We start from the raw sequence: 114267 nt of genomic DNA, 5'->3' as shown, positions 1-114267 counted from the left end.
TCACCAAGACCGCGGACGTCCTGGTCGTGGCGGTCGGCCGCGCGCACTTCATCGGCGCGGACCACGTCAAGCCCGGCGCCGTGGTGATCGACGTCGGCACGAACCCGACTCCCGAGGGCGGGCTCGTAGGTGACGTCGACCAGGCCGCGGTCGAGGAGATCGCGGGGTCGATCACACCGGTCCCCGGTGGCGTCGGCCCGGTCACGACCTCGTTGCTGCTGCGGCACACCGTCACCGCCGCGCAGTCCTGATCCGCTGAGAGAGGCGGCGAGTCCATTGAGGACTCGCCGCCTTTCTCACGTCCCGATGACCGTTTCCACGACCTTCCGCACCTGCGCCGTCTCCGGCGCGGGTGCCGTCCGGTCCGCGTAGAGCAGGTGTGTGGCACCGATCAGCATGGCCGCCAGGGTCTCGACGTCGGCGTCCCCGGCGACCCTGCCCCGCTCGCGCTCCGCCTCCAGGTAGGCGGCGATCATGACCGCGGCCTGGGTCAGCACCGGAACCCCGGCAGGCCACTCACGGCGCAACCGGGCGCGAAGCTCGTCACGGAAGATCACGAGCGGGACGATCGCGACCGCGACCGAAGCGAACACCGCGGCGAGCGCCGAGGTGAGGTTGTCCACGACCGTTCCGGTACCGACCGCCTCCCGGAGCCCCTTCTCGTCGAGTTTCTCGATCCGGTCCAGCACGAACTCGGCGAGGAACCCGTCGAAGTCGTCGAAATGCCGGTGGAGCACGCCTTTCGCACAGTCCGCCTCCGTCGTCACCGCCCGGCTGGTGAGGCCGCTCGGCCCGTCCCGGAGCAGGACCCGTTCGGCGGCGTCGAACAACTGCGCGCGGACGGCGCGCAGGGCTACCCCGGTCGGCATACGGCTCCTTTGCGTTGACGAGTGGGCAAGTGCCCACTTAAGGTGGGCGCATGCCCACTCTACCCTCGGGGCAAGAGCCTCATCGCTATCGACAGGCCGCGGAATCCTTCGGCGTGGACGTCGACCGCTACGACCGGACCAGGCCCGCCTATCCCCCGGAACTCATCGACCACCTCATCGCCGCCGCTCCCGGCCGCGAGATCCTCGACGTCGGCACCGGAACCGGGATCGAAGCCCGCCAGTTCCAGGCGGCCGGCTGTCACGTGCTGGGCGTCGAACCGGATCCGCGGATGGCCGGCTTCGCCCGCCGGAGCGGGATCGACGTCGAGGTCGCGAAGTTCGAGGATTGGGAGCCCCAAGGTCGCCGGTTCGACCTGCTCGTCTCCGGACAGGCCTGGCACTGGGTCGATCCGCTCGCCGGCGCCGCCAAGGCCGCCGAAGTACTGCGGCCCGGCGGGGTTTTCGCCGCGTTCTGGCATGTGCCGGAGCCGCCGGACGAGGTCGCGGGCGCCTTGGCGGACGCGTACCGCCGTCTCGTGCCGGACGCCCCGATCGACCTCAAGAATGTCCCGAAGCAGTCAGCGGATCCGTACGGACCGCTGATCGTGAAGGTCGCCGACGGCCTTCGTGAGGCTGGCGGTTTCGCCGAGCCGGAACGAAGCCGTCACGACTGGGAGCGGGTCTACACCCGTGACGAATGGCTGGACCAGCTCCCGACGTTCGGTTCGCTCACCTGGGTCGAAGCCGCTGTGCGGCAGGAGATCCTGGCCGAGGTCGGCGCGGCGATCGACGCCATGGGCGGCCGGTTCACCGCGCGGTACGCCACCGTCGCGATCACCGCGGTCCGGGTCTGACCCGCCGGTGGCGGGAGCCGCGCCGCTCCCGCCACCGGCGTCCGTCATGGCGTGACGGGGATGTTGGTCAGCCCGTTCACCGCCCTCGACACGGTGTTGGACGCGTAGACGACGTTGGGCCGTTCCGGGCACTTCGACGTCGACGTTATCTTGATGGCGTACTGGCCGACGCCGCCGAGATCGGACCTGTTGTCCCGCCAGACGTTCCCGCAGCCGTTCGGGAACGACGGGCTGGTGTCGGGATTGTGGGTCTCGTAGCCGTTCGCGAACGTCCCCGGCGAGGCGAAGGTGCCGGTGTTGCCCTCGATCACGTACCCGATTCCCTTGACGTCGACCCAGGAATCGGCCGAGTTCTGCCCGGAAACCCCTTGGCCGTCGAAGGTGTTGCCCCGGATCACGCCGTCCGCGGTGCCCTCCTTGACGTCGATGCCCTCCGCGGCGACATACGGTCCGATGTGGTTATCGAGCACCTGGATCCGGTCGCTTCGGTCGACTCCTCCGGAGTTCCCGTGGCATCCCCAGTTGGAGTTCGCCGAGCCGAGGTAGACACCCTCGCCGTAACCCGCCTGCACGAGGCCGGTGTGACTGATCGTCGAGTCACGGATGACACTGTCGGCCGAAGAGCGGCGGAAGTGGACGGCTTCCTCGTCGATCCGGTGCACGCGGACCCCTTCGATCACCGTGTGGTGCGAGTTGTCCACGACGATCCCCTTCTTGGCCTCCTGCACGGTGAAACCCTTGAGCTGCCAATAGGGCGCGCCGTACAGCCAGAGTCCGTACCCGGGGTCCCAGCCCGCCGTCGGCGCCGGACACGAGGGCGCCTCCCCCGACGGGCCGTCGTTGATCAGGACCGCCGTGGCAGGCCCCGTCACCGTGATGGGCGCCGCCGCCGTCCCCGGTTTCGTGGCCACGAAGGAACCGCGGTACGTCCCGGCGGCCAGCCGGATGGTCCGCCCCGGGCTCGCGGCCGCCAGCGCGGTCTGGAGTTCCGCCGCGGTGCCGACGTCGACCACGTCACCGGGCGGGACGCTCGTGGTCGTGACCGGCGGCTCGCTCGTCGTCGTGGTCGTCCCCGGCGTCGAAGTGGGGACGCCTCCCTCGCACGGGACGCCGTTGACCGTGCAGCCGGTCGGCAGGCCGAGACCGCTGGTGTTGAAGCCGAAGTTCGCCGTGCCGCCCGGTTTGATCGTGGCGTTGAAGTCGGCGTTGGTGACCTTGTAGTGCTGGCCGCTCCTGGTCAGTACCGAACTCCACGAGCTGCTGACGACCGTCCCGGCGGGCAGGTCGAACTCGACCATCCACTGTGTACTGTTCGCGTCACCGGTGTTGGTCAGCGTGTACTTCCCGCCGTAGCCGCTGTCCCAGACCGAGCCCTGGGCGAACGTGGCGGACAGGCTGGGCGCGGCCGCCTCCGCGGTGACGACGGCGCCGGACAGCACCGCCGCCGACACGGTGGCCGCGAGCGCGGCGAGCAGTTGTTTCCTCGTCATTCGGTGCCTCCGCATTTCGTTCCGGCGATCGTGCAGGCGATCGGGAGCCCCTGTCCGGCGGCGTTGAACCCGAACGTCGCCGTACCGCCCGCTTTGACGCTTCCGTTGAAGTCGGCGTTCCCGAACCGGTAGTGCTGGCCGGTCCTGGTCAGCACCGAACTCCACGAGCTGCTGACCGTCGTCCCGGCGGGCAGGTCGAACTCGACGGCCCATGATCCGACCGTTGCCGGGCATCCGTTGGTGATGGTGAAGCCACCGCCGTACCCGCTGTCCCATACCGATTTCCGGACGAACGCCGCGGTCAGGCACGCGCCCGGGCCCTGGGTCGTCGTGGTGGTGGTCGTGGTGGACGTCGGTGTCGAGGGTGTCGAGGTCTGGCCTGTCGACGACGACGGCGGTGTCCCGTCGACGGACTTCAGGAACAGCGACGACGCGGCGTCGGTCTTGGTCGCGTCGACCCCGTGGCCGCCCGTGTAGTCCCGCTGCTCGTTCTTCGCCCAGTCCGCGATCGGAGTACCTCCGACATCCAGATGCTGGTAGGCGGTGCCGTTCCAGCCGAAAACGTGCACGCGATGCCGGTCGGCGTAGAAGTCGTTATACGGCCCGCCGTCCGTGAGCTGTTTGGTCATGGCGTTGTTGAAGAACACGTTGCGATAGCCGGAACCGCCCGACCACTTGACCGCCTTCTTGCCGGCGCCCCACCAGATCGGGAACCAGTTCGAGTCGTCGGGACCGCCGCCGCCCTCTTCACCGCAGTTGGCCCGGCAGTTCCCGGAACGGTGCGCGTAGGGGACCTTGACGGTGTTGAGTTCGAAGAGGTTGTTGCGTTCCCAGCCGCCGTGGAGGTTCAGGTCGGAGTCGAACGAGTTGCCGATCACCACGTTGCCCGCAGCGGACCACTGGAAGGTGAAGTGCCGCAACAGGGTCGAGGTGTTCCCCGCGTAGAGCGAGTCCCACACCCGCGAGCCGCGGAAGTATCCGTTCCCGCCCTTGCCCTTGTTCCAGGAGCCGTTGAGTTCGTTGTCGACGATCTGGAGGTTCTTGGCCTCCTCCGTGACGATCGGATGCGACCCGGTCATCTCCGCGCGGACGCCGCGGATCCACGAGTTCGCGGCCCACTTGAACACGATGCCGTGCATCTCCGCGGCGGGGGCCATGTTCCCGTAGTTGTTGTTCGCCTCCGCGGGGTTCAGGCCCGGCATGTCCTGCGTGAAGCCGAGATTCTCGAACCCGACGCCGAGTACCGGGTCGACCAGCGGGGCCGCCTTCGAGTCGTACGTGGCGCCGTCGATCGGGGCCGAACCGTCCGAAGTGGACGTCACCGGGACGTCGTACTCGAGTGGTTTGTCGAGGGTGATCGTGCGCGCGGCCGTGTCGAGCGCGGTGATCGTGAAGATCTGCTGGCGCATGTGCATGTTCAGCAACGGGAACGTGGTCGGTGTCGCCTGCTGTTGTTCGTAGAACTTCTGCGAGTTGGCCGCCCGGATGTTGACCAGGTTCCCGGGGGTGAGCGAGGTCAGGGCGCCGCTGCTCGCCAGGTGCACGACCCGGTCCCCCGTCCGCGCGGCGAACGCGGTGTCGCCCGCCTTGCCGCGCAGCTTCACCCCAGCCTTCCAGTGGACGTTGACCGTGCCCTCGAAGATGTCCTTGCGGTTCGCGGCCGCCGCGGCGTAGTCGCTCGCGTAGGAGGTGTGCACTCCCCTGGACTGGACACGGAACAGACCGCGGCCGGGCCACAACCAGCCGCCCTTTCCCGCGCCCGAGGTCATCCCGTCTTCGTCCCAGTCGGAACCGTCCGGGGTGAGCGTGTCGTAGAGCGTGTTCGCGTCGGGCCGGTAGACGAACTTCGTCGCGTCCTTGCCCGCGCCGCGCAGGATCAGGTAGTCGGCGTCGACGTGGATCTCGCGCGTGACGTCGAACCGCCCCGCCGGGAAGGTGATCGTGCTCAGTTTCGTGTAGCTCCCGGATGGCGAGCAAGCGCTCTTGATCCCGTCGATCGCCGCCTGGATCCCGTTCGTGTCGTCGGCGCCGTCGTCGGGCTTGACGTTGTACTGGCCCGCCAGTTCCGCGGCGGTGACCTGACAGGTGGCGTTCGGATTCACTTCGGCGGCACCGGGCAGCGCGGCGCCGCCCAGGTAGCCGGCCTTGGACCAGTCGTAGAGCCCCGCGACCGGCGCGCGGCGGTTGGCCGCGCCGGTGTCGAGGCCGGTCAGCGCTCCCGGACCCGGCGCGGCGTCCGCCGCACCCGGCGGTAGCTGCAGGAGCGCGGCGGTGGCGACCACGGCGGCGGCCGCCGGAAGGACGGCACGACGAAGAGGACTTTTTCGGGACACCCGAAACCTCCGTGACGGACTGACGGAAGGTGTTGCGGCGTGTACACCCGGACCCAGTCTTTATAGTTCACGCCTCTGTCACCCGTCAACGGATGTGAACAGGGGTCACGTATGTGAATGAAGGTGACGTCCCAGGTGGGCTCGTGAGTGGTAATGACGGTTCTAACCGTCATTACCACTCACGAGGCCGGGGGCGAAGCGTCAGCCCTCACCGGTCCGGAACCGGTCCAGGACCCGGCGCTCCCGCTTGGTCGGGCGTCCGGCGCCCCGCTCCCGCCGCGCGACCGGGATGGCCGATTCGGGCGGCGGCGGGGGCGTCCGGTCGATGAAGCAGGTCGCCGCGTCGACGGCACCGACGCGTTTCTGGATCACCCGCGTCACTTCCAAGATCCGCGTGGTGTCGTTGACCCGGGCGCGCACCTCGTCGCCCGCCACGACCGTGGTCGCGGGTTTGGCCGGTTTGCCGTTCACGCGGACATGGCCGCCACGACAGGCCGCGGCGGCGTCCGGGCGCGTTTTCGTCAGCCGGACGGCCCACAGCCATCGATCAACTCGAGTGGACTCCACAGCCGTACATAGTGGCCCATCCACCACCGCGACGCCCGCCTACCTGGCCCGAGTGCGCGGAAAAGAACCTTCTCCTTTATTGCCACCCGCCTGAGCCGCAGGTATAACTTGTTCTAAATACCTCAACGGTGAGGAAGATCACGTGAGCGACGAATCCATGCGGAGAACCGCTTCTGGACAGTTATCCCGCCGCGTATTTATCACAGGAACTGGTTCTATCTTGGGGGCCGTGGCCCTCGGTGGGACGGCCCTCGCCTCTGCCGGGAACAGCCCGGCGGCGAACAGCTCGATCGCCGACGCCGCACAAATCCCGGCACTCGTCATCGGTTCCGGATACGGCGGCTGCGTCGCCGCCCTCCGACTCGCCGAAGCGGGCGTCGACGTCCACCTCGTCGAACTCGGCAAGGCGTGGGACACCCCCGGCACGGACGGCAAAATCTTCGCCAACACCACCACCCCGGACTACCGGTCCTTCTGGCTGCGGACGCGGACCAAGCAGCCGCTGAGCAACTTCCTCGGCTTCCCGCTGGACAAGGACGTCCCGCGGCACACCGGGATCCTCGACGCCGAGGAGTTCAGCGGCATCACCGTCTACCAGGGCCGCGGCGTCGGCGGTGGCTCGCTGGTCAACGGCGGGATGGCCGTCACGCCGAAGCGGGAGAACTTCGGCTTCGTCCTCCCGACGGTCAACGCCGACGAGATGTACGGCGTCTACTACCCGCGCGCCAACGCGGGCCTCGGCGTCGCCACGATCGACCCCAACTGGTTCGAGACGGCCGAGTGCTACCAGTACGCGCGCGTCGGCCGGAAACACGCCCAGCGCTCGGGTTTCCCGTTCGTGTTCGTCCCGGACGTGTACGACTGGGACTACATGAAGAAGGAGCAGGCAGGCACGGTACCGAGATCCGCGCTGGCCGGGGAGATCCTCTACGGCAACAACGCCGGCAAGAAGTCCTTGCAGCAGACCTATCTTCCGCGGATCAAGGCGACCGGGCGGGTGACGATCTCCTCACTGCACCGCGTCACCTCGGTCACCCCCGCGTCCGGCGGCGGCTACACCGTGGCGATGGAGCAACTCGACACCAGCGGCACGGTGACCGCGACGAAGTCCGTGACGGCGGGCAAGGTGTTCTTCGCGGCCGGCAGTGTCGGCACGAGCAAACTGCTGGTCAAGCTCAAGGCCACCGGGGCGCTGCCCAACCTCAGCAACGAGGTCGGGAAGGGCTGGGGCGACAACGGGAACGTCATGTGCGGCCGGGCCAACCACATGTGGGACGCCACGGGTGCGCTGCAGTCGTCGATCCCGACGGCCGGGATCGACAACTGGGCGGCGGGCGGCGCGTTCGCCGAGGTCGCGCCGCTGCCGACCGGTATCGAGACCTACGCGTCGTTCTACCTCTCCATCACCAAGAACCCCAACCGCGGGACGTTCTCCTGGAACGCGGGCGCGAACAAGGTCGACCTCGACTGGCAGACCGCTTGGAAGCAGCCGTCGATCGACATGGCGAAGACGATCTTCGACAAGATCAACGCCAAGGAGGGGACGATCTACCGGACCGATCTGTTCGGCGTGTACAAGATCTGGGGCGACCATCTCACCTATCACCCGCTCGGCGGCGCGGTACTGGGCAAGGCGACCGACAATTACGGCAGGCTGCACGGCTATCCCGGCCTTTACGTGATCGACGGCGCGCTGATTCCCGGTAATACGACCGTGAATCCGTTCGTCACCATTACCGCACTGGCGGAACGGAACATCGAAAAGATCGTCGCCACCGATCTGTGACGACGGTCGAAAATAGGCCGGGGCCGCCACCCCGGCCTATTCTTCAGGCCGAAACCGTCATATCTTCGGCAGTACGCAGACGGTGTCGATACCCAAAACGTGGTTGAGCCGCCCGAAGGCGAGCCAGGAACCGATGCTCATGCTCAGTTCCACGATTTCCCGCTGGCTGTAGCACTCGCCCATCCGCTTCCAGAATTCGTCGTCGAGGCCGTGGTGGTCGAGCGCGTAGCGTTCGGCGTACTCGGCGGCCAGCCGGGTCCGCTCGTCGAACGCGTCGGTGGTGCGCCACTCGGTCACCGCGTCGGCGAACTCCTCCTCGACCTTCACCCCGTCGCGTTCGGTCCGCCAGTCCAGGCAGAAGACACAGCCGTTGATCTGCGCGATCCGCAGCCGTGCCGCCTCGAACTCCCGGAGCCCGAGCGTGGTGTGCGAGTAGACCGCGAGCGAGAAGTTCGAGGCCGCGACACCGATACCGGGCACCATCTCGCCCCATACGTAGCCGATCGGGTCCTTGCCCTCGGGAATGTCGATGTTCATCGCGCGCTCCTTCCGAGCTTGCCGGTGGCCGGTCGCAACGGGACGTCAAGGGCGTCGTAAAGCCCCGGCTTGGCGTCCACGAGCCAGTCGATGGCGCCCACCAGCCTGCCGACCGCGGTCGCGTTGCCGCCGGCGGACCGGTTCTCACCCTCGTCGGTGGCCTCGACCGAGACCTCGATCCTCGGGCGGCCTTCGATGATCACGCGATGCGCGCCGTCGCCGCTGGGCGGCATCGGCCAGTCCGGCGCGCACGAGGCGTGGATGCGGGTGACGTGTTCGATGACGATGCGGGGTTCGCCGTCCACGATGCCCTGGACCTCGAACCGCACCGCGCCCTGGGTGCCCGCCTCGAATTCACCCATCGCCCGCGTGGACACGGTCTTCTCGAGCGGGCGGCGGTCCAGCGTCTCGCGGATCTCGTCGAGGTCGACGCCGAGCCCGCGGGCGATCAGCCGGATCTGCCCGCCCCACACCATCGTCGGGACCGACGGCGCCAGCATCGGCGGCTGATAGTCCATCGGCTGCCCCATACCGACCAGGTAGCGGACCGAATCCGGCTGGTCGTAGGTGGAGTAGTCGAAGATCTCCTGGCAGCGGACCGCGTCCACGGTGGTGCCGAGCCCGCTGATCAGCAACGGCAGGATGTCGTTGCCCCAGCCGGGATCGACACCGGAGACGAACAACGAGCCACCGCCGTCCGCGATCGCCGCGAGTACGGGTTCACGCAGTTCTTCGGGCGCGTTGCGCTGGTCGTACAACGCGTACAGCGCGGGTGTCACCACCACCGCGCCCGCCTGGATCGCGCGGACGATGTCCGCGAGCGCTTCGGCCGGCCGGATGTCACCGGACGCCGCGTACACCACCGCTCGCGGTCCCGCCGCCAACATCGCTTCGACGTCATCGGTCGCCGCCACACCCAGTTCACCGTCGAGCCCGGCGAGGGCGGCCGCGTCACGGCCGACCTTCGCGGGATCGTGCACGAGCACCCCCGCGAGTTCCAGCGCCGGATGCGCGTCGACGGCCCGGATGGAGGCGCGGCCGATGTTGCCTGTACCCCAGACAACCGTGGGAATCATGAGGTCGAGGTTAACCGAATTCCAGAACGGTTCCCAGTATCGAAACAATCACGAAAACCGCAGGTCAGAGTGCATTACTCGGCTTCATTCCCGGGGGCAACGAAAGCGTTCCGGCACGCGGAACGGGCATCGTTTTCCCCCGTGATCGGCAATACCGTTGGGCCATTCGCGCGCCCGCCGTGACCGGATCCGGGTTGAGGGCCGCCGACGGCGGTGTGTACTGTGCCTTCTCGTGACGAGCCCCGAGTCGGACAGAACCACGCCGCCGGTCATCCGGCGGCGAGTCGTCGTGTCCGGCCGTTAGGCATCGGCCTTCTCGCTTCCCGGTGACCGGAGCGCTGTTCCGTGCGCCCGGCCGGGTTTCTTCCTGTCCGGCGTACGGCTTCTCCTGCTCACCTTCTTTCCGGGAGTGGTCCGTTGCCCCTGTTCGTCTATGTCCTCGGCCTTGCCGTCTTCGCGCAAGGCACCTCCGAATTCATGGCCTCCGGTCTCGTACCGGGGATCGCCGGTGACCTGTCGGTCCCGGTGGGCGCGGCCGCCGCGCTGACGTCGGCCTACGCCGTCGGAATGATCGCCGGCGCGCCCGCCATGGCCGTGCTCAGCGCGCGCTGGCCCCGCCGCCGGGCGCTGGCCGGATTCTTGACCGCCTTCGTCGTGGTGCACGTCGTCGGCGCGCTCACGACGAGTTTCCCGGTGCTGTTCGGCACGCGGATCGTCGCGGCCATCGTCAACGCCGGATTCCTCGCCGTCGCCATGCCCGTCGCGGCCGCTTTGGCACCAGAGGGAAAGCAAGCGCGGGCGACCGCGGTCCTGCTGGCGGGCGTGACGCTGTCCTGTGTCGCCGGAGTACCGGCCGGATCCGTGCTGGGCGACCTCGCGGGCTGGCGGTCGGCGTTCTGGGCCGTGGCCGCATTGTGCCTGCCCGCCCTGGTGCTGGTGTTCCGCTCGGCGCCCGCCGACGCGGCGGACCGGCACGAGATCTCGATCAGGCGTGAGACACGGGAACTGAAAGCACCTCCGGTGCGGCAGGCGATGCTCCTCGCGGCCTTGGTCAACGGCGCGACCTTCGCGACGTTCGCCTTCCTCGCGGTCATCGCGACCGACGTCGCCCACCTGCCCGCCGGGGCGGTTTCCGGTCTGCTGGCGGCATTCGGTGTCGGCGCGTTCGCCGGCGTCACCATCGCGGGCCGCAGGGGCGACGGCGGGCTCGGCCGTGGTCTGGTCCTGGCGTTGTGGTCGTTGCCCGTCGGCTGGGCGGTGCTGGCGGCGACCAGCGCGCATCCGGTCGCCCTGTTCGCGATGACGACCGTCCAAGGTGGACTGTCGTTCGGCTGCGGGTCGGCACTCATCGCCAGGGTCATGCGGGTCGCGCCCGGCGCGCCGACCCTCGGCGGCTCGTTCGCCACGGTCGCGCTCAACGTCGGCGCGTTCCTGGGTCCGGTGCTCGCCGGTTTCGTCACGGAGACGACGGACGACCATCGCCACGCGATCTGGATCAGCGCGGCGATCGCCGTGGTCCCGCTGGCGCTGCTTCGGCGCCACCGGCGCTGGGTAGCATCGGCCGGACCATGGAGATGATCACCATCCCGGCGGGCGAAGTGACTCTTTCGGACCGCCGGACACAACGAAGCTGGACTGTCGCCGTCGTGTCCTTCCGGCTCGCGCCGGTTCCGGTCACCCAGGAGTTGTACGGGTCCGGCCCCGGCAGGCTCCCCGCCGTCGACGTCTCCTGGCCGGACGCCATCCGCTTCTGCAACGCCCTGTCCGAACGCGAGGGTCTGACCCCGGCGTACGACCTGGATTCCTTGTCGTGGGACACCTCCGCGGACGGCTACCGGCTGCCGTCGGAGGCCGAATGGGAGTACGCCTGCCGAGCGGGCACGACCGGGCCCCGCCACGGGCCGCTCGACGAAATCGCCTGGTACCGCGAAAATTCGGCGGAGTCACGGCACGACGTCGGCGGGAAGGCGCCCAACGCGTGGGGCCTGTACGACATGCTGGGCAACGTCTGGGAATGGTGCTGGGACGTCTACGACGCCGAGGTCTACGGCGAGTACCGGGTTCTGCGGGGTGGTGGCTGGTTCGACGAACAGTGGAGTTGCCGGGCCTCGGTGCGGCGCCGCAGCCACCCGACCTTCCGCGTCGACGACGTCGGTTTCCGTCTCGCCCGGGCACTGTGACCCGGCAGGCAACGCATCACGTTCACACGATTGAATGACGCCACGGACACCCGGCCGGGTGTCGGACACTGGAGGCACACCGTGACCGGAACCGCTCCCCGAGACGTCGAACGCGTCTACTCCACCGCCGATGTCGTCGCGAAACTGCGCCGTCTCGCCGACGCGTTGGAGTCCGAGACCTCGTTCCGCATCCAGATCGCCGGGGAACGGTTCCGCGTCCCCGCCCGCGCGCAGTTCTCGATCGAACACGAGCGGGGCGACGGCGAGGAAGAGGTCGAGTTCCAGCTGAAGTGGAAGATCGAGGAAGCCGACGACGACACCGAGGACGCGGACGAAACCGTCGTCTGACCTTCGAGACGCCTTCCGCCCTCCAGAGCCCGGCCCCGAAATCCGGCCGAACGCGCTGGACCCCTCAGACTGGGGCGGTGCGATGAAGGGGTCGTGAGTGGTAAGTGTCGTTAGAACGACACTTACCACTCACGACCAGGTCCTCCTCCACGCGGCACAACCGAAGAAACCCGACCCTCACCTTGCCGAGTAACTGGCATCGAGCCGCTTCGGCCTCGTGAGTGGTAATGACGGTTAGAACCGTCATTACCACTCACGAGGCGGGTGGCTAGGCGGGTGGTCAGTCGGTCGCCTTCGCGACGAGTTCCATCCAGAAGTCGGGCGCGTACTTGGCGACCTTCGAGAACTCCATCTTGCCCGCGGGGCAGGCTCGTTTGGACGCGTCGACGACGCCGTTGCTCCAGTGCACGATCGCCCACACGCACCGGCCGTCCTTCATATGGTCGGTCACCCAGATCTCCAGGTAGTCCGCACATTCGCGATACCAGATCGACCCGGCGGTGTCGTCGCGGTGGTCGCGCACGTCGGTGGTGCGCTGCGGACAGGGAGTGAGCGCGTCGGCGGGATTCGGCCGCCCGACGTTGACCTGCAGATCGGGTTCGTAGGTGAGGAGCGTCCACGGCCACACGCCCGCGACGCCGGTCGCGATCAGCACCCCCGCGACCGCGCCCGCCAACACGAGCAGGACCCGCTGACCGAACCTCGCACGGCGCGAGACGGCGGCCGGCTGCTGGACGGGATCGCCGAAAGCGACTTCCACGACGGCGCCCGGCGGCGGGGCCGTCGTCCTGGCGAGGACGCCCTGCAGCCCCTTCACCATTTCTTCGGTTTGCCCGAGGCCGAGAAGAATGGCGCGCAGCTCGCCTTGAGTCGGCGGTTCACGTCTGCCGTTCTCGATTTCCGAAATTCGTTCACGCCTGATCCGGAGCCCGTGTTTCGCCGCGCGGCCCGCGACGTTGTCCTGGGTGAAGCCCCGTTTGTCCCGGAGCCGTTTGATCAGTGCGCCGAGCTCTTCGACACCGGCGATGTCACCGGACTCGCCGCTCCGGGTTTCCATAGCGCTCCCCTGTCCCTCAGCGCTGTGCGACCGTGCAGACTTAGGTTAGCGACACCCGGGGAGACCGTCGCTCCCGGCCGCGTTTTCGCAGTTCGACACCTTGTGCGCTGTCGCGACAAACTTCCCCGACGTCGCGACGGCGCCACATCCCACGCTCTTTCCTCATCCGGCATGACAAATGAGGAAGGAACTCCTGTGACACACGATCTCACCGGCGCGGCGTGGTTCAAGAGCAGTCGCTGCGGAGGCGGCCCGACCTGTGTGGAGGTCGCCTTCCTGGAAACCGGGGTCGGCGTCCGCGACGCCAAGGATCCCGGCCCCGCATTCGTCGTCGCCCCCGGGAACTGGTCGGCTTTCGTCCGCCATTGTTCGGAGACCCGGGCCGGTCAGGAATGCGACCCGGCCACCTCGTGAATCAATTTCACCGATTCCGAGGGCGTCAGCGCCAGCGACTGGACCCGGTCGAACGCCGACACGTACTGCGCCACCCGGTCGGGCTCCTGGGTCAGCCGTCCCTCGGTCAGGTCGTCGGTGTAGACGACTTTCGGATCTTCGGGGCGCGGGAAACCGAGGATGATGAACCCGCCCGCCTGTGCCGGGTGCATCCCGGCGGACGACGGGAGGATCCGCACGGTGACGTGCGGGTCCTCCGCCGCCGCGGCCAGGTGCCGCAGCTGCGCGGTCATCAGGCCGGGCTCGGCCACCGGACGGCGAAGCACGGACTCGTCGACGACGACCGACAAGCGCGGCGGGTTCTCCCCGCGGAGGCGTTTTTGGCGATCCATCCGCAGACCGACCCGGCGTTCGGCGATCTCGGGCGTGGAACCGGCGGCGACGGACAACGCGTGCGCGTACTCGCGGGTCTGCAGCAGGCCGGGTATCCACTGCGGCTGGTACTCGCCGATTTCGGCGGCCTCGTCCTCGTAGCCGAGGTAGAGGTTGTAGCCGTCGTAGATGACGCCTTCGAACTCCGGCCGCTTGCCGCGCTGCCGCGACACGGTGAGCAGAGCCGCGCGGCGGGCGCCGGTCACCTCGTAGAAGTCGAGCAGTTCGCGCAGGTCGAGTGGGCGGACCGCGACCTGGCCGGTCTCGATCCGGCTGACCTTCGCCGCCGAGCACTCCAGGCGGGCGGCGGCCTCGTCGAGGGTCCTGCCCGCCTGCTCACGGAGATGCCGGAGTTCACCCCCGAACCGGCGACGGTCTTCCACCGTGTCGGACGTTCCTGCCACCGGCACTCCTATCGAAGCAAAAACTACACACTGCAACTCTTGCACTACGTGACGCGAGTCACTACCTTGCTTGCGTACTGCAATCCTTGCACGAGGGGACACGTCATGGCCGAATGGCTGGACAAAACGATCGAGGAAGGCATCCCGGAGGTGGTCGAGAACCGCCTGGGCAGACGCCTCCTCTACGCCGTCTTCTGGGTGGCCACGGCGATCCTCGCCTTCTGGTTCCTCAGCACCGGAGTCGTCTACGGAGCCTTCGTGATCGGCGCTCCGCTACTGCTGCTCCTGACGACCCGGCTCTGGGGCCTGGCGTCGGTGCCCCGCACGATGCTCGTGATCTCCGGGCTGGCGGCCCTGGTACCCACGTTCTTCTTGGGCAAATACAAGGCCGCCGAGGACGGCCACACCGGGTTGATCCTCGTCGGCTTCCTAGTCTTCCTGGTCTGGGGAGCCGCCTACCCGGCGGTGCTCGACAAGCTCGACGAGCGCTTCCACCTTTCGCTGTATCCCGAGGAACTCCGGCCACGGAAGCTCGAGCCCGAGGAGCGGCACGAACTCGCGATGCTCCGCGTACTCCTGGTCAAACTCACCATGGCGACCCTCGCGATGCTCGTCGCCGACGCTTCGATCGTCGCGGCGCTCTGCGTGGCCGCCCTCCTTCTCCGCACTCACTGGTCCGCGGTACTCGCCGGGCTGGCGTGCCTGCTCGAAACAGTCGTCGAAATCAACGGGCTCAGCCTGGTCGTCACCTTCGATCCCGTGGCGATCGGAGCCGGTCTCCTCGCGGCGGCACAGTGGTGGGACGCGGTCAAGAACCCGTTGTGGGACAGGCGAGCCGAGCTGGAGGGGGGATGGTGATCCAGCAGCCCGGGAACCTCATGCCGCCTCCGCACCCTCGGCCGTCGTCGACGTCGGCCCGCCGCTGGGGTGCGCGCTGGATCGACTGGCTGGTGCCGTGGCTGGTCACCTCGCCGCTCTGGTTCCTGACCGCCGAGTGGATCCAGTCCGAAGCGGGCGAGCACGGCTTCACCTTGGCGGGCAAGGGGATCTTCAAGGCCGCGTTCGGCGAATGGGGCGCGCTCGGAGACGCCGCCGGCGACGAGGTCGCCGACCTTTGGGGTGAGGTCGTCCTGCTGATCGCCGCGACGCTGATGGTGCAGGTCCTGCTGATCATGGCCTACGAAGTGCTCCTCCTGCGTTCGTGGGGGCGCACCCTGGGCAAAGCCGCCTTCACGCTGTCGGTGCGCCGCACCGACGGTGGACGGCTGAACTTCGGCCAGATCTGCGCCCGCACGGCGATCACCGTGCTCGTTCCCGGCCTCGGCTGGGTGCTGCTCATCGCGGCGCTGCTGCAACTGAGCGTGCTGCTCGGGCTCGCCGGGATCGCACTCCTGGTGTTCTCGGCCGTGGAATGCGGGCTCCTGCGGATGTCGGAGGACGGCAAGACCAGCTGGCACGACCGGCGGGTCGGCTCGGTCGTGGTCTCCAAGACCTGGACGGAGCAACTACGGCAGGCGCGCGAGTTCCAGCAGCGAGCGCTGGACGGCGGCGTGACGTTCGCCCGGCAGGCCTGGGAGGCTCCGCAGGTCCAGCAGTTCGCCCAGCAGGCCCAAGCGACCTTCCAGCAGGTTCGCGAGCGGGGGCGCCAGGCGATACGGCGCGACAACGAGCAGAACCGGGGCGGGTGATCGCCGAAAGCTCAGACGATGCCGCCGTTCGCACGGAGGACCTGACCGTTGACCCAGCGGGCCGGGCCGGCGAGGAACGAGACGACCTCGGCGATGTCGGCCGGGGTGCCGAGCCGTTCGAGCGGCGGCTGCGCGGCCATACGCGCGATGGTCTCCTCGTCCTTGCCGTCGAGGAACAGTGCCGTGGCGGTCGGGCCGGGGGCGACCGCGTTCACGGTGATGTCGCGGCCGCGCAGTTCGCGGGCGAGGATCAGCGTGATCCCCTCGACCGCCCCCTTGCTGGCGGCGTAGGCGGCGTAACCCGGCAGGCCGAGGGCGAGCACCGAGGTGGAGAAGTTGACGATCGCCCCGCCGTCGCGGACGCGGCGGGCGGCCTGCTGGTCGACCACGAAAGTGCCGCGAATGTTGGTGCGGTGCACCCGGTCCAGCTGGTCGAGGTCCATCTCGGCCACCGGTGCGAGATAGATGATCCCGGCGGCGTGGACCACGACGTCGATTCCGCCGAAGGTCCTCTCCGCCGTGTCGAACACGGCCTCGACGGCGTGCTCGTCGGCGACGTCGGCCTGGGCCGCGATCGCCTGGCCGCCCCCGGCGGTGATGGCGTCGACCGCGGCCTGCGCCTCCTCCTTGTTGCCGCCGTAAACGACGACGACCGCGAAACCGTCGGACGCCAGCCGCTCGGCGGCCGCCCGGCCGATGCCCCGAGACCCGCCGGTGACGATCGCTACGCGTGTCATGCTGTGCTCCCATCGGATATCGTTGCTAACAAACTCACCGTATCACTGATACCGAACCAGTGCTACCACTTGAGTGTTATCGTTGATTCATGACGGTGACGACGAAAGACCGGCTGGTCCGGGCGGCGGCGGAGCTGCTGCTGGAGGGCGGGCGCGACGCGTTGTCCACGCGTGCGGTCAGCGCCGCCGCGGGCGTGCAGGCGCCGACGCTCTATCGGACCTTCGGCGACAAGGACGGTCTTCTCGACGCGGTCGCCACTTACGGCTTCCAGAGCTACTTGGCGGGGAAGCACGCGCTCGGCGAGACCGACGACCCGGTGCGCGACCTCCGGCGCGGCTGGGACCTGCACGTCGAGTTCGGCCTGTCCCAGCCTGCCTTCTACATGCTCATGTACGGCGAGCCTCGCGTCCGTGAAGCGCGTAAAGAGGCGGACGCGATCCTCCGCCGGATCGTCGAACGCATCGCCGAGGCCGGACGGCTCCGCGTACCGGTCGAACAAGCCGCTCAGCTGGTGCACGCGACCGGGATGGGGGTGATCCTCTCGCTCATCGCGAGCCCGCCGGGAGAACGCGATCCGGATCTGATCATCGCCGCACGCGAACACGTCATCGCCGGCATCACCACCGAAAGCGCTGACAGCGCTTCGGACATCCCCAGCCGTGCGATCGCGCTCAAAGCCGCGCTGGAGAAGGAGCCCGGGGACGCGCTGACCCCGGCTGAGCACGCGATGCTCGCCGAATGGCTCGACCGCCTCGCGCGGTGAGCTACCGGCCGACCACCCTCGCCGCCGCGACCGCCTGCCCGGCATAGGACCGTCCGAAAAGGACGGTGTGCACGAGCAACGGGAACAGCTGGTGCGCCCCGACCCGCTCGGCCCAGCCGTCGGCGAGCGGTGCGACCTCCTGATAGGCGGCCAGCACCCGGTCGAGCAGCGGACAGCCGAACAACTGGAGCATGGCCAGATCGGTCTCGCGATGGCCGCCGTGCGCGGCGGGGTCGATGAGCGAAGCCTCGACCGCACCCCACAGCACGTTCCCGTTCCACAGATCGCCGTGCAGGCGGGCGGGCGGCTCCGCCGGTCCGGCCACCTCCGGCAGTCGCGCGCAGGCCCGCTCGATCACCGCGGCTTCGTCACCGTCCAAGGTGCCCTCGTCGACCGCGCGCCGGACATACGGCAGGACCCGGTACTCGGCGTACCAGCGCGGCCAGTCCTCCCCCGGCTCGTTCACCATCGGGGCCAGGCCGATCCACGCGTCGACCGGCCCGCCGGGTGGCGGCGCCCCGAACCCGGGGGCGCCTGCCGCGTGCAACGCCGCCAGCCCCCGTCCGAGCCGTTCCGCCGCGTGATGTGTCGGGCGCCCGCCGCCGACCAGTTCGGTCACGAGCCATTCGTGTTCGTGGCCGCGCACTTCGGGCACCCGGACCGCGTCGGCCTCGCCCAGCCACCGCAGTCCCGCCGCCTCCGCGGCCACCGCTTTGCGGTCATGGCCACGTTTGACGACGACGGTGTCACCGCTGTCCAGCACCACTTCCGTCACCGCGCCCGCCAGTCCCCGCTGCCCCGCGACGGCTCGTCCGGTGATCCTCGTGGCCGCCTCGGCAGGCGTGGAAACCTGGGTCATGTCCGCAACCTACCTCCGCCGATCGAGTGAACGCTCGTTGTCTAGAGTGATCACGGGGGAAATCCACGTGCTTTCACTTTCGAGGGGAGATCGGTCGTGCCCACACGTCCGAGAGTTCGCCATGCCGTCATCTCCGTGGTACTCGGCGCCGCGCTGATCGGCTGCACACCGCCGTCGAACACCGGCCAGGCCAGGACCGCCGCCGCCACGACCTCTGGGGAGGCCACCTCCAGCGCGCCGACGACGACGGAGATGCCGTACCTGACCACCACGCCCACGCTGGAGGTCACCGGCGACGCGGTCAAGCCGGGGACGAAACTGAAGTTCGGCGAGCAGGCGATCATCCCGTTCTACAGCCGCTACGCGAAGGGCGTCGTCGGGCTGACGGTCACCGTCGAATCGGTCAAGGCGCCCGACGCCGACATCGACGGCCTGCCGCTCAAGGAGGAGGACAAAGCCAAGCTGCGCGGCAAGAACTTCTTCTTCGTGCGCGAGAAGCTGACGAACGTCGACGGCACGAACCTCGCCGAGGTGACCTCGCCGATCCTGACCGCCAGGACCAAGAGCGGCGGTTGGCCGGGTTCCCTTCTGGGGATGGGGAAAGCGGACGTCACCGGATGCGAGGACCAGAATTTCGCGCCCAAGGACTTCTCGGTCAAGGGCGCGGTCTTCGAGTCCTGCCGTCTGCACTTCGGGGTGGCATCGGATCCGATCACGTCGCTGTCGTACACGTCCCAGCCCTACGAAAGCGCCGATTCACGTGCCGTGACCTGGCGAAACAAATAGGCCGGCAGGTTTACCGACCTCGGTCGGGCTGCTTCCGGTCAAGGCCCGGAACTCGCGGACGAGATGCGCCTGATCGCTGTAGCCGCCGCGATACGCGACCTCCGCCCACGAGAGGGACGGCGCCCGGCTCACCAGCGCCACCACGCGGTTGAGCCGGGCGATCCGCCCGGCCGTCCTGGGGTTCAGCCCGATCTGTTCGCGGAACCGGGCGCTGAGGTGCTGGCGGCTCCAGCCGATCTCGTCGGCGAGCGCGTCGATGCGGACCGGTCCGGCCATCAGGCGCTCCCAGGCGTAGCGGACGGGCGCGGACAATTCCGGACCGCCGGCGATTTTCGACAGCAGGTACTCGTCCAGGAGCCGGAACCGCTGCGGCCAGTCCGCCGCCTCCGCGAGCCGTTCGATCAGCGACCCGGACCGCAGCAGATCGGACGCCGCGATCGCCGCGTTCGTCATCTCCCGCAACGGGATCCCGAACAACGCGTACGAGCCGAGCGGGCTCAGGGCGACGGCGATGCCTCGCGACGCCCCGGCCTGCTCCGCGAGCAGCGGCCGGTCCCGCAGGCCCAGTACGGGCGAATCCGGAATCTCGCCGTCACCCGCAGGGCCGCGGACCGGGGCCTCGAAGTCGATCACCCAGATCAGCACGGACAGCGGGGTGATCCGCCAGGAACTCGGCCCGGTGTCGGGAAGATCGTGCGCGACGTAGCTCGACACGTGGGCCGCCAAGCGCGGATCGGGCAGCCTGAGCACCCGCTCGCCGGGTGCCTGGGCGACGTCGCGACGCGGCACCACGAGACCCCACCCGCCCATACCGTCATCTTACTTTCGTTCAAGACCCCGAATGCGGCTCTGCCTAGCGTTCCTCCCATGAAGAAAATCGGGGGATTCAGGAATCCGGCGGCCCGGAAGCGCTATTTCGCCGCCTACGACCGGGCGATCGCCGAGTGCCCGGAACCGGATGCCGTGTCCGACGTCGAGACGCGCCACGGCACCACGCGGGTCTACCGCTACGGCGATGACGGCCCGCCGATCGCCTTGTTGCCCGGGCTCATGGCGACGTCGGCGTGCTACGCCGCGTTGATCCCAGGGCTGGCCGAGGGGCATCGGGTCTACGCGATCGACACGCTCGGGGAGGCGGGCCGGAGCGTGCAGACCGCACCGTTCGAAGGCGTCCATGACCGTGCGAGGGCTCTCGACGACGTCTTCGAGAGTCTGGACCTGACCGCGGTACACCTCGTCGGCGGTTCGACCGGCGGCTGGCACGCGGTGAACCAGGCCATCCACGCCCCTGGACGGCTCGCGTCCCTCGGGCTGCTCGACGCGACCACGGTTTCGGCCCCGTTCACCCGGAAGGTGTTCTGGTACGGCGCCCTCGCGGCCGTCCTCGACAACGACCGGCTCTGGCGAGGCTTCCTGACCTGGTCGGCGGGAGAGGACATCCTCGACCAGCCCGCTGCCCAGCTGGTGCTCGCCGGGATCAGGTCCTATCGGGCCAGAGTGCCCTTCCAGAGCTGTCCGGACGAGAACGCGGTCGCGGCCATCACGGTGCCGGTGCTCGCGCTGTTCGGCGCGCGGAGCGTCGTCCACGATCCGGTCGCGGCGGCGGAACGCCTCAGGGACCTGCTTCCCCAGGCCGACGTCGAAGTCCTGCCGGATGCCGGGCACTACCTTTATCGGCGGCCGGAGGAGCGCGACCTCATCGTCGACCGGCTGACGAAGTGGGTTTCAGGTTCGGCGCCCGGCCCTGGACAGTGCCGAGTTCGTGGCGGATGACCATGACCGCGAGGGCTACTAGCCATGCGAAGTAGGCGTAGGCGTTGATTCGCTCGAAGCCTCCTGCCCACGGGGTGTCGTTCTGCTCGATGCCGCGCATCGCGACCGAAGACGCGATCCCGAAGGCCACGACCACGACGATCGTCACGAGCGAGTAGCGGCGGAACCATCCTGGATAGGCGACGGCAGAGAGCGCCATCATCGCCACCACGAGCAGGCTGAACACGCCCGACAAGACGATGTGCATGGTGTCGTTGAACCCCGTCGCGCGGTCGCGCGAACTCATCGCCCAGAAAGTGTGCGTCGCGATGCCCACGAGTACGAACTGCGCGATCTGAAGAGCTCCGATCCACCACACGCTCTTGCGCTTGGCCACCAGGAGAAGGCCGATCCCGAAGGCGAGCAGGAGCACGTTGTGGACGAGGATGACGGTCATCATCAAGGGCCGCACAGGCGACCCGAAGGCGCTCAGCTCGCTGATCGCCTGGTCCAGATAGCTGTAACCGTCGTAGGCCGAGGACGCCGCCACGTCCCCGGCGACGTACACCGCGACAGCCGCGACCGCGGCCAGGAGCAGGGTCTTCTTCATTTCGACCTCCCGCCCCATGGTCTTTTCGCGGTGAACCCTCGAGTCAGGGCCGGACGTCCCGGCGTCGGGACCTTTCGTCCCGCTTTCGTCGCCAAGTGCCGAACCGGCCGCTCAGGCCGCGCGCTGACGTGGAGCACCCGTCGAACGGCCGCGCGCCGCCGCCAGGCTGGCCCGGCAGGCGGCGGTCAACCGGGCCGACGCGGCACTTCCGCCGTGGCCGCACCGGGGACAGGACATCGTCACGGCACCGGACAGCTCGTCGACGGAAACGGTCAGCGCGGTCGCGCAGGTACGGCACCACCGATGCCGGGTGACCGGGTTGACGTGCAGCGGTGACGCGACGCACTGGTGGATCCAGCGGCCGTGCACGTGGCAGGTCAGGCGGTCATCCGGGGACAGGCGGCCGACATCTTCCGCGTCGTCCTCCATCGCCAGCAGAACCGGCAGGGTGCGGCTCACCGGGGTCAGCCGCCTGGCCGAGGCCTGTGTCGTGGTGTTCATAGCTTTCTCCTTCCGGCTCTTATCAAGACGTCGAGCTGCGGCCCCCAGATACGACACGGGCGGGCGAGCTTCTTCGAAGACCGCGGCCAGGTCTCCCCCTGCCGGGTGATTCGATCTTGGTCGAAGCCGAACCGTTACCCCATTCGGGTTAACGACGCGTATCTTTCGGATCATGAGGGCCGCACTCACTCCACTGTCCACATCGGACGATCGCGGCCACGACTACCTGTTGCTTCCGCCCGCGGGCGGCACGGTCCGCACATTCGGGCCGCTCGCCGGAGCCGTCCGCGCGAACGTCTGGGGCGCCGAGTATCCCGGGCACGGGGACCGGCTCGCGGAGACTCCCGCGGCATCCGTCGAAGACCTTGCCGCGGGGTTGGCCGACGAGCTGACGAGGGACTGGTTCTCCCGCGCCGTGGTGATCGGTTTCGGGATGGGCGCCTTCGTCGCGCTCGAAACGGCTCAGCGCCTCGGCGTCGCGCCTGCGTCGTTGATCGTGGTGGACGCGTGCGCCCCGCAGCGCCGCTCGCCGGACAAGAACGCCAAGACGGCGGCTTCGGCCATGGGGCGGGTGTTCGGCCGCACCGGGCTCACCCCGGTCGCCGGCTACCGCGACGCACCCGAAAGCTGGGAGTACGCGCTGGACCTGCTGCTCGGCGACCTCCAGCTGCTGAACGCCTACCGTGGGCCCGCGAGGACCCGGCTTTCGTGCCCGATCGCGGCGATCCGCGGCGCCGACGATCTCGCCTTCGCCTCGGGCGACGACGCCACGGGCGGATGGCGGGTGTGGACGTCCGGTCCGTTCGTGGGCCGCGTCGTCCCCGGCGGGCACCTCGGCGTCCTCGAATCCGGCCGCGAGACCGAGTTCTGGGCGCGGATCCACCGGTTGGAAGCGGCCTTCCTCGACGTCGAACCCGAAGTCGCCTGACCCGCGTGACTTACACCGGTGACGTCGTCCGACGGTCGCCGCGGCCCGCGCCGCATCCCTAATTTGATCCCGTACCAGGCGTTTCGCGGGAGGGATCAGGATGCTCAGCAGGAGAAGGTTCGCGCAGGCCGTCATCGCCGCGACGGCGGGGGCCACGGTGGCCGGTTGTTCGGCCCAGCCCGCGGCGGCACCGGCGGCGGCCGGGCCGAACCCGGCAGGCGGGACGAACTCGTTCGGCCCGCTCAAGCGGATCGACGCCGGTGAGCTGAGCATCGGGTACGCCGAAGCGGGGCCGGCCGACGGCCCGGTGGTCGTCCTCCTGCACGGCTGGCCCTACGACATCCACAGCTACGTCGACGTCGCCCCGCACCTGGTCGCGGCCGGCTACCGGGTGATCGTGCCGTTCCTCCGGGGCTACGGGCCGACACGGTTCCTCTCGAAGGACACCTTCCGCAACGGGCAGCAGTCCGCGATCGCCGCCGACATCATCGCGCTGCTGGACGCCCTCAAGATCCAGAAAGCCGTCTTCGGCGGTTTCGACTGGGGTGCCAGGACGGCCGTGATCATCGCCGCGCTGTGGCCCGAACGCTGTAATGCGCTCGTCTCGGTGAGCGGCTATCTCGTCACCAACCGGGAGACGAACAAGCAACCGCTCTCCCCCGCCGCCGAACTCGGCTGGTGGTACCAATTCTATTTCGCCACCGAGCGCGGCATCCTCGGCTACACGAAGAATCGCCACGACTTCAACAAGCTGATCTGGAAGATCGCGTCGCCGAAATGGACCTTCGACGACGCGACCTACGACCGCTCGGCGGCCTGCTTCGAGAACCCGGACCACGTGGCCATCGTGATCCACAACTATCGCTGGCGGCTCAACCTCGCCGACGGGGATCCGAAACTCGATGCCTTGGAACAGAAACTCGCGCAGGGACCGGCGGTCGCGGTGCCCACGATCACGATCGGCAGCGACTTCGACGGGCCGAACGCCGACGGCAAGGCGTACCGGTCGAAGTTCTCCGGCAAGTACGAACACCGGGTGCTGAACGGGATCGGCCACAACGTGCCACAGGAGGCCCCGGAGGAGTTCGCGAAAGCCGTCATCGACGTCGACCGGTTCTAGCTGTCCCGTGAACCGAGTGTGCGGGCGTCAGCCCGCGGCGACGACCTCGATTTCGACGAGCCAGCCACTGGCGAGTGTGGTGGCCGAGGCGAGGATGGCGCGGATCTCCGACCACCTTCGGACGGGTTGTGGGGCACGAGTTCCATCGGTGAGCGAGGTCGCACAGGCGGCCGACCCCAGAACGTTATGAACGGGACTTTCATTGCAAAATCTGCAATGAAAGTCCCGTTCATAACATTTGAGGGAGAGGGGGCCAGCATGGCATCGCCGTTGAGCACGCGGCGCGCACCGACCCGCGGCCGTCCCTTCTCGCCCGGCGGCTAGCGGGCCCCGGTGAGGTGTTCGAGCGCCAGCTGCGACAGGCGGACGAAGCCATAGCCGCGCTCCGCCACCTTGTCCGCGTCGAAGTCCTCGAACGCCGAACGGTCGGCCAGCAGGTCCGCGGCCGTTTCGCCGTCGTTGAGCGTCGGTGTCGCCAGTTCCGGGACAAGGGCCGTCTCCAGCGCCGCCTGCACCTCGGGGTCGGCCCGGAAGGCCCGCGAACGTTCGGCGAACAGCAGATAGCTGGCCATGTTCGCCTCGGCGCTGGCCCAGACGCCGTCCATGTTCTCCGTGCGCAGCGGCTTGTAGTCGAAGTGGCGGGGCCCGTCGTAGCCTCCGTTCTCCAGCAGATCGACGAGGAAGAACGACGACAGGACGTCGCCGTGGCCGAACACGAGGTCCTGGTCGAACCGCGGGCCACGCTGACCGTTGAGGTCGATGTGGAACAGCTTGCCCTGCCACAGCGCCTGCCCGATGCCGTGGACGATGTTGAGTCCGGCCATCTGCTCGTGCCCGACCTCGGGGTTCACGCCGACGATCTCGTGGTTCTGCAGCGTGGAGATGAACGCGAGCGCGTGGCCGACGGTCGGCAGCAGGATGTCGCCGCGCGGCTCGTTCGGCTTCGGCTCCAGCGCGAGCCGAAGCCCGTAGCCCTGGTCGATGACGTACTGGGCCAGGAAGTCGATGCCCTCGCGGTAGCGGTCCATCGCCGCGCGGACGTCCTTCGCGGCATCGGTCTCGCTGCCTTCGCGGCCGCCCCAGAGCACGAACGTCGACGCGCCGAATTCGGCGGCGAGGTCGAGGTTCCGCAGCACCTTCCGCAGCGCGAACCGGCGGACGTCGCGGTCGTTGCTGGTCAGGCCACCGTCCTTGAAGACGGGGTGGCGGAACAGGTCCGTGGTCACCATCGGGACGACGAGCCCGGTCTCGGCGAGCGCGGCCTGGAAACGCTTCAAATGCCGCGCGCGCTCCGCGTCGGACGAGCCGAAGGGGACCAGGTCGTCATCGTGGAAGGTGATGCCCCAGGCACCGAGGTCGGAAAGGCGGTGCACCGCGTCGACCGGATCGAGCGGGCCGCGACTGGCCGGGCCGAACATGTCGTTCGCCTGCCAGCCCACGGTCCACAGCCCGAAGCTGAACTTGTCCTCACGCGTCGGTGCCTGAGCCATCATGCCTCCACGAATTAGTTTGATGCCTGAACTTATCCACGGGCACCCGGGCGGGTCAAGGCTTTCGTTCAGGCGTCGAACGAATACAATCGCGCGATGATCGGCACGCGCCCGGCGGGACAGCACACCGTGCGGCAGCACAACGCCGCCCTCGTTCTGGGCGCGATCGCGGACGGCCCGGGAACCTCACGCGCGGGCCTTTCCGCCGCCACCGGACTCACCAAAGCCACCGTGTCGAGCGTGGTCGACCGCCTGCTCGGCGCGGATCTCGTGGCCGAAGGCGAACCGGAGCGACGCGTCGGCCCCGGGCGGCGCGGCACCGTCGTCTCCCTGTCCCCCACCGGCCCGCACGGACTCGGCATCGAGATCGGTGTCGACTACCTGGCGTCCTGCCTGGTCGATCTGACCGGCACCGTCCGGGCCGAGGAGGTCCGGTACGCGGACAACCGGACTCCGCGTGTTTTCCAGCGTGTGTCGGCGTTCCTGCGCAAGGCACGGAAGCAGGCGGAGGCGCTGGGGGTGCCCGTCGCCGGCGTCGGCGTCGCGGTGCCGGGTGTGGTCGAATCCTCCAGCGGGCTCGTCCGCCTCGCCCCCAACCTGGGCTGGCGCGACGTCGACCTCGCGGACCGGCTCGGGGAGACCTTCACCGTCGCCAACGAAGCCAACTTCGCCGCACTCGCCGAACTCTGGCACGGCTCGGCACTGCCCGATTTCGTCCATGTGTCCGGCGAGATCGGGATCGGCGCGGGAATCGTGCTGGACCGCGCCCTGTTCGAGGGCGTGCGCGGCGCGGGCGGCGAGATCGGGCACCTGCCGGTGGCCCCCGATGGTCCACCGTGTTCCTGCGGCGCCAACGGCTGCCTGGAACGGATGGCCGGACAGGAGGAGATCCTGCGGCTCGCGGGCGCGGAGACGGTGGACGACCTGATCTCCGCGCTCGAATCGGGAAGCGAGGCGGCCGTCGTCGCCGTCGCCACCGCCGCGGGCCATCTCGGCGTCGGACTGTCCACTGTGGTCAATCTGATGGACGTCCCGGCGGTGGTGCTAGGCGGAACTTACGCGCGGCTCGAGCCTTGGCTTCGTGAGCCACTCCTCGCCGAACTGGAGCGCCGTGTGCCCAGTACGGCGTGGTCGCCGGTGCGGCTCGTCCGCTCGTCGCTCGGCACGAGAGCCGCCGTACGCGGCGCGGCCGGCGCGGTGATCCGCGCCGTCCTCGCGGATCCCGAGCACTATCTCACGACTCACTGGCCATCCGATCAGGACGCTCGGGGCCGGTAACCCCGGGCAACAGCGGCTCGATCGCCTGTGCCCGCTGCTCGATGTCGGGACGCCGGGCCCGCCGCGCGTAGTCGATGAGGGCTTCGCGGTCCTCTCGCAGGAGCCACCCCTGCTCGCACCCGGTCTCCAGTCGCACGAGATGCTGCACCAGCTCCGCCGACTCGGCGCCGAAGTCCCGCATCCGGCGCGTCAGCAGTTCCGCCGCGGCGAGGTAACCGTTGTTCCAGGCGTGGGCCGCCAGCAACTGCGCCGTCGCGGCGAGGATGTCGCCGAGATGGAACCCGCCCTCCGCGGCGAGATGCCCCGCGAGCCGGAAACTCCGTCTGCCCTCGCCGACCGGCCCCTCCTCGCGAATCGCTTCGAGCAACGCCCCGACCTGCCGCGTCAGGTAATCCTGACCCACGCCTTCCACCGTCACCGCACTCCTCCACCCAGTCGCCGCGATCGTAGGGAGGTGTCAATGGGGTGGCGGTCAGATACATCGAATGCCGAACCGTTATCACCCGAATGGGCCCGCCGGTCCGATTTCGGTGACGCCGGGTCGATCAACAGGGAGCCACCGCACCGGTCTCGCCCGCGGGACACCAGCCCGGGTGCTCTCGCAGCCACTTGTCGCGCTCCGTCTCGACGTCTCGCTGTGTCAATCCGCGCGCCCTGTCGACGCAGCCGCCTGTCTGGCACTTGATGTTCGTCCCCGGCTCGTAGCACTGGTTCTCGTCCTTGCGGCAGGCCGCCCGCCGCTGGTCGGCCGAAGCCCGCTTGGTCTTGGTCGTCGTGGGTGGCTTGGTCGTGGTCGATTTGGTCGGCGAGACCGCCTGTATTCGGCGAAAGCGCGCCCGACGTTACGGCCGCGGCCGTGCCCGCGCCCCACGACCTCGTGAGTGGTAATGACGGTTAGAACCGTCATTACCACTCACGAGGCGCGACGCCTGGCTGCTCCTCGAAGATCAGCCAGGTCCGGGTGGACCGGACGCCGTCCAGGGCCTGCAGACGTTCCAGGACGACGTCGCGCAGTGAAGCGTTGTCCGGCGTCCGCACCAGCAGCAGGATGTCGAAGTCGCCGCCGACCAGCGACACGTGCTCGACGTACGGGATCTCCCGCAACTCGGCCGACATCGTCCGCCACGACGTCTGCTCGACGGTGATCAGGATGTACGCGCTCGTTCCGAGGCCCGCCCGCCGCGGGTCGATCTTCGCGCCGAAGCCGGTGATCACGCCTTCGGTCACCAGCCGATCCAGCCTCGCGTAGGCGTTGGTGCGCGAAATGTGCAGCCGCTCGGCCAGCGCGCGGACGGCGAGCCTGCCGTCGGCCGACAGCTCGGCGAGGATCGCGCGGTCGATGTCGTCGAGGGCAAGGACCGTTCGTCCCGGATGCGGCCCGTGAGCCACGCCACTACTGGACGGTTGGCTCGTCTGAACCGATCCTTCGGGCAGTTTGTCGCTCATTTCGCCTGGCTCTTGAACACTGGGACTCCGGAAACCACCATCTCAGCATCATATGTCTGTGAAAGGTGGTGTTGCGCCATGTCGCGGGAGACCCCTGCCGCCGCGTTGCTGCCGTCCGAAACCCCGGTGCGGTTCCTCGCCGAGGACGGCACGCGCGTCGACGAGCACGACGGCTACTCCGCACCGCCCGCCGACCGGCTCGTCGAGGCCTACCGGCTGATGGTGCTCGGCCGCCGGTTCGACGTCCAGGCGACCGCCCTGACCAAACAGGGCCGCCTCGCCGTCTACCCGTCGAGCGCCGGCCAGGAGGCCTGCCAGGTCGCGAGCGCGCTCGCCCTCACCGACGCCGACTGGCTCTTCCCCACCTACCGCGACTCCGTCGCGCTGGTCGCGCGCGGGCTCGACCCGGGCGAGGTCCTCACGCTGCTCCGCGGCGACGCGCATTGCGGCTACGACCCCGCCGCGACGCGGGTCGCGCCGCAGTGCACGCCGCTGGCCACCCAGACCCTGCACGCGGCCGGGCTCGCGCACGCGATGCGGCGCCGAGGTGAGGAGGCCGTCGCGTTCGCGCTCATCGGCGACGGCGCCACAAGTGAGGGCGACTTCCACGAGGCGCTCAACTTCGCGGCCGTGTTCCAGGCGCCCGCCGTCTTTTTCGTGCAGAACAACGGTTTCGCGATCTCGGTGCCGTTCGAGAAGCAGAGCGCCGCGCCCGCGCTCGCCTACAAGGGCGTCGGCTACGGCGTCCGGTCCGAACAGGTCGACGGCAACGACGCCCTCGCGGTGCTCTCGGTGCTGGACGACGCCGTCGCGCACGCCCGGACCGGTCGCGGACCGGTGCTCGTCGAGGCGCACACCTACCGGATCGACGCGCACACCAACGCCGACGACGCCACCCGCTACCGCGATCCGGCCGAGGTCGAGAAGTGGCGTGCGGCCGACCCGGTCCGCCGTCTGGAGACCTACCTGACGAACGAGAACCTCCTGTCCGAAAAGGACATCGAGCGGTTCCGTGCCGAAGCCGAGACCTTCGCGGCCGGCGTGCGCGACACGCTCAACGCCGACGTCGAGCCCGACCCGCTCTCGCTGTTCGAGCACGTTTACGCCGAGCCGACCCGGCATCTGATCGCCCAGCGCGCGCAGATCGTCGCCGAACTCGAAGCAGTGGAGGCATGATGAACGAGCTTTCGATGGCGCAGGCACTCAACGCCGCACTGCGCGACTCCGTCAAGGACGACGACCGTGTGCTGATCTTCGGCGAGGACGTCGGGCCGCTCGGTGGCGTGTTCCGGGTGACCGACGGGATCACCGCCGATTTCGGCGAGGAACGCTGTTTCGACACGCCACTGGCCGAATCCGGCATCGTGGGCTTCGCGGTCGGGATGGCGATGGGCGGTTTCCGGCCGGTCGTCGAGATGCAGTTCGACGCCTTCGCCTATCCCGCCTTCGAGCAGATCACCTCGCACGTCGCCAAGCTGCGGAACCGCACCCGCGGCGCGCTTTCGCTGCCGATGGTCATCCGGATCCCCTACGCGGGCGGGATCGGCGGCGTCGAGCACCACTGCGATTCGAGCGAGGCGTACTACACCCACACGCCCGGCCTGCGCGTCGTCACGCCCGGCACCCCGCAGGACGCCTACGACCTCCTGCGCGACGCGATCGACTCACCGGATCCGGTGATCTTCCTCGAACCCAAATGCCGATACTGGTCGAAGGAACCGGTCTCCTTCACCCGTGGCGGCACCCCGATGGACCACGCGGTCGTCCGCCGCGAGGGCAAGGACGTCACGCTGATCGCCTACGGCCCGATGGTCGCGACGGCACTGGAGACCGCCGAGGCGGCGACCACCGAGGGCTGGGACGTCGAGGTGGTCGACCTGAGGTCGCTGACGCCGTTCGACGACGAGACCGTCACCGCCTCGGTGCGGCGCACCGGGCGCGCGGTCGTCGTCCACGAGGCCGCCGGGTTCGGCGGTTATGGCGCCGAGGTCGTCGCCCGCGTCACCGAACAGTGCTTCCATCAGCTGCACGCGCCCGTCCTGCGGGTTACAGGGCTCGACATCCCTTACCCGCCACCGAAACTGGAACGCCACCAGCTTCCGGACGTCGACCGGATCCTGGACACCATCGCCCGCCTGCAGTGGAACGACCAGCCGGCGGTGGCCGGTGCCTGACTTCCTGCTCCCGGACCTCGGTGAAGGACTGACCGAGGCCTCGATCGTGAACTGGCTCGTCGCGGAAGGCGACACCGTCGGCGTCGACCAGCCGGTCGTCGAGGTCGAGACCGCCAAGGCCGCCGTCGAGGTGCCGGCGCCGTTCGCCGGCGTGGTCACCCGCCTCCACGGCGAACCCGGCCAGTCGCTGCCGGTCGGCGCTCCCCTGCTCACCATCGGCCCCGGTTTCGCCGAGCCGGGCGTGACGACCGCGAGCGAAGGGAGCGGCAACGTCCTCATCGGCTACGGCACGACCACCACGACGAGGCGCCGCCGGACGCGCACCGTCGTCGCCACTCCCGAGAAGCACTCGAAAGCACCCGGCGTGATCTCGCCCTTCGTCCGGAAGATGGCCGCCGACAACCGGATCGACCTGACGAAGCTGACCGGAACCGGTCCTGGCGGCATCATCCGGCGCGCCGACGTCGAAGCGGCGCTCACCGTCCCGGAGCAGCGGGACGGCGAGACGCGGATCCCGCTGACCGGGGTCCGCAAGGCGGTCGCCGACAAGCTGACGACCTCGCGGCGCCAGATCCCCGAGGCGACGGTCTGGGTCGACGTCGACGCGACCGAACTCGTGGCGGCGCGGAAGGCGCTCAACGCCTCGGCACCGGACCGCCCGGTGAGTCTCCTCGGTCTCATCGCCCGGTTCGCCGTGGCGGGGCTGCGGAAGTACCCCGAGCTGAACTCGCGCGTCGAAGGCGAGGAGATCGTCCAGTTGCGCGACATCAACCTCGGTTTCGCGGCACAGACCGACCGCGGTCTCGTCGTGCCGGTCGTCCGCGACGCGGGCTCACTGTCCACAAGGGAGCTTTCGGCGGCGATCCGCGAACGGACGACCCAGGCACGGGAGGGCAAGCCCAGCCCGGCGGGTGGCACGTTCACGGTGAACAACTACGGCGTGTTCGGGGTGGACGGATCGGCCGCGATCATCAACCACCCGGAGGCGGCGATCCTCGGCATCGGCCGGATCCTCGACCGTGCCTGGGTCGTCGACGGCGCGCTGGTGGCGCGGAAGATCTGCGAGCTGACGCTGGCGTTCGACCACCGGGTGTGCGACGGCGGGACCGCGGGCGGGTTCCTGCGGTTCGTCGCCGACTGCGTCGAGTCGCCGGTCACCGCGCTCGGGGATCTCTGAGCGGCGGCCACAACTCCCGGTTGTGGGCCGTCCACGGGTCGTTGTTCGACTTGGGCGCCGCGGCTTGCTTTGATCTCGCGCATGGGCGGACGGTCGCTGGGGCGACGATTCGGATGGCTTTGGGCGGCGTACGCGGCGAGCGCTTTCGGCACCAGGTTCGCGTTCGACGCGTTCAGCATCATCGCCATCGTGGTGCTGGGCGCGGGCACCACCGAGGTCTCACTGTTGGCGGCCGCCGGTCTCGTGGCAGGCGCGGTGGTCGCGCTGCCGCTCGGCCCCTGGGTCGAGTTCCGCCGCAAACGGCCGGTGATGATCGCGATGGACCTCGTCCGCTGCGGGGCGCTGCTGACCGTCCCGGTGGCATACGCGCTGGGATTGCTCGGTTTCGGCCAGCTTCTCGTGGTTTCGGTCGTGGTCGCCGCGGCCGACATCACGTTCCTCGCGGCCAGTGGCGCTTTTCTGAAAACGCTGCTTCCCCGCGAAGACCTGCTCGTCGCGAACGCCCGGTTCGAATCGACGACCTGGACCGCGACCGTGCTCGGCCCACCGCTCGGCGGCTTCGCCGTCGGTCTGTTCGGGCCGGTGGTCACGATCGCCGCCGACGCGGTCAGCTATCTGCTCTCCGCGGCCGGGATCCGCGCCGTCGGCGGTGCGGAGCCGCCGCCCGCGAGGCGGGACGGCCCCCGGTTGAGCGGCCGTGACCTGCGCGAAGGGTGGCGATTCATCCTCACCCATCCGGTACTGCGTCCCCTCTTCGTCAACACGATCCTGGTCAACGGCCTGATCATGGCGACCGCGCCGCTGGTCGCCGTCCTGATGCTCGGGCAGCTCGGCTTCGCCCCGTGGGAGTACGCGGTCGCCTTCGCCGTGCCGTGTCTCGGCGGCCTGCTCGGGTCGAGGCTCTCCCGGCGGCTCGTCACCCGGTACGGCCGCGAACGCGTCCTTTTCGTCGCCGGCTGGCTGCGCGTCTGCTGGCCGGTCGGGCTGGTCTTCCTCCATCCCGGTGTGTCGGGTCTGCTCCTGGTCATCGTCGTGGAGTTCTGCCTGATCACCTGTATCGGCGTGTTCGCTCCGGTACTCGCCACCAGCAGGCTCGAACTGGTGCCCCTCGACCGCGCGGCCCGCACGCTGTCGGCCTGGTCGATCGCCGGGAAGCTCACCACGGCGGCCCTGACCGCGTCGTGGGGACTTCTCGCCGCGGTCACCGGCCCGCGGGCCGCGGTCGGGATCGCCGGGCTGCTCATGCTCGCGACGCCGCTCCTGCTCCCCCGGAACCGTCGGGCCCCTGTGCCAGGATCGGCGCATGACGATCAAGAGGGTGGTTCCGGATCTGGAGAGCAAGTCGCTGGAGCAGGCGACGGCCTTCTACCAGCGGGTGCTCGGCTTCGAGGTGGTGATGGATCACGGCTGGATCGTGACGCTCGCGGATCCGGCGCGTCCCGAGGTCCAGCTGAGCCTGATGACGCATGACGAGACGGCGCCGGTCGTGCCGGTCGCGTCGATCCAGGTCGACGACGTCGACGCGGCGTACGCGGAGGCGAAGGCGTCCGGCGCGGAGATCGTGCACGAGCTGACCGACGAGCCGTGGGGGGTGCGGCGGTTCTTCGTCCGCGACCCCGACGGGCACGTGGTGAACGTCCTCGCCCACCGCTGAAAGCCGTTTCATCAGAATTTCATGACGCATCCCTAGCGTTCGAACACGCACCGTAGTCGAGCGAAAGGGAGTCGAATGTGAAGAAACTCAGGGGGGTCCTGGCGGCGGCCGCGCTGGCCATCGGGATGGTCGGCGTCACCGCGCCGGTGGCCCAGGCCGACCAGGCGCACTATTACATCCTCATCGGCGGCACCTGTGACGGCGCCGCGACCGTGTACGACAACGCCTGGTTGCGGGGAGGGATCCGGAAGGTCGTCCATTACCCGGCCGGGGCCGCCGGACTGCCCAACTGCGACCAGACGCCGATGGACCAGAGCGTCGCACGCGGGCACGAGGAAGCCCGGCGGGTGGTCCAGAGCTCCTTCGACGAGAACCCGGGGGCGGAGTTCACCGTCGTCGGCTACTCGCAGGGGGCGCTGGTCGCGAACCTGGTGCTGAACGACATCGCGGACGGCAGGCTGGGCGTGGACAAGTCGCGGTTCAGCGCGAAGATCTTCGCCGACCCGATGCAGCCGGTCGGCCCGCCGGGACGCGGGATCAGCGCGGTGCTCCCGCCGGGTGCGGGCGCGCCGTCGCCGTTCGGCGGCTACGTGTCGTTCGGTCCCGGCCGCACCGATTTCGGTGGCATCCCGTTCATCCGCTACTGCATCGAGACCGACGGTGTCTGCCACTTCGACACCCTCGAAGCACCTGGCGGGTACTTCGCCCAGCACCTTTGTTACCAGTGGGCCCGGCCCACCGATCACCGCTCGATCATGGAGGACACGATCGCGGACGGCGTGTACACCAACGGTTCGCACGCGCTGCCGCGGCAGAACTGCCGTCCGCCATGGCCTTCGGCGTGATCGGCTGAAGTCGGCTGTCGCCCGGCGCCCGATCGCCGGGTGACAGCGGTTCGGGCGATGGCCCGCCCACAACGTCGTGGGCGGGCCATCGTCGGTCTACCGCGCCTGCTGCACCATCGGCGCCGGGGCATGCCCGGTCGGCCGGGCGGTGAACGTGCCCCGGCCCTGGGTCCGGCCGCGCAGCCGCGTCGCGTAGCCGAACAGTTCGGCCAGCGGCACGATCGCGGTGACCACGGTCGTGCCCGCGCGCACCGCCGACCCCAGGACCCGGCCACGCCGGGCCGCCAGATCGCCGAGCACCACGCCGACGGCACTTTCGGGCACGGTGACCGTGACCTCGGCGACCGGCTCCAGCAGCGTCATCGCCCCGGCGCGCAACGCCTCACGGAGCGCGAACCGCCCGGCCGTCCGGAACGCCATCTCCGACGAGTCCTTCGAGTGGGTGGCCCCGTCGGTCAGCGTGACCCCCACCCCGGTCACCGGATGCCCGCCGAGCGGGCCTTCCGCCAGCGCGTCACGGCAGCCGGCTTCGACCGCGCGGACGTATTCCCGCGGTACCCGGCCACCGACCACAGTGGACCGGAACTCGAACTCCCCTTCCGCCAGTGGTTCGGTGTCGATGACGACGTGGGCGAACTGCCCGGCGCCGCCGTCCTGTTTGACATGCCGGTGCACGAAGCCGGTCACGCCACGCGCGACCGTCTCGCGGTAGGCCACCCTCGGGCGCCCGACGCCGACGTCGAGTCCGTGGTCGCGACGGATCTTCTCCACCGCCACCTCCAGATGCAGCTCGCCCATTCCCGACAACAGGGTCTGGCCGGTCTCGCGATCGGCCCGGATGACCAGCGACGGATCCTCCTCGACCAGCCGCGTCAGCGCCGACATCAACCGGTCCGTGTCGGTGCCCGTCCGTGCCTCGACGGCGACCGACACCACCGGATCGGCGACGACGGGCGGTTCGAGCAGGACCGGATCCGCCGGCGCGCACAGCGTCGCGCCGGCCCGGGCCGCCTTCAGCCCGACCACCGCGACGATGTCGCCCGCGGCGGCGCTGTCCACCCGCGTGTGCCGGTCCGCCTGGACCCGCAGGATGCGGCCGACGCGTTCGGTCCGCCCGCTGCCCACGTCCACCACCGCCTCCGAAGTCCGGATCGTGCCCGAATACACCCGCAGGTACGTCAACCGCCCGGTGGCGGTCGCGGTCACCTTGAACACCAGTGCCGCGAACGGCGCCGACGGATCGGCGGGCCGCTCGTGGACCGTGCCTTCGTACTCGCCGCGGACCGGCGGGACGTCCGACGGTGCGGGCAGGTACGCCACCACGGCTTCCAGCAGCGGCTCCACACCGCGGTCGCGGTAGGCCGAGCCGCACAGCACCACGACGCCCTCCCCTGTCCGGGTCAGCTCGCGCAGCGCCGCGACCAGCGTCTCCGTCGAAACCGACGAGGACGCGCAGAACTCCTCCAGCGCGGCCGGATGGAGTTCCGCCACAGTCTCTTCGAGCAGGCGGCGGCGCCGGTTCGCTTCGTCCACAAGGGACTCCGGAACCGGGCCTTCCTCGGCCGTCCCGGCACCGTCGGCCCAGACGAGCGAGCGCATCCGCAGCAGGTCGACGACGCCCACGAAGCCGTCCTCGGCCCCGATCGGCAGCTGGACCACGAGCGGACACGGATGCAGCCGGTCCCGGATGGACTCCACGGCCGCGTCCAGGTCGGCGCCCGCGCGGTCGAGTTTGTTGACGAACGCGATCCGCGGCACGCCGTGCCGGTCGGCCTGGCGCCACACCGATTCACTCTGCGGTTCGACCCCGGCGACGCCGTCGAACACCGCGATCGCGCCGTCGAGGACCCGGAGCGACCGTTCGACCTCGTCGGAGAAGTCGACGTGGCCGGGGGTGTCGATCAGGTTGAGGCGATGACCATCCCACGAACAGCTGACGGCGGCGGCGAAGATCGTGATGCCGCGATCCCGTTCCTGGGAATCGAAGTCGGTCACGGTCGTGCCGTCGTGGACCTCACCCCGTTTGTAGGTGGTGCCGGTGACGTACAGGATCCGTTCGGTGAGGGTGGTCTTTCCCGCGTCCACATGGGCGAGGATGCCCAGATTCCGGACGGCGGACAGGGGGACACGGTGCGGTTCGGTGCGCATGGCGCGGACCTTTCGAGATGATCTCCGGAAACTTCGACAGCGCGATTCCGGCGAACGCGGGCAGGCGACCGTCACCGTTGCGGGACAACGGGAAGAGGGCGCGAGCGGGTCAGGCGTTCGTCAAGGAGCCGGTGCTAGCCGCGCGGCAGGCACCGGATGCGCGAAGACACGAGGATCACCTCGTACCGAGCCGAGGGGACGACGGCGGCGTGGCGATGACGCACTGTCCTGTCCTTCCTCGTCGGGGCGATAGGCGGCGAGTGTAGCCACGGGAGAGCCGGTCCGGGAACCGGTTTTCCGCGGATCCGGGGGAAACCGGGCGGGGACCGACCAGTTTCCGGCGGCGGCGGTGTCCGTCCTTTCGAGAGACACCACAGGAGGAAGGAGCCGGGCATGCGGGCGGACGAACTGCTGACCCTGGCGAAGACCGGCGACGGCGAGGCGTTCCGTGACCTCGTCGCGCCGTACCGCCGTGAGCTGCAGGTGCACTGTTACCGCATCCTGGGCTCGGTGCAGGACGCCGAGGATCTGCTGCAGGAGACGTTGCTGGCCGCGTGGCGCGGGATCGGCGCGTACGAGGAACGCGCGTCCGTGCGGACCTGGCTGTACCGGATCGCGACCAACCGCTGCCTCAACGCACTGCGGGCAGGCGGCCGCCGTCCGCAGGACCACACGGTTTACCGATCGGAGGTCCCGTTGCCCGAGCCGTCGCGCCGCCGTCCGGAACCCAGCTGGCTGGAGCCCTACCCCGACGTCCTGCTCGACGAGATCGCCGATCTGGTGCCCGGTCCGGAGGCGCGGTACGAGGTCAGGGAGTCGATCTCGCTCGCGTTCCTGGCGGCGCTCCAGCAACTGCCGCCCCGGCAGCGGGCCGTGCTGGTGCTGCGGGACGTCCTCGGGTTCCGCGCCGCCGAGGTGGCGGAGATCCTCGACACCACCGGGAACGCGGTGACCAGCGCGCTGAACCGGGCGCGCACGGCACTGGCCAGGGAGCTGCCGGACGGCGGCCGGGAGACCGCTCCCCTGCCGGATTCGCCGCGGGAACGCCGGATCGTCGACGAGTTCGCCCGCGCCTTCGAGAACGGCGACGTCGAAACCATCGTGGCGCTGCTGACCGACGACGCCTGGCTGACGATGCCCCCGCTCCCCTTGGAGTACCAGGGTCCGGACGCCGTCGGGAACTTCCTGGCGACGGTCGCGTTCCGGGACGGCCACCGCTACTCGCTGATCCCGACCCGGGCGAACGGCCAGCCCGCCTTCGGCTGTTACCTCCTCGACCCGAGGACGCCGATCTGCCACGCGCACGGGGTACTCGTGCTGGCCCTCGCGGGCGACCGGATCACCGCGGTGACCCGGTTCCTCGACAACTCACTGCTCGCGGCCTTCGGGCTTCCCCGCTCGCTGCGCGGCTGATCCTCCCCGCATCCCACACGCCCGCCGGGCGTGTGTTCCGTCCTGCCCGAAAACCCTGTCCCACCAAGGAGAAACCTTGACACCCAAACAGGCGTGGGTTCTGGCGCTCGCCTCATCGGCGTCGTTCATGATGGCGCTGGACAGCCAGGTCGTGACGACGGCGCTGGGCACGATCCGCCGGGATCTGACCGCCTCGATCGAACAACTCGAATGGACCGTCAACGCCTACAACCTCAGCTTCGCCGTCCTGCTGCTCACCGGGTCAGCGCTCGGTGACCGGTTCGGCCGCCGCCGGATGTTCGTCACCGGCCTCGCGGTGTTCACCCTCGCCTCGGTGGGCTGCGCGCTGTCGGCGGACATCGGCACGCTGATCGTCGCGCGGACGGTGCAGGGCGCCGGTGCCGCGCTGGTGCTGCCGTTGTCGCTCACCCTGATCAGCGCGATCTTCCCGCCCGAGCGGCGGGGCAAGGCGATGGGGCTCTACCTGGGGCTCACCGGCCTGGCGACGTTCAGCGGCCCGTTCATCGGCGGCGCGATCGCCGAGGGGCTGGCGTGGCAGTGGATCTTCTGGCTCAACCTGCCGGTCGGCGTGGCCGCCGTCCTGCTGACGCTCCGGCGCGTCGACGAGAGCGCGGGCCCGAACAACCGGTTCGACGTGGGCGGTGTCGTCCTGGTGACCTTGGGAGCGCTGGGCATCGTCTGGGGACTGGTCCGGGGGAACCTCGCGGGCTGGGGCAGCGCCGAGGTGCTGGGCGCGCTGGTACTCGGCGTCGCCCTGGTGATCGCGTTCGCGTTCTGGGAACGGCACAGCGAAGCGCCGATGCTGCCGATGCGGTTCTTCCGGCTGAGGGCCTTCTCCACGGCCAACGCGGCGAACTTCTGCGTTTTCGCCTCGCTGTACGGCACGTTGTTCTTCCTGCCGCAGTACTTCCAGACCGCGCAGGGCTTCGGGCCGTTCGAGGCGGGGCTGCGGATGATGCCGTGGACCGCGACCCTGATGATCTGCGCGCCCATCGCGGGCAAACTGGCCGACAAGTACAGCGCGCGGACGTTCGTGGCCGCCGGGCTGCTGCTCCAGACCATCGGCATGAGGTGGATCGCCCTGGTCGCCGAACCCGGCACGAGCTACGCCGTTCTGCTGCCCGGGTTGATCGTCAGCGGTGTCGGCATCACGTCGGCCATGCCCGCCGCGCAGCGCTCGGTTGTCGGAGCCGTCCGGCCGCAAGAGATCGGCCAGGCTTCCGGCGCGTTCATGATGTTGCGGATCTTCGGCGGGGTGTTCGGCGTCGCGGTGACGGTGGCCGTCTTCGCCGGTGCCGGAAGTTACCTGTCGCCGTCGGAATTCGGCGGCGGGTTCACGACCGCGATGGTCGCCGTCGTCGCGTTCGCCTTCACCGGCATGCTGGTCGCCTTGGGTATGCCGGGCAGGCGACCGGCCGAAGCTCCGCGGGCACCCGCCCTGTCCGGTACCGATCGAGGAGGAGACCGATGACCGATCAGAAGGCTCGCGCCGAAACGCTCCGCCGCCTGCACAGCGGGGAGATGCTGGTCCTGCCGAACGTCTGGGACGCGGCGAGCGCAGAGATCGTGGCGGAGGCGGGGTTCCCCGCGGTCGCCACCGCCAGTGCCGCCGTCTCGGCCATGCTCGGTTACCCCGACGGCGAAGGCGCGCCATGGCAAGAGATGTTCGCCGCCGCGGGCCGGGTCGCCCGCGCGGTCTCCGTGCCGGTGACCGTGGACGCGGAAGCGGGTTACGGCCTGGCGCCACGGGAATTCGTGGAGCGGCTGCTGGAGACGGGTGCCGTCGGCTGCAACCTGGAGGACACCGATCACTCCTCGGGCGGGCTGGTCGACGCCGGCGAGCACGCCCAGCGGCTCGCGGACATCCGCGCCGCGGCGACCGAAGCGGGCGTCCCGATCGTCGTCAACGCCCGGGTCGACACGTTCCTGGGTGACCGCGGGATTCCTGAGCCGGACAGGCTCGCCGAGGCCGTCCGGCGGGGCAGGCTCTACCGGGAGGCCGGTGCCGACTGTGTGTACCCGATCGGCGTGCGGCGGCGGGACGACCTCGCCGCGCTGGTCATCGAACTCGGGTGCCCGGTCAACGGGAACGTCGGCGAGGAACTGGATCTGGCGGCGCTCCGGGAACTGGGCGTGGCACGGGTGTCCTACGGTCCCCGCTTCTATCGCGCGGCACTGGAAGGCTTCAAGACGGCCCTCACGAACCTCTAGACCTGGCACTTACGAGCGCCCGACTGGTGAGGCGTCGGCACCGAGCCTCGTGAGTGGTAATGACGGTTCTAACCGTCATTACCACTCACGAGACTTGACCTGCGCCCGTCACCGTGTCTTGGGCCCCGCGCTGTCCGTGAAGGACTCCTTCCCTACCCTGAAGGTCAGGGTCCCGGCAAAGTCGGCATTTTGCAGGTCGGGTACCTCTTCGTCGTGGTGCAGCCGTCTATGAAGGAATTGGGACGTTGAGTGTCCCAATTCCTTCATAGACTCGGGTCACACTCGGTTGCGAAGCTTGATCAACAGAGGATCAGGGACATACCCCCGAGCACCCGGCACACCCCGAGTGGGGAAGATTGCGGACGTTGAACGTCCGGAATCTTCCCCAGTCGAACCCCGCAAACACCAGCGACGTCACACCCGGACCACCACGAGCAGCACTAACCACCAGCCCCACCACTCACCGCAGCCGGAAGCCCATGAAGGCACTCCCTGCGGCTGGCGGCGCGCAAGCGTTACCGCTAGTGAGGGGTGTGTGGATTTAGGGACGTTGAACGTCCCTAAATCCACACACCCCTCACGCTGGCCACCGTCCCAGGAGCGGCGCGGACCAGCAACTCTGCGACTTTGCCAGGCCCTGGCCCTGAAGGTAGAAGGAGTCCTTCACGGACCGGGGTCGAGACCGCCGGTCTCGTGAGTGGTAATGACGGTTCTAACCGTCATTACCACTCACGAGGGGTCACTTGCAGAAAGCGGTGTCCACTGTGGCCATAACGGCTGCGCTGCCCCGCTCGCCGTCGCCGAAGGTCCCCGGCATCGCGGTGACCGCGAGTCCGACGGTGCGGCCGTCTTCCGTGGCCCCACCCCGGGTCTCGAACCCGTGGATGTCGCCGCCGTGCCCCCAGTACACGCCACCGCAGCTGAGCGGGTTGCTCACCAGGCCGAGGCCGTAGCGGGCACCCGGGAACACCGGGGCGTCGACGGTCTTCCGCATCTCGGCCAGCTGCTCGCGCGGCAGCAACGCCCCGTCGAGCAGCACGCGGAAGAACTTCGCGAGGTCGCCCGGCGTCGAGATCAGCTGGCCCGCGGCCCCGCCCCAGGACGGATCCAGCTCGGTCGCGTCGATCACCTCGCCGCTCGCTGCGCTGCCGATCGCGTACCCCTGGGGATGCGGCCCCTGGATGGTCTGGTCGCCGGGCTGCGGCCAATAGGTGTGCCGCAGGCCCGCCTTCCTGATGACGCGTTCGGTGATCTGCTCCTGCACCGGGCGTCCGGTCACCTTCTCGATCACCATGCCCGCCAGCAGGTAACCCGTGTTGCTGTACTCCCATTTGGCGCCGGGGGCGAACTTCGCCGGATGGGCCAGCGCCGCGGCGAGCAGATCGTGCGGCTGGAAGAACCTGTGCTGGATCCGCTCGAACTCCCCCACCCCGATGTGCTCGGTATAGTTCGGGAGCCCGCTGGTGTGCTGCAGCAGCTGCCGGATGGTGATCTTTGTGGCATCGATGCCTTCGCCGCGCACGAGTCCCGGCAGGTACTTCTCGATCGGCGCGTCCAGGTCCACTTTGCCCTCCGCCACCAGTTGCAGGACGACGATCGCGGTGAACGTCTTCGTGTTGCTGCCTGCCCGGACCGAGCCGTCCCGCGGGACGGGGACCCGGCGATCGATCCGCGAGGACCCCGCGACCAGCGACGTCGTGCGTCCCCGGTTGGTCACCGAGGCCAGCGCGGCCGGGAATTTCTCCTGGCTCACCAACGAGTCGAGGCTCTTCCGCAGCTCCTGACCCCCGGGCGGGGCCGCCTCCGCCGCGGTGGTCCACACCGCAGCCATCAGCCCCGCCACCGTCAGGACCACAACACCCTTGCGTACCGTCGTGGTGCTCTTGCCCGTCATTCGTACTCCTTCGTCGACCGGATCACCACGGACAACGATGGCCGGATCGGACGCGAAGATCAGGAGGGCGGCCTCCCCGATTCCGGGTAGCGCTGGCGCTACCCCTGCTTCTCGACGGCGTAGCGGAGGACGATGTTCTCCGACCCCTCATGGGTTTCGCTGCCCAGCAACCGCAGACGCGCGGTCGTCTTCCCGTCGAACGCGGGGGTGCCGCCGCCGAGTACGCCGGCCCCCAGCACGATGTCGAACTCGTCGACGAGCCCGGCGGCGAGGAGGTCGTTCCAGAGCACGCGGCTGCCGAACATCAGGATGGGCGCGCCTTCACCGCGTTTCAGTTCGGCGATGTACTCGTGCGCGTCGGCCCGGCGCACGAACGTGGTGGTGTCGCGGTACGGCCCGTCCTGTTCTTCGGCGGGTGTGTCGGAGACGACCACCTTCTCGATCTCGCCGTTGCGCCGGGAAATCGCCCGTGCACCTCGGTCGCGGCCGGGTCGCCCGCCATTCGCGGCCAGAAGCCCTGGAACAGCTGGAATGTCCTGGCACCCAGCAGGAGGGTTCCGGCTTCGGCCAGTTCGGCGCGGTTGTGGGTGTCGAACTCGTTGTCCAGCGGCATGACCATGAAGTTCCCGCCCGGGCCTTCGTAGTGGCCGTCGAGGGACATCAGGATGGTGACGATGAGCTTGCGCATGTCTCGCTCCCCAAGGGGTCGTTCCGGTCCTTACCCCCATGCAGAGACACGACCACGCGGAAACTCATCGGTCCCCGCGAAACTTTTTCCTGCCGGAATTCGTCCCACCATTGTCCGCACGGGATCCGGCTGGTTAAGGTCAATTCGATAAGTGGACTAGACCACCTGAGGCCGGGAGGCGACGATGCCCCTCGACGAACAGCAGACCTGGGCGGTCCTGCGCGAGCTGGACGAGCACGGCCACTGGGAGGTACCGCACGACTTCGACGGCCCGGCCGAACGGGCCCGCTTCGAACGGCTGGCCGAGCGGCTCGACCGGCGATTCGGCTGCTCCTGCGAGGTCGACCGGCACGTCCAGGACGCCAGCCATTTCGGCAGGATCGTGATCCCGGCGGACGCGACGTCGGCCGTCGACCACCTGACCGTCACGGTCAGCAATTTCGGCGGCCTGGTGGCGGTGACCCTGGGATATCCGGGCAGCTACGACGAAGACGAGGAACGGGAGTTCTTCCCGGCGGCGGAACGAAGACGGATCGAAGACGAACTGGAAGCACTCGGCTACCTGCCCGTCTCCGAACATCCGTTGTGGACCAGGTACACCGGCATCAGCGGATTCGACGCCCTCTACCCGCCGGACCGGCCGCCGTCGTGGTGGGACCGGTTCTTCGACTACCTCTAGACCGCCACGAGCGCTGAGGGCGCATGACGGACCGAGCGCCTGATCACAGGGCGTGAACTCCAGGCTCCGGGGCGCTCGTTACCCTGAGGCAATGACGTCGCACAAGACCCCTCAAACGATGAAGCCCGCGACAGCGGCGAAGAAGCTGGGTGTGTACCTCGAGGCCACCCCGGCGGAGTTCCAGGAGGGTGTCGTCTCCCGCGACGAGCTGAACGCGCTGCAGGCCGAACCGCCCGAGTGGCTGCGGGAGCTTCGCCGCAACGGGCCGCACCCGCGGCCGGTCATCGCGGCGAAGCTGGGCATCTCCATCAGCGGCCTGGCGCGCGGCGGGATCACCGAGGCCCTCACCACCGAGCAGATCGAAGAGATCAAGACCGCCGCCCCGGATTGGCTGAAGCGGGAGCGCGAGACCCACGCCGAGGTCCGCAAGGAGGAGGCGCGGGTCAAGGCCGCGCGGAGCGAGAACTAACCTCTTCGGCGGCGCTTCCCGCCTTTGGGAGCGCCGCGCCGGCCGGGCGGCGGCTTCCGGGCCCCGGGCTGGGGGCGTTTGCTCTTCGCCGGGGCCTGCTTCTGCTTGTCTTGAGCCTGCTTTTCCGGGGTCTGCTGCCGTCCCCGGGTGCTGTTGACGGTCCGGCCACGGACGATCCCGATGAACTGTTCCATCAGGTCGGTGGTCTCGTCCTCCGGCCAGGACAGCGCGACGCCGGACTCGGGCGTCCCGGAGATCGGGCGATAGGTCAGGTCGCGGCGGTGATGCAGCCGGGCCAGTGACTGCGGGACGACGAGGAGCCCGACCCCGGCGGCGACCAGCTCGATGGCGTCCGCTGTGGTGGCCGGGCGGTCCAGCGCCGGTTTCCCGGGCGGCCGCTCCCAGTCCAGCGTGTCGTCGAGCGGGTGCAGCACGACGTCGTCGGCGATGTCGTCGACGGTGACCTCGTCGGCGGCGGCGACCACGTGGTCCTTGGGGACGACGACGACCGTGGTCTCGGTGTAGAGCGGGATCGCGTGCAGGCCGGTGCGGTCGATCGGGAGCCGCAGCAGGACGGCGTCCACCTCACGGCCCCGGACCAGCGCCGCGGCCTCCGCGGCGGTCGTCTGGACGAGGTCGAGCGGCACGCCGGGCGACCGCTCGTTCCAGATCCGGACCCACTTCGAGGGCGTCACGCCGGGGACGTACGCGAGTTTGAACGAGGGAGGTACGTCCGGGCCGGTCATGGACGCAAGGTTACCGGGGGTCCCCCTCGGTCTCGTGAGTGGTAATGACGGTTAGAACCGTCATTACCACTCACGAGGCTGCTACGGAGCCCAAGCCGCCGAGACCGCCCAGGTCACGTCCTGGTCGTACGACACCGGGTTGTCGAACGGGTGACCACCGCCGCTGATGGCGACGAAGACCTCCTCGGCGTAGTGCCGCATGTTCGTGCCCAGTTCGTTGACCGACGCCAGCCGGACCCCGCCGGACCCCGGCTGGGCGCAGAACGTCGCGTCCTTCCGGAACAGGTCGGTGTTGTCGTTGGCGCCGAGCCGCACCCGGAAGTCCGCGTGCCGCAGGAACCGGCCCGGATAGTTCCGTGCCTCCAGCGAGTAGCACGACGGATCCGCGAGCCCGCGCCGGACGACGAACGTCGCGTCCGCCTTCAACAGCGCCGCACTCGACGCGTTCACGACGTCCGTCCGTGCGAGACCGTCGCGATGCCGCAGGTAGCGGTCGGTGAAGCCCGGGGTGGTCACCCTGAACGACCGCGCCTGGTCGAGCGGCAGATCGGCGCCGCTGCGCCACAGCGGGACCGAGGCCGCCCACGTCGTGTCCGCCGCGAAGCTCGACGGCGTGTCCCAGGGATTCGCCCCGCCGCTACGCGCGAGATAGACGGTCTCGGCGTAGTGACGGATGAAAGCGCCCCGCTGGTTGAACGACTCCAGCGCCGTACCGCCCGCACCTTCCCTCGCGCAGAACGTCGCGTCCGCGGCGAACAGGGCCGAACCGTCGTTCGCGTCCTTGCGGATCCGCGACGACGCGTGCCGCAGGAAGTGGCCGGGATAGTTCCGCGACTCGAACGACAGGCACGACGCGTCCGCGAGCCCCTGCCGGGCCCAGAACGTCGCGTCCTTCTTGCCGAAGTCCGCGCTGCCCTCACCGAGGACGTCAGTGCGGACGAAGCCGTCCTGGTGCCGCAGATAGCGATCCGTGTACCCGGCCGTGGTGACCCGCAGCGACACGAGTTCACCCCGGCCCACCTCGGTGCCCTTGGCGATGGCGAGCACCTTCTGGTTGATCTCGCGCACCCGCGCCTCGGTCATCTTCAGCACGCGCCGGTCGTAGGTGTAGAAGCCGTTGACCTCGTTTTCGACGTCGTACGGCTCGGTGTAGACCGACGCGGAAAGCCCGCGCCCGTGCACGAACCGCCCGACCTGCTTCGTGATCTCCACGTACCGGTTCGTCAGCGACGTCTCGTCCGGGTACAGCGCGCCGTACGCGAACCCCTTGCCCGGCTCCCACTCGTGCCCGGGCACCTGCCTGCCGAGTCCGCCGTACTCCCCCAGCACCGCGACCCGTCGCGCGTCGGGTTGCCTGGTCCCGGCGGAGACCTGGTACGCGTGGTCGTCGATCACGTCGCCGTTGCCCGGATCCGGATCGGACACACAGCAGTTCGAGCCGGAGTTGTGGTTGATCAGCCGCGTGCCGTCGATCGAGCGGACCAGGTCGACGATCCGCCCGGCTTCGTACTCGCCCCAGCCTTCGTTGAACGGGACCCACTGCACGATCGACGTGATGCCCTTGTGCTGCTCGATCATCCGCCGCAGTTCGGATTCGTAGTTCGCGTGCCCGTTCGGGACCTCGTCGACGGCGTCGAGCGCGGGCATGTCCTGCCAGACCATCAGCCCGAGCCGGTCGGCGTGGTAGAACCAGCGCGCGGGCTCGACCTTGATGTGCTTGCGGACCATGTTGAAGCCCAGTGCCTTCTGGCGTTCGAGGTCGAACCGCAGCGCCTCGTCGGTCGGCGCGGTGTAGATGCCGTCCGGCCAGTAGCCCTGGTCGAGGGTGCCCAGCTGGAACACGAACTTCCCGTTGAGCAGCGGGCGCATCACGCCGCCGACCATCGCCTTGCCCAGCGACCGCATCCCGAAGTACCCGGTGACGACGTCGCCTCCGGGCAGCCGTACGCGCAGGTCGTACAGGAACGGGTCGTCCGGTGACCACAGCCGCGCGTTCGGCACGGGGACCCGGATATGCGAGCCCACCGTCCCACTCGCGGTGCCGACCACCTGGCCGCCCGAAAGCACTTCGGCGGTCGCCTGCTGCCCGGGTGTGCCCTGGACGACGAGATCGAGCGCGCCGCCGGGGACGTCGGGGGTGGTGTCCAGCCGGGTGATGTGCTCGGCCCGGACCGGTTCCAGCCAGACGGTCTGCCAGATCCCGGACGCCGCCGTGTAGAAGATGCCGTCGGGCGTCTTGCGCTGCTTCCCGATCGGGTACCGGCTGCCGTCGACCGGCGACGCCACGCCGACGACGATCTCGTTCTCCCCCGTCTTCAGCGCCGGGGTGATGTCGAAGGAGAAGGCGTCGAAACCGCCGGTGTGGCTCCCGATCGACGTCCCGTTGACCCAGACCCTGGTCTCCCAGGTGACGGCGCCGAAGTTGAGCTTCACTCGTCGTCCGTCCCATGTGGACGGAACGGTGAAGGTACGGCGGTAGAACATGTTGTCCTCATGCCGTTTGATCCCCGAAAGCATCGACTCGATCGGGTAAGGCACGAGGACGTTCTCGCTCAGCGGTCTGCCGATCGGTGGCGAGTTCAGGTTCGGCGCTCCGGTGAACCCCCAGGTTCCGTTGAGGTTGAGCCATTCCGAACGGACCAGCTGCGGACGCGGGTACTCCGGCAGCGCGTTCGACGGCGAGACCTGGTCCGTCCACGGGGTGGGGAGCGGGACGGGAGCGGCCTGGGCGACGGGCACCAGTGTCGTCGCGGCGGCCAGCAGACCGGCCACGACGCTCAGGGCGCGCGCGGTTCTTCGGTGCATGCGATCTCCCTATCTCCGGGCGGTCGTGCGCGCCAGCGACCGCTGCAGCACAACGACCACCAGCAGGAACGCACCGCTGACCACCGATTGGTAGTTGCTGTCGAGAGTTCCTATCTGGTTGATGACGTTCTGGATGACCGTTCGGATGCCCACCCCGATGACCGTTCCGAGAATCGTGCCCATCCCGCCGGTCAGCAGCGTGCCGCCGATGACGACGACGGAGATGGCGTCCAGTTCGAGGCCGACCCCGATCACCGTGACACCGGATTGCAGATAGGCCGCCGTGAGCGCGCCCGCGAGGCCGGAAAGGACACCGCTCAGCACGTAGACGGTGACCTTGGTGCGCGCCACCGGGAGTCCCATCAGCCTCGCCGACTGTTCCGAGCCGCCGGTGGCGAACACCGACTGCCCGAACCGGGTCCGCCGCAGCAGGAGCCCACCGAGCAGGCACAGCGCGGCCGCGATGAACACCGGATAGCCGAAGCCGAAAAGGGTGCCGCGGCCGAGTTCGACGAACGCCTCACCCTCCGGGATCTTGTACGTCGTCGCGCCCTCGGTGGTGATCGCGAGCAGCAGGCCGCGCGCGAAGAGCAGCGTCGCCAGCGTGACGATGAACGGCGCCATCCCGGTTTTCGCGACGAGGAGTCCGTTGATCAGCCCGATCAGGCCGCATACCGCCAGCGGTAGCACCAGCGCGACGAGAAAACCCCACTGCGAGCCATAGGCGGCAAGAACCCCGCCGAGCGCGTAGACCGACCCCACCGACAGGTCGATCCCGCCGGTGATGATCACGAACGTCATCCCGAGCGCGACGATCGCGAGGAACGAGCTCTGCAGGGCGATGTCGCGCAGGTTGTCCAGGCTGCCGAAGCGCGGGAACAGCAGCCACGCGACGGCGACCATGAGCACCAGCGCGATCGCCGCGCCCTGTTTCTGCAGGACCCCGGTCATCAGCTCGCGCCGGGTGGAGTCCTGGGCGGCCATCGTGGGCGCCGCGGTCATCGGCTGCTCCGTTCCCGTGCGACGTACACCGCGCCGACGATGATCGCGGCCTGGACCATCTGCGCGGTCGAATCCGGCAGGTTGTGCTTGATGAGCGTGGCGCGGACGAGCTGCATGAGCAGGACGCCCATCACCGTGCCGAGGATGCGGACGCGGCCGCCGGTCAGCGGGGTGCCGCCGACGACGACGGCCGTGATCGCGGACAGTTCCATCAGCAGTCCGGCGTCCGCGGGATCACCGGCGCCGAGCCGGGCCGTGGAGAGGACCCCGGCCAGCGCCGCGAGCAGTCCGCAGATCGCGTAGACGCCGATGAGGACCCGGTTGACCGGCAATCCGGCGAGCACGCTGGCCCGCCGGTTGCCGCCGATCGCGACCAGCCGCCTGCCGAACGCCGTCTTCCCGACCAGTGCCGCCACCAGCACGGCGAGGACCGCCGCGATGAGCACGCTGACCGGGATCCCGAGCACCTCGCCGGTGCCGAGCGCCAGGAAGGTCTCATCGTGCAGCTGGATCAGCCGGCCGTCGGCGAGAACGAGCGCGAGGCCGCGCCCGCCCACGAGTAAGGCGAGTGTCGCGACGATCGGCTGGATCCCGACCCTGGCCACGAGAACGCCGTTGAACGCCCCCGCCGCCAGCCCCGCCGCGAGCGCGATGGCGACGGCGGGCAACGTCCCGTAGCCGAGGTACAGCGGGACGAGCGCGGCCGACAACGCCATCACCGCGCCCACCGACAGGTCGACGCCCTCGGTGCCGATCACCAGCGCCATCCCGAGCGCGACCACCAGTACCGGCGCGGCCTGGACGAGCTGCGTGCGGAAGTTGCCGGCGGTCAGGAAGTTCGCCGTGAACGCGATGTTGAACAGCACCAGCGCGACGACGGCGACGTACACGCCGTACTCCTGCAGCCAGCGCGCGACCCGGGTCCGGTCCACCGTCTTCGCCGTGTCCGTCATGGTGCTTCCCGGATCCTCTGTTCTCCGCTGGGTGCTAGTCATCCGCGCCACCCGAGGCGATCGCCGCCAGCACGTGGTCCTGCGTCAGCTGGTTCCCGGCCAGTTCCCCGACCACCGCGCCGTCCTTGAGCACGATCAGCCGGTCGGCGCCGTCGAGCAGTTCCTCCATCTCCGACGAGATCAGCAGGACGGCCAGGCCGTCCTTCGCGAGCTCGTCGATGAGCGCCTGCACCTCCGCCTTCGCGCCGACGTCGATACCCCGCGTCGGCTCGTCGAGCAGCAACACCGTGGGTTCGGTGCACAGCCACCTCGCGAGCAGCACCTTCTGCTGGTTGCCCCCGGACAGTTCGGCGACCTTCTGATCCGGGCCGGACACCTTGATGCGCAGCCTCTGGATGAACGTCTCGACGATCCGGTCCTGCCGGGCACGGCTGACCAGGCCGAAGCGGGACAGCCTCGGCAACGCGGCGAGCACGATGTTCTCCCGCACCGAAAGATGCGGGATGATCCCCTCGGTCTTGCGGTCCTCGGCGAGCATGCTGATCCCCGCGCGCATCGCGGCCGCCACGTTCCCGCGCGACACCGGCTTTCCGCCTACGAGGACGGTGCCGCCCGAGAGCGGCAGGTCGCCGACGATCGCCCGCGCGGTCTCGGTCCGGCCCGAACCGAGCAGCCCGGCGAGCCCCACGATCTCGCCGGGCCTGATCGACACCGAGACGTCCGAGAGCCGGTTGCCGCTGGACAGGTTCTCCGCGCGCAGCACCGGTTCCCGGCCCGCCTCGTGGTCGCCCTCGAAGGCCGTCGCCCCGTGCGAGCGGATGTCGCCGACGCTGCGGCCGAGCATCATCGACACCAGTTCCAGCCGCGGCAGATCGGCGAGCGGTCCGGTGTGGACCCGCTTGCCGTCCCGCAGCACCGTCACCCGGTCACAGATCCGGTACAGCTCGTCCATCCGGTGGCTGACGTACACGATCGCGATCCCGCGTTCGTGCAGCCTGCCGATGACCTCGAACAGCGTCTCGACCTCACGGGGCTCCAAAGAGGACGTCGGCTCGTCCATGATCACGACGTCCGCGTCGACCGACACCGCGCGGGCCAGCGCCACCATCTGCTGCGCACCGACGCCGAGTGTCCCGAGTGGACGGCGGACGTCGGTTTCGATGCCGTAGTCCGCCAGCAGCGCCGCGGCGTCGGAGTTCATCCGCGCCCAGTCGACGAATCCGAACCGCGTCCTCGGCTCGCGGCCGAGATACACATTGCTCGCCACGCTCATCAGCGGGATGAGGTTGACCTCCTGATAGATCGTGGAGATCGCGCCCCGCGTCCGGACCGTGCCGGAATCCGGCCTGTGCACGCCGGTGAGCACCTTGATCAGCGTCGACTTCCCGGCGCCGTTCTCCCCCACCAGCGCGTGCACCTCGCCCGGCCGCAGCGCGAACGACACGTCGTCGAGCGCGCGCACCCCGGCGAACGTCTTCGTCACGCCTTCGACATCGAGTACCGGTTCCATTGTCAGTACGCGTTCCCGAGCTTCTGGGCCGCGTTCGCCGAGTCGTACTGGTCGTCGGAGATCACCACGGTCGGCGGGATCTCCTTGCCGGCGGCGAAGTCCTGCAGCGTCGAGAAGGCCAGCGGGCCGAAGCGCGGGTTGGACTCGATCACCGCGTTGTAGCTGCCGTCGGCGAGGAGCTGGACGGCGTTGCGGGTGCCGTCGATCGAGACGATCTTGACGTCCTTGCCCGGCACCTTGCCCGCGGCCTTGAGCGCGGTGACCGCGCCGATGCCCATCTCGTCGTTCTCCGCGTAGACGGCGGTGATCTCGGGGTTGCTCTGGATGAGCTGCTCCATCACGGCCTGGCCCTTGGAGCGGTCGAACTCCCCGGTCTGCTCGGCGACGATCTGGATCCCCGTGGTCGCGGCGATCTCGTCCTTGAACCCCTTGGTGCGGTCGGTGGTCACGTTGTTGCCCGACGCGCCGAGCAGGATCGCGACCTTGCCGGTGCCGCCGGTCGCCTTCACCATCTCCCGCGCCGCGCGCTTGCCCTGTTCGACGAAGTTCGAGCCGATGAAGGTCAGGTAGTCGGTGCACGGCTGCGAAGTCACCTTGCGGTCGATCGTGATGACCGGGACCTTCTTGGCCTTCGCTGCGTCGAGGGCGGGCTGGAGGCCGTCGGAGTTCAGCGGTGCCACGATGAGCAGCTGCGCGCCCCGGTCCAGCAACGACTTGATGTCGCCGACCTGCTTGTTGAGATCGCTCTGCGCGTTGGTGACCAGCAGCTTGTCCGCCGGGACACCGAGTTTCGCGGCTTCGTCCTTGATCGACTGCGTTTCGGCGATCCGGAACGGGTTCGCCTCCTTCTCCGACTGGGAGAAGCCGATGACCGCGTTCTTCACGTCCACCTGCGGATAGCCGGTCTTCTCGCGGGCGCATCCCGGTCCGGCGGCCTGGTTCGGCGCCGCCGAGGCGGCCGGTCCCGCTCCCGACGGGGCGGTTTGCTGGTTCTCACGGCTGGTGCAGGCCGTCAGCGCGAGCGCGAGGCCGGTCACCAGGAGCAGGGTGCGGCGGATGGGCAGGGACATCGATCGCTCCTCGGGGAAGGTCGAGCGCACGGATCGGCGGTGACCCATGTCACTCAAGGGGACGATGCCAGATTTACATCGTTGGTACAACGTTGTAAATCCGCCGTTCGCGCGGCTAGGCTGTGCCGGATCCATGCCGGATCTCGGGAGAGGGGAACGAGGGTGGCCACGCTCAAGGACGTCGCCAAGCTCGCGGGCGTCTCGGTCAAGACCGTGTCGAACGTGGTCAACGGCTACGACTTCGTGAAGCCGGAAAACCGCAAACGCGTCGAGGAGGCGCTGGCGTCGACCGGCTACCGGCCCAATCTCGGTGCCCGCAACCTGCGCCGCGGCCGCACCGGGTTCCTCGGGCTCATGCTGCCCGAGCTGAGCATCCCGTACTTCGGCGAGCTGGCGGGCCTGGTGCTGCAGGCGGCGCAGGAGCACGAGTGGAACGTCCTGATCGAACAGACGCTGGGCACCCGGGAGCGCGAGCGCGACGCGCTGTCCACCCTCGGGCCGCATCTGATCGACGGCGCGATCATCAGCCCGGAAGCCCTGCACACCGACGACTTCGACGATCTCGCCCCCGGTGTCCCGCTGGTGATGCTCGGCGAGCACGTCGTCGACGTCCCGATAGACCACGTCGGGATCGACAACGTCCAGGCCGCCAGGATCGCGGTGCGGCACCTGATCTCGCTGGGCCGCCGTCGGATCGCCGCGATCGGCGCGCATCCGCAGCGCCACACCGCCGCGCAACGGCTGGAGGGCTACCACCTCGCGCTCGAAGAGGCGGGCATCGCGCCCATTCCGGAACTGGTGCTCCCCGCGTTGCGGTACCACCGCGCCAACGGCGCCGAGGCGATGACGCACCTCCTCTCGCGGCCGGAACCGCCCGACGCGGTGTTCTGCTTCAACGACCTGCTGGCGATCGGCGCCCTTCGCGCCGCGGCCGAGCGTGGTGTCCGGGTGCCGTCGGACATGGCGATCGTCGGCTTCGACAACAACGAGGAGAGCGCCTACAGCCTCCCCTCGCTGACGACGATCGCGCCGGACAAGGCGGCGATCGCGCGGGCCGCGGTCGATCTGCTGCGACGGCGTATCGCGGGCGGGAGCGACCTCGAACCCGAGGACGTCCAGACCCCGTTCTCCCTCGAGATCCGGCACAGCACCATCGCCTGACACGCGTTTCGTCCTCTGGATGCGGTGGTTGCGCGTCGCAAGGACCGCATCCAGAGGACGAAACGCGGGAGTCGCTTGCGCCGGTGTCGCGGGGTCGAGCATGGTGTGTCCGTGAACCGGGCCCTGGCCGTGCTGACCGTCGTCGCGTACGTGACGTTGCCCCTCGGCTCGGCCAACTACGAGACGCTCGTGCTGCCGACACTCCTCGTCGGGCTGCTCTACGCGGCGATCGCGATCGCCGGCTTCCCCTGGGTCCAGAAGCGCGGCCGCGCGTTCGCCGTCGCCTACGTCTGCGTGCAGTTACCGCTCGGGTTCACCCTGTTCTCGCTCTCGGGCGCCGCCGTCGGCGCGATCCTGCTGCTCGTCGTCCTGATCTCCCAGACCGTCCTGCTGTTGCCCCTGCCGGCGGCGATCGGCGTCGCCGTCGTGATCCCGCTCGTCCACCTCGGGATGGAGCCGATGGACGGGCTCCGGGAAGGGCTGGGGACACTGGCTGTCATGGTCTTCGCCGCCGTGGTGACCGAGTTGGTCCAGCGGGAGAAGCGGGCGCGGGAGGAACTCGCGGAGGCGCATGAACGGCTTCGCGACTACGCGGCGCAGGCCGAGCAGCTGGCGACCACGCAGGAGCGCAACCGGCTCGCCCGCGACATCCACGACGGACTCGGCCACCATCTGACCGTCGTCCAGATGATGCTCCAGGCGGCGCGGGCGGTGATCGACACCGCGGACACGGGCCGCGTCGACACGATGCTCGCCAAGGCGCAGGACCAGGCGCGGGAAGCCCTCGCCGAGGTCCGTCGCTCGGTGTCGGCACTGCGGGAACCGCGCTCCGAACCGCTCGCGGAGGCGTTGCGGACCTTGGCCGACGAGGCCTCCGCGGCCGGGGTACCGACCGGATTCGAGGTCAAGGGCACGGCTCGGGACACCCGCGCCGAAGTGGAGGAGTCGCTGTTCCGCGCGGCTCAGGAGGGACTGACCAACGTGCGCAAGCACGCGCGTGCCAAGACCGCGACCGTGGTGCTCGACTACGCCGTCACGGATCTGATCCGGCTCGAAGTCCGTGACGACGGCCTCGGTCTCGCCGGGGAATCCCCCGACGGCAAGGGTTTCGGCCTCGTCGGGCTCCGGGAGCGGGTGGCAGGACTCGGCGGGCGGGTCGCGGTGGACTCGGCCGAAGGGCACGGCCTGACCCTCACCGTGGAGGTGCCGGGATGAGCGTCCGCGTGCTGATCGTCGACGACCAAGCCCTGTTCCGTGAAGCGCTGGCGACGCTCCTGGAGGTCCAGCCCGGGATCGAGGTCGTCGGCGAGGCGGCGGACGGGGAGCAGGCCGTCCGGCTCTGCGCGGACCTCCGCCCCGACGTCGCACTGATGGACCTGCGGATGCCGGTACTGGACGGGATCGCCGCGACCCGCCGGCTGCGTGCCGAACAGCCCGGGGTCCGGGTACTCGCGCTGACCACGTTCGATGACGACGAGGACGTCTTCGCCGCACTTCGAGCGGGCGCCGTCGGCTATCTGCTCAAAGACGTCTCGTCGACGCGGCTGGTGGAGGCGCTGGTCGCGGCGAAGCGGGGCGAGTCGGTGTTGCAGCCATCGGTCGCCGCCAAGGTCGTCGCCAGGGTGGCCCAGCTGCCCGAGGAGCCGCGGACGCGTCCCCAGCCGCTGGTCACGGCGCTTTCCGAGCGGGAACTGGAGGTGGTCCGGCTCCTCGCGGACGGCCACAGCAACCGGGAGATCGCCAAGGCGCTGTTCCTCGCCGAAGGCACGGTGAAGAACCTCGTCACGAGTGTGCTGTCCAAACTCCAGGTTCGGGACCGGACCCAGGCCGCCCTGCGTGCGAGGGAACTCGGCCTGTTCTGAGCCACGTTCGGTGAATCGAAGCTCCAGCGCCTCGCCCGTGACGATCAACGTCTCAAGCGTGGCGCTCGCGGCCCTCTGCGAGGGTCACGTGACCCCGCACATGACTTCCGGCACCTGCCGGAGTGCCCCCGGCGCACCGAACATTGCTCCCGTCGCACCGAACCGCGAGGGAGTCCACGATGAACCACACGACAGAACCGAAGACCCGTAACCGGGCCGTCCTGCACTTCACCCGGCACGCCGTCGAAATGCTCGTGGCGATGGTCGCCGGGATGATCGTCCTCGAGCCGGTCTGGTCGTTCGCCTGGCCCGGCCTCGCCGGGAACGTGACCGCGAGCGCACTGGTGATGGCGACGAACATGTCGCTCGGCATGGCGCTGTGGATGCGGATCCGGCGGCACGGCTGGGCGTCGATCGCGGAGATGTCGGCCGCGATGTGCCTGCCGTACGTGCTCTTCCTGCCGTTCTTCTGGACCGGCCTGATCTCCGGGATGGCCCTGATGACGGCCGGGCACGTGCTGATGGTGCCCGCGATGCTCGTGGCCATGCTCCGCCGTCGCGCCGAGTACGGGGTCTGACCATGCGCACCTTGTTCCGTGGCACGCTGACCGTGCTCGCGTTCGTCCTCGCCGCGCTGGCCCTTCCGCTCACCTTCGGCGGGACCACGCTGGCCGCCAGTTTCGAAAACCTTTACACACCAAGGACCGACGGGATCTCGCCACGACCGGTGCCGCGGGCGCACGATCCCGCCAAGCCGACCGCGGTCGTCGTCGTGGGGAACGAGGGCGCCGTCGTCTCCGACACCCTGGCGCCCTACGAGGTCCTGGCGACGAGTGGCGCGTTCAACGTCTACATGGTCGCTCCCGAAGCCCGGCCGGTGACTCTCACGGGCAGGCTGGACCTCGTCCCGGACCTGAGTTTCGCCGACCTCGACCGCCTGCTCGCCTCCGCCGCCCCGGACGTCGTCGTCGTGCCCGCACTCCCCGATCTCGGTGAACCGACCACTCGTCCGGTGACCGAGTGGCTGCGGCGGCAGTCCGCGAAGGGCGCTCTGCTCATGAGTGTCTGCAACGGTTCGGGAGTCCTCGCCTCGGCCGGGCTGCTCGACGGCCGCCGCGCCACCGCGCACTGGATCGGCATCGACGGCTTCGACGACGAATTCCCCGCCGTGGACTGGATTCGCGGTACCCGGTACGTCGACGACGGCAGCATCCTGACCACGGCCGGGATCCTGTCCGGGATCGACGGCGCGCTCCGGGTCACCGAGCGGATCGCGGGCATGGACGTCGCACGCCGGACCGCCGACGCGGTGGGCTGGACCCACTACTCCCCCGGTTCCGCGGCCCCGATGACACAGAACACCTTCGAGGCGGCGGACACCGTCGTCGGGTTCAACACCGCGTTCCGCTGGGACAAGCCCGTTCTGGGGGTCCTGCTGACCACCGGCATTCGGGAGCTGGAACTGACCGCGGTGTTCGACACCTACGGGCAGTCACTGGCCGTGCGCACGCTGGCCGTCGGCCTGGACGGCGCGCCGATCCAGTCGAGGCACGGGCTGACCTTCGCTCCGCGAGCCACCCCGTCCACGACGGACGACCTGGACCGGCTGATCGTGCCCGGTGCCGAGGCCGCCGCGAACCACGCCGGCGACCGCTACTCCGCGCTGTCACCGGTGTACCTGCACGGAAAACCCGGCTTCCCGTTCGACGCGGTACTCGAAGACCTCGTGCGCGTCACAGACACCGCGACGACACGCTGGACGGCGAGGACACTGGAGTACCCGACCGCGCATCTGGCACTCGCCGGTTCCGCCTGGCCGTGGACGATCACCCTCCGGCCGTTCGGGCTCGCGGCCCTCGGCCTGCTCGCGGCGTTCGGGATCCGCGCGCTGATCCGGCGCCGCGGTCAGTCCTCCACTCGCGGGCCGGGGCCGATCTCCCGGACGACGCGGTAACGCGGGTTCGCGCTCACCCGGGACTCCACCTCGCCGGGCAGGCCGTCGAGTGCCGCCTGGATGGCCTCCAGGCGGCCGTCAAGGTCCGAAGTCTCCTCGAAGCGGCTGTTCGGGAGTTCAGGATCGACCCTCCACCAAGGTGGAGATCAAGAGTGATCCGCCTCATGCGCCGGCGATCACCGAACTTCACCGAACGGACAAATTGCTCCCACCGGCCCTGGTGGTGCGGCGACGGGTCGGCAAGGATCGCCCGATGCGCGAAGGCAAGCTGTTCGACCTGATCGCCCGCGGCGGGCTCGTCTGCTACTCCGTCGTCCATCTGCTCGTCGCCTGGCTCGCCGCGCAGGTCGCTCTCGGCGACCGGGCCAAGGCCGACAAGGCGGGCGCGTTGCAGGTGGTGGTCGCGAACGGGGGCGCGTGGCTGCTCTGGCTGATCGCGGTGGGCCTCGCCGTACTCGCGCTGTGGCAGCTGAGCGAGGCGCTCACGGGACATCGGCACGTGAAGGCCCGGCGGCGGACGGTGCGCCGGATCGTCAGCGGGATCGAGGTCGTGCTCTACGGCTTGGTCTCCTACAGCGCGGTGAAGGTCGCCATCTCGGGTGCCGACGACGGGCAGTCCTCGCTGGTCGCGGACATCCTCGCCGAGTCCTATGGCCAAGCACTCGTGACCGTCGTGGGGATCGTCGTCGTCGCGGTGGCGGTGTTCCTCGCGCAGCGAGGATTCCGGAAGACCTTCGTCCGGGAACTCGATTTCGGCAGTGCCGCGGCGACGACCCGGACCACGACGATCCGGCTCGGCCAGGTCGGCTGGATCGCCCTCTCCGCCGCGTACGGAACCATCGGCGTCCTGACGATCGTCTCCGCGGTCACCTTCGACCCCGCGAAGGCCAGCGGCCTCGACGTCGCGTTGAAAACACTCGTCGCCCAGCCCTATGGCGCTCCCCTGCTCCTCGCGCTCGCGGCGGGGATCGCCGCGTTCGGCGCGTTCGCGCTGCTGGACGCGCGGTTCCGCAAGATCTGATCTGCCCGGCCCGGCGACCTGTGGCACCGTGAAGCCGTCTGGAGGTCGTGATGACAGGTGTGGTCGGACGGATCCGCGAGCAGGGTGAGGACGGGAGACGCGCACGCATCGTCGAGGTGCTGGTGGATGCCTTCGACGACCTCATGCGCGCCGACGCGGACGCGTTCCGCCGCAAGTTCCGCAAGATGGCCGCCGCGCCGTTCGCCTTCTACCGCGGCTCGGCGTGCCTGTTCTACGCGGACATGGCGGACGAACACGACCCATGGGCGAACGACGAGACCAGCCGGGTGTGGATCCAGGGCGACCTCCACGCCGAGAACTTCGGCAGCTACATGGACTCGTCCGGGACGCTCGTGTTCGACGTCAACGACTTCGACGAGGCGTACCTCGGATGTTTCACCTGGGATCTCAAGCGGCTGGCCGCCAGCGTCGCGCTGCTGGCGTGGAGCAAGGCGATCTCCGACGACGACATCGCGACCCTGATCGCGACCTATCTCCGCGCCTATGTGAAGCAAGTCCGTGAGTACGCCGATCGCCCCGGTGACGAACTCGTCCGGCTTCAGCTGGACAGCACCGAGGGCGTGCTGCACAACGTGCTGCTGCGGGCCCGGCTGAAGACCCGGATCGACCTGCTGGACGAACTGACCACTGTGGAGGATTACGACCGCCGGTTCCGGCACGGCCCGGGAGTCCGGGTGCTCGAAGAAGCCGAACGGGAGACCGCCATCCGCGCCTTCGAGTCCTATTTGGACACGATCCCCAAGGGCAAGCGGTTCGGCAGCATCACCTACCGGGTCAAGGACATCGTCGGCCGAACCGGATTCGGCATCGGCTCGGCCGGGCTGCCCGCGTACAACATCCTCGTCGAGGGACGGACACAGGCGTTGGAGAACGACGTCGTCCTCTCCATGAAGCAGGGCAACGTCGCCGCGCCGAGCCGGATCGTGGCCGAACAGAGCATCCGCGACTACTTCACCAACGAAGGACATCGCACCGCGGTCTCGCAGCGCGCCTTGCAGGCGCATGCGGATCCCTGGCTCGGTCACACGGAGATCGACGGGACCGGGTTCGTCGTCTCGGAGTTGTCGCCCTACGTCGACGACCTCGACTGGTCGGATCTGACCGAGCCCGCCGAGATGCGGCCGGTGCTCGACTATCTCGGCCGGGCCACCGCGAAGATGCACTGTGTGTCCGATTCGGACTCCGAGCAGACCCTGGTCGATTTCCAGAGCGAGGCGGCCATCGCCGAGGTGATCGGCGACCGCGAGGACGAGTTCGTCCGCACGCTGACCGAGTTCGGCATGGCCTACGCCGAGCAGTCCCGCGAGGATCACCGGTTGTTCGTGGACGCCTTCCGGGGCGGCGAAATCCCCGCCGTCCGGCCTGCCGCGAAGGGCTGACCGGACAGCGGGGAGCACACCCCGGGGCTTATTCGCGGAGGCCGATCGCCTCGATCGGCTTGGCCCGCAGCGCCACCCGGGTGGCCAGGCCGAGGGAGACCAGGCCGAGCAGGATCGCCCCGGCGATGATCCCGCCGAAGACGGTGATCGGACCGGAGGGCAACGGCGTCCCCCGCAGACCCAGGTTCAGCAGCACGAGGGGAACTCCCGCCACCACCGTCCCGAGCACCGCGGCGACCCCGACCGTCGCCAGCGCTTCGAAGCGCATCATCCGCACCACCTGGCGCTTGGTGGTACCGATGAGCCGCAGCAGCGCGAACTCCCGCGACCGCTGAGCCGTGCTCATCACCAGCGTGTTGGCCACCGAGATCACGACGTAGCCGAGGATCACGCCGACCGCGACCAGGTTGACGTAGAACTGGGCCTGCTGCTGGCCGCCGCCGGGAGCCGCCACCGACGACCCCGGGACCACCGTCAGGCCCGGATAGCGGCCTGCGAGGCCGTTCAGGGCCGCGGTCACGGTCGCCGAATCCGCGTCGGGTTGCTGACGCACCAGCACCGCGTCGTCCAGCTGGTCCCCGGTGTGCGCCCTGGCCAGGTCGGCGGGCAGCACGTAGCGGCCGAACGCCTGGTCACGGGTGTAGGTGGCGACCAGGCGCAGTTTCGCCGGAGCGCCGTCCCCGAAGTAGAACTCGACCTCGTCGCCGATCTTCTTGTCGTACCAATCGGCTTCGGACTCGCTCATCGCCACCGTGTTCCCGGTCAGATCGGTGATCTTGCCCGAGACGACACCCAGGTCGAGGGTGCCGCGCACCTGGTCGCCGTCCAGCCCCTGCGCCGCGTACCGCTCGACACGCAGGCTGTCCTGCTCCTGCACCGTGTTCAGCACCTCGGTCCGCACGACCGCGGTCGCGGCGGCCACCCCGGGGATCCGCCGCGCGGCCTCGGCGACCTCCGGGGAGAGTCCGCCGGTGCCGCTGGAGAGGATCTGGTCGGCGGTGGTCGACCGCACGGTCTCCTCCTCGCGGGCGGCGGCCCCGGTGGTCTGGCTGTAGAACATCGACAGCGCGAACGAGACCGCCAGCATCACCGGGGTCACCGCGGCGGCCAGCCGTCGTGAGTTGGCCTGGCTGTTGGCGGCGGCCAGGTATCCGCTGATCCGGGAGGTCCGGACCAGCACCGGCGCGAGCAGCCGCGTCATGACCGCGACCACCTTCGGACTCACCACGGCCAGCCCGATCACGATGATCAGCGCCGAGGACGAGGAGGCCGCGAGGGCGGCTTCACCGTTCAGGAACATCGGGACGAACGAGCCGCCGACACCGGCCACCACCAGCGCGCAGCCGATGACGAGCCGCACTCGGCCGAGTTCGCGCCGCTCCACCGCGGCCTCGCCGAGCGCCTCGACGGGACGGATCGACGACGGGCGCCGCGAAGCCGACCATGCGGCCAGCCGGGCCGTGCCCAGCCCGAGCGCCAGCGCGGCGATGAGCGGGAGCGGGCTGATCGCCAGTTCGAAGTCCGGCGGGATCACCCCGATGGCTCCGAAGGCGTTGCGCAGCCCGAAGCCCACCGCCACGCCGAGGACGCTGCCCAGCACCCCGGCGACCACCGCGACCAGCATCGTCTCGGCGCCGATGAGCTTGCGGATCTGCTGTGGTGTCGCCGCGATCGCCCGCAGCAGCGCGAACTCCCGTCGACGCTGGTTGATGACCAGCGCCAGCGTGCTGGCGACCACGAACACCGCGATGAGGAGTGCGAAGCCGCCGAACGAGCCCGCGAGCGCCATCAGCAGCATCCGGGTCTGGCTGACGTCGAGGAACTCGACCGTGCTGCGCTCGACGCCGGTCGCCACCGTCACCTTGGCGGTGCCCACGGCGTCGCGGATCTTCTCGGCGAGGTCGCCCGGCGTGACCCCCGGTTCCGCCAGCACGCCGATCGCGTGGGCCTGGCCGGGTGTCGCGGCGAGTTCGGCGGCCTTCTCCGGCGAGAAGAACAACGCGGACTGCCGGGTGAGGCCGTCACCCGACTTCGGGGCGGCGATCCCGGAGACCCGGAACTCCACAGGGGACGAGCGGACGGCGATCTTCACCTGCTGACCGACGGCCGCCCCGCTCCGCGAAGCCAGTTCCGCGTCGAGGACCACCTCGTCGGCACCGGCGGGTGCCCGGCCGTCACGAAGGGAGAACGGGGCCAGTACGGCGGCCTCCCAGTTGTGCCCCCACGACTGGCCACCTTCGGGCCCGTTCAGGACCCGGCCGTCGGCCGTCACCACGGTGGCCGGGAAGCTCTGCTCGGCCACCACGCCACGCACGCCGGGCACCGCGGCGATCGCGCCGGCCAGGGTCACCGGCACCGAGGCCTGCTCGGCGACCTGCTGGCTCGCGAGGGCGCCCGTCCCGGGCGGTTCGACCGTCTGCTGACCGCCCACGACGACCGCCGCGTCAGCGTAGCGCTGGGTCGGGACCCCCGCCCGCAGGCCGGATTCCATCAGGATGCCGCATCCGGCGACCAGCGCGGTCCCGAGGAGGATCGCGACGAACGCGCCGATGAAACCGCTCAAGCGGGTCTTCGTCGTCTGCCATGCCAGATCCCACATGACGTCACCACTCCCCGAGGTGGGTCATGCGCTCGGCGACCCGCTCGGGCGTGGGCTGCGGGAGGTGCCCGGCCAGCTTGCCGTCGGCGAGGAACAGCACGCCGTGCGCGGCCGACGCCGCGACGGGGTCGTGTGTGACCATCAACACGGTCTGGCCCATTTCGTCCACAATGGAGCGAAGGAGGTCGAGCACCTGGCGCGCGGTGCGCGTGTCGAGTGCGCCGGTCGGTTCGTCGGCGAGGACGACCTCCGGGCGGGTGATCAGCGCGCGGGCGATCGCGACGCGCTGCTGCTGCCCGCCGGACAGCTCCGACGGTCGGTGTTCGAGCCGCTTCGCGATCCCCACGCTCTCGACGATCTGACGCAGCCACTGCGGGTCGGGCTTCCGCCCGGCGAGCCGCGTCGGGAGCGTGATGTTCTGCAGCACGTTCAGCGAGGGCAACAGGTTGTAGGCCTGGAAGATGAACCCGATCCGGGTCCTGCGCAGCTCGGTGAGCGCTTTCTCCCGCATCTTGCTCAGTTCCGTGTCCCCCAGCAGCACCCGCCCCGAGGTCGGCCGGTCCAGTCCGGCCGCGCAGTGCAGGAAGGTGCTCTTGCCCGATCCCGACGGTCCCATCACCGCGGTGAACGTGCCTCTGCGCACCCCGACGGTCACCCCGTTCAAAGCCGTGACCGCGCCGTCACCGGATCCGTAGACCTTGCTCACGGATTCCAGTTCCAAGGCGCACGTGCCCCCTGCGTTCATCATTTCCCCTTAAGCGATGGTGATCTCTCCGGACTGAACCTACGGTCGCGAGGGGCCGGGATCGATCCCGCGTGAGGGAAGACTCGTGGTAGCGCTGGCACCACCATGACCGCCCCGGCGGGTAGGTTTTCCTTGTGGTAGCCGGCATGAAACCGGGCCGCCGGGTGGTGATCGTCGCGTTCGACGACGCGCAGATCCTCGATGTGGCCTGTCCCAGCGGGGCGTTGGAGATCGCGAACTCGCACGGCGCCGCGCCGCCGTATGTCGTCGAGCTGGCCACGGTCGACGGACGGACGACACGGAGTTCGTCGGGGATCATGCTCGCCGGTGCCCGGCGGCTGGCCGAGGTGTCCGGGCGGACGGACACGGTGCTCGTGGTCGGCGGCGCGGGAACGGAAGCGGCGGCGACGGACGAGCGGTTGCTGACCCAGGTGCGGCGGCTGGCCGAAAGAAGCAGGCGGGTCGCCTCGGTGTGCACGGGCGCGTTCGTGCTGGCGGCCGCCGGTCTGCTCGACGACCGGCGGGTCACCACACATTGGGGTTACAGCGGGCTGCTCGCCGCGACCTTTCCCGCGGTGACGGTGGATCCGGCCCCGCTCTACCTTCGTGACGGCAACGTCTTCACCTCGGCCGGGGTGATCAGCGCGCTGGACCTCACGCTCGCGCTGATCGAGGACGACCACGGTCCGACGCTGGCCCGCGAGGTCGCCCGTGAGCTGGTGACGTATCTGCACCGCCCCGGTGACCAGGCCCAGATCAGTACGTTCCTGGCCGCGCCGCCGCCCGGCAACCGGGTCGTGCGGGATCTGCTGGGGTACATCGCCGCGCATCTCGCCGAAGACCTGAGCCCGTCGGCACTGGCGATGCGGGCCGGGGTCACCACCCGCCACCTCACGCGACTGTTCACCGCGCATCTGGGCAGCACACCGGCTCGTACCGTGCGAACGGCCAGGACCGAAGCCGCCGCCCAGCTGGTCCGGTCCACCGCGCTACCGCTCTCGGCGGTCGCGCGGCGATGCGGGTTCGCCTCGGCGGAAACCCTGCGGACGGCGTTCCGCCGGCACTACGGGCTCAGCGGGGACACGCTTCGCAGGATGACGGACATGCCACGCCCGATCGGGACCTGAGCGCCCCAGAATTCCGTGGCATGACCAGTGCGAAGACCACCCGCAGAACAGTACTGACCGGTGTCGCGGCGGCCGCCGCGTTCGGCCTCACCACCGGGACGGCCCAGGCGGAGACCGATGGCCCGAGGATCGGCGTCCTGCTCTACGACGGCTTCAGCCTGCTGGATCCGACCGGCCCGGCCGAGGTGCTGTCCCGGCTGCCCGGCGCGACCGTCACGATGATCGCCGAGCACCGAGGTCCGGTGCGCACGGACACCCGGGACGTCGCGGTGCTGGCGGAGCGTTCGGTGGCCGAGGTGAACCGCCTGGACGTGCTGCTGGTTCCCGGCGCGGGTAACCGCGGCACGGTCGCCGCCATGGAGAACCGGGTTCTGCTCGACTGGATCCGCCGCGTCCACCGGCACACCACCTGGACCACGTCGGTGTGCACCGGGTCGCTGATCCTCGGCGCGGCCGGATTGCTCCGCGACCGGGCCACCACGTACTGGGCCTCGGCGGACTACCTGGAAAAGACCTTCGGCGTGCGCTACGTGCCCGAGCGATACGTTCAGGTCGGCAAGGTCGTCACCGCCGCCGGTGTCTCCGCCGGCATCGACCTCGCACTCCACCTCGCCTCCCTTCTCGCGGGCGAGGAAACCGCCCGCGGTATCCAGCTCGCCGTCGAATACGACCCGCGACCGCCCTTCGACTCCGGCGACGCCACGACGGCGAGTCCGGAACTCAAAGCCCTCGCGCTGAAACTGCTCGCCGATTCACAGGAGTAGGACGCGGCGTCCCAGGGATTCAGGCACCGGAATCGGCACGGCGACCAGGCACTCCTGCTGCCCACCGGGTACGGAAGACCATCACGGATCGGCGGTACGATCGAATCGGCCGGTTTCTCGGCACACGGTCTCCGTGTCCAGTCGCCAGCCGTGGAATCGTGGCTCCGTAAGCAGCATCGAGATGGTGTCGGCCGCCTCCGGACAACCCACGGCGGTACGCACCCGCATGTGGTGGAGGTCAGGGCTGATGGTGACACAGCAGGCCAGTCCCAGCTCGAGGCAAAGGCGCGCGGCGACTATCGCCGGATCGCTGGCGCCCGGACTGACCTGGCGAAGGGATATCTCGGCCACGCCTCCGTCGTTCCTTCCGTCGTCGCCCATCATGACCCGTTCCGCCGTTCGATGGTGTGCCGAGAGTGGTCAGGTAGTTGCCAGACGTGTCAGCAACCGGTCACGCAGAGGTACTCGGTGGCTCTGACCGATCTCGGCTTCACGCCGCTCGCGGAGCGTGTCTACCGCGCGCTTCTGGACAACCCGGAGCTGGACACCGCCGCCTTGTCGTCCGCTCTCGCTTGCGAAGCCGATGAGCTCGCCGCCGCGCTGACGGCGCTCGCCGAACTCGCAGTGGCGACACCGGATGACGGGGCGCCTGCCGGCGTGACGCTGAAGTATCCGGCGTCCGCGCTCGGCGAGCTGATCGAGCGTCGCGAGGACGAGCTGCTGAACCTGCAACGGAAGGTGGGTGACACCCGGGCCGAAGTCGCCAAGCTGACCGAACGGTATTCCGCCCGTCCGTGGTCGGTCGACCCCGCGACCGGGCTGGAGCGGATCGAGGATCTCGACCAGGTCCGCCAGCGGCTCTCGGAACTGGCGTTCTTCACCCGGCGCAGCGTCTGGTCGGTGCAACCCGGTGCGTCCATCAGCCGCTCGGCGATAGAGGCGAGCAAACCCCTGGACCTGCGCGGCCTGCGCCGCGGCATCGCCGTCCGCACCATCTACAACACCGGCGCGCTCGACGACGACGTGTTCCTGGACTACGTACAGGAGGTGACCGCGGCCGGGGCGGAAATCCGGGTCACGGACGATCCGATCGAGCGGATGGTCATCATGGACGACGTCGTGGCCGTGCTGCCGATCGATCCGCAGAACAGCGGCCAAGGAGCGCTGATCGTCCGCCAGCCCGGCCTCATCGTGGGCTTCCTGAGGCTGTTCCACCGGTTGTGGAACGAGGCGTCCGTGTACCCGCCGCCGAAGACCGAACCGGGCGGCCCCAGCGGCGAGGACCGCAAGGTGCTGGCGTTACTGGCGGAGGGCAGCACCGACGAGGTCGCCGCGCGCGTGATCGGCGTATCCGTCCGCCATCTGCGCCGCCGGGTGGCGCGGCTGATGACGGAACTGGGCGCGGGCAGCCGGTTCGAGGCGGGTGTCGAAGCGGCACGCCGCGGCTGGATCTGACCCCATTACAGTCACCTTGCTGCCAGCAGGTGTCCTCTTGCTGACCAGCGGAAGACTTCCGGGCATCCCCCTCACCTGACAAAGTCTGCTCAACGCAGTCGAGAACGAGGGGTGGAAAAATGAGGATCGCACAGCTCCGAAGAATCGCTATCGGTGCCCTGCTCGCGTCGGTGCTCTCGGTGGGCGCGGCGGCACCCGCGCTCGCCGACGACGTCCCGAACCCGGCGGACCCGCCGGGCACGGGTTTCATGTGGGACTGCGGGGGTGTCCGCTCGGCCACGCCTTGTCCTCCCCCGTCGGGCAACAGCTGATCCCACCGCGGTTTCTCTCGCGAGGGTTCGTCGTCCTGAGGGGGAACGATGACAGCGCACGATAGCGGTGTGTTCAGCGAGCGCCACGGTGTCCTGGACGGGTTGACCGCCATGGCACACGGGGCCGCTCCGGTGCGGATCGCCGTGGTGACCGGGGAGGCGGGCAGCGGGAAATCGACCCTGCTGCGCGCTTTCCTGGACAAGGCCGCGGACGGTGCCGACGTGCTGTACGGCCGCTGCGATCCGTTCAGCGCCGCACGGCCGCTGGCACCGCTGTTCGACCTGGCCCGGTCCGGTGGCGTGGCGCTGACCGCGCCCGCCGTCGGCCGCGCCGAACTGTTCGACGGATTCCTGACCGCCCTGCGCGGTCGTACCAGGCCGGCGATCCTCGCGCTGGAGGACGTGCACTGGGCGGACGACGCGACGCTCGACCTGCTGTCGTTCGTCGCGCGCAGACTGGACGAGGTCGACGCCTCGATCGTGGTCACGTACCGCGATGAGGAGATCGGTGGGACGCACGGGATCCACGCGGTCCTCGCCGGGATGCCGACGGACCGCATCCGCCACTTTCCCTTGCCCGCCTTGGCGGAGAAGACCATCGAAGCCTTGGCGGCCGAACTGTCGACGACCGTCGGCGAACTGCGACGGCAGACCGGCGGGAACCCGTTGCTGATCGGTGAAATCGCCCGGCACGGGGACGCGGCCGCCGAGTCGATCAGACTGCGGGCACTGGTCGCCTCCCGGCTCGCCGTCGCGGATCCGGCGGCGATCGATCTGGTCAACCAGGTCTCCGTGAGTCCCGACGGGGTCGAGGCGGGTCTGCTCGCGGGCCGCGAGGACCTGCTGGACACCGGTTTGCTGGAGCAGCGGGAAGATCGGCTCTTCTTCCGTCACGAGCTGCTGCGCCGGGTGGTGGAACGCGCTTTGCCGGAACATCGCAGGCGTGCGCTCCATCGGCGGCTACTGGCAGAACTGTCCACAACGGACTCCGCCGATACCGGCCGGTTGATCCGGCACGCACGGGCCTGCGGAGACCTGGTCGCGCTGGCCGGGTATCACCGGGATCTGGGCCGGATGACGGAGGCGAGAGCGGCCGCCTCCGATGCCGAATCGGCCGCCGCCGCCCGAGGGGCGAGTACCCAGCTGGTCGCGGCCCGCTGTGTGCGCGCCGAGTTGGACGTCCTGGCAGGCAGGTACGCCGAGGCGGAGATCGCCGTCCGGCACACGGTCGACCTGGCGGGGAAACTGGCGCACCCGCTCGGTACCGCCCAAGCCGAAGCGGTGCGCTCCCTGGTCGCATACGGCAAGGACCCTTCGGCCAGACCGGATCTGCTGAACGCCGTTCGCCGTCTTCAAGACCACGGCAAGGTTGCCGACGCCGTCCGCTTCCTGACCCAGCTGTGTTCGGACGAAGCCGGACGGCGCGAACTCGCTTTGTGCGACCGCGACCTGGTGCGCGCGTTCGCCCTCGCGACCGGACATCGGCTCGCCACGCGTCAACTGCTCTCGATTCGGTCGTGGTCGCGCTTCGCTTCGGGTGACTGGGCGCGTGCGGAGGAGGACGCGCTCGCCGCCGGGGAACTCCTGCCCGCTCGTTGTGTGCTCGCGCGGTTGAACGCTCGCCGGGGCGGCCCGGTGTCGCTCGCGGCGAACACGGATCCCGAACTTCCGCGCGATCGCGTGCTGCTCGCCGTCGCGCGGGCCGAGTCCGCGTGGCTCAGCGGCGATCGCGGTCCCGAAGCGGACGAGCTGCGGCCGGTGTTCCGGCTGGCCTTGCGGGCAAGACACCCTTGGTACGCCGGGGAGCTGGCGCTGTGGTTGCGGCGGGCGGGGGAAGTGACGCCCGCCCTCGACTGGTTCGCCGAACCGTACCGGTTGCTGGCCGCCGGACAGTGGCGGCGAGCGTCGGACGCCTGGACCGAACTCGGCTGCGCCTACGAGAGTGCCGACAGTCTGGCGATGAGCGGCGAACAAGGCGCGTTGCGCGCACTCGAAATATTCGACGGGATCGGGGCCGGCGGTGCCGCGCGGAGGGTTCGGCAATACCTGCGGCGTAACGGTGTCCGCCGGATCCCGCGCGGGCCCCGTCCGGCGACGGCGGCGAATCCGGCGGGGCTGACCCGCCGCCAGGCCCAGGTGCTGACGTGTGTCGCGTCCGGGCTGAGCAACGCGGGCATCGCCGAACGCATGCACCTTTCGGTCCGCACGGTGGATCACCACGTCGCCGCCATCTTGACCAAGCTGGCCGTGGGTTCCCGGCGCGCCGCCGTGTCCGCCGCGATCGACCTCGGCATTCTTCCGGAGTTTTCGGTGGGCGGCACCGGCCGCTGAGCGCGCCTGCCAACCATTCACGAAACCAATATAGGCAGAAATTGCCCATGTGCCGACGGCGACCCGGGGATAGATTTGTTTCACCGGATGAAAACTTCCGGAAAGTTCACTTGGTTTCCGTGAAAAAGGGAGAAGAAATGAACCTCAATCTGGACGACCTGAACCTGGACGAGCTCGACGTCACGTCGCTGCGCGACACCGTCGCGCTGCCGGAAACCGCGGCTTCCAGCGGCACCAACAGCGGCTCGTGCGGCAACACCGGTTCGTGCACCGACCCCGTGTGATCTCACCGGGACTCTGACGAACAAGTGCCACCCCGGCGGCGACCGCCGGGGTGGCACCTCTCCTCGGTGAAGAAAACGGCAGGAAGGAGCGATTCATGCGGCAACATCACTTGTTCGTCACCGAATCGGTGACCGAGCGAACGGAGATCGCTCCTTATGCCCTGGTTCGCACGACACTTTCCGGGTTATGGCGGGAAAGCTTCGAGAACACCCATTTCCGACGGCTTTCGCATGAGCTCGCCGCCTGTGAAAGACGGCTGATCTCCTTCGCTTCGGGTCCTTTGGGGCAGCAGTTGCACGACGCCAGGTCCTGGCTACCCGGCGAGCTTCACCGGCGGGTGGCGATCCCGTTACGGCGGGACCTGCACAACGGCCGGGCACCTCGGCCCGTACTGCGCGCGGCCGCCGGTGAGCTGATCGGTCACTTGCCCCCACTCGCCGACTGGTTGACCCTGATCGACACGCGCGAGCGCCTGCGCGCCGAACTCGGACCGGTGCAGGCCGAAGCACTGGCCGCCGAGCGGAGCCGGCTGAGCCTGCGTGCGGCCGATGAGAACTTACGACGGGCTGTGGCCTTGTCGAGTGTCGATCTGCTGCACGGCCTCGCCGACGTCTCCGATCCGCGCTACGGCGCCAAGGCCAGGAAGGCCGAGGCGAAGGTGCTGCGGTACGTGCTGCGCGCCGCCACGAAGACCAGTCCTTGGTCGTGGTTCACCGCCGTCGGCTGGGGAACCTGGGACGAGCCCGGTGGCGACATCACCGGCGAACTCGACCTCGTCGCCCACGTCCTCCCCAATCAGACACTGGTCAGCACTCTGCTTCGCGCGCTGCTCGCCGAGCCGGGGCTCCGCTGGTCGTTGCCGCACCGGCTCGCCCCCGCGGTACAGCTGGACGCGGACCGCTTCAGCTGCCTGCGCGACGACTTCGAGGTGAAGAGCAACTACGTCGCCGCTCGCGAACAGCGTGTCCGGCTTCCTCGCAACGCCACGCTCGACCTGGTGCTGGCCGACGTCCGAGCCGCCGGTGCACGGGGCCGCACCCTTCCGGAGCTGGCCACCGCGCTCGGCGAGCTGCTGCCACCCTCCGCTTCCGCAGCGCCGATCCGGGCCTACCTCGACCGGCTCGCCGACGAACAGGTGCTGATCCCGATCTCCCCCGTCGATCCCCAGCTGCCCGATCCGCTGCCCGCACTGGCCGGCTGGCTGAGCGCGGCCGGCCGGGACGGCCAAGCCGCCCGCCTGCGCCGGATCCACCGCGCCGGGCTCGATGTCGCGTGTCTTCCGGCCGCGAGCCGTCCCGACGCCATCCGCGATCTCGACGCCGAATGGACGGCGGCGTTCGCCGATCTCGGCGCTCCCCGCCCGGCGACGATGCCGCTCCGAGAAGACGTACTGCTGCCCCGCAGGTTCCGGCTGGGCGCCGAAGTCGGCGCGGACATCCGCGAAGACCTGACCCGGCTCGCCCCGCTCACCGAACTGCTCAACGAGGGCGCGGTGCTGCGCGCACTGGTGCGGCACCGGCTGCTGGCCCGGTTCGGCCCCGGCGGACGCTGCCGGGTCGCCGACCTCGTGGCCGACGCCGCCCGGCTGTGGGACACCGCCATGGCGGTGGGTACGGACGGCGTGGTCCGCCTGCCGCCTGGTGAGGCCCTGCCCGACGAGGTCGCCGATCTTGCCGCGTTACGCCGGGAAGTCACCGCGACCGTGGGACCCGGTGGCGGGACGGAGGTGTGGCTGTCCGACGATCTCGTCGGGCACGTGGCCGAACGCCTCCCAAGGTGGCTCTTGCGACGGCCCGCGTCGTACTCGCATTTCGTGCAGCCGTTCGACGAGAACGGCAGGCGCGCCTGGTGCCTGAATTCGGTCAACAGCGGCTGGGGCCGGTTCACCACCCGGTTCCTCGACGTCTTCGGGCCCGGCCTGCGCGACGCGGTCGCCGTCAGGCTGGACCGGACGCTCGACGGCGAACGGACCGCGCAGTTCCGGCCGGTGAACGGGTTCAACGCCAACCTGCACCCGCTGCTCTTCGCCGACGAAGTGGGCGAGGACCCGGCGTGGTCGACCCTCATGGACCAGGACCTCGAGGTCGCGCACGATCCGGCGACCGACACCGTCCGGCTGCGGGTCGTCGCCACCGGCGCACCGCTCAACGTGCTGTACATCGGTTTCCTGGTCCAGCTCGCGTTGCCGGACAGGGTCGCCCCGTACTACCTCGACCTCACCGCCGACCGGGCCGGCTTCTCCAGGATCGCCCCGGTCGGGACGGCGACAACAGGGCGCCACTCCGTCCGGAGCCGCGCCCGGCTCCGGTTCCGGGATCTCGTGCTCGCCAGGCGCACCTGGGACTTCGACGCCGAAACGACCGCGGAATGGTCACGCGCCCTCGAAACCGGCCCCACCGCGGCGGCGATGGCGCGCCGGCGTGCGGAACTCGACCTGCCGGACGCCGTGTTCGTGTCGGGCGTCCGGCGGCCACCCGGTGCGGCGGCGGAGAAACCGCACCGCTACGGGGTGCCGCCGAAACCCCAGTTCGTGGACTTCGGGAACGCGCTGCACTTGCGGTGTCTCGCCAAACTACTGCACCAGCACGACGGGCCGGTCCAGGTCGAGGAGGCACTGCCGGTGCCCGGCCTCGGCCGGACGACCGAGCTGGTGGTCGAAACCCATCGGAGAGGGATGTGACCGAGATGGCCGGAACCGTCCGGGACGTGGTCTGCCACTACCACGATCCCCTGCAAGCCCCATTGCTGCGCGAGGCGGTGCTTCCCACCCTCGCCGCCTTGCCCGAGGTGACCGCGCACCTGGAACGCGGCTGGCTGCACGGCCCCCATCTGCGGATCAGGCTGTCCGGTCCGGCCGGGTCGGCCGAGCGGCTGGCCACCGCGCTGGAGCGGTATCTCCGAGAACATCCTTCTCGCGCCGCACTGTCCGAAGTGGACCTTCAAGCGCTCGCGACCGCGGCAGGGCGGGCCGAACTCGTACCGCCGCCTTATGGGCCGTTCCGTCCGGACAACAGCGTGCACGTCGAGGATCCCGATCCCGCGACGCGGGCCCGATTCCCCGGCGGGCCCGCCACCGCGGCGGTCCGTGACCACCTGCTGGCACTGGGCGTTCCGGCCGTGGCGGTGACCGTCGCCGACGCGGGCGAGCACGCGGACAAGGCTGGCGCGCGGGTGCGGGCGGTGATGACCGTGTTGAGCGCGCACGCCGAAGCGAGTCCCGGCGGGCTGGACAAGCGCTACTTCTCCTACCAGTCCCATCTCGAAGCGCATCTGCACGTCACCGACGAGGACGGCCGGATCCGTGCCCGGCACGACACGCTGTGGCAGGCACACGCGGACCGGGCCCGCCGGATCGTCCGGCACGCCGACGACCTCGACGAACCGCTCGTGGCCGCCTGGCGTTCCTGGGGCGGCGCGGCGAGAACCGTCGCCGCGGCGGCGTACGACCGCGGCGAGCTCCGGTCCGCGGACGCAGGGGAGACGTCGGCCAAGGCGGCCGCATTCGACGATCCGCTCACCGCCCGGATCTACCTGCGCGAGGACGTCAGCGAGTTCCATCGGCTGCTGGGTGAGGTCTGGAGCCCGGACACCGGCGACCGCCGGGAATTCGAGATCGAGCGGTTCGTCATGAACATCCTGTATCTGCTGCTGGCCGTCTGCGACGTCCGGCCGGCCGAACGCTATCTCGCGGCGGCCTTGGTCTGCCGGGCGGTCGAATCGATCACCGGCATGGACTGGCGGGCGCGCATCGAGCGGGCGCGTCGCCACCAGCTCGCGGCGGGTCCTCGATGACCGCCGTACGGGAGTCCGTGCGCCGGTTGCGGCCGGGGGTCAGGACGACGCCCACGGCCGAGGGCCTGCTGTTCCGTGGCCCACTGGGCACTTTCACCGCGAGAGGCGGTCCTGACCTTCCGGTTCTCTGGCAGCGGATCTCCCCGGTTTTGGCCGGAGGGCTCAGCGCCGACGCCGTCGAGTCCGCCTGCTCGACCGGCAAGGCGGGCCGGATCGTGCGCGGACTGCTCGACAGTCTCGACGAGCACGGCATGCTGCTGACGTCGCCCGCCGGCTGGGCGGAGCACGCGATCCCGAGTCCCACGCCGGGCTTCGCGGCTTGGCTCGAACAGATGACGGTCGATCCGGCCGAGGCGTGGAACCGGTGTGTCACCAGCCGATTCACCGTCTCCGGCACCGGCCCGGTCGCCGAGACGGCCGCCTCCGCGCTGGCCTTGAGCGGAATACCGGCCCACCGTCGCGCCGGGCAGGATCCGAGGCTCGTCCTGGTGCGGGCCGACGGATTCCAGGCTTTCGCGGGCGCGGACCGCCGACTGGGGTTCGCAGGCCAGGCCGAGACGGACGACGGTGGCGCGATCGCCGACCGGCTCGGACTCGGGACGTCCGCGCCGGAAAGCGCGGTCGCCGAGCTGGCGGGTTCCCTCGTCGTACAACGGTTGCTGCGGCAGGTCGCGGATCCGGCAGGCACTCGCCCCCGGGTCCTCGTCGTGCGGCCGGATCCGCTGCGCGCCACGGCGCATCCTTGGCCGGTCGGGATCGCGACGTCACCCACGGACCTCGCCACGGCGACGACCGCTCTCGACGCGCTGTGCGATCCCGAACTCGGCTCGCTGGCCGCGCCGGAGTTCACCACCTTGCGGCAGGTTCCGCTGGGCATGGCCGTCGCCGACGGGATACCCGCCTGGGGAACGACCGTCGACGCGGCCCGGCTCGCGGCCGGGCTGGCCGCCGCCGGACGCCGGCTCGATCCGGACGGCACCAGGGGCACCGCGGTCGGTGGCGACGAACTCCACGCCGCCGGGATCGTCTGGCGCCGCGCGATACTCGGCAGGACGACGCCTCTCGACGGCGACGAGTACCGGCCGGACCCGGACACCGCCGCGGCCCGCTGGCTGTCCACAGTGACCGTCCGATTCGGACTCGATGCCCGGTGCCGGGTCGCACGCCCCGCGGACGGGGTCTTCGTCGCCGTCGTCACCGATGCCGCCGGAGTGCGGTCCCGGGCGGTGGAGGGAACGGCGGCAGACGCGGCGGCACACGCCTGGCTGGGCGCGGCAGGCGCCGAACAGGCCCGCCGGTCCGGGCTGACTCCCCCGCCGGAACCGTTCCTGTCGTGCGGGGCCACGCTGCCGGTGGCCGGGCCCCGGCCGGAACTGTGGTCGCCGCCGAGGGACCACGAGCCGGAGTTCCAGCGTTGTCTGCGCCGGGCACTGCCGGACGTCCGGCCGCCGCGGCCCAGCGGCGGAGCAGCTGCCCCCGGACTGGCCGCCGCGCTGCGGGCGACCGGGTTCGTCGCGCTCGACCCGGGGAGCACGCCATGACACATGATCTACGGGAAGCCGGGCCGTGCGCGGAGTGGCTGCGCGGTGCGCAGTCCGATCCGGCCGTCCGGATCGGACTCGCGGCGGAGCCCGTCCCCGGCGCCCTCATGGTGGTCACGCTGGACGAGTGGACCCGGTCAGGTCTCGAAGAGCTGGCCGCCGGCGTCACGGCGGCGGGCGCGCGGTTCCTGCCTGTGCGAGCCGACGGGGTCTTCACCGTGATCGGACCGGTCACCGGACCAGGTCTGGCCGGCTGTATGCGGTGCACGGAACTCGGCCGCTCCCACGCGCTCGATCTGCCCGCCGATCCCGGCATGACCTCGGGCGGTGTGCTTCCGCCCACGTCGTTTCCCGCGCTGGCCGCGCTCGTCCGGCACCTGGCCGCGCATCCCGAAGCCTCCCGGCTGTGGCAGCTCGACAACCGGGACGGCACGCTCACCCCTCGCACCGTCCCGATCCGGCCGGGTTGTCCTGAATGCGCCCCGCTGCCCGCCGACGAACCGGGATCGGCCCGCTTCACTCCCTCGCCGAGACCGGTCCCCCGCGGGGTCTTCCGACAGGAAAACCGGCTCACCGCGGGCCCTTCCTTCGTGGAGGCGGCGTCCGATCCCTTCTTCGGGCCGGTGACGGCGCTGGGCCGCACGGACCGGTCGCCGATGCCGCTGGTCTCCGCCGCCACCGTGGTCGGCAAGGTGCGGGAGTGGAGTTTCGGCAGGTCGGCCACCGTGGCCGATGCCGAGCGGGTGGCCGTGTTCGAGGCGCTGGAGCGCAGGCTCGCGCTGCGCCCGCACGGCCGCCGCACCGTACTGCGGGCGTCGTTCGCCGACCTCGGCCCGGACAGGGCGGTGGACCCGGTGTCGCTGGGTCTGCCGGATCCGGAGTTCACCGGTCTTTCGGACGCCTGTGTGCCGTACCGGCCGGATCTCCCGATCACCTGGGTCCACGGCTGGTCCATGACGAAGAAGCGGCCACTCGCGGTTCCTGAGCACTTCGCCTACTACGGTGTCCCCGCCCGGCCGGAGACACCACGGATCCTCGTCGGCAACAGCAACGGCAACGGACTGGGCAACAGTCTCGAAGAGGCCGCGCTGGCGGGGCTGCTCGAAGTCGTCGAGCGGGACGCCTTCCTGATGGCGTGGTACGCCAACGCGCCGCTGCGCCGGATCGCGCCGCCCGAGGGCGACGACCTCGCCGGTCATCTCACCGACGCGCTCGCCCGCATCGGTTACGAACTCCTGCTCTTCGACGCGACCACCGAGTTCGGGATCCCGGTCGTGCTGTCACTGGCCCGGCAGCGCTCCGGGCGTTCCCCGCTGCCCCAGGTCTACTTCTCCGCCGGGGCCCATCCGGATCCGCTGGTCGCGCTCCGGTCGGCGATCGTCGAAACGGCGGTCGGCGCGTTCCGCCGGGCCGATCTGCCCGCCCCGGACGCCGAAGAACGGCACCGGCTGGAGCGGATGCTCGGAGACCCGGCACGGGTCCGGCGGCTCGACGATCACATCGACCTGCACGGCCTGCCGTCGGCGCGCAAGCTCCACGAGTTCCTGCTCGCGGATCCGACGATGTCGAATCCGTTGCCCTACCACGAAGTCCTGCCGGAACCACCGGAACCGGAGACGGATCTGGCCCGGGTGCTGACCGGGCTGGTGGACCGGCTCGCCGCGCACGGCCTGGACACCGTGGTGGTGGACCAGACGGACGACTGGAGCCGCGGACTGGGCTTGTACGCGGTGAAGGTCGTGGTGCCGGGAACGCTCCGGCTGACTTTCGGGCATCTGCACCGCGCCACCGCGGACACTCCCCGCCTGCTGACCGTGCCGCGTCTGCTCGGCCGGGCACCGGCCGTCCTCAACCTCGCGGATCTGCCCCGGCACCCGCATCCCTTCAACTGACCCGGAGTCCAGCATGACCCTCCTCGATACCCGGTCCGCCTTGCTCGGTGTCCATCCCCTGCTGCGCGCGGACACGGTGATGCTCCGTGATGCCAGAGGTGTGCTGCTGACCAGCGAACTCGAGAAGGCCCATCTCGACGGCGACGACGCCTACCGTCTCCTCAACCGGCTCCGCGGCCACCTGGACGGCACCCGGACGACGGCGGAGATCTGCGCCGGGCTGACCGTCGCCGCCCGCGACCGGATCCGCGCTCTGTTCGCCGAACTTCTCGAGCGCGGCTTTCTCCTCGACCTGGACCCGGGGGAACTGGAGCCCGACGTCCTGGCGCGGTTCCTCGACCAGATCCGTTACCTCGCGCATCTGACCAACGAGCCGGCCCACGCGTTCGGGAGGTTCCGGGCCGCGCGGATCCTGCTCACCGGCTCCGGTCCCGCACTGGCCGCCGCCGCGCTCGGGCTGGTGCGCAACGGCGCGGGCTCGGTGCTGATCGCGGCCGAAGACGGCCCGGAGTTCGATCTCGTCCGTGCCGAGGCCGATTCCGTGGTGCGGTGGGATCCGCGGGCCCGTCCCGACGACGGCTACGACCTGGTGCTGGCGTGTGGTGACCGAGGACCGCTGCCCGCCATACCCCGCACGGGAGCCATGCTGTCGCTCGCCGCCCGTGGCGATTGGGTGGTCCTCGGACCCGCCGTACGAGCCGGAGAAGCGCTCGGCCTGTGCTGCGCCTGGGCCGCCGTCGGGCCCACCGACGCCCCGGCGGCCGTCGGGTACACGCCCGTGCTGGCGCGGTCCCTCGGCGCGACACTGGCGTTCGAGGCGTTCCGGCTGCTCACCGGAATCTCGGCCGATGAGACCGTCGCCATCGTGCAGCACCTGCGCACGCTACGCGCCGTCACTCACCCGGTCGCCGCCGGTTGTCCCGCCTGCCGTCCGGACGCGAAGCGATCGCCTTCGATCTCGGCCACCCCGCGGCCGCCGGACTTCCAGACCGTGCCCGACCGGCGGGGAACGACTGTCCGGGAGTACGCGGCCGCCGTCCACGCCGTGATCGCCGACCCGCTCCCGCCGACCGGCCGGGTGGTGCGGTGGTCCGACCGTCCGGCGCTGTTCCCGTCCTTCACCGGCGGCCTGCTGCGGCCGCTGCCCGAATCGCCGCCGCCCGCCTCGCGGCCGTTCGGTGAACGCGGGGCCGGGACGCGGGCGCTCGACCTGGACACGCTCGCCTGGCTGTTGCGCGCCTCCTACGGCCCGCGAGGACGTCGTCTGCGGTTCGACTCCGCCCAGTCCAACGCCGGCTTCAGCCGCTATCCGCTGGCGAACTGGCACCGCGGCGCGGCAGGCGGCGGTGGCCTCTATCCCCTGCGGCTCTACCTGGTGGCGGGGCCGAACGGCGCGGTGGCACCGGGGGTACACCACTATTCGACCGCGCAGCACGCCTTCGACCACATCAGGACCGGCGACCCGACCGAGGCGATCCGTGCCGCGGTCCGGCATCCGGACGCGGACCGCACCGACCAGTTCCTGGTGATCACGTTGCGGTTCTGGAACAACGCCTTCAAATACGCCAACTTCGCCTACCAGGTCGGCACCCTCGACGTCGGGGTCCTGCTCGGCACGATCGGCGCGCTGGCGGACGGGATCGACGTGCCGCTGAGGCATCTGCTGTGGTTCGACGACGAGGCGATCGGTTCCGTACTGGGACTGGACGTCGAGGACGAGTCCGTGCTGGCCGTGATCCCGCTGCCCTGGCGATCCGGTACGGGGAAGGCACCGGACCCGGTCCCCTCGCTGCCACCCGCCGAACCGGTGGAGATCTCCCGCACCGTGCAACGCTTTTCCTGGACCCAGGAAGTGCACCGCACCACGCTGCTCTCCGGACAGCCACGCCCCGATCCGGCCCGGCCCGGGTCGGCACCGGACACGCCCGGACGACTTTCCGGCGACTCGGCGGACGTGCTGATGGACCGTCGCCGGTCCAGTTTCGGCGGGCTGACCACCGAGCAGCCGGTGCGACGGCACGAACTGGACCAGGTGCTCGACCTCGTGCACCGCACCCGGCTGCACGACGACGACCTCCGTGCCGAGGGCGCGGGCGGGTGGACGAACCTTTCGGTGCTGGTCACCCGCGTCGACGAGCTGGCGCCCGGCGGATATCGGTACGACGGGCCCGGCGGCGGCCTGCGTGCGGCCGGGCCGGCCCCGTCGGCGGAGCGGTGGCGGGAAACCCTCGCCGCGATCACCAGGCGGACGCCGAACTACAGCCTTCAGCAGGCCGCGGCGGTGCTGGTGGTCTCCGGTGACCTGGACGACCTCGTCGACCGGTTCGGCCCGCGCGGACACCGGATCCTCAACGCCGCGGCCGGTCAGGTCGTGCAGTCGTGTTACCTGGCCGCCGCCGCGGTCAGGCTGGGCTGCGGCGCCATCCTCAGCCTCGATCACCTGGTGGTCGACGAGGCGCTGGGGTTCACCGGCACCGGCGAGCGCGCGTTGGTCTGTTTCCTGCTCGGGAGGGAGAACCGTGCCAACGCCGAATACCGCTGACCCCTGGCTCGCCCTGCACCTGCACTACCCGGGCAGCCCCGAACCGCTGCTGAGGGAAGCCGTGGCCCCGCTGGTGCGGCGGCTGCGCCTGCGACGGCTCATCGTCGGCTGGTTCTTCATCCGGTACTGGGTGGAGGGCGATCACGTCCGCCTCCGGTTGCGGCCCGCCGCCGGGAAAACCGGGACGGTACGGCGGCTGAGCACGCGCTGGTTGAGCCGGTACCTCGGCGGGAACCCGGCCGCGAAAGGCCTTTCCGCCGAACAGCCGAGCCAAGAGGCCAGGCGGGCGATGTTCGTCGCCGAATACGGCGAAGCCGCCTGGGAACTCGCCTACGGTGCGGCCGGGATGCCGGAGCGCGCCACCAATCGCTGCTATCCGGCGGAATACGTCCCGGAGTACGACCGCTATGGCGGTGCGGACGGCGTGGAACTGGCGGAATGGCATTTCGAGCGATCCAGCGACGCGGTGCTCGAAGTACTCGACCGGCACTCGACGAAGTCTTCCAGGCTCGGATATTCGGTGCGGATGAGCGCGATCCTGTGCACCGCGTTCCTGAGCGACACCGCGGAGCTGGCCGAGTTCTTGGCCAGGTACCGGGATTCGTGGGAGCCGCCGTCGGCACGGGAACGCCTGCACGAAATGTACGACGCCACCTACGATCGCTCCGCCGGGCAGCTCCGCCGCCTGATCCGATCATGTCCACAGTGGACAGCGTGGTCGGAACACTGCCGTGAGCTGAGCGAACGCGCCCGCGGTTCCGTCTCCCTGCTGCGGTCGTACCTGCACATGACGAACAACCGCCTCGGCGTGCACACCGTGGACGAGGCCTATGTCGCCCATCTGCTCGCGGCCACGTTGACGGACGAAAGGGAACGCCATGTCAGTGGACGCGCCTGAACACGCCGCGCTGGCCGTCACCGGACTGGTCAAACGCTACCGCCGAAGCGATCCGGCTCCAGCGGTGGACGGGCTCGATTTCCGGGTGCCGCCGGGCGAGGTCTTCGGTCTGCTCGGGCCCAACGGGGCGGGCAAGACCACCACGATCGGAGTGCTGACCACCCGGATCCGCCCGACCGCGGGGTCGGTACTGCTCCACGGCGTCGACGTCGTCCGGTCGCCGAGTTCGGCGTGCCGGCTGTTCGCGGCGGTGTCGCAGCGCAACACCCTCGACCGGTCGCTGACGGTGCGGCAGAACCTGCTGTTCCACGCCAGGTACCACCGGGTACCACGCGCGGAACGCGACCGGCGCGCCGTCGAACTGCTGGACGTGATGGGGCTGACCGGTCTGGCGGGCAAGCGGCTGGACCACCTCTCGGGCGGGCAGGCGCAGCGGATCATGATCGCCCGTGCGCTGATGCACCACCCGAGGGTGCTGTTCCTCGACGAGCCGTCGACCGGGCTCGATCCGCAGGCCAGACTGTTCGTGCACGAGCGGATCAAGGAGCTGCGGACGCGGGGCACGACCGTCCTGCTCACCACCCACGACATGGACGAGGCCGCGAAGCTCTGCGACCGGATCGGCATCGTCGACCACGGCCGGATGCTCACCATCGACACCCCGGAAGAACTGACCCGGTCGCTCCAGGTCACCCGGACCCTCGAACTGGCCGTGCGGTTCCACGGCGGCACCGGCCCGCTGATGACCGCGCTGACCACGCTGCCGGGGGTGCGTGAGGTCGAGCTCACCGAGCACAAGGCCGACCTGGTCCGGCTGCGGGTTTTCGCCGATCGCGAGCCCGGCGGACTCCTGACGCCCGCACTGGACGTGATCGCCCGGTCCGGCGGCGCGGTCCAGGAATTCGGGATCGGCAAGGTCAGCCTCGAAGACGTCTTCATCCGCATGACCGGACGGGATCTGCGATGACACGAACACTCGCCCCGGCGCGCTCCCGGGCCGACCTCCCGGCGGTGTCGATCGGACGGCTCGAAGTCGTGACGGGCGCGCTGCACACCTTCGCGATGATGCTTCTGCGTGACGTCATCGTCACCGGACGGCAGCTCGGCTCCTTCGCCGCGCAGGTGCTCATCCAGCCGTTCTTCATGTTGTTCATCTTCGGCCACGTGCTGACCGCCATGGGATTCGTGGCACCCGGCTTCGCCCAGGTCCTGTTGCCGGGCATCGTCGCGCTCTCGGGATTCCTGACCGCGATCCAGGGCACCGCGTCCCCGCTGGTCGTCGACTTCTCCTGGACGAGGGAGATCGACGACCGGCTGCTGGCACCGGCACCGGTCGCGCTGGTGGCGATCGGGAAGATCGTTTTCGGCGCGCTTCGCGGCCTCGTGGCGGCCGTGGTGATGATCCCCATCGGCCTGCTCATGCTCGACGAGGTGAGCTGGAACCTCGCGGCGTGGCCGCTCACGATCGGGTTGCTCGCCCTCGGCTGCCTCAGCGGGGCCTCCCTCGGCCTCGTGATGGGGACGCTGGTTTCGCCGGGGCGGATCCAGCTCGCCTTCGCGGTGGTCCTCACTCCGTTGATGTTCACCGGTTCCACCCAGTTCCCTTGGCACGGACTGGGCGGGATGCGCTGGTATCAGGTGGTGTGCGCGCTCAACCCGTTGACCTACCTCAGCGAGGGTATGCGGGCGCATCTGTCGGCCTCCCGGATCCCGTCGATCCCGGTAGGAATCGACGTACTGTGCCTGCTGCTGTCGATCCTCGTGTTCGGCGCCGTCGGGATCTGGGGTTTCACCAGGCGCGCCAGGGACTGAGGTGACGCCGAGGAGGGGCCGCCGGAGTCCGGATGGGACACTCATGGGGTGATCACCCGGCTGCGGTCCTGTTGGTCCGCGATCCGGTTCCTGGCCATCGGCGCGGCCACTTCGATGCTCTCCTGGTTCGTCCTCGTCGGCATGCTGTTCGTGCTGCTGATGTGCCCGTTCGGGGTCGGGATCCCGGCGGTGCCGCACGCGCTCAAGCTGATCAGGTATCCGGTCAATTTCGAACGCCGTCGCGCCGCCCGCCTGCTGGACGAGCCGTTCCCGGAGCCGTACCGCTCTGGGAACCCGGTGACCGATCCGGCGTCGCGGCGGGATCTGACGTGGCTCGTCTTCCACGCCACCACCGGTTTCATCATCGGGATCTTCGCCATCGCTTTCCCGCTCGGCGGGATCCGGCAGGTCGTCACGGCCTTCATCTGGCCGGCCGTGCCCGGTGGGGTGCAAAGCTCGCTCGGTTTCATGGTGACGTCCTGGCCGATGGCCGCGCTCAGCGCGATCACCGGCGTCGGCATGATCGCGCTGATCTTCCTGTACCCCAGGCTGGCGCGGTGGCAGGCCGTCATCGCCCGGAAGCTGCTCGCGCCCGCGCCCGGGGTCGTGCTGACCGACCGTGTCGTCGAACTGGCCGCGTCCCGCGCCGCCGCGCTGGAGGCGCACGGTGCCGAACTCCGCCGTCTCGAACGCGATCTGCACGACGGGACGCAGGCGAGGATCGCCGCCGTGGTGCTGCAGCTGGGGATCGCCGACTCGCTCTTCGAGAAGAACCCCGAAAAGGCCCGGGAGCTGCTGGGCAAGGCGCAGGACACGGCGACCGGCGCGCTGGCCGAACTGCGGACCGTCGTGCGGAGCATCTATCCGCCCCTGCTGACCGACCGGGGCCTCGACGGCGCCGTCATCGCGCTCGCCGACCGCTGCCCCGTTCCGTGCACTGTGGACGTCCGCAGCGCCGCCCGCCGTCCCGCCGCCGTCGAGGCCGCCGCCTACTTCGTCGTCGCCGAAATGCTGACCAACATCACCAAGCATTCCGGCGCCGAGCACGCCTGGGTCACGCTCGACGGTACCGCCGACACCCTGCTCATCGAGATCCGCGACGACGGCCACGGCGGTGCCGACGAATCCGGCGGCAGCGGCCTGTCCGGGATCCGCAAACGCGCCGAAGCCTTCGACGGGACCGTGAAGTTGTCCAGCCCGGCCGGTGGGCCGACCGTAGTGAAAGTGGAGTTGCCATGCGGGTCGTGATCGTCGAGGACGACGCGCTGCTGCGCGAAGGCCTGGTCCTGCTGCTGAACACCTCGGGCATCGACGTCATCGCCGCGATGGACGATGTGGACCAGTTCCTCGAACTGGTAGCCAAGGACCGGCCCGACGCGGTGATCACCGATGTCCGGCTACCGCCGACGCATACCGACGAAGGCCTCCGTGCCGCCGTCAAGGCCCGGAAGATGCACCCCGGACTGCCCGTGCTGGTGCTGTCCGCCCACGTCGAAACCGGCTACGCGGCCGAACTCCTCGCCGACGGCAAGGGCGCCGTCGGGTACCTGCTCAAGGAGCGGGTCGGCAAGGTCGAGAAGTTCCTCGACGCGCTGGACCGGGTCGTCAAGGGCGGCACGGCCATGGACCCCGAGGTGATCACCCAGCTGATGGCGCATCGCCGGGCGACCGACCCGCTCGAAGCGCTGACCGCGAGGGAGCGCGAGGTGCTCGGGCTGATGGCCGAGGGATACAACAACACGACCATCGCCGAGCTTCTGGTGGTGAGCGACGGGGCGGTGCACAAGCACATCCGGAACATCTTCGCGAAGCTCGGGTTGCCGGAGGACAGTGGGCACCGGCGGGTGCTGGCCGTGCTGGCCTACTTGAGCGGGAAGAACTGACCGCATTCAGTCCTCTGGATGCGGTGGGTAGCCGGGGGGTGCGCCCTGGGCTGGGTGGGGTTTTCGTGGCCTGGGGTGTCCTGAAGGCCCCCTTTCGGACGTGGAGCGTCTCGAAGGTTCCCTTCAGAACGGGATCCGGGCCCGTGTTTCGGAGCCGGTGTCTCCAATGCCACGTTGGGGACACATTTGCCCTACCCCTCAATAGTAGTGGGGGTAGCGCCAGCACCACCTCGTGGACGGGGGTCACTCCCCTGTTTCGCCACCCCGCCGATCTCTAACGTCTTTCCCATGAACGACACCAAAAAGGCAAGCGGCGTACTGGTCACCACCTCCCTCTGGCTCGTCCTCCTCGTCAGTGCGGCCGCCAACGCGATCGGCCAGTTCGCGGGGATGGACTACACCCTCCGGATGATCGCGGGCGCCGTCGCGATCATCTGCATCGTGCTCTTGATCCTCCGCGCTGTGGCGCGACGCAAAGCCTGAGCCGACGGTTCTGTCAGGCCGGATCGTGCCCGTCGTGCCCGAATTCCTCGTCAACGAGACCGAGCGTGGAGGATTCAGGACGTTCACCGTCCCAAATCCTCCACACACGACGTCAGCCAGCCGCTCAGCCGTTGGACACCTTCGGCGTCGCGCGTACGCCGTAGTGCATGTACGGCTCACCGGTCGGCAACGTGTAGAAGGTGACCGGCATCCACGTCCGCGCCCCCGGCTCACGGCAGACGAAGAGCGAGTCCGTCACCGGGACCAGGTCGAACTCCATCGTCTTCTCCGGCATGAGCTCGGCCAGCGGCCCCGTGGCGGTCTGCCGGAGCCGGATCCCGTCTCCTTCGGCGAAAACCTCCATCAGCACCCCGGCCCGCTCGTAGACGCCGACATGCCTCGAAGCGTCGACGGTGACCGGAGTCGCGGGCGGCTCCAGCGGCCGCGGCATCGCCACGTCCGCCAGCTCCGCGAAGATCTCGCGGTACAGCTCCACGTACAGGTCGCGGGTGTTGCCGCCGTTGGTGAGCAGCGTGACGGCGAGTCCTTGATCGGGCAGCAACCGCAGGAACGCCGACTGCCCGATCGTGTTGCCGTCGTGGCCGATGACCCGCCTCCCGCTCCATTCGTCACGGATCCAGCCGAGACCCCATGAGTCACCGAGTGAGTGCTTGTCGGGGATGTCGGCCTGTTTCTCGGCCATGGCGGTGGCGGACGCCGTCGTCAGGATCCGCTCCCCCGACGAGGTGAGACCGCCGGTCAGGTGCAGCCGGGCGAACCGGAGCACGTCCTCGGTCGTGCCGGTGATCAGCCCGGCGGGGCCCATGTTGCGGGGCAGGCCCCAGATGGGGGCGGGCTTCGGTTCCTCGTCTCCATCGGCGACGTGACCGACCGCCGCGCGGAACATCAGCGCTTCCTCGGGCAGGGTCACCGTGTGCGTGAGACCGAGCGGGGCGAACAACTTCTCCCGCATCGCGGCGTCCCAGGTCAGCCCCGTGAGCTTCTCGATCACCCGGCCCATGAGCACGAAACCCGAGTTGCAGTAGGAGAACGTCGCACCGAGCGGATGGTTCTGCCCGGCCTGGTCGAGGATTTCGACGTAGCGTTCGAGGCAGTCGTCCCCGCGGCCGGTGTCGGTGAAGACGTCGCCGTCGATCCCGCTGGTGTGCGTCAGCAGATGCCGCATGGTCACCTGCTTCGCGACGTCCGGATCGGCCAGCCGCAGTTCGGGGACGACGTCGGAGATCGGCGCGTCCAGGTCGAGGAGCCCGTCGTCGACCAGTTGCATCACCACGGTCGCGGTCCACACCTTCGACACCGAGCCGATCTGGAACACCGAGTCCTCGGTCACCTCGACGCCGGTCGCGGTGTTCAGCACGCCGTAGGTGACGTGCGCCTCCGCGTCGTCGCCGACCCGCGTGATGCCCAGCGCCGCGCCGGGGACGCGGTACTTGCGCGCCAGTTCGGCCAGGCGCCGCCGCCAGTGCGCCGCATCGATCGGGACCCGCGACACCCCGTCCTCCGGCGCCGCGTACTGCTCGACCCATTCGAAGACGCGGCGGTTGAAGTCGAGGCGCTGCGAAGGCGGACCGTCCAAGATGAACAGATGCGAGGCACCCGGGTACAGCACCAGCCGGGACGGGACGCCGCGAGCCCGCAGGGCACCGAACCACTGCTCGGCCTGGCCGACCGGACAGCGCTCGTCCTCCGCGCCTTGGATGACCAGAGTCGGTGTCCGTACCCGGCCGACCTGGGCGAATGGCGAGAACCGCTCGTGGTCCGCCTCGCCGGACGAGCCGCCGAGTTCGCGGACGGCCAGGTAGTACCCGGCGTCGGAGGTGCCCTCCATACTGGTCAGATCGCTGACCACGCCCCCGGCGACGGCGGCGGCGAAGCGGTCGTCGCGGCTGGTCAGGTAGCAGGTCATGAACCCGCCATAGCTGTAGCCCGCCACGGCGAGGCGGTCCGCGTCGGCGATGCCTTCCGCGACCAGCTGGTTCAGCGGTTCGAGGAAGTCGCGGGCATCGGCGACACCCCAGCCGCCGACGGCGCCGGTGAAGAAGTCCTCGCCGTAGCCGTCGCTGCCGCGCGGGTTGAGCAGCAGCACCGCCCAGCCACGCGCGGCGAGTGCCTGGTGGTAGAGGTGGATCGAGTCGGCCGCGCCGTTCCAGGCGTTGTGCGGACCGCCGTGGATGTCGAGCAGCAGCGGCGCGGCGCCGGTGCCGTCCGGGTCTCGCAGCAGCCAGCCGTGCACGACGGTGCCGTCGCCGATGGTGAATTCCCGCTCCTCGTGGGGAAAGAACTCGACGTCGGCGAACGGGGCGCCGTGCCGGGTGCGCACGTCGAGGGCACCGGTGGCCGGATCGACGACGACGATCTCCCCGAACGACGTGTTCGTGGCGAGCACGACCACCACGCGGTCACCCGCGATGTCCATTCCGGACACGACACGATCGGCCCCCGCGACGACCGCCCGCGCATTCTCACCGTCGATGTCCACTTTGTACAGATGAGTGCAGCCGCGGTCGCGGAGTCCGAAAAGGACGGAGCGGCCGTCCGCGGTCAGCTTCGGGGCGGCACCGGGATAGCCGCCGCCGCCGGACATCACGTTGCGGTCGAGGGAAGCGGTCAGGTCAAGCGGTTCCCCGCCGTCGAGCACGACCCGCAGCAGGCCGAGGTGGCCGACCTCGGTGTCGCGCCTGCCGACCACCAGCAGCGCGCGGCCGTCGGCGGTCCAGCCGACCGGGCCCGCCATGCCGTCACCGGAACCGACCAGCCGCGGCTCCGAGGTCTTCACTGAGACGTCGAGAACGTAGGCCCCGGAACGGAAAGTCAGATCCGCGTCGGCGTCCCGTCCGGCGGAGAACGCCAGATGCGTGCCGTCGGGCGACCACGCCGGGTCGCCGGCGTGCCAATCGCCGAAGGTGACCTGCCGGACCTCCTTCGTGGCGACGTCGAGGACGTGCAGGTGTTTGCGGATCGTCTTGATCAGCCCGGCGCCGTCGGCCTTGAAGTCCAGGCGATCCGCGACCACCGGAGCGTTCGGCGCGGATTCGCCGCCCGCGAGGTCGACCGCGGCCGAGAACGCGATCCGGCCACCGTCCGGGCTCCACACCGGCGCGCCCGCCCCGAGCGGAAGTCCGGTGATCCGTTCGGCCTCCCCGCCCGACGCGGGCAGGAACCACACCTGCGGCGGACCGTCCTCGGCCCGCAGGAACGCGATCCGCGCACCGTCCGGCGCCCAGCTCGGTGCCATGTCGGCCGTTCCGCGCGTGAGCTGCCGGGCTTCGCCGGTGGTGGTGCCGACCTCCCACAGCGTGGCCACGTTCCGGTCCCCTTCATGGTCCGCGGTGCGCACGACGTACACGATCCGTTCGCCGTCCGGGGACAGCGAGGGCTGGCTGGGTGCGGCGATTTCGTACAGGTCGTCGAGACCGAGACGTCGGGTCATGGTGCGCTTGCTCCTCTGGAGATCGCGGGCTGGTGGCTGCGGTGGCTCTCGTTTTCGCTGAAATGGCAGGCCGCCGAATGACGTCGTCGTGCCGCGTCCACTGCGGGATCCACCTCGAGGCAGAGTTCGCGATCGGCGCGCGCGAGCGGGCCGATCGGACAGCGCGTGTGGTAGCGGCACCCGGGCGGCGGGTGGTGCGGGTCGGCGGGTTCGGTGTCGGCGGTCGCCGCGTCCGTCCCGGTGTCGAACAGGGAGGTGTGCGCGGACGGCGCCGCGGCGAGCAGGTCGCGGGTGTAGGGATGCTGGGGATCGGTGAGCACCTGTTCCGCCGGGCCCGCTTCGACGATGCGCCCGAGGTACATCACGGCGACGATGTCGCTGAGATAGCGCACGACGGCGAGGTTGTGCGAGATGAACAGCATCGACAACCCGAGCCGTCGCTGCACCTCCCGGACCAGGTTGAGCACCGCGCCCTGCACCGAGACGTCGAGCGCGGAGGTGATCTCGTCCGCGATCAGCACCTCCGGCCGCCCGGCCAGCGCCCTGGCGAGCGCCACCCGCTGCCGCTGCCCGCCGGAGAGCTGCCCCGGCAGGTGCCCGGCGCGATCCGGGTCGAGATTGACCAGTTCCAGCAGCCGGGCGACCTCGTCGCGGCGCGCGGCGCGCCCGGAAAGGACCTCGCGCGGGATCGCTTCGGTGATCGATTCCCCGATGCTCATCCGAGGGTCCAAAGAGGAATACGGATCCTGGAACACCATCTGCAGTGGACGGCGGCGGGGCAGCTTCCGGACGTCGACGCCGCCCAGCAGGACCCGGCCGCCGCTGATCGGCGAAAGCCCGACGGCGGCACGCGCCAGCGTCGACTTCCCCGAGCCCGACTCGCCGACGAGCCCGACGACCTGTCCGGAAGGGACGGTCAGCCCGACCTGGTCGACCGCGGTGAGACCGCGCCTCCCGCCGTACCGCACGCTCACCGCGTCGAAGACGAGATCACTCACTCCGCACCTCCGGCGGTCACGCTTTCCTTGGCGGGCTGGGCGGACGACGTCTCGTGCGGATGCCAGCACGCGACGCGATGCCCGGGCTTCACCCGTTCCAGGACCGGGTCTTCGAGACGGCACCGGTCGGTCACCGCGGGACATCGGTCGGCGAACGCGCATCCGGTGGGCACGCGATCCGGTTCCGGCGGACGGCCGGGGATCACCGCGAGCGGCGCGTCGCGATCGGTCTCGAGGTCCAGCGTCGCGGCCAGCAGGGCCCTTGTGTAGGGATGCCGCGGCGTCCCGGCCGACGGCAGATCCTCCACGAGCCGTCCGGCGTACATGACCAGCATGCGTTCGCAGGTCTGGGAAACGACCGCGATGTCGTGGCTGATCAGGATGATCGCGGTGTTCCGTTCGGTCCTGGTCCGCGCCAGCAGCCGCAGGAGCTGCCGTTGCACGGTGACGTCCAGCGCCGTGGTCGGTTCGTCGGCGATGATCAGCCGCGGATCGCCCATGAGGCCCATGCCGATCATCGCGCGCTGCCGCATCCCGCCGGAGAATTCGTGCGGATACTGCCGCGCGCGCCGCTCGGCGGCCGGGATCCGCACCGCGCGCAACCGGTCGACGGCCCGCGCGAACGCCTTGGCGCGCGGCAGCCCCTGGTGCTGTTCGGCCACCTCGGCCAGTTGACGGCCGATCCGCCTGGTCGGGTTGAACGACGTCATCGGATCCTGGAACACCATCGCCAGCGAGGTGCCGAGCAGACCGCGCAGCTCCCGTTCCGGTGTGGTCAGCACCGGTTTCCCGGCGAAGTCGAGCCGGTCCGCGGTGACCACGGCCGGTGCTTCGACCAGCCGTGACACCGCGAGGCCGGTCAGGCTCTTCCCCGAGCCCGACTCGCCGACGACGCCGATCGCCTCGCCCGCGCGGACGGTGAAGCTCACCCCGCGCACCGGCACGGTCCAGCCCGCCGGACGCGGGAAGGCCACCTGGAGGTTCTCCACCACCAGGACGGCGTCGTCCCGGTCGTCGACGGCTTCCTCCCTGGCGGGAGTGACCGGCCGCGGTGGCAGCTTGCGCGACCCGGTCCGGACGCCGATCACCCCGGCGACGGTCTCCCCCACCAGGTTGAACGCGAGCCCGGCCAGTACCACCGCCACCCCCGGCGCGAGCGCGGCCGCCGGATTGACGTAGATCCCGTTGAGCCCTTCACCGAGCAGCCGTCCCCAGTCGTATTCCGGTGCCTGCACCCCGATCCCGAGGAACGACAGCCCGGAGAACGCCAGCAGCGAGGAGCCCGCGCCGATGGTCGCGTTCACCACCAGCGGTTCGCCGATATTGGGCAGGATGTGCCGGGTCAGCAGCCGGATCCGGCCGACCCCGGAGATCCGCGCGGCGGACACGAAGTCATGGCCGGCCACGGAGGCAGACAACGTCTGTGCCAGCCGCGCGAACGCCGGTGCCAGCGCGAAGCCGACCGCCAGCACCGCGCCGTGCGTCCCGACCCCGAAGATGACCGAGAAGAACAGCACCAGCAGCAGGCCGGGGAACGCGACCGCGATGTTCACCGACGCGGTGACCAGCCGGGCGGCGGGCCGCGGCAGCAACGAGGGCAGCGTGCCGAGGACGAGCCCCGTGACCACGCCGATCACCGTCGCGAGCACCGCCAGGAGCACCGAGAGCCGGGTCGCCACCAGCACCCGGAAAAAGATGTCGCGACCGAGGTCGTCGGTGCCCAGCCAATGTTCCGCGGAAGGTCCTTGTCCGATCGCGTTGGTGTCGATCTCGAAGGCCTTGCCGTGCCACAGGATCGGGGCCAGCACCGCGAGGGCGAGCACCAGGACCAGCAGGGCCGCCGCGAACGCGCCCACCGGCGTGCGCAGGGCCGCGACCCATTTCGCGCGTCGATTCACCATCTCAGCTCTCCCGGATCGTCGAACGCGGATCGAGGACGGCGAGCAGCACGTCCACCGTCAGATTCACCAGCAGCACCCCGATGCCGTAGACCAGCACGATCCCCTGCACCAGCGGATAGTCCTTCTGCAGGATCGACTGCGCGATGGTCGAGCCGAGACCGGGCCAGGCGAACACGTTCTCCACCAGCACCGTCCCGGCGACCATCCCGGTCAGCATCAGCCCGCCCATGGTCAGCGTCGCGGTGAGCGCGTTCGGCAGCGCGTGCCGGAGGTAGACCAGCCGCGCCGGCAACCGTTTCGCCCGGGCAGTGCGGATGAAGTCGTTGCCCAGCACGGAAAGCGTCTCCACCCGGACGATGCGCGAGAGGACAGAGGCCGGACCGAGCGCCAGCGCGATGACCGGGAGCACGAGCGAACCGGCACCTTCGCTCCCGGCCACCGGGAACCAGCCGAGCCGGACCGCGAAGAACGCGACCAGCGCGACCGCCACCAGGAATTCGGGAATGGCCGCCAGCAGCACCGTCGTCGAAGTGAAGGCCAGCTCACCGCCCCGGCGGCGGCCACCGCGGGTCAGCACGGCGAACAGCACGCCCAGCGGGAGCGCCACGGCGATGACCACCGCGAAGGCGGGCAACGCCAGCTGCAGGGTGGCGGGCAGCCGGTCCCCGATCACCTCGGCGACCGGCTGCCCACTGGTCATCGACGTCCCGAAGTCGCCGGTGAACAGTCCACCGAAGTAGTGGACGTACTGCAGCCACAGCGGATCGTCGAGGCCGAGGGCCGCCCGGCGCGCGTTCACCAGTTCGACCGGCGCGGTCAGGCCGAGTGCCGCCCGGACCGGGTCCCCGGGGATCAGCTGGATCATCAGGAACGCCGTGGTGACCAAGACCCACAGCGAGACCGCGAATCGGCCGAGCCGGCGCCCGGCGAACGAAAGCCACGGGCTGCCGCGCAGCCCGGCGGGGGCGATCGCGACCGCCATCAGCTGTACATCCGGATGGACGACGGCTCGATCGTGCCGAAATTGATCTTGAACCGCGCGTTGCTCCCGAAGGTCGGGATGACCGAGTTGACGTACGGCACCACGTCCAGCCGCTCGATGAGCGCCGACTCGGCGGCGAGCCAGGTCGCGCAGCCGGTATCGCCCGCCATCCGTGCCGCCTGGGCGGCCTGCGCCGTGTAGCGCTCGTTCTCGATATGCGCGAAGTTCGTGCCGGCGGGCGGTTTCGGCCCGGAGACGAACGTGACGGCCTGGCTCGGCAGCAGCAGCGTGACGGGGGCAAGCGAGATGTCCCAGTCCCCGGTGCCGAAGAGCGCCTGGCTGGTGCCGGGACTGTCGAGGCCCTTGAGCGTGATCTCCGCGCCGATCGCCTTCCAGGACTGCTGCATCAGTTCGGCGGAAGGTGCCATCGTCGGACCCACCTGGGTGCCGTAGATGGTGGTGAGCGCGAGCCGCTTGCCGTCCTTGACCCGCACGCCGTCCGCGCCCGGCGTCCAGCCCGCCTTGTCGAGGGCGGCCTTGGCGGCGGCGACGTCGAACGACGGCAGCTTGCCTGCCACCGAATCACCGGCGCACGCCCTGGGTTCGGTGGTGACCATTCCCTGGCTGGGTGCCCCGGAGCCGCTGGTGAGCACCTTGCCGATCTGGGCGAGGTCGAGGGCCTGGACCAAAGCGCGGCGGACGGCCTGATCGGCACCCGCCCGGCCCGGCGCCTGGTTGAAGAAGATCTCGCCCATCGGCACGACCTGGTCGGAGTGGAACAGCTTCTGGGCACGCAGCCGCTGCTGGTCCTGGCCGGTGATCCGGGAGGCGTTGAGTTCGCCGGACAGCAACAGGTTCGCCGCGGTCGTGGTGTTCGGGATGACCCGGTAGACCACCTTCTCCGGCAGGCCCGGCTGCTCGCGCTGCCACTCGCCCGGTCCCCACGCGTAGTCCTTGCGCCGGGTGAGGGTGTAGTGGTCGTTCGGCACGGCCTCGGTCATCGTGAACATGCCGGTGCCGTAGCGCCCCTTGGCCAGCGCCGCCCGGTCGGTCACGCCCTTGCCGCACACGATCGGCAGACCGCCGATGTTGCGGAGCAGGAACGCGTCCGGTGCCCCGCTCGTGAGCGTGATCGTCCGCGCCGCGTCGTCCGCGGTCGCCTTGGTCCCCGGCGCGACGGCCAGCCCGGACATCGGGGACTTGTTGGCGGGGTCGCCGACGAAGTTGATGTTCGCGGCGACGTCGCTCGCGGTCAGCGGGGCGCCGTCGTCACAGGTGATGCCGTTCCGCAGGGTGAAGGAGGCCGTGGTCGTGGTGGCCTCCCACTTCTGGGCGAGACCCGCGATCGGCTTGCCCTTCTCGTCGAGATTGATCAGGCTGTCGTAAAGGAAACGGCCCATTTCGAGGGCGACCGCGAGCACCGTCATCGCCGGGTCCAGCGCTCCGGGGTCGGTGCCGATCGCCATCGTGAAGGTCTTGCCTTCGACCGGTTTCTGATTCGCGGTCCGGTCCTCACCGGATTGCGACGTCCCCCCGCACGCGCTCACGGTCAAGGCCACCACGCTCGCGATCGCGGCGGTGAGCCGGGCTTTCTTCATGGGGTTCTCCTACGGGGTCAAGGTCTGCGCGCGAAGGTGTTCGACGGCGAGGCGGGCGGCCTCGCCGATGGCGGAATCGACCGCGGGCAGGCGGTCGGCGAGGGATTCGGCGCGGGTGAACACCGCGACGGCGTAGCGGCGACCGTCCACATGGGTCACCACCCCCGCTTCGTTACGGACCGAGGGCAGCGTGCCGGTCTTCGCCGCGATCGCCACTTCCGCGGGGAAGCCGGACGAGATCCGATGCGGCCAGATCTGCTGGGCCATGATCGTCCGCACCCGTTCGCAGGCGGCCGGGTCGCCCGCTCGGTCGGTCCAGATGGCGTCGAGCAGCGTGGTGATCTCGCGCGGGGTCGACGAGGTCGTGCGTTCCGGGTCGACCACCGAGAGCTTCCGCAGCTGTTCCTCGGTGGCGGCGGCGAAGACGGCCTCCAGATCGTCGTCCGGTTTCGCACCGAGGTCGGCGATCACCGAGGCGAACAGGTCCTCACAGCAGCCGATCAGCCGCGTCCGCTCCAGCCCGAGATCGGTGAGGACCCTGTCGACCGCATCCTGTCCGACCCGGTGGTAGATCACGTCGGTCGCCGCGTTGTCGCTCATCGTGAGCATGAAGTGCGCCAGGTCGCGCCAGCTCATCTCGACGTCGTCGGCGCAGCCCGCGGTGCCGATCCCGCCGATCCGGTACCGCGCGGTGACGCGGACCCGCTCGGTGTCATCGAGCCTGCCCGCGGCCGCCTCCCTGGCGAAGGCGACCGCGACCGGGATCTTGAACACCGACGCGAGCACGACCGGGTCGTCCGCGCCGACGCCGACCTCGGGACCGCCGGGGACACCGATCTCCTTGGCGTGCACGAAACCGCGGGCTCCCGCGTTCGCGAAGACGGCCTCGATCGCGGCGGCGGCTCCGGTCACCTGCTCACCCGCCGGTCCGCGCGTCCCGTGTGGACGAACAGCGCCCGGCCGTTGCCGTCGTCACCGACGAAGGCGTGCGGCATGTGCAGGCCCAGCTGTCCGCTTTCGGCGACGAGGGTGTCGCCCTGGTATCCCAGTAGCCTGTTCTTCTCCGGCTTACCGAGATCGGCGAAGGCCCCCTTCGGCGTGCGCTCCAGCCACAGGCCACCGTCCTCGTCCTGGCTGACCACGATCTCCGCGACCTGCGAGGAGTACTCGCCCACGTACCGGGAAGGGTCGGCGGGCGCCTCGGCGGCGTTGGGTTCGGGCAGCGGCGGGACCTCGACCCCGGCCAGGTCGCCGAGGACCTTCCGGAAGATGTCGAGGTAGAGGTGCAGCGGCTTGCCGCCGTTGGTCAGCAGCGCGACCGCGACATTGCTGCCCGGCACCACGCGGAGGAACGCCGACTGGCCGATGGTGCCGCCGTCGTGGCCGATCACCGGGCCGCCGTCCCAGTCGAAGATCATCCAGCCGAGGCCCCACGCCCCGCCCATCAGGCCGAGGTAGGGCAGTTCGACCTGCCGCTCCCACATGGCGCGGGCGGTTTCGGGCTTGAGCACCTGGGTCCCGTCGTCGGCCCGGCCCTCGTTCAGGTGCATGCGCACGAAGGTGAGCAGGTCACGCGGGCGCATCGCGAGGTGCGAGCCGGCGGGGACGTTCGAGCGGGTCAACGCCCACATGGGCGCGGGGACGGGGTCGGCGTCCGGCGCCGGCTGGACGTGGCCGATCGCGGCGCGGTACCGGATGGCGTCGTAGGGGCCCGTGGCCGCGTGGGTCAGTCCGAGCGGCGCGAACAGGTGGTCGCGCAGGCATTCGTCGTAGGACTTGCCGCGCAGCACCTCGATGATCCGCCCGAGCACGCAGTAGCCGGCGTTGTTGTAGGAGAACATCTCCCCCGGGCCGAACAACTGGGGCACGTCGGACAGCGTCGCCACGAGCTTCGCGACACAGTCGTCGCCCTGCCCGGTGTCGGTGAAGATGTCGCCCTCGAAGCCGGACGTGTGACAGGTCAGCTGCCGCACGGTGATCCGGGAAGCGGCGTCGTCGTCGGCGAGGACGAACTCGGGAAGGTACTCGCGGACCGGCTTGTCGAGCTCCAGCGCGCCTTCGTCGACGAGCTGCATCGCCAGCGTCGTCGTCCACACCTTGGTGATCGAGCCGATCTGGAACACCGAGTCCACTGTGGACTCGACCCCGGTGCCGGTGTTCAGCAGGCCCGCCGCGTGGTCGATCACCTCACCGTTCGCGAACACCGCGACGGCCGCGCCGGGCACCTGGTGCTTCGCCAGGAGGCTTGGAAGATTCTCGGCGAGCCAGGTATCGATTTCGGAAAGTTTCGACATGCGCACCTCTTGTCCGTGGAAAGGGTGGGGTCCGGCGGTTCCCGGAATGCTAGGACGGTGACGGGCGTCACCGGTTCGTGCGGAACGACGAGAGCGGCGGGAAAATTCATCCGGGCGGACGAATCATTCGACGGCCGCCTCGGGAAGCCTGAGCCATTCCACCGCCCGCGCGGCGGCGAAGCCGATGAACGCGTCCCGTTCCGGCACCCTCGACCGCCCGTCGACGGCGTCGGTGAAAATCCCTACCGCGTAACGGCCCCCATCCGGGTACTCGACGACACCGACCTCGTTGCGCACCGTCGGGAGGGTCCCGGTCTTGCCGCCGACGCGGATCCCGTCGTCCGGGAACCCCGACCGCAGCCGGTGCGGCCACACCTGGAGTTCCAGCCAGCGCCGGACGTCCGCGCACGCCGTGGGCGACGCCGCCTCGTCACGCCAGATCAGGCCGAGCAGCCGGGTGATCTCCTCGGCCGTCGTGGCGCAGGTTCGCTCCGGTCGCAGCGCGCGCAACGCGGTGAGCTTCTCCAGCGGAAGCTCCGTCAGCAGCCTTTCGTCGTCTTCGTAGGAAATTCCGAGGTCCTCACCGATACTTCTGAGGGTTTCACCGCAGTCCTGCGACACGGTGGTGTGCTCGAAACCGAGTCGCCGCAAGTTTTCTCCGGTCGCCGCTTTCCCGACGCGGTCGAGAATCAGGTCCGTGGCGACGTTGTCGCTGATCCCGATCATCAGGATCGCGAGGTCGTACCACGACATCGTCACCTCGTGCCGGAAGGTCGCCAGGCCGTACGGGCTCGGCGTGGGATGTCCCGGCGGGACCGTGACCGGCTCGCCGAGATCGAGCACCCCTTCGGCGGCCTGCTTCGCCAGCTCCAGCGCGACGGGCACCTTGAACACCGACGCCGTGACGACCGGCGTGTGCTCGTCGATGCCGATCCGTCGCGTGCCGTCGATTTCGGCCGCGTGCAACCGGACCCGGACACCGACCTCCTTCGCGCGGGCGTTGATCGTTTCGATGACTTCGGACGCGGTGGGCATGGCACTCCTGTCTACTGAGCCTCGTGAGTGGTAATGACGGTTGGAACCGCCATTACCACTCACGAGGTTTTCGGGCTCGCCGGGGAAAAGGTGAACTGCGCTGGGGTCTGCGGTACCCAGAACGCCATCACGGCGGTGATCAGCGTGGTGCCGATGAGGAAGCCGAACGCGGCGGTGTAGGAGAAGGTGTCGGCGAGCCAGCCCATGGCCACCGGGGCGACCGCACCCGCCACCTGGCCGCCGAAGTTCATCACGCCCATGCCGATCCCGGTGACCGCGGTCGGGAGGACCCGCAGCGGAAGGCCGAAGACGGCCATCGTCGCCATCCCGAAGACAGCGAGGGCGAGCGTCTCGTAGAGGGTGAATTCCGCCGTGCTGTCCGCGTTCACCATCAACGTCAGCAGCACCACGGTCACCAGCGCGATCGAGCCGAGGTACCAGCGGCCGTGGTCGTGGAAGTAACGGTCGAACAGCCAGCCGCCGAGGATGGTCGTGCCGATGCTGACCAGCATCGGGATCGCGGCCAGCACGCCGGTCTGGCCGAGCGTCAGGCCCCGCGACTCCAGCAGGTAGCTGGGCACCCAGGTGATCATCCCGTAATTGAGCATGTTGGTGACGCAGAACAGCAGGGTGAACTTCCAGATCACCGGGGACTTCAGCACCTGCTTGCGGGACACCTCGGGGGTTTTCGCGTCGGCACGGGGAAGGCTGCTGAGCGACTCCGGAAGTGCCTTCGGCAGGATCGCCCAGACGACGACGCCGATGATCGCGCCGATCCCCGCCATCCAGAAGAACGTGTGGCGCCAGCCGAGGGCCATCAGCAACGGCCCGACGATCAGCGGCGCGAGTCCCGCGCCGATCCCGCCCGCGGACAGCATCACGCCGGTGACCGTCGCCCGGTTGCCCGGAGTCGTCCGCTCCGCGATGGCCTTGAACGACGCGGCCGGGAAAAGTCCTTGGCATACACCGAAAAGCCCGCGGACGACGAGCAGCATCCCGAAGGTGCCCGCCATCCCGGTCATCGCGGTGAACGCCGACCAGAGCAGCAGGGTCGCCAGCATCGGACCGCGCGAGCCGTACCGGTCTGCGAGGAAGCCCGCCGGGATCTGGCAGACCATGTAGACCAGGGCGAACACGGTCACGAGCCAGCCCTGCTGGGTTTTGCTGAGCTCGAACTCGGCGCCGATCATCGGCAGCGCCATCCCGATGGAGAACCGGTCGATGTAGTCGACCGACCAGGCGAACACCATCACCACCATGGTGATGACCGCCGTCCGGTTGATCCGCCGCGCGGTCCAGGTGTCCTCTTTGACCACTGCCACCATGACGCCTCCGCCGAAAACGTTGGGAGAGAAGAAGAACGGCGCGGCCGTGGCGCCGATCACTCATTTTGAACAGCGGGTGCCGGGCAGAGTTCGTGCGTTCACACGAACATCCGGCGGTCTTTCCGGCCGGGATGACCAACCCGGCCGGCGGTCAGGACTCCTCGGCGGCGGGCGGCCCGGTCCGCGCGTCGCGGGGCAGCAGCCGTAGTTGCAGCATGGCGGCGAACCGCTCCCCCGAATCGTCGAGGTCGATCTCGCCGACTTCCGCGAGCCGTCGCAGCCGGTAACGGAAGGTGTTCGGGTGGACGTAGGCCGCGGCGGACGCGGCACCGATGTCCCCGAAGGCGTCCAGCCAGCAGCGCAGGGTGTGCACCAGCTGGGACTGATGCTGGGCGTCGTAGGCGAGCAACCGCGCGACGGGTCCCGTCGCGACGTCTCCCCTGGCCGCGGCGAGATCGGCCAGTTCCAGCATGAGCGCGTCGACGTGGACGTCCTCCGCGGTCGCGACCCGTTTCGGCCCGCCGTTGGTGAGCAGCACGCGCAACGCCCGGTCGGCGCCGTCGCGTGAGGAACGCAGGCCCGAGCCGTCGAGCGCGAGCGGGCCGATGCCGATCGCGGCCGCCGCCCGGCGGCCGGTGCGTTCCAGGAAGGTCGAGGCGACCCGCAGCGAGCGCTCCTGCCAGTCGGCGTGACCACCTGGCATCGGGACGATGCCGTAGGCGACGTCGCCGACGAGGGCGACGGCCGACCGCGGCTGGACGGCGCTGAGGTGCATGGCCAGCGCGTCGGCGACCCGCTGGCGGTCCGCGACCAGGCGGAGATCGTCGCCGGGGTCGGGCGCGCCGAGCAGGCCCATGGCGAGCACGATCGACGGCTGGCCCAGCAGCCCGAGCCGGGCGATGGCCTCCGGGGCGCCCGCGCCCCCTTCGAGCGCCGTGCTCACCAGATCCGCGCGCAGCCGTCGCTCGACGTCGGCACCGGCACGCAGCCGGAGCATGTGCAGCGCGACCAGTTTGGCGGCGTCGATCAGCGCCTGGGTCCGTTCCTCGCTGAGTGGCTTCCGGACCGCCGCCCAGATCGACCCGAGGACCTCGTCGCCGGCGCGGACCGCGAGCGCCACGCGGGGGATCACGATCTCGTGAGCGTCGTAGCGCTGCGGATCGACGTACACCGGCGTGTGGTCGCGGTACAACTTCTCGAAGATGCCGTCCCGTTCCAGGTTGCGGGTGAACCGCTCCGGCACCTGGCGGCCGAGGATCGTCTCGACCCGGGACGGGTCCGCCTCGTCCTGACGCCCGGAGAACGCGAGGACCCGGGAGTTGCGGTCCTCGATGGTCACCGGCGCGTCGAGCAGCGCGGCGATCGCGTTGGCCAGCGCGAACAGATCACCCGACGGCATTCCGCCGAGCGTCTGCGGCGACACGTCACCGACGTCCCCTTCGGCGAGCAACGTCCTGAGCATCGCGGCGAGCTGGGCCCACGAAGCGCCGCTCGCCAGGCCGAGGAGGGCGACCCCGGACGAATCCGCGGCGCGCCGGAGTTCCGGCGTCGGGGTGACGGGAGACCGGACGACGAGTGCCGCCGCGCCTCTCGCACCCACGTCGTGCAGGAGGCGGACGACCTCGTCGTGCTCCCGCACCCCGACGCCGAGCACGACGGCGGAGGCGGGAAATTCCGACTCGTCGTGCGGATCGTGGATGACCACCCCGCCGAGCTGCTTGCGGGTGGTCCGGCCGAGGACGACCGGCTCCAGGAGCACGTCCCCGAGGTCTTCGAGGACGCGCCCCAAACTCGTGTGCGGCTTACTGGGCACCGGTGTCAGCACCCCCCGAAGTTAAACCCGGCCGGACCGAACCGAGTGGTTCGATCCGACCAAATCTAACCCCGGAATTCGTGGTTGGCTACGAACCGATCCACGCTTTCGCCTTCGTGACCTCGTCCAGCAGGCCGGGAATCGGAGTCACGCCGAGGCCGGGACCGGTCGGCACCGGCAGATGCCCGGACTGGAGCACGAACGGTTCGGTGATGTCCGTGCGGTAGAACCGGCCGGACGCCGAGGTGTCGCCGGGCAGGGTGAAGCCCGGCAGCGAGGCGAGCGCGACGTTGGCCGCCCGGCCCAGTCCGGTCTCGATCATCCCGCCGCACCACACCGCGACCCCGTGCGCCGCGCAGACGTCGTGCACCCGGCGGGCTTCGAGGTAGCCGCCGACGCGGCCCGGTTTGATGTTGACGATCTGGCAGGCCCCGAGCTTGATCGCGTCGGCGGCCGCCCTGGCGGACACGATCGACTCGTCGAGGCAGATCGGTGTCCGGATCCGCCGCGCCAGCTCGGCGTGCCCGAGGACGTCCTCCTCTTCGAGCGGCTGCTCGATCAGCAGGAGGTCGAACGGGTCCAGCCTGGCCAGCAGCGGTGCGTCGCCGAGGGTGTACGCGGTGTTCGCGTCGACCTGGAGCAGCACGTCGTCGCCGAAGCGCTCCCGCACCCGCCGGACCGGCTCGACGTCCCAGCCGGGCTCGATCTTCAGCTTGATCCGGACGTACCCCTCGTCGAGGTACCCGCCGACGACGTCGAGCAGCTGCGGGATCGAGTCCATGATGCCGACCGAGACCCCGCAGGCCACGAAGTCGCGAGTGGACCCGAGCTCGGCGGCGAAGGACCGGTCGTGCGCCCGGAGTTCGGCGTCGAGGACGGCCATCTCCAGCGCGGCCTTCGCCATCCGGTGTCCCTTGTACTTCGCCAGCAACGGCGTCACCTTGTGCGCGGTGAGGTCACCGGCCCGCAGCAGCTCCGGGATCAGGTGGTTCCGGAGCACGTGCTCGGCGGCGTCGTTGTACTCCGACGAGTAGAGCGGCGCCTCCATCGCGACGCATTCGCCCCAGCCCTCGCCCGACGGCGTCACCGCCCGGACGAGCAGGAGTTCCCGTTCTGCCTGCGTCCCGAACGACGTCCGGAACGGGGCCACGAGCGGCATCCGGACCCGGCGCAGTTCCACACCGCTGAGTTTCACGACTGCTCCTTCGAGATCACGTACCAGCCGGCACGATCGAAACCGGTGACGTGGGCGTTGTCCGCCATCAGTCCACCGAGGACTTCACGCAGGGCGACCCGCCACGCGTTGCCGCGGCCGGGATCGGTGCGGCGTAACCGTTCGACGTCGGAGGGGACGCCGACGAGCACGGTCGGGGTGTCGGCGCGGCCGATGAGCGGGCCACCGTCGGCGTCGACCGAAAGCGCCTTCGCCGCGTCCAGCGCTCCCGCGTCGATCAGGACAGGTTCACCGAAAGCGGCGGCCCGGACCGCGGGGCTGGTCAGATCCCAGCCGACCATCAACCGGTCGGTGTCACCCGAGCCGTTGATGCTGTCCTCCATCGGACCGTAGAAGTCGGGCAGGTACCCGATCGGATGCGCGCCGAGCTTCCCCAGGTTGAAATAGGCGTTGCGGCGCACCAGCGGGTCGAAGGTCCAGGTGATCATGGAGACCTCCTGGTGCAGCGCCCAGCCGCGTTGATGCAGTTTCAGCGCGTGACCGATCCCCCGGCCCGCGCCGGCGTGGGCGACGCCGGCGATATGGCTGTGCAGGCTCGCCTTCCCCGGGTTCCCGAAGAAACCGAAACAGGCCCCCAGCAGTTCGCCGTTCTCGAACGCGCCCGCGACGTAGTTCCCGGCCGTGGACATCGCCCGGAGCAGTTCCGTGCTCACCGGCCGCGCGCCGGGCGCGGACTTCCAGATCGACTCGAACAGGTCGACCACCGCGGCCAGTTCGGCGATTTCGGTGAGTTCGCGGATTTCGACGCCCGAAGCCACGGCCGCCGCCCGCGCGGCGGCGACGGCCTCGTCGCGCACCTCCGCGGAGGCCGGGCTTTCCGTATTCGTCGCAAGATTCGTCACGGGACAATCCTTTCCCGGCGCGATGGCCGAGTCACCGTCGTGCCGTACCAGATTCGCCAGCGGGATTCGTCGCACCGGACGGAGCCCGCTTCGCGAGGACGTTTTCCACGAGCGCGGCCAGCAGAGCGGTGCGCCGCGGCAGTTCCGCGACGACGACGTGTTCGTGATCCGCGTGCGCCCCGCCCCCCACCGCGCCGAGGCCGTCGAGGGTGGGGACCCCCATCCCGGCGGTGTAGTTGCCGTCCGACGCACCGCCGACCGAAGCGGCGGTCAGCTCACCGAGACCGAGTCCGGCCGCCAGTTCCCTGGCCAGGTCGAACAATCCCGACGACGAGCCCTCCTCCAGCGGCGGCCGGTTGATGCCGCCGGTGACACGGACGGAGGCGTCCTCCAGAATCGGGACGAGGGCCTTCATGGCCCGATCGACACGGAGTTGCTCGGCCTCGTTCCACACGCGGACGTCGACCGCGACACTCGCGGCGGCGGGAACGGTGTTGACCGTCGTTCCCGCCGAGACGACGGTGGGGGTCACGCTCGTGCCCGCCACCGGATCGGCGAGCGCGGCCACCGCGAGGATCTGGTGCGCGATCTCGATCCCCGCGTTGACCCCCTTCTCGGGTTCGAGCCCGGCGTGCGCGGCTCGTCCGGTCACCTCGACCCGGTAGTGGGAAACACCTTTGCGGCGGCATTTCAGCGCGCCGCCGTCGGCCGAGGCCTCCAGGACGAACGCCGCGTCGCAGCCCGCCGCGGTCTCCTCGATCAGCGCGCGGGACGACGGCGAACCGATCTCCTCGTCGCCGGTGACCAGAATGGACAGTCCGTCGCGATCGGGGACGGCCGCGGCGGCGTGCAGCGCCATCACCACCCCGGCCTTCATGTCGAAGCAGCCGGGTCCGCGCAACACGCCGTCCCGCACGGAAAACGGGTGGGTCTCCAGCGATCCGTGCGGCCACACCGTGTCGTGATGCCCGAGGAGCAGCACCCGGGAGGGCCCGTCACCGAAGCGCCAGCGCAGATGGGTGACCCCGTCGACGACGATCCGTTCCGGATCCGTCCACAGCAGTTTCCGGCCGAGTCCCGCCACGACCTCGGCACTGCGGGCCACCGCCTCGTGATCCGACGACGGGGACTCGCAGCGGACGAGCGTCTCGATGTCGTCGAGCAGTTCGCTCATCGCGGTTCACCGCGCAGCGGCTTGCCGGGGAACGCGTCGGTCCGCAGGTTTCCTTCGGTGACAACGGGAACGCCCGAAACGAACAGGTGCCGGACACCGACCGAAGGCCGCGTCGAGTCGAAATAAGTGGCCGTGTCGGTGATGGTGTCCGGGTCGAGGACGACGATGTCGGCATCCGCCCCGACGCCGAGCCTGCCCTTGGTCCGCGCCCCGGGAGCGACCTCGTCCAGGACCCGCGCGGGAAGGTAGGAGCAGCGCCGGAACGCCTCCAGCCAGGTCCAGGACTTGCTCTCGCGCACCATCAGCCGCAGCGTCTTGGCGTACGTCCCGGCCGTGCGCGGATGGGTCGCGCCACCGGGCGGCAGTGGCCATTCGGTGCTCTCGCTGGTGCCGTCGTTCCAGTACACGGGCAGGGCGTCGCTGGCGACGATGGCGTCGGGGAACGCGAGCGCCTGGCGCAGCAGCGCGAGGTCACGCGGGTTGCCCTCGTCGAGGAACTCCAGGATGCACGGCGCGCCCGGCTCCTCGGCGCGCACCTGGAGCAGGCGGCCCTCGTCGGCGATCCGCTCACCGGTCTCCAGCATGATCACGCTGGACGGTGAGAGGCCCTTCATCTTCAGCCGTTCCGGCGAAAGGAAGGCCGCGCCGATCCCCGTACTGCCCGCGCCGTACGGATAGGCCTCCACGGTCACCCGCGAACCGGCCGAACGGCTCGCCTCCAGCGCGGCGAGCACGCGGTCGATCTGATGTCCGGAAGTGCTGTTGACGTGGCAGTGGTGCATGGCCGCGCCGGTCTCGGCCGCGACGATCGCGATCTCCTCCGACCCGTCCACCGGAGTCGCCGGATCCACTTCGACCAGTTCCCGCACGTGCGTGTAGGTCGGTGCCCCGGCCTCCTTGGCGAGCCGCGCGAGAGCCACGAACTCGGCGGGGTCCGTCAGGGGCGCGTAACCGAGCAGGACACCGACGCCGAGCGCGCCCGCCGCCAGCTCACCCTCCACAAGGGACAGCCAGGCCGCCAGCTCCTTCGGTGACGAAGACCGTTGCCAGGACAGGTTCCCGAGCACCGCGAGCCCGCTGTCGATGTTGGCGTCGGGTTCGATCCCGGCCAGCACCTGCGCCCTGGCGGAACCCCACGACGCGGAGAAACCGTAGTGCAGCGGACGTCCCGCCGCGGCGGCCTCGGCGTAAGCCCGCTCGATCGGCATCAGCCCGGCTTCGAGGTCGAGCGCGGTCGTGACGCCGTCCATCGCCTGCAGCCGCTGGCCCGCGATGGTGTGCACGTGACTGTGCAGATCGATGAAACCGGGGCCCACGACGAGCCCGGCGACGTCGATCTCCGTGTCTCCCGCTTCCGACGGCAGACCCTCCCCCACGGCGGTGACCACCCCGTCCGTCACCAGCACGTCGGCCGTACCGTCGAAACCCGTCGCCGGGTCGATGACACGACCGCCACGCAAGAGTGTCCGCATGCTTCGCCTCCTAGGATCGCCTCGTTCTTTGGCGACCCTAGGAGGTTTCGCGAACCGGCCGTTCGTAGCGAGCGACGAATCCGGGTCACCGGATCCATCCGCCCGTACGAACGCGTCCGGCTTTCTCTCGTGAGTGGTAATGACGGTTCTAACCGTCATTACCACTCACGAGGACGTTCAGCGGGTCCGGTGTCCGGCGATGATCTCGGCGTAGCGCCGGCCGCTCGCCTTCACCGTGCGGACCTGGGTGTCGTAATCGACCCGGACGAGCCCGAACCGTTTGCTCAGCCCGCTGTCCCATTCGAAGTTGTCGAGCAGCGACCAGGCGAAGTACCCCTTCACCGGCGCGCCCGCTTCGGCCGCCCCGGCCACCGCGCCCAGATGTTCCTCCAGGTAGGCGACGCGGTCGGCGTCGTCGATCGAACCGTCCTCGGCGACCTTGTCGTCGAAGGCGGCCCCGCTTTCGGTGACGTAGATGGCGCGGGCGCCGTACTCGTTCGCGAGGCGGTGGATCAGATCCGCCAGTCCCTGGCCGTGGATCTCCCAGCCCATCGCGGTGGTGGCGGCGCCCTCGACCGGCACCTGCCGGGCGCGGGGCGCTGGACCTTCCGGATCGTTCTCCACGATCTGGCGGAAGTAGTAGTTCAGCCCGTGGTAGCCGACCGGGGCCGAGATCACGTCGAGGTCGTCACCGGCCACGGGCGGCTCGACGCCGTAGACCTCGATCATGTCCGCGGGGTAACCGCGTCCGTTCGACGGATCGAGCCACCAGCGGTTGACGTGCCCGTCCATCCGGGCCGCCGCCGCGACGTCCTCGGCGGAGTCCGACGCGGGCTCGATGCCGCTGAGGTTGAGCACCAGGCCGATGTTGGCGGGCTCGGCGGCGTTCGCGGTGATCGCCTGCACGCCCAGGCCGTGCGCGAGCAGCAGGTGGTGGGAGGCGTGGATCGCCTGCTTCAGATCCTTGACGCCCGGCGCGAACCGGCCTTCGAGATAGCCGAGCCAGGCCGAGCACAGCGGCTCGTTGACCGTGTTCCAGTCCTTGACTCGGTCACCCAGCCTGGCCGCGACGACCGCGGCGTACTCGGCGTAGGCGTAGGCCGTGTCACGCTCGGGCCAGCCGCCCTTCGCCTGCAGCGCCGAGGGCAGATCCCAGTGGAACAACGTGACGAACGGCCTGATCCCCGCTTCGAGCAGCGCGTCGACCAGCCGGTCGTAATGGTCGAGACCGAGCGCGTTGACCTCGCCGCGGCCGGTGGGGATCACCCGCGGCCACGCGATCGAGAAGCGGTAGGCGTCCAGGCCCAGCTGCTTCATGATGCCGAGGTCCTCCGGCCAGCGCCGGTAGTGATCGCAAGCGACGTCACCGGTGTCACCGTTCAGGACGGCACCCGGGACCCGGACGAAGTCGTCCCAGATGGACGGGAGACGGCCGTCGACGTCGACGGCGCCTTCGACCTGGTACGCGGCCGTGGCCGCACCCCACAGGAAATCGGCGGGCAGGTGCAGATTCAAGGCAGACCTCTCTGTACGGGGGACGACGCGTCATTTCACCGCGCCGGCGGTGAGCCCGGCGACGAGATAACGCTGGAGCAGAAGGAATCCGGCGACGACCGGGACGGAGACGATGAGTGAGGCGGCCATGACCTGGTTCCAGTAGACCTGGACCTGGGTGGAGTACTCCTGCAGCCCGACCGCGAGGGTCCGCGTTCCCGAGTCGGTCATCACCGACGCGAACAGGACCTCGCCCCAGGCCGTCATGAACGAGTAGATCCCCACCGCCACGATGCCCGGCATGGCTGCCGGGACGACCACCCGGATCAGGGCGCCGATCGGCCCGGTCCCGTCGACCATCGCCGCCTCGTCGAGTTCCTTGGGGATCGAATCGATGTACCCGGCGAGCATCCAGATCGCGAACGGCAGCGAGAAGGTCAGATAGGTGATGATCAGCCCGAGCCGCGAGCCGTACAAGACGATACCGGTGGTGTTGCCGATGTTGACGAAGATGAGGAACAGCGGCAGCAGGAAGAGGATGCCGGGGAACATCTGCGTCGACAGCACGGTCATCTTGAAGAAGTCCTTGCCCCGGAACCGGAAACGGCTCAGGGCGTAGGCGGCGAAGATCGCGATGAGGACCGAGAGGATCGCCGCCGAACCGGAGATGACCAGGCTGTTCACGAAGTAGTCCGCGAGCGGGATGGTCTCCCAGATGTCGAAGAACGGCTGGACGGTCAGCGTCGTCGGGATCCATTCCCACTCGCCCTGCACGTCCCCGAGCGGTTTCAGCGACGACGAAACCATCGCGTAGAGCGGTATCAGGGTGAACAGGGCGAGAAAGCCCAGGACGAAGCGGCGGGCCCACGGGACCCAGCGAGGCTCAGACAACCGCGTTCCTCCTTCGCGAAGTCAGTCCCAAATAGACGGTGCTGACCACCAAGAGAAACAGCAGCAACAGCACCGACATCGCCGAGCCGAGGCCGAAGTTCCAGGTGACGAAGGAACTCTGGTAGATGTGGATCGAGATCAGCGACGCCTCCTTCGGCGCGGACGCTCCGAAAAGGACATACGGCGTATTGAAGTCGTTGAAGGTCCAGAGGAACAGCACCAACAGCAGCACCTGGTTGACTGGCCGCAACATCGGCTGGGTGATCGCGTGGAACTGCCGCCACCAGCCCGCGCCGTCGATCGCCGCCGCCTCGTAGAGTTCACCGGGGATGTTCTGCAGCCCCGCCATCACGATCAGGAACGCGAACGGCCAGTTGCGCCAGACCGAAACGACCACCAGCGACCAGAAGCTGTTGTCCCCGATGAGCCAGAAGGAATCGGTGCCCAGCAGGTCGTTCACCAGGCCGGTGTCCTTCTGGAACATGAACGACCAGGTGATCACCGCCGCGTACATCGGCAGCGCGTACGGCACCAGGAACAGGGTCCTCAGCACGCCGCGGCCCCGGAAGTTCTTCTGCATCAGCACGGCGGCCGAAGTCCCGAACAGCCAGCAGAACCCGACAGAGAGGACGGTGTAGACGACGCTGATCCAGAACGAGCCGAGCAGTGCCTTGCCCGCCGCGCCGTCGAAGTCCAGGACGAACTTGTAGTTGTCCCATCCCGCCGCCGGGGCGGTCGAGAAGTCGCGGAGGGAGAACTGCGTCAGCTTGAAGAAGCTCATCACGAGCCCGGCGACCATCGGGATCAGGTGCACGAGCAGTTCGAGCAGGATCGCGGGAAGCAGCAGCAGATACGGCAGCGCGACCCGGCGGGGCCCGCGACGGCGGCGCCGGGGTCCGGCTGCCCCGGCCGCTTTCACGGCCGGGGCATTGTCGAGAGCGGTCGGCATCAACTGCCGGCCGCGATCTGCTGATCCGCCTGGTTCAGCTGGTCTCGGATCTTCGCGTCGTCGACGGGCTTGCCCGCGGCGACGTCGGCGAACATCGCCTTCATCGCGGTGCCGATCAGGGTCTCGAACTGCGATTCCTGCGGTACCTGCGGCATCGGCTCCGCCGAGTTCGCGAGCACGCTCTGGAAGACCTTGACGTCCTCGGTCTGGAACGCCGCGTCGCTGTAGGCGTCCTGGACGGTCGGCAGCGAGCCGTAGGTCTTGTTGAGCAGTGCCTGCTCCGGCGCCGAGACCATGAACTTCACGAAGTCCAGCGCGGCGTCGGGGTTCTTGGTGCCCTTGAACACCGACATGTTGATCCCCGCGACGAAGCTGCTGACCTTCCGGCCGTTCGGCGGTGTGGTGGCGGGCAGCGGGATCGGCGCGACACCGAGGTTGGCCATGTCCATCCCGATGTTCTTGAACGAGCCCGCGGAGGCCTGGTTCATGAACATCGCGGCCTTGCCGTCCGACAGGTCCTTGAGCGACTTGGCGGTGTCGGCGTATTCCGCGTTGGACGGATTGACGATCTTGTCCTTCTGCATCAGGTCGACGAACTGCCGCACGGCCGCGACCGACGGGTCGGACGCCAGCTGCGGCTTTCCCTCGGCGCTGAAGAACCGCGCACCCTGCTGGGCCCCGAGGATCGCCGCGTGGTGGCTGTTCTCGGTGACCTGCCCCGCCTGAAGCGACAGCCCCCATTGACCCTTGTCGGGTTTGGTGAGCTTCTTGCCGTCCTCGACGAGTTCTTCCCAGGTGGCGGGCGGCTTGGCGATGCCGGCCTCGGCGAAGAGCTTCTTGTTGTAGTACAGGCCATACGCCTGGCCGTAGAGCGGAACGCCGACCGGCGGCTGCCCGGCCGCCCCGGTGGCCGCCAGCGACGGGCCGAGGAAGCGCGTCTTGCCGCCGACCTTCTCCAGCGCGGCGTCGTCGAACGGCAGGAACGCCCCGGTCGCCTGGAGCGAGGCAGACCAGGTGTTGCCGATGTTGAGCACGTCCGGGCCCTTGCCGGAGGTGGTCGCCGCGAGGATCCGGTTGAGCAGATCCGTCCACGGGACGACCTCGAGTTTGACCTTGATCCCGGACGCCTTCTCGAACTTGTCGAGTTCCGGCTGCAGGACCGCCTTGTCGTTGTCGAGACTGGTGCCCTGGTTGGACGCCCAGTACACGAGTTCCTTGGGAGCACTGGACGACGTGTCGCCGCCGCACGCCGTGGTGGCGGCGGCCGCCAGCGCCAGCACGAGCGCCGGGGCGATCTTTCCGATTCGCATCGATGGTCCTCGGGGTGAGTGGCCAAGTCGCGTCCGGATGCCTGTGACACGGGACACGTCTTATTTCAGGGCTTGAGTTAAGCCTTGGCCAAGCTTGGCGTCAAGACCCGGGAAGCCGCTTCTCGGTGAGAACCTCGAAAGCCTGGCCGCGATGGGCGGCGAACAGGTCGAGCGCCCGGTCGCCGTCCCGCGCGCGCAGCGCCTCCGCGAGCCGTCGGTGCTCGGCCGGGATGCTCGCGAGGTAGCCCTCGGAGTTCACGCCGATCCGGGTCAGCAGGAACAGGTAGACCTGCGACCGGATGGCCCGCCACGCCTCGATGAGCCGCCGATGCCCCGAAGCCGCGTAGACCGCGTCGTGGAAGTCGATGTCGCAACGCACCATCTCGTGCTCGTCACGGGCACGGACCATCCGCTCGACGACCTCCTCGATGGCGGCGAGGTCCGCGTCCGACGCGGAGGCGACCACGAGCTGGACGGCGAGCTGCTCCAGCGCCGACCGGAGGCTGTCGAGCTCGGCGACGTCCACATCGGACAGTGTCGTGACGAGGGCGCCGCGATGCCATTCGCTGCGGACCAGGCCTTCCCGCTCCAGCTTGAGCAGCGCTTCGCGCACCGGACCGCGGCTGACGCCCAGCGCCTCCGAGAGTTCGACCTCACGCAACTGCGCCCCCGGCGGATAGGTGCCGCCGAAGATGGCGTCCCGCACCCGGTCGGCGACCTCGTCGGCCAGCCCACGACGCCGCGCGGGCAGCACCCGGCCGGGTTCGCTCATCGCTCATCCTCCCTCTGGAACGCCCGATGGTAGCGATGTGATCACCGGGCTCACTTTGTCCTAATGTTAACATTGCGACAAGTGCTCGTCTTCCGGAAGGATTGCCTGGTCATGACCGTCCTCGACTCCCCCATCCCGCGCTTCCACCTCGCCATGCCGGTCGACGATCTGGCCGCCGCGCGCACCTTCTACGGTGACGTCCTCGGTCTCGAGCAGGGCCGGAGTTCCGCCACCTGGATCGACTGGAACCTCCACGGCCACCAGTTCGTCACGCATCTCGCCCCGGAGCGGCCGCAACGGATCCACAACCCCGTCGACGGCCACGACGTGCCCGTCCCCCACTTCGGCCTGATCCTCACCGTGCCGGCGTTCCAGGCACTGGCCGAGCGGCTGCGGGCCGCGAAGACGCAGTTCGTCATCGAGCCCTACGTCCGGTTCGAGGGCCAGACCGGCGAACAGTGGACGATGTTCCTGCTGGACCCGGCGGGCAACGCCCTGGAGTTCAAGGCGTTCGCGGACGACTCCCAGGTCTTCGCCGCCTGACCCCTCGTGAGTGGTAATGACGGTTAGAACCGTCATTACCACTCACGAGGTTATCGATCGATACGGTTTCCCGCGTTGATCAAGGCCCGCCGCCGTCGGAAGCTTGTCCTGTCAGCGAGCCCGCTGCACACGGACAACCAAGGAGATCGCCACCATGTTCGACCCCATCCTCCTCCGGGCCGCCGACGCCGAGATCGTCAGTGACGCGCCGGGCAGCGACATCACGCTGCTGGCCGATTCGGACACCACCGACGGGGGCTTCACCGCGAACCGCGCGACCCTCAAACAAGGCGTCTTCGGTACCCCGGCCCACTTCCACACCCGCGCGACCGAGTTCTTCTTCGTCCTCGAAGGAAAGCTCCAGGTACTCGTCGACGAAACGCTGCACACCCTGGAGAAGGGCGACTTCCTCGCCGTTCCCCCGCGGACGCCGCACGCGTTCGGCCCCGCGGCGGACTCCGACGCCGACGTCCTGGTGACCTTCACGCCGGGCATGGGCCGCTTCGACTACTACCGGCTCCTCGAGCGCGTCGCCCGTGGGGAGGCCGACCCCGCGGAGATCGCCGCCTCCTCGGAGCAGTACGACAACCACTACGTCGACAGCCCGGTCTGGCGCGCCGCCCGCGGCCGGTGAAACGTCAGTCGATGACCGCGGTCGCTTCGACCTCGACCAGGTGCTCCGGCACGTCGAGGGCCGCGACGCCGATCAGCGTGGCGGGCGGGACCGGGACGCCGCCCAGCGCGGTGGCGGCCCGGTCCACGCCTTCGAGGAACAGCGCGAGTTTGTCAGGGGTCCAGCCGACGACGTAGGCGGTCAGTTTCGCGACGTCGTCGAACGTGGCGTCCGCCGCGGCGAGCGCGGTGCCGATGTTCAGGTAGCACCGCTCGACCTGAGCGGCGAGGTCGCCCTCCCCGACGGTGGTGCCGTCGCCGTCCCAGGCGACCTGTCCCGCGACGAAGACCAGCTTCGACCCGGTCGCGATCGAAACCTGCCGGTAGGCGGGGATCTCCGGAAGTCCCGCGGGGTTCACCAGGGTGATGGCCATCCTGTCGTACTCCTTGCCGTAGTCACTTGTGGTTACCCAGGAACTGTAGGAGAGTGTGCGACGGCCTGGAAGAACGCACTTTTTCGTGACTGGGGAACCTGATGGTGACCAAGCAGCTCAGCGGTACGGCGGACGACGCGGATCTGACCAGGGCGGACTCGCTGGCGCGGGAGATCTTCTCCGACGTCGCCAACAAGTGGGCCCTCCTGATCATCGAGATGATCGGCGACCGCACCCGGCGGTTCACCGAATTGCGGAACGACATCGAGGGCATCAGCCACAAGATGCTCACCCAGAACCTGCGCATGCTGGAGCGCAACGGCCTGGTCGAACGGACCGTGCATCCCACCGTGCCGCCACGGGTCGACTACACCCTCACCGAAGCGGGACACGGCCTGCGCGCGACGGTCGACGGCATGTGCGACTGGACCCACCGGTTCCTCGGCCACATCGAAGATTCGCGCCGCCGGTTCGACGCGCCTGTTAACGGTTAACGACCAGGTCGGAGCCCTCGCGCGATGCACTCCCCCGCGTCGCGGATCTATGCTCGTCGGGTGAAACCCGGCCGAGCGGAACCCCGGCCCGAGTTCGAACGGTTGCTGCGCGACGGCCCCTTCGCCGACGCGCTGCGCGAGGCCATCCGGGCGCGCGGCCTCAGTCTGGAACGCCTGCGCGATCATCTGCGCGCCCGCGGTGTCTCGATCACCGCGGCGACCCTCAGCTATTGGCAGTCCGGGCGCAGCCGCCCCGAGCGCCGGGATTCCGTCCTCGCCCTGCGCCATCTGGAGCAGGTGCTGGCGGTCCCGCCCGGCAGCCTGACCGCGTTGCTCGGCCCGCCGCGCGCACGCGGCCGGTGGCCGGCCCGTGCCGACGACCTGCCGGAGATCGGCCGGTTCTGGCCGGACCGGACGCGGATCGACGCGGCCGTCAGCGAAGTCGACACCCGGTGGGACGAAAGGCTGACGAGGATCAGCCAGCACGACGTCGTTTTCGTCGGACCGGAACAGGAAGAACTCGCGTTCCGGTCGCGACAGGTGCTGCGCGCCGAGGCCGACGGCCCGGACCGGTGGGTGATGATCGTCCACATCGACGAGCACGACCGGCCGCTGCCGCGGGTGACCTCACTGCGGGGCTGCCGTCCCGGCCGGAGCGTCCACCGTCCCGAAGACGGCCTTCTCGTGATGGAACTGCTCTTCGAACGACCGCTCGCCAAAGGCGAAACGGTCATCACCGAACACGCACTGGAGAACAGCGCGCCGTTCCCGCACGCGACGAACTACGAACGCAAATTCCGCCTCCCGGCGCGGGAATACGTGCTCGAGGTCCGGTTCTCGCCCGATGTGCTCCCGGCACGTTGCCGCCGCTATTCCGAACAGGACGGACAGCCCGCCGAGTGGACCGAAGTCCTGCCGCGCGCGGATTCCGTGCACGGCGTCGCCCTGAACTTCGGCCCCGGCCGGTTCGGTTTCGAGTGGGACTGGCCCGCTCTTAATTGTTAACGACTCGCGGACCTACAATTCCGCGAGGTCAGCGAATTACCGTCGGCGCACCTGCTTTTCGATTCGAGGAGTGCGCATGCGACGGCACAACGGAGTGCTTTCCTGTTTGAGTATCGTGGCCTTGGCCGCGCTGGGCTTCGGCCCCGTGGCACACGCGGCTTCACCACCGGACCGGGCCCATCCCGACGCCGAGGTGCGCGGCGTGGCCGCCGCGTTCGGCCTGACCGTGTCCGAGGCGAAGTCCCAGCTCGACGACCAGGACGAAGCCCACCGGCTGGCCGCGTCGCTGCCCGCCGGACTGCGCGCCCGCTCGGCCGGGCAGTGGTTCGACGCCGCCACCGGCAAGCTGACCTTGGCCGTCACCAACGCCGACGACGCCGACGCGGCGCGGGCGGCCGGTGCCAAACCGCGGCTCGTGTCCCGAGGGAAGGCCGACCTCGACCGGACTGACGACGCCGTCCGCGCGCTCGTCGGCGGCGGTGTCCCCGGCGTGTTCGGCTGGGGTGTCGACGTCCGGAACAACGAGGTCGGCGTCTCGGTCGATCGCTCACGCAAGACCATCGAGACCGAGCGTTTCCTTGCCAGGGCACGAGATCTCGGCGTGCGGATCACCGAAACCGGGTCGTCGCCCCGGCAGCAGGCGGGCACGATCCACCCCGGCGACCCGTGGTGGCCGGGCAGCGAGTCCAACTGTTCGGTCGGCTTCGGCGCGACGGATTCCGCCGGTGGCAAGCACTTCCTGACCGCCGGGCACTGCACGAACGACCGCGACCAAGCCGCCTATGGCGCGTCCGGCCAGCAGAATCGGATCGGCACCTCGAACGTCGGCGGGACACGCAGCGTCAACGCGCGCGAGGGCGACATGGGCGTGGTCGCGGTGACGCAGTCCGGCTGGGAGCTTTCGGCCGCCGTCAACACCTGGGGTGAACCCGCCGTCACCGTCACCGGTGCGGCGGAGGCGATGGTCGGCGACCGGGTCTGTCACTCCGGGAACACTTCGCACTGGAAGTGCGGCGAAGTGAAGTACACGCACAAGTCCGTCGACTACGGCGGCGGGCTGATCATCGAAGACCTGACCTGGACGACGGCGTGTTCACTCGGCGGCGACTCGGGCGGTGGCTGGCTGCTCGGCACCAAGGCGGTCGGCCTGCACGACGGCGGCCCTTCGAAGTGCGTCGAAAACCCCAGCGACGGAGACATGTCCCTCTTCCAGCCGGTGATCGAGGCGCTGAACAAATGGAACCTCACCCTGGTGACGGGCGAAGGCGGCGGTGACACGACGGCGCCGAGCGCGCCCGGCAACTCGCGCTCCACCGGTACGACGTCGACCAGCGTCTCGCTGGACGCGGCCACGGACAACGTCGGCGTCGCCGGTTACGACGTCTACAACGGCTCGACGCCGGCCACCTCCACGACGGGGACCAGTGCCACCGTGACCGGTCTCAGCCCCGACACCGCCTACAGCTTCACGGTGAAGGCACGCGACGCGGCGGGGAACGTGTCGCCCGCGAGCGGTGCCGTGTCCGTCCGGACACAGCCCGGCGACGGTGGCGGCCGGACACTGAGCAATGGCACCGACTTCGCGATCCGGGACTACCAGCAGGTGTTCAGCCCGGTGACCTCGACGCTCACCGGACAGGCCGCGAGCCCGCTCGCGGTTTCGGTGACGATCCGGCACACCTGCGCCGAGGACCTCGGCGTCTCGCTCGCCGACCCGGCGGGCAGGACCTATCCGCTCAAGTACAGCGGCGGTGCGGCGTGCACGGCCTGGAGCGGCGCGCGGACGTTCTCGGTGCCCGGCGTGTCGTCACCGGCGGGCGGCAAATGGCAACTGCGGGTCACCGACTACGGCCCCGGTGACACGGGAGTGCTCGATACCTGGTCGCTGACGCTCTAAAGCCTCGTGAGTGGTAATGACGGTTAGAACCGTCATTACCACTCACGAGACCCACTCCCCTACGGCAGGCGGACCACGCGCAGGAAGGCGGGCAGCAGCCACGGCCGGGGGCCGCCGATGACGATCTTGCGTGTCAGCGCGGAAC

General features: G+C 69.6%; 104 protein-coding genes (1 of these 104 only partly in view). 55 read left to right on the top strand and 49 right to left on the bottom strand.

Annotated elements, in window-relative coordinates:
- Window positions 1-251, top strand: partial view of a bifunctional 5,10-methylenetetrahydrofolate dehydrogenase/5,10-methenyltetrahydrofolate cyclohydrolase gene (locus L324_RS22225; RefSeq protein ID WP_037311798.1) — the 3' portion only. It extends 583 nt beyond the left edge of the window; only the last 251 of its 834 coding nucleotides appear in the window; its start codon lies off the left edge, out of view; it ends in the stop codon at window positions 249-251.
- Window positions 252-296: 45 nt separating this feature from the next.
- On the opposite strand, the gene L324_RS22220 is transcribed toward L324_RS22225, so the two are convergent.
- Window positions 297-869, bottom strand: coding sequence for a TetR/AcrR family transcriptional regulator (locus L324_RS22220; protein WP_037311796.1), 573 nt, complete (start codon window positions 867-869; stop codon window positions 297-299).
- Window positions 870-982: 113 nt separating this feature from the next.
- Between L324_RS22220 and L324_RS22215 the strand changes: the two genes are divergently transcribed.
- Window positions 983-1723 (top strand): class I SAM-dependent methyltransferase, encoded by a 741-nt coding sequence (locus L324_RS22215; protein WP_037311794.1) that lies wholly within the window; start codon window positions 983-985, stop codon window positions 1721-1723.
- 44 nt (window positions 1724-1767) lie between these two features.
- Here the strand turns inward: L324_RS22215 and L324_RS22210 are convergent, their stop codons facing one another.
- The 3 genes from L324_RS22210 to L324_RS22200 form a co-directional block, all read right to left on the bottom strand.
- Window positions 1768-3213 (bottom strand): cellulose binding domain-containing protein, encoded by a 1446-nt coding sequence (locus L324_RS22210; RefSeq protein ID WP_081736427.1) that lies wholly within the window; start codon window positions 3211-3213, stop codon window positions 1768-1770.
- On the bottom strand, window positions 3210-5546 hold the full coding sequence (locus L324_RS22205) for a cellulose binding domain-containing protein (protein ID WP_235783611.1): 2337 nt from the start codon (window positions 5544-5546) through the stop codon (window positions 3210-3212). Before L324_RS22205 ends, L324_RS22210 begins: the two co-directional genes overlap by 4 nt.
- A gap of 201 nt (window positions 5547-5747) precedes the next feature.
- The gene (locus tag L324_RS22200) at window positions 5748-6113 is read right to left on the bottom strand and encodes an RNA-binding S4 domain-containing protein (RefSeq protein WP_037311788.1); all 366 of its coding nucleotides are present in this window, start codon (window positions 6111-6113) and stop codon (window positions 5748-5750) included.
- Between the two features lie 229 nt (window positions 6114-6342).
- Between L324_RS22200 and L324_RS22195 the strand changes: the two genes are divergently transcribed.
- Window positions 6343-7899, top strand: a complete 1557-nt coding sequence (locus tag L324_RS22195) for a GMC oxidoreductase (protein ID WP_499698313.1) — start codon at window positions 6343-6345, stop codon at window positions 7897-7899.
- A gap of 57 nt (window positions 7900-7956) precedes the next feature.
- On the opposite strand, the gene L324_RS22190 is transcribed toward L324_RS22195, so the two are convergent.
- Window positions 7957-8436 carry a carboxymuconolactone decarboxylase family protein gene (locus L324_RS22190; protein ID WP_037311784.1) on the bottom strand — a complete coding sequence of 160 codons (480 nt, stop codon included), beginning with the start codon at window positions 8434-8436 and terminating at the stop codon, window positions 7957-7959.
- Window positions 8433-9512, bottom strand: coding sequence for an NAD(P)H-dependent amine dehydrogenase family protein (locus L324_RS22185; protein ID WP_037311783.1), 1080 nt, complete (start codon window positions 9510-9512; stop codon window positions 8433-8435). The genes L324_RS22190 and L324_RS22185 overlap by 4 nt, the downstream gene beginning before the upstream one ends.
- A gap of 417 nt (window positions 9513-9929) precedes the next feature.
- Between L324_RS22185 and L324_RS22180 the strand changes: the two genes are divergently transcribed.
- The 3 genes from L324_RS22180 (at window position 9930) to L324_RS22170 (ending at window position 12040) form a co-directional block, all read left to right on the top strand.
- Window positions 9930-11090, top strand: a complete 1161-nt coding sequence (locus L324_RS22180) for a Cmx/CmrA family chloramphenicol efflux MFS transporter (RefSeq protein ID WP_037311780.1) — start codon at window positions 9930-9932, stop codon at window positions 11088-11090.
- A complete protein-coding gene (locus L324_RS22175; RefSeq protein WP_037311773.1) occupies window positions 11081-11692 on the top strand; it encodes a formylglycine-generating enzyme family protein in 612 nt (203 codons plus the stop codon). Before L324_RS22180 ends, L324_RS22175 begins: the two co-directional genes overlap by 10 nt.
- Before the next feature lie 81 nt (window positions 11693-11773).
- A complete protein-coding gene (locus L324_RS22170; protein WP_037311771.1) occupies window positions 11774-12040 on the top strand; it encodes an amphi-Trp domain-containing protein in 267 nt (88 codons plus the stop codon).
- Between the two features lie 280 nt (window positions 12041-12320).
- On the opposite strand, the gene L324_RS22165 is transcribed toward L324_RS22170, so the two are convergent.
- Window positions 12321-13097, bottom strand: coding sequence for a helix-turn-helix domain-containing protein (locus L324_RS22165; protein WP_037311769.1), 777 nt, complete (start codon window positions 13095-13097; stop codon window positions 12321-12323).
- Between the two features lie 195 nt (window positions 13098-13292).
- Between L324_RS22165 and L324_RS22160 the strand changes: the two genes are divergently transcribed.
- Entirely contained in the window at window positions 13293-13511 is a 219-nt protein-coding gene (locus tag L324_RS22160; protein WP_235783610.1) for a DUF397 domain-containing protein, read from the top strand.
- On the opposite strand, the gene L324_RS22155 is transcribed toward L324_RS22160, so the two are convergent.
- Complete coding sequence (locus L324_RS22155; protein WP_037311767.1) at window positions 13484-14326, bottom strand: helix-turn-helix domain-containing protein; 843 nt, start codon at window positions 14324-14326, stop codon at window positions 13484-13486. The genes L324_RS22160 and L324_RS22155 overlap by 28 nt on opposite strands.
- 105 nt (window positions 14327-14431) lie before the next feature.
- Here L324_RS22155 and L324_RS22150 point away from each other — a divergent pair, with 105 nt between their 5' ends.
- The gene (locus tag L324_RS22150) at window positions 14432-15184 is read left to right on the top strand and encodes a hypothetical protein (RefSeq protein ID WP_037311764.1); all 753 of its coding nucleotides are present in this window, start codon (window positions 14432-14434) and stop codon (window positions 15182-15184) included.
- Window positions 15178-16014, top strand: coding sequence for an RDD family protein (locus L324_RS22145; protein WP_235783609.1), 837 nt, complete (start codon window positions 15178-15180; stop codon window positions 16012-16014). The genes L324_RS22150 and L324_RS22145 overlap by 7 nt, the downstream gene beginning before the upstream one ends.
- An 11-nt stretch (window positions 16015-16025) precedes the next feature.
- Here L324_RS22145 and L324_RS22140 read toward each other — a convergent pair whose 3' ends face one another.
- Window positions 16026-16751, bottom strand: a complete 726-nt coding sequence (locus L324_RS22140; protein ID WP_037311762.1) for an SDR family oxidoreductase — start codon at window positions 16749-16751, stop codon at window positions 16026-16028.
- An 89-nt stretch (window positions 16752-16840) separates the two neighbouring features.
- On the opposite strand from L324_RS22140, the gene L324_RS22135 reads away from it, so the two are divergent.
- On the top strand, window positions 16841-17515 hold the full coding sequence (locus tag L324_RS22135; protein WP_037311759.1) for a TetR/AcrR family transcriptional regulator: 675 nt from the start codon (window positions 16841-16843) through the stop codon (window positions 17513-17515).
- A 1-nt stretch (window position 17516) separates the two neighbouring features.
- Here the strand turns inward: L324_RS22135 and L324_RS22130 are convergent, their stop codons facing one another.
- Window positions 17517-18374 carry a fructosamine kinase family protein gene (locus tag L324_RS22130; RefSeq protein WP_037311757.1) on the bottom strand — a complete coding sequence of 286 codons (858 nt, stop codon included), beginning with the start codon at window positions 18372-18374 and terminating at the stop codon, window positions 17517-17519.
- 96 nt (window positions 18375-18470) lie between these two features.
- Between L324_RS22130 and L324_RS22125 the strand changes: the two genes are divergently transcribed.
- Window positions 18471-19160 carry a hypothetical protein gene (locus tag L324_RS22125; protein WP_235783608.1) on the top strand — a complete coding sequence of 230 codons (690 nt, stop codon included), beginning with the start codon at window positions 18471-18473 and terminating at the stop codon, window positions 19158-19160.
- Here the strand turns inward: L324_RS22125 and L324_RS22120 are convergent.
- Window positions 19131-19970 (bottom strand): helix-turn-helix domain-containing protein, encoded by an 840-nt coding sequence (locus L324_RS22120; RefSeq protein WP_037311754.1) that lies wholly within the window; start codon window positions 19968-19970, stop codon window positions 19131-19133. The two genes, L324_RS22125 and L324_RS22120, sit on opposite strands and share 30 nt — an antisense overlap.
- A 57-nt stretch (window positions 19971-20027) precedes the next feature.
- Between L324_RS22120 and L324_RS22115 the strand changes: the two genes are divergently transcribed.
- Complete coding sequence (locus L324_RS22115; RefSeq protein ID WP_051174034.1) at window positions 20028-20933, top strand: alpha/beta fold hydrolase; 906 nt, start codon at window positions 20028-20030, stop codon at window positions 20931-20933.
- On the opposite strand, the gene L324_RS22110 is transcribed toward L324_RS22115, so the two are convergent.
- Window positions 20857-21522, bottom strand: a complete 666-nt coding sequence (locus L324_RS22110; protein ID WP_161780876.1) for a DUF998 domain-containing protein — start codon at window positions 21520-21522, stop codon at window positions 20857-20859. The two genes, L324_RS22115 and L324_RS22110, sit on opposite strands and share 77 nt — an antisense overlap.
- Before the next feature lie 111 nt (window positions 21523-21633).
- Entirely contained in the window at window positions 21634-22023 is a 390-nt protein-coding gene (locus tag L324_RS22105; RefSeq protein ID WP_037311750.1) for a hypothetical protein, read from the bottom strand.
- Window positions 22024-22195: 172 nt separating this feature from the next.
- Here L324_RS22105 and L324_RS22100 point away from each other — a divergent pair, with 172 nt between their 5' ends.
- Together L324_RS22100 and L324_RS22095 are read left to right on the top strand one after the other, a co-directional pair.
- Window positions 22196-22951, top strand: a complete 756-nt coding sequence (locus tag L324_RS22100) for a thioesterase II family protein (protein WP_037311747.1) — start codon at window positions 22196-22198, stop codon at window positions 22949-22951.
- A 100-nt stretch (window positions 22952-23051) separates the two neighbouring features.
- A complete protein-coding gene (locus tag L324_RS22095) occupies window positions 23052-24071 on the top strand; it encodes an alpha/beta fold hydrolase (RefSeq protein WP_037311744.1) in 1020 nt (339 codons plus the stop codon).
- Between the two features lie 320 nt (window positions 24072-24391).
- On the opposite strand, the gene xylA is transcribed toward L324_RS22095, so the two are convergent.
- Window positions 24392-25561 (bottom strand): xylose isomerase, encoded by a 1170-nt coding sequence (gene xylA / locus L324_RS22090; RefSeq protein ID WP_037312495.1) that lies wholly within the window; start codon window positions 25559-25561, stop codon window positions 24392-24394.
- Window positions 25562-25657: 96 nt separating this feature from the next.
- On the opposite strand from xylA, the gene L324_RS22085 reads away from it, so the two are divergent.
- Window positions 25658-26839, top strand: a complete 1182-nt coding sequence (locus L324_RS22085; RefSeq protein ID WP_037311741.1) for an ROK family transcriptional regulator — start codon at window positions 25658-25660, stop codon at window positions 26837-26839.
- Here L324_RS22085 and L324_RS22080 read toward each other — a convergent pair.
- Together L324_RS22080 and L324_RS22075 are read right to left on the bottom strand one after the other, a co-directional pair.
- The gene (locus L324_RS22080) at window positions 26796-27242 is read right to left on the bottom strand and encodes a hypothetical protein (RefSeq protein ID WP_235783607.1); all 447 of its coding nucleotides are present in this window, start codon (window positions 27240-27242) and stop codon (window positions 26796-26798) included. The two genes, L324_RS22085 and L324_RS22080, sit on opposite strands and share 44 nt — an antisense overlap.
- 503 nt (window positions 27243-27745) lie before the next feature.
- Window positions 27746-28228 carry an Lrp/AsnC family transcriptional regulator gene (locus tag L324_RS22075; protein ID WP_037311738.1) on the bottom strand — a complete coding sequence of 161 codons (483 nt, stop codon included), beginning with the start codon at window positions 28226-28228 and terminating at the stop codon, window positions 27746-27748.
- Window positions 28229-28363: 135 nt separating this feature from the next.
- Between L324_RS22075 and pdhA the strand changes: the two genes are divergently transcribed.
- The 6 genes from pdhA to L324_RS22045 all read left to right on the top strand — a co-directional run bounded on the left by pdhA (window position 28364) and on the right by L324_RS22045 (window position 34135).
- On the top strand, window positions 28364-29461 hold the full coding sequence (pdhA, locus tag L324_RS22070) for a pyruvate dehydrogenase (acetyl-transferring) E1 component subunit alpha (RefSeq protein ID WP_037311735.1): 1098 nt from the start codon (window positions 28364-28366) through the stop codon (window positions 29459-29461).
- Window positions 29461-30459 (top strand): alpha-ketoacid dehydrogenase subunit beta, encoded by a 999-nt coding sequence (locus L324_RS22065; RefSeq protein ID WP_037311732.1) that lies wholly within the window; start codon window positions 29461-29463, stop codon window positions 30457-30459. The genes pdhA and L324_RS22065 overlap by 1 nt, the downstream gene beginning before the upstream one ends.
- Window positions 30452-31636, top strand: a complete 1185-nt coding sequence (locus L324_RS22060) for a dihydrolipoamide acetyltransferase family protein (protein ID WP_037311729.1) — start codon at window positions 30452-30454, stop codon at window positions 31634-31636. Before L324_RS22065 ends, L324_RS22060 begins: the two co-directional genes overlap by 8 nt.
- 81 nt (window positions 31637-31717) lie before the next feature.
- Window positions 31718-33106, top strand: a complete 1389-nt coding sequence (locus tag L324_RS22055; RefSeq protein ID WP_152546954.1) for an MFS transporter — start codon at window positions 31718-31720, stop codon at window positions 33104-33106.
- The gene (locus tag L324_RS22050; RefSeq protein ID WP_235783606.1) at window positions 33012-33290 is read left to right on the top strand and encodes a VOC family protein; all 279 of its coding nucleotides are present in this window, start codon (window positions 33012-33014) and stop codon (window positions 33288-33290) included. Before L324_RS22055 ends, L324_RS22050 begins: the two co-directional genes overlap by 95 nt.
- A gap of 77 nt (window positions 33291-33367) precedes the next feature.
- Window positions 33368-34135, top strand: a complete 768-nt coding sequence (locus L324_RS22045) for a PE-PPE domain-containing protein (protein WP_037311723.1) — start codon at window positions 33368-33370, stop codon at window positions 34133-34135.
- Window positions 34136-34231: 96 nt separating this feature from the next.
- Here the strand turns inward: L324_RS22045 and fusA are convergent, their stop codons facing one another.
- Complete coding sequence (gene fusA, locus L324_RS22040; RefSeq protein ID WP_037311719.1) at window positions 34232-36283, bottom strand: elongation factor G; 2052 nt, start codon at window positions 36281-36283, stop codon at window positions 34232-34234.
- A 393-nt stretch (window positions 36284-36676) separates the two neighbouring features.
- Between fusA and L324_RS22035 the strand changes: the two genes are divergently transcribed.
- From L324_RS22035 to L324_RS22025, 3 genes are all read left to right on the top strand, one after another.
- Window positions 36677-37696: a sigma-70 family RNA polymerase sigma factor gene (locus tag L324_RS22035; protein ID WP_037311714.1), complete on the top strand. Its 1020-nt coding sequence runs from the start codon at window positions 36677-36679 to the stop codon at window positions 37694-37696.
- A gap of 76 nt (window positions 37697-37772) precedes the next feature.
- A complete protein-coding gene (locus L324_RS22030; protein WP_037311712.1) occupies window positions 37773-39188 on the top strand; it encodes an MFS transporter in 1416 nt (471 codons plus the stop codon).
- A complete protein-coding gene (locus L324_RS22025) occupies window positions 39185-39928 on the top strand; it encodes an isocitrate lyase/PEP mutase family protein (RefSeq protein WP_037311710.1) in 744 nt (247 codons plus the stop codon). Before L324_RS22030 ends, L324_RS22025 begins: the two co-directional genes overlap by 4 nt.
- 739 nt (window positions 39929-40667) lie before the next feature.
- Here L324_RS22025 and L324_RS22020 read toward each other — a convergent pair.
- From L324_RS22020 to L324_RS42995, 3 genes are all read right to left on the bottom strand, one after another.
- Complete coding sequence (locus L324_RS22020) at window positions 40668-41822, bottom strand: serine hydrolase domain-containing protein (RefSeq protein ID WP_037311707.1); 1155 nt, start codon at window positions 41820-41822, stop codon at window positions 40668-40670.
- Window positions 41823-41920: 98 nt separating this feature from the next.
- Window positions 41921-42256 (bottom strand): dihydrofolate reductase family protein, encoded by a 336-nt coding sequence (locus L324_RS42845; RefSeq protein ID WP_161780875.1) that lies wholly within the window; start codon window positions 42254-42256, stop codon window positions 41921-41923.
- Window positions 42154-42510 (bottom strand): dihydrofolate reductase family protein, encoded by a 357-nt coding sequence (locus tag L324_RS42995; RefSeq protein WP_162531617.1) that lies wholly within the window; start codon window positions 42508-42510, stop codon window positions 42154-42156. The genes L324_RS42845 and L324_RS42995 overlap by 103 nt, the downstream gene beginning before the upstream one ends.
- Before the next feature lie 184 nt (window positions 42511-42694).
- Between L324_RS42995 and L324_RS22010 the strand changes: the two genes are divergently transcribed.
- A complete protein-coding gene (locus L324_RS22010) occupies window positions 42695-43189 on the top strand; it encodes a hypothetical protein (protein ID WP_037311696.1) in 495 nt (164 codons plus the stop codon).
- Between the two features lie 118 nt (window positions 43190-43307).
- Window positions 43308-43658, top strand: coding sequence for a DUF5997 family protein (locus tag L324_RS22005; RefSeq protein ID WP_201769679.1), 351 nt, complete (start codon window positions 43308-43310; stop codon window positions 43656-43658).
- Here the strand turns inward: L324_RS22005 and L324_RS22000 are convergent.
- From L324_RS22000 to L324_RS21975, 6 genes are all read right to left on the bottom strand, one after another.
- Entirely contained in the window at window positions 43655-44404 is a 750-nt protein-coding gene (locus tag L324_RS22000) for a LysR substrate-binding domain-containing protein (RefSeq protein ID WP_037311690.1), read from the bottom strand. The two genes, L324_RS22005 and L324_RS22000, sit on opposite strands and share 4 nt — an antisense overlap.
- A gap of 81 nt (window positions 44405-44485) precedes the next feature.
- Window positions 44486-47209: an AbfB domain-containing protein gene (locus tag L324_RS21995; protein ID WP_037311688.1), complete on the bottom strand. Its 2724-nt coding sequence runs from the start codon at window positions 47207-47209 to the stop codon at window positions 44486-44488.
- A 9-nt stretch (window positions 47210-47218) separates the two neighbouring features.
- On the bottom strand, window positions 47219-48211 hold the full coding sequence (locus tag L324_RS21990) for an ABC transporter permease (RefSeq protein ID WP_037311686.1): 993 nt from the start codon (window positions 48209-48211) through the stop codon (window positions 47219-47221).
- A complete protein-coding gene (locus L324_RS21985; RefSeq protein ID WP_037311681.1) occupies window positions 48208-49164 on the bottom strand; it encodes an ABC transporter permease in 957 nt (318 codons plus the stop codon). The genes L324_RS21990 and L324_RS21985 overlap by 4 nt, the downstream gene beginning before the upstream one ends.
- Window positions 49165-49198: 34 nt before the next feature.
- Window positions 49199-50674, bottom strand: coding sequence for a sugar ABC transporter ATP-binding protein (locus tag L324_RS21980; protein ID WP_051174033.1), 1476 nt, complete (start codon window positions 50672-50674; stop codon window positions 49199-49201).
- Window positions 50675-50676: 2 nt separating this feature from the next.
- On the bottom strand, window positions 50677-51744 hold the full coding sequence (locus L324_RS21975; RefSeq protein WP_037311678.1) for an ABC transporter substrate-binding protein: 1068 nt from the start codon (window positions 51742-51744) through the stop codon (window positions 50677-50679).
- Between the two features lie 162 nt (window positions 51745-51906).
- Between L324_RS21975 and L324_RS21970 the strand changes: the two genes are divergently transcribed.
- The 7 genes from L324_RS21970 to L324_RS21940 all read left to right on the top strand — a co-directional run bounded on the left by L324_RS21970 (window position 51907) and on the right by L324_RS21940 (window position 59142).
- Entirely contained in the window at window positions 51907-52905 is a 999-nt protein-coding gene (locus tag L324_RS21970) for a LacI family DNA-binding transcriptional regulator (RefSeq protein ID WP_037311675.1), read from the top strand.
- Window positions 52906-53016: 111 nt separating this feature from the next.
- A complete protein-coding gene (locus L324_RS21965; RefSeq protein ID WP_173426388.1) occupies window positions 53017-54120 on the top strand; it encodes a sensor histidine kinase in 1104 nt (367 codons plus the stop codon).
- Window positions 54117-54767: a response regulator transcription factor gene (locus L324_RS21960; protein ID WP_037311670.1), complete on the top strand. Its 651-nt coding sequence runs from the start codon at window positions 54117-54119 to the stop codon at window positions 54765-54767. Before L324_RS21965 ends, L324_RS21960 begins: the two co-directional genes overlap by 4 nt.
- Window positions 54768-54946: 179 nt before the next feature.
- A complete protein-coding gene (locus tag L324_RS21955; protein WP_037311666.1) occupies window positions 54947-55345 on the top strand; it encodes a hypothetical protein in 399 nt (132 codons plus the stop codon).
- A gap of 2 nt (window positions 55346-55347) precedes the next feature.
- On the top strand, window positions 55348-56721 hold the full coding sequence (locus L324_RS21950) for a DJ-1/PfpI family protein (protein WP_037311663.1): 1374 nt from the start codon (window positions 55348-55350) through the stop codon (window positions 56719-56721).
- A gap of 253 nt (window positions 56722-56974) precedes the next feature.
- Window positions 56975-57742 (top strand): DUF1206 domain-containing protein, encoded by a 768-nt coding sequence (locus tag L324_RS21945; protein ID WP_081736443.1) that lies wholly within the window; start codon window positions 56975-56977, stop codon window positions 57740-57742.
- Window positions 57743-57792: 50 nt separating this feature from the next.
- Window positions 57793-59142, top strand: a complete 1350-nt coding sequence (locus tag L324_RS21940) for a DUF2252 domain-containing protein (RefSeq protein WP_037311661.1) — start codon at window positions 57793-57795, stop codon at window positions 59140-59142.
- 28 nt (window positions 59143-59170) lie between these two features.
- On the opposite strand, the gene L324_RS21935 is transcribed toward L324_RS21940, so the two are convergent.
- Both L324_RS21935 and L324_RS21930 read right to left on the bottom strand, forming a co-directional pair.
- Window positions 59171-61741 carry an FtsX-like permease family protein gene (locus tag L324_RS21935; protein ID WP_081736425.1) on the bottom strand — a complete coding sequence of 857 codons (2571 nt, stop codon included), beginning with the start codon at window positions 61739-61741 and terminating at the stop codon, window positions 59171-59173.
- A gap of 4 nt (window positions 61742-61745) precedes the next feature.
- The gene (locus tag L324_RS21930; protein ID WP_037312482.1) at window positions 61746-62486 is read right to left on the bottom strand and encodes an ABC transporter ATP-binding protein; all 741 of its coding nucleotides are present in this window, start codon (window positions 62484-62486) and stop codon (window positions 61746-61748) included.
- Window positions 62487-62632: 146 nt separating this feature from the next.
- On the opposite strand from L324_RS21930, the gene L324_RS21925 reads away from it, so the two are divergent.
- Window positions 62633-63613, top strand: coding sequence for a GlxA family transcriptional regulator (locus tag L324_RS21925; protein WP_037311658.1), 981 nt, complete (start codon window positions 62633-62635; stop codon window positions 63611-63613).
- 20 nt (window positions 63614-63633) lie between these two features.
- Window positions 63634-64377 carry a DJ-1/PfpI family protein gene (locus L324_RS21920; RefSeq protein WP_037311657.1) on the top strand — a complete coding sequence of 248 codons (744 nt, stop codon included), beginning with the start codon at window positions 63634-63636 and terminating at the stop codon, window positions 64375-64377.
- An 81-nt stretch (window positions 64378-64458) separates the two neighbouring features.
- Here L324_RS21920 and L324_RS21915 read toward each other — a convergent pair whose 3' ends face one another.
- Complete coding sequence (locus L324_RS21915) at window positions 64459-64761, bottom strand: hypothetical protein (RefSeq protein ID WP_037311655.1); 303 nt, start codon at window positions 64759-64761, stop codon at window positions 64459-64461.
- 84 nt (window positions 64762-64845) lie between these two features.
- Here L324_RS21915 and L324_RS21910 point away from each other — a divergent pair, with 84 nt between their 5' ends.
- The 15 genes from L324_RS21910 to L324_RS21850 all read left to right on the top strand — a co-directional run bounded on the left by L324_RS21910 (window position 64846) and on the right by L324_RS21850 (window position 83602).
- Complete coding sequence (locus L324_RS21910; protein ID WP_051174032.1) at window positions 64846-65832, top strand: helix-turn-helix domain-containing protein; 987 nt, start codon at window positions 64846-64848, stop codon at window positions 65830-65832.
- Between the two features lie 119 nt (window positions 65833-65951).
- Window positions 65952-66143: a hypothetical protein gene (locus L324_RS42465; RefSeq protein ID WP_152546953.1), complete on the top strand. Its 192-nt coding sequence runs from the start codon at window positions 65952-65954 to the stop codon at window positions 66141-66143.
- A 48-nt stretch (window positions 66144-66191) separates the two neighbouring features.
- A complete protein-coding gene (locus L324_RS21905; RefSeq protein WP_081736424.1) occupies window positions 66192-68474 on the top strand; it encodes an AAA family ATPase in 2283 nt (760 codons plus the stop codon).
- A gap of 137 nt (window positions 68475-68611) precedes the next feature.
- Window positions 68612-68758 carry a thiazolylpeptide-type bacteriocin gene (locus L324_RS42460; protein WP_152546952.1) on the top strand — a complete coding sequence of 49 codons (147 nt, stop codon included), beginning with the start codon at window positions 68612-68614 and terminating at the stop codon, window positions 68756-68758.
- Between the two features lie 95 nt (window positions 68759-68853).
- The gene (locus L324_RS21900; protein WP_037311648.1) at window positions 68854-71439 is read left to right on the top strand and encodes a lantibiotic dehydratase; all 2586 of its coding nucleotides are present in this window, start codon (window positions 68854-68856) and stop codon (window positions 71437-71439) included.
- The gene (locus tag L324_RS21895; RefSeq protein ID WP_037311645.1) at window positions 71436-72551 is read left to right on the top strand and encodes a lantibiotic dehydratase C-terminal domain-containing protein; all 1116 of its coding nucleotides are present in this window, start codon (window positions 71436-71438) and stop codon (window positions 72549-72551) included. Before L324_RS21900 ends, L324_RS21895 begins: the two co-directional genes overlap by 4 nt.
- Window positions 72548-74092, top strand: a complete 1545-nt coding sequence (locus L324_RS21890; RefSeq protein ID WP_152546951.1) for a hypothetical protein — start codon at window positions 72548-72550, stop codon at window positions 74090-74092. The genes L324_RS21895 and L324_RS21890 overlap by 4 nt, the downstream gene beginning before the upstream one ends.
- Window positions 74089-75984: a TOMM precursor leader peptide-binding protein gene (locus tag L324_RS21885; RefSeq protein WP_051174031.1), complete on the top strand. Its 1896-nt coding sequence runs from the start codon at window positions 74089-74091 to the stop codon at window positions 75982-75984. The genes L324_RS21890 and L324_RS21885 overlap by 4 nt, the downstream gene beginning before the upstream one ends.
- 13 nt (window positions 75985-75997) lie before the next feature.
- Window positions 75998-78526: a nitroreductase family protein gene (locus tag L324_RS21880; protein WP_037311640.1), complete on the top strand. Its 2529-nt coding sequence runs from the start codon at window positions 75998-76000 to the stop codon at window positions 78524-78526.
- Window positions 78504-79424, top strand: a complete 921-nt coding sequence (locus L324_RS21875) for a thiopeptide-type bacteriocin biosynthesis protein (RefSeq protein WP_161780874.1) — start codon at window positions 78504-78506, stop codon at window positions 79422-79424. The genes L324_RS21880 and L324_RS21875 overlap by 23 nt, the downstream gene beginning before the upstream one ends.
- Window positions 79405-80391, top strand: coding sequence for an ABC transporter ATP-binding protein (locus L324_RS21870; protein ID WP_037311635.1), 987 nt, complete (start codon window positions 79405-79407; stop codon window positions 80389-80391). Before L324_RS21875 ends, L324_RS21870 begins: the two co-directional genes overlap by 20 nt.
- On the top strand, window positions 80388-81236 hold the full coding sequence (locus L324_RS21865) for an ABC transporter permease (RefSeq protein WP_081736422.1): 849 nt from the start codon (window positions 80388-80390) through the stop codon (window positions 81234-81236). Before L324_RS21870 ends, L324_RS21865 begins: the two co-directional genes overlap by 4 nt.
- A 48-nt stretch (window positions 81237-81284) precedes the next feature.
- Entirely contained in the window at window positions 81285-82484 is a 1200-nt protein-coding gene (locus L324_RS21860) for a sensor histidine kinase (RefSeq protein ID WP_037311632.1), read from the top strand.
- Window positions 82472-83119, top strand: coding sequence for a response regulator (locus L324_RS21855; protein WP_037311630.1), 648 nt, complete (start codon window positions 82472-82474; stop codon window positions 83117-83119). Before L324_RS21860 ends, L324_RS21855 begins: the two co-directional genes overlap by 13 nt.
- A gap of 288 nt (window positions 83120-83407) precedes the next feature.
- Entirely contained in the window at window positions 83408-83602 is a 195-nt protein-coding gene (locus tag L324_RS21850; RefSeq protein ID WP_037311629.1) for a hypothetical protein, read from the top strand.
- Between the two features lie 124 nt (window positions 83603-83726).
- Here L324_RS21850 and L324_RS21845 read toward each other — a convergent pair whose 3' ends face one another.
- From L324_RS21845 to L324_RS21755, 19 genes are all read right to left on the bottom strand, one after another.
- A complete protein-coding gene (locus tag L324_RS21845; RefSeq protein ID WP_037311628.1) occupies window positions 83727-87053 on the bottom strand; it encodes a serine hydrolase in 3327 nt (1108 codons plus the stop codon).
- Entirely contained in the window at window positions 87050-88051 is a 1002-nt protein-coding gene (locus tag L324_RS21840) for an ABC transporter ATP-binding protein (RefSeq protein ID WP_037311626.1), read from the bottom strand. Before L324_RS21840 ends, L324_RS21845 begins: the two co-directional genes overlap by 4 nt.
- Window positions 88048-89952, bottom strand: coding sequence for a dipeptide/oligopeptide/nickel ABC transporter permease/ATP-binding protein (locus L324_RS21835; RefSeq protein WP_037311623.1), 1905 nt, complete (start codon window positions 89950-89952; stop codon window positions 88048-88050). Before L324_RS21835 ends, L324_RS21840 begins: the two co-directional genes overlap by 4 nt.
- Before the next feature lies 1 nt (window position 89953).
- A complete protein-coding gene (locus tag L324_RS21830) occupies window positions 89954-90934 on the bottom strand; it encodes an ABC transporter permease (RefSeq protein WP_037311620.1) in 981 nt (326 codons plus the stop codon).
- The gene (locus L324_RS21825) at window positions 90934-92532 is read right to left on the bottom strand and encodes an ABC transporter substrate-binding protein (RefSeq protein WP_037311618.1); all 1599 of its coding nucleotides are present in this window, start codon (window positions 92530-92532) and stop codon (window positions 90934-90936) included. Before L324_RS21825 ends, L324_RS21830 begins: the two co-directional genes overlap by 1 nt.
- 9 nt (window positions 92533-92541) lie before the next feature.
- Window positions 92542-93444 (bottom strand): serine hydrolase, encoded by a 903-nt coding sequence (locus L324_RS21820; RefSeq protein WP_037311615.1) that lies wholly within the window; start codon window positions 93442-93444, stop codon window positions 92542-92544.
- Window positions 93441-94826, bottom strand: coding sequence for a serine hydrolase domain-containing protein (locus L324_RS21815; RefSeq protein WP_037311612.1), 1386 nt, complete (start codon window positions 94824-94826; stop codon window positions 93441-93443). The genes L324_RS21820 and L324_RS21815 overlap by 4 nt, the downstream gene beginning before the upstream one ends.
- 123 nt (window positions 94827-94949) lie before the next feature.
- Window positions 94950-95861 carry a serine hydrolase gene (locus tag L324_RS21810; protein WP_037311608.1) on the bottom strand — a complete coding sequence of 304 codons (912 nt, stop codon included), beginning with the start codon at window positions 95859-95861 and terminating at the stop codon, window positions 94950-94952.
- 59 nt (window positions 95862-95920) lie between these two features.
- Entirely contained in the window at window positions 95921-97186 is a 1266-nt protein-coding gene (locus L324_RS21805) for an MFS transporter (protein WP_037312468.1), read from the bottom strand.
- A gap of 151 nt (window positions 97187-97337) precedes the next feature.
- Window positions 97338-99011, bottom strand: coding sequence for a PucR family transcriptional regulator (locus tag L324_RS21800; RefSeq protein ID WP_037311606.1), 1674 nt, complete (start codon window positions 99009-99011; stop codon window positions 97338-97340).
- Between the two features lie 76 nt (window positions 99012-99087).
- Complete coding sequence (gene menC, locus L324_RS21795) at window positions 99088-100194, bottom strand: o-succinylbenzoate synthase (protein ID WP_037311604.1); 1107 nt, start codon at window positions 100192-100194, stop codon at window positions 99088-99090.
- A complete protein-coding gene (locus L324_RS21790) occupies window positions 100191-101075 on the bottom strand; it encodes a hypothetical protein (RefSeq protein WP_037311602.1) in 885 nt (294 codons plus the stop codon). The genes menC and L324_RS21790 overlap by 4 nt, the downstream gene beginning before the upstream one ends.
- 31 nt (window positions 101076-101106) lie before the next feature.
- Window positions 101107-102249: a M20 family metallopeptidase gene (locus L324_RS21785; RefSeq protein WP_037311599.1), complete on the bottom strand. Its 1143-nt coding sequence runs from the start codon at window positions 102247-102249 to the stop codon at window positions 101107-101109.
- Window positions 102246-103721: an amidohydrolase family protein gene (locus L324_RS21780; RefSeq protein ID WP_037311597.1), complete on the bottom strand. Its 1476-nt coding sequence runs from the start codon at window positions 103719-103721 to the stop codon at window positions 102246-102248. The genes L324_RS21785 and L324_RS21780 overlap by 4 nt, the downstream gene beginning before the upstream one ends.
- A 177-nt stretch (window positions 103722-103898) precedes the next feature.
- Entirely contained in the window at window positions 103899-105236 is a 1338-nt protein-coding gene (locus tag L324_RS21775; protein WP_037311594.1) for a GH1 family beta-glucosidase, read from the bottom strand.
- 30 nt (window positions 105237-105266) lie between these two features.
- Window positions 105267-106106: a carbohydrate ABC transporter permease gene (locus L324_RS21770; RefSeq protein WP_037311589.1), complete on the bottom strand. Its 840-nt coding sequence runs from the start codon at window positions 106104-106106 to the stop codon at window positions 105267-105269.
- Window positions 106099-107055, bottom strand: a complete 957-nt coding sequence (locus L324_RS21765; RefSeq protein ID WP_037311586.1) for a carbohydrate ABC transporter permease — start codon at window positions 107053-107055, stop codon at window positions 106099-106101. The genes L324_RS21770 and L324_RS21765 overlap by 8 nt, the downstream gene beginning before the upstream one ends.
- On the bottom strand, window positions 107055-108365 hold the full coding sequence (locus L324_RS21760; RefSeq protein WP_037311584.1) for an ABC transporter substrate-binding protein: 1311 nt from the start codon (window positions 108363-108365) through the stop codon (window positions 107055-107057). Before L324_RS21760 ends, L324_RS21765 begins: the two co-directional genes overlap by 1 nt.
- 100 nt (window positions 108366-108465) lie before the next feature.
- Entirely contained in the window at window positions 108466-109137 is a 672-nt protein-coding gene (locus tag L324_RS21755) for a GntR family transcriptional regulator (protein ID WP_037311582.1), read from the bottom strand.
- Window positions 109138-109248: 111 nt separating this feature from the next.
- Between L324_RS21755 and L324_RS21750 the strand changes: the two genes are divergently transcribed.
- Window positions 109249-109680 carry a VOC family protein gene (locus L324_RS21750; protein WP_037311574.1) on the top strand — a complete coding sequence of 144 codons (432 nt, stop codon included), beginning with the start codon at window positions 109249-109251 and terminating at the stop codon, window positions 109678-109680.
- Window positions 109681-109834: 154 nt separating this feature from the next.
- Window positions 109835-110314 carry a cupin domain-containing protein gene (locus L324_RS21745; protein WP_037311571.1) on the top strand — a complete coding sequence of 160 codons (480 nt, stop codon included), beginning with the start codon at window positions 109835-109837 and terminating at the stop codon, window positions 110312-110314.
- 4 nt (window positions 110315-110318) lie between these two features.
- Here the strand turns inward: L324_RS21745 and L324_RS21740 are convergent, their stop codons facing one another.
- Window positions 110319-110726 carry a RidA family protein gene (locus L324_RS21740; RefSeq protein ID WP_037311568.1) on the bottom strand — a complete coding sequence of 136 codons (408 nt, stop codon included), beginning with the start codon at window positions 110724-110726 and terminating at the stop codon, window positions 110319-110321.
- 101 nt (window positions 110727-110827) lie between these two features.
- On the opposite strand from L324_RS21740, the gene L324_RS21735 reads away from it, so the two are divergent.
- The 3 genes from L324_RS21735 to L324_RS21725 all read left to right on the top strand — a co-directional run bounded on the left by L324_RS21735 (window position 110828) and on the right by L324_RS21725 (window position 114122).
- Window positions 110828-111220 carry a winged helix-turn-helix transcriptional regulator gene (locus tag L324_RS21735; RefSeq protein WP_037311565.1) on the top strand — a complete coding sequence of 131 codons (393 nt, stop codon included), beginning with the start codon at window positions 110828-110830 and terminating at the stop codon, window positions 111218-111220.
- 60 nt (window positions 111221-111280) lie between these two features.
- The gene (locus tag L324_RS21730; RefSeq protein WP_037311563.1) at window positions 111281-112225 is read left to right on the top strand and encodes a helix-turn-helix domain-containing protein; all 945 of its coding nucleotides are present in this window, start codon (window positions 111281-111283) and stop codon (window positions 112223-112225) included.
- 76 nt (window positions 112226-112301) lie between these two features.
- Complete coding sequence (locus tag L324_RS21725) at window positions 112302-114122, top strand: proprotein convertase P-domain-containing protein (protein ID WP_051174029.1); 1821 nt, start codon at window positions 112302-112304, stop codon at window positions 114120-114122.
- Window positions 114123-114267: the final 145 nt, after the last annotated feature.

Source organism: Amycolatopsis orientalis DSM 40040 = KCTC 9412, from assembly GCF_000478275.1.
GTDB classification, from domain to species: Bacteria; Actinomycetota; Actinomycetes; order Mycobacteriales; family Pseudonocardiaceae; genus Amycolatopsis; species Amycolatopsis orientalis.
Note: the sequence above shows the minus strand (reverse complement) of the source record. Positions and strands in the feature narration are given on the sequence as shown.

What these genes read in the sequence shown, in the direction of transcription:
- L324_RS21945 (WP_081736443.1), top strand. Translation starts at nt 56,975, where the DNA reads ATGCGCGAAGGCAAGCTGTTCGACCTGATCGCCCGCGGCGGGCTCGTC.
- L324_RS21725 (WP_051174029.1), top strand. Translation starts at nt 112,302, where the DNA reads ATGCGACGGCACAACGGAGTGCTTTCCTGTTTGAGTATCGTGGCCTTG.
- L324_RS21980 (WP_051174033.1), bottom strand. Translation starts at nt 50,674, where the DNA reads ATGGAACCGGTACTCGATGTCGAAGGCGTGACGAAGACGTTCGCCGGG.
- L324_RS21765 (WP_037311586.1), bottom strand. Translation starts at nt 107,055, where the DNA reads ATGCCGACCGCTCTCGACAATGCCCCGGCCGTGAAAGCGGCCGGGGCA.
- L324_RS22065 (WP_037311732.1), top strand. Translation starts at nt 29,461, where the DNA reads ATGAACGAGCTTTCGATGGCGCAGGCACTCAACGCCGCACTGCGCGAC.
- L324_RS21780 (WP_037311597.1), bottom strand. Translation starts at nt 103,721, where the DNA reads ATGCGGACACTCTTGCGTGGCGGTCGTGTCATCGACCCGGCGACGGGT.
- L324_RS21905 (WP_081736424.1), top strand. Translation starts at nt 66,192, where the DNA reads ATGACAGCGCACGATAGCGGTGTGTTCAGCGAGCGCCACGGTGTCCTG.
- L324_RS22130 (WP_037311757.1), bottom strand. Translation starts at nt 18,374, where the DNA reads ATGACCCAGGTTTCCACGCCTGCCGAGGCGGCCACGAGGATCACCGGA.
- L324_RS21740 (WP_037311568.1), bottom strand. Translation starts at nt 110,726, where the DNA reads ATGGCCATCACCCTGGTGAACCCCGCGGGACTTCCGGAGATCCCCGCC.
- L324_RS21880 (WP_037311640.1), top strand. Translation starts at nt 75,998, where the DNA reads ATGACCCTCCTCGATACCCGGTCCGCCTTGCTCGGTGTCCATCCCCTG.
- L324_RS21810 (WP_037311608.1), bottom strand. Translation starts at nt 95,861, where the DNA reads ATGCCCACCGCGTCCGAAGTCATCGAAACGATCAACGCCCGCGCGAAG.
- L324_RS22000 (WP_037311690.1), bottom strand. Translation starts at nt 44,404, where the DNA reads ATGACCGGCCCGGACGTACCTCCCTCGTTCAAACTCGCGTACGTCCCC.
- L324_RS22110 (WP_161780876.1), bottom strand. Translation starts at nt 21,522, where the DNA reads ATGAAGAAGACCCTGCTCCTGGCCGCGGTCGCGGCTGTCGCGGTGTAC.
- L324_RS21870 (WP_037311635.1), top strand. Translation starts at nt 79,405, where the DNA reads ATGTCAGTGGACGCGCCTGAACACGCCGCGCTGGCCGTCACCGGACTG.
- L324_RS21885 (WP_051174031.1), top strand. Translation starts at nt 74,089, where the DNA reads ATGACACATGATCTACGGGAAGCCGGGCCGTGCGCGGAGTGGCTGCGC.
- L324_RS21935 (WP_081736425.1), bottom strand. Translation starts at nt 61,741, where the DNA reads ATGTGGGATCTGGCATGGCAGACGACGAAGACCCGCTTGAGCGGTTTC.
- L324_RS22140 (WP_037311762.1), bottom strand. Translation starts at nt 16,751, where the DNA reads ATGACACGCGTAGCGATCGTCACCGGCGGGTCTCGGGGCATCGGCCGG.
- L324_RS22025 (WP_037311710.1), top strand. Translation starts at nt 39,185, where the DNA reads ATGACCGATCAGAAGGCTCGCGCCGAAACGCTCCGCCGCCTGCACAGC.
- L324_RS21835 (WP_037311623.1), bottom strand. Translation starts at nt 89,952, where the DNA reads ATGGTGAATCGACGCGCGAAATGGGTCGCGGCCCTGCGCACGCCGGTG.
- L324_RS22185 (WP_037311783.1), bottom strand. Translation starts at nt 9,512, where the DNA reads ATGATTCCCACGGTTGTCTGGGGTACAGGCAACATCGGCCGCGCCTCC.
- L324_RS21990 (WP_037311686.1), bottom strand. Translation starts at nt 48,211, where the DNA reads ATGACCGCGGCGCCCACGATGGCCGCCCAGGACTCCACCCGGCGCGAG.
- L324_RS21925 (WP_037311658.1), top strand. Translation starts at nt 62,633, where the DNA reads ATGAAACCGGGCCGCCGGGTGGTGATCGTCGCGTTCGACGACGCGCAG.
- L324_RS22005 (WP_201769679.1), top strand. Translation starts at nt 43,308, where the DNA reads ATGAAGCCCGCGACAGCGGCGAAGAAGCTGGGTGTGTACCTCGAGGCC.
- L324_RS21920 (WP_037311657.1), top strand. Translation starts at nt 63,634, where the DNA reads ATGACCAGTGCGAAGACCACCCGCAGAACAGTACTGACCGGTGTCGCG.
- L324_RS22165 (WP_037311769.1), bottom strand. Translation starts at nt 13,097, where the DNA reads ATGGAAACCCGGAGCGGCGAGTCCGGTGACATCGCCGGTGTCGAAGAG.
- L324_RS21845 (WP_037311628.1), bottom strand. Translation starts at nt 87,053, where the DNA reads ATGACCCGACGTCTCGGTCTCGACGACCTGTACGAAATCGCCGCACCC.
- L324_RS21815 (WP_037311612.1), bottom strand. Translation starts at nt 94,826, where the DNA reads ATGTCGAAACTTTCCGAAATCGATACCTGGCTCGCCGAGAATCTTCCA.
- xylA (WP_037312495.1), bottom strand. Translation starts at nt 25,561, where the DNA reads ATGGCTCAGGCACCGACGCGTGAGGACAAGTTCAGCTTCGGGCTGTGG.
- L324_RS21755 (WP_037311582.1), bottom strand. Translation starts at nt 109,137, where the DNA reads ATGAGCGAACCCGGCCGGGTGCTGCCCGCGCGGCGTCGTGGGCTGGCC.
- L324_RS21985 (WP_037311681.1), bottom strand. Translation starts at nt 49,164, where the DNA reads ATGACGGACACGGCGAAGACGGTGGACCGGACCCGGGTCGCGCGCTGG.
- L324_RS22150 (WP_037311764.1), top strand. Translation starts at nt 14,432, where the DNA reads ATGGCCGAATGGCTGGACAAAACGATCGAGGAAGGCATCCCGGAGGTG.
- L324_RS22115 (WP_051174034.1), top strand. Translation starts at nt 20,028, where the DNA reads ATGAAGAAAATCGGGGGATTCAGGAATCCGGCGGCCCGGAAGCGCTAT.
- L324_RS21930 (WP_037312482.1), bottom strand. Translation starts at nt 62,486, where the DNA reads ATGAACGCAGGGGGCACGTGCGCCTTGGAACTGGAATCCGTGAGCAAG.
- L324_RS22210 (WP_081736427.1), bottom strand. Translation starts at nt 3,213, where the DNA reads ATGACGAGGAAACAACTGCTCGCCGCGCTCGCGGCCACCGTGTCGGCG.
- L324_RS22105 (WP_037311750.1), bottom strand. Translation starts at nt 22,023, where the DNA reads ATGAACACCACGACACAGGCCTCGGCCAGGCGGCTGACCCCGGTGAGC.
- L324_RS21745 (WP_037311571.1), top strand. Translation starts at nt 109,835, where the DNA reads ATGTTCGACCCCATCCTCCTCCGGGCCGCCGACGCCGAGATCGTCAGT.
- L324_RS21975 (WP_037311678.1), bottom strand. Translation starts at nt 51,744, where the DNA reads ATGTCCCTGCCCATCCGCCGCACCCTGCTCCTGGTGACCGGCCTCGCG.
- L324_RS22175 (WP_037311773.1), top strand. Translation starts at nt 11,081, where the DNA reads ATGGAGATGATCACCATCCCGGCGGGCGAAGTGACTCTTTCGGACCGC.
- L324_RS21995 (WP_037311688.1), bottom strand. Translation starts at nt 47,209, where the DNA reads ATGCACCGAAGAACCGCGCGCGCCCTGAGCGTCGTGGCCGGTCTGCTG.
- L324_RS21900 (WP_037311648.1), top strand. Translation starts at nt 68,854, where the DNA reads ATGCGGCAACATCACTTGTTCGTCACCGAATCGGTGACCGAGCGAACG.
- L324_RS21750 (WP_037311574.1), top strand. Translation starts at nt 109,249, where the DNA reads ATGACCGTCCTCGACTCCCCCATCCCGCGCTTCCACCTCGCCATGCCG.
- L324_RS22020 (WP_037311707.1), bottom strand. Translation starts at nt 41,822, where the DNA reads ATGACGGGCAAGAGCACCACGACGGTACGCAAGGGTGTTGTGGTCCTG.
- L324_RS22095 (WP_037311744.1), top strand. Translation starts at nt 23,052, where the DNA reads ATGCTCAGCAGGAGAAGGTTCGCGCAGGCCGTCATCGCCGCGACGGCG.
- L324_RS21960 (WP_037311670.1), top strand. Translation starts at nt 54,117, where the DNA reads ATGAGCGTCCGCGTGCTGATCGTCGACGACCAAGCCCTGTTCCGTGAA.
- L324_RS21825 (WP_037311618.1), bottom strand. Translation starts at nt 92,532, where the DNA reads ATGAAGAAAGCCCGGCTCACCGCCGCGATCGCGAGCGTGGTGGCCTTG.
- L324_RS22145 (WP_235783609.1), top strand. Translation starts at nt 15,178, where the DNA reads ATGGTGATCCAGCAGCCCGGGAACCTCATGCCGCCTCCGCACCCTCGG.
- L324_RS22120 (WP_037311754.1), bottom strand. Translation starts at nt 19,970, where the DNA reads ATGGGCGGGTGGGGTCTCGTGGTGCCGCGTCGCGACGTCGCCCAGGCA.
- L324_RS21950 (WP_037311663.1), top strand. Translation starts at nt 55,348, where the DNA reads ATGCGCACCTTGTTCCGTGGCACGCTGACCGTGCTCGCGTTCGTCCTC.
- L324_RS21940 (WP_037311661.1), top strand. Translation starts at nt 57,793, where the DNA reads ATGACAGGTGTGGTCGGACGGATCCGCGAGCAGGGTGAGGACGGGAGA.
- L324_RS21735 (WP_037311565.1), top strand. Translation starts at nt 110,828, where the DNA reads ATGGTGACCAAGCAGCTCAGCGGTACGGCGGACGACGCGGATCTGACC.
- L324_RS22135 (WP_037311759.1), top strand. Translation starts at nt 16,841, where the DNA reads ATGACGGTGACGACGAAAGACCGGCTGGTCCGGGCGGCGGCGGAGCTG.
- L324_RS21915 (WP_037311655.1), bottom strand. Translation starts at nt 64,761, where the DNA reads ATGATGGGCGACGACGGAAGGAACGACGGAGGCGTGGCCGAGATATCC.
- fusA (WP_037311719.1), bottom strand. Translation starts at nt 36,283, where the DNA reads ATGCGCACCGAACCGCACCGTGTCCCCCTGTCCGCCGTCCGGAATCTG.
- L324_RS21855 (WP_037311630.1), top strand. Translation starts at nt 82,472, where the DNA reads ATGCGGGTCGTGATCGTCGAGGACGACGCGCTGCTGCGCGAAGGCCTG.
- L324_RS21890 (WP_152546951.1), top strand. Translation starts at nt 72,548, where the DNA reads ATGACCGCCGTACGGGAGTCCGTGCGCCGGTTGCGGCCGGGGGTCAGG.
- L324_RS21785 (WP_037311599.1), bottom strand. Translation starts at nt 102,249, where the DNA reads ATGAGCGAACTGCTCGACGACATCGAGACGCTCGTCCGCTGCGAGTCC.
- L324_RS22055 (WP_152546954.1), top strand. Translation starts at nt 31,718, where the DNA reads ATGGGCGGACGGTCGCTGGGGCGACGATTCGGATGGCTTTGGGCGGCG.
- L324_RS22085 (WP_037311741.1), top strand. Translation starts at nt 25,658, where the DNA reads ATGATCGGCACGCGCCCGGCGGGACAGCACACCGTGCGGCAGCACAAC.
- L324_RS42995 (WP_162531617.1), bottom strand. Translation starts at nt 42,510, where the DNA reads ATGCGCAAGCTCATCGTCACCATCCTGATGTCCCTCGACGGCCACTAC.
- L324_RS22100 (WP_037311747.1), top strand. Translation starts at nt 22,196, where the DNA reads ATGAGGGCCGCACTCACTCCACTGTCCACATCGGACGATCGCGGCCAC.
- pdhA (WP_037311735.1), top strand. Translation starts at nt 28,364, where the DNA reads ATGTCGCGGGAGACCCCTGCCGCCGCGTTGCTGCCGTCCGAAACCCCG.
- L324_RS21865 (WP_081736422.1), top strand. Translation starts at nt 80,388, where the DNA reads ATGACACGAACACTCGCCCCGGCGCGCTCCCGGGCCGACCTCCCGGCG.
- L324_RS22220 (WP_037311796.1), bottom strand. Translation starts at nt 869, where the DNA reads ATGCCGACCGGGGTAGCCCTGCGCGCCGTCCGCGCGCAGTTGTTCGAC.
- L324_RS21830 (WP_037311620.1), bottom strand. Translation starts at nt 90,934, where the DNA reads ATGGCGGTCGCGATCGCCCCCGCCGGGCTGCGCGGCAGCCCGTGGCTT.
- L324_RS42465 (WP_152546953.1), top strand. Translation starts at nt 65,952, where the DNA reads ATGAGGATCGCACAGCTCCGAAGAATCGCTATCGGTGCCCTGCTCGCG.
- L324_RS21955 (WP_037311666.1), top strand. Translation starts at nt 54,947, where the DNA reads ATGAACCACACGACAGAACCGAAGACCCGTAACCGGGCCGTCCTGCAC.
- L324_RS22190 (WP_037311784.1), bottom strand. Translation starts at nt 8,436, where the DNA reads ATGAACATCGACATTCCCGAGGGCAAGGACCCGATCGGCTACGTATGG.
- L324_RS22035 (WP_037311714.1), top strand. Translation starts at nt 36,677, where the DNA reads ATGCGGGCGGACGAACTGCTGACCCTGGCGAAGACCGGCGACGGCGAG.
- L324_RS22010 (WP_037311696.1), top strand. Translation starts at nt 42,695, where the DNA reads ATGCCCCTCGACGAACAGCAGACCTGGGCGGTCCTGCGCGAGCTGGAC.
- L324_RS21760 (WP_037311584.1), bottom strand. Translation starts at nt 108,365, where the DNA reads ATGCGAATCGGAAAGATCGCCCCGGCGCTCGTGCTGGCGCTGGCGGCC.
- L324_RS21805 (WP_037312468.1), bottom strand. Translation starts at nt 97,186, where the DNA reads ATGGTGGCAGTGGTCAAAGAGGACACCTGGACCGCGCGGCGGATCAAC.
- L324_RS21850 (WP_037311629.1), top strand. Translation starts at nt 83,408, where the DNA reads ATGAACGACACCAAAAAGGCAAGCGGCGTACTGGTCACCACCTCCCTC.
- L324_RS42460 (WP_152546952.1), top strand. Translation starts at nt 68,612, where the DNA reads ATGAACCTCAATCTGGACGACCTGAACCTGGACGAGCTCGACGTCACG.